Here is a 110,068-nt window from a genome sequence, read left to right on the forward strand (position 1 = left end):
GAAACGCCCGGTCCCATTCCGAACCCGGAAGCTAAGGCCACCTGCGCCGATGGTACTGCACTCGACAGGGTGTGGGAGAGTAGGACACCGCCGGACATATTTTGCGAAAGGCCCTCCAACTTCGGTTGGAGGGCCTTTTTGCGTTCGCGTCCTCCGAGCCGACGACCCCGGCGAGGGCTACCGTGGAAGTATGTCGACCACGAGGATAGGCAGGCACATCAACGCCCCGCGGGCAGCGGTCTACCGGCTGCTCCTCGACGCCGACGCGGTCAAGGCGTGGATGATTCCCGACGACATGGCGAAGGCCAGCGAGGTCCACCGGTTCGAGCCGCAGGAGGGCGGGACGTTCTCGATCACGCTCATCTACGACGACGCCGCCGACGCGGACAAGGACGCGCAGCACGACGCCTACTACGGCCGTTTCCTCACCCTGACTCCCGACGAGCAGGTCGTCGAGGTGCTCGAATTCGTCACCGACAGGCCGGAGATGTCGGGCGCGCAGACCGTCACCTTCACCCTCGGCGACGCGGCCGGCGGCGGCACCGATCTGGAGGTGCTGCACGAAGGCGTCCCGCCGGGACTGAGCCTGCCGGACAACGAGATCGGCTGGCAGACGGCGCTGGCGAAGCTCGTCGCGCTCGCTGAACACGGCTCGGTCGCCGGGCCACAATAAGTTCACCGTAACGCTAACCGTGTTCGGGTGAGCGGCGGCTTGCTTCAATCCGTGTATGCACCGACCGAACACCTTCCCGCTCGGCCTCCGTGGCCGTGCCACCGCCGTGCTCCTGGCGCTGGCGACCTTCGCGACCGTCGGACTCAGCGGCTGCGCGAACGGTGGCGACGCACCGGTCGGCACGCCCGACGCGCCGCTGCCGGTCGACGTCCCGCCCGGCACCACCCTGATCGTGGCCGACCAGCAGGAGCGGCTGCAGTCGGCCCTGCGCCTGTCCGGTGAGCTGGACAAGCTGCCGTTCAAGATCGAGTTCGCCAACTTCATCGGCGGGCCTGCCGTGCTCGAGGCATTCCGGGCCGGTGCCGCCGATGTGGGGCAGGTCGGCGATGTACCGCCGATCCACGCCCTCGCCGCGGGACAGGACGTACCGATCGTCGGCTCGTACCAGACCGATCCCAAGGCGCTGAAACTCGCTGTCGCGCCCGGCCGTTCGATCAGCAAGCTGGCGGATCTGCGCGGGAAGAAGATCGCCTACGCGGAGGGGACCGCGCAGCAGGCCGCCGTCCTCAAGGCGCTCACCAAGGCCGGGCTGACACCGGGTGACGTGCAGCTGGTCCGGTTGCAGCTCGCGGAGTTCCTCGACGCGGTGCGTACCGGTCAGGTCGACGTCGCGCCGCTGATCGAACCGAACGTGACCCGGCTGCTGCGCACCGCGGGCGCCTCGCTGATCCCGGATTCGGAGACCAGCGGCATCTACACCGGGCTCGCCTACCTCTATGCCCGCCGCGCCGTAGTGCAGGACCCGGCCAAGGCCGCCGCGACCCGGGCCCTGGTCGGGGCGTTCGTGCGGGCCTGGCAGTGGACCAACACCCACCGCGAGGAGTGGGCGACGCGCTACTACGTCGAGATCCAGAAGGTCAGCGCCGACGACGCGAAACGCATCGTCGAGTCGCTGGGCACCTACACCTTTCCGCACCTGGACCAGCAGTTGATCGCCCGCCAGCAGGCCACCATCGACGCGATCGACGCGGCAGGCGAGCTGCCGAAGAAGATCGAGGCCGTCGACGGTTTCGATCTGCGTTTCGACGCCGCGGTCACCGAAGCGGTCGCGGCCAGCGGGGCGGCGTTCGCGCCGGCGGCGAGCTGATGGTCACCCTCGACGCCACCGTCCTGCGGCGGCTCCGGCCGCAAACGCCGCCGGTGGCGGCGCTCGCGCCCCGCGGACGTGGCGCCCGCAGGCTCGGGCCGGGCCGACCGATTCCGTTCGGGTTCGCCGTCGGCCCCGGCCTGCTGGTCGGGGCGTGGATCCTCGGATCAGCCACCGGAGCACTGGATCCGGAGACCTTGCCCGCTCCCTGGACGGTCGCCGCGACCGCGGGCGAGCTGATCGCCGACGGCCGCCTGCAGTCGAATCTGCTGACCTCGCTGCAGCGGGCCGTGCTCGGGCTCGCCCTCGGTGTGCTGATCGGCGTGGTGCTGGCGCTGGTCGCCGGGTTGAGCCGGATCGGGGAGGCCGTGGTCGACGGGCCGGTGCAGATCAAGCGGGCGATACCGACGCTGGCACTGATCCCGCTGTTCATCGTGTGGTTCGGGATCGGTGAGGAGATGAAGCTGATCGTCATCACGACCAGCGTGCTCGTCCCGGTCTATCTCAACACCCACGCCTCCCTGCGCAGTGTGGACGCCCGCTATGTGGAGCTCGCCGAGACGGTCGGGCTGTCGCGGTGGGGGTTCGTGCGGCGGATCGCGCTGCCCGGCTCGCTGCCGGGGTTCTTCCTCGGCCTGCGGTTGGCGGTGACCATCTCGTGGCTGGCGCTCGTAGTGGTGGAGCAGGTCAACGCGACCAGCGGCATCGGCTATCTCATGACGCAGGCGCGCACCTACGGACAGATCGACGTGATCGTCGTCGGTCTGGTGATCTACGGACTTCTCGGGCTCTTCGGCGACCTCGCCGTGCGGGCGGCGGAACGAAAGGCGCTGGCATGGCGACAGACACTGAGCGACTGAACAAGGACCGGGTGGTGGTGCGTACGCACGCCCTCACCCGCGGGTTCGGCGACCGGATCGTTCTGAACGGGCTCGACATCGAGATCCGGCGCGGCGAGTTCGTGGCCCTGCTCGGGCGCAGTGGTTCGGGCAAGAGCACGTTGCTGCGGGCACTGGCCGAGCTCGACGCCGACGTGCCCGGTTCGGGCGAACTCACCGTGCCCGCGCAGCGGTCGGTGGTGTTCCAGGACTCCCGGCTGCTGCCGTGGGCACGGGTGCTCGACAACGTCGTCCTCGGGCTGACGGGTCGCGACGCGGCCGCGCGCGGGCGGGCGGCCTTGGCCGAGGTCGGCTTGGCCGGACGCGAGAAGGCCTGGCCGCGTGAGCTTTCCGGCGGCGAGCAACAACGCGTGGCGCTGGCCAGGTCACTGGTGCGCGAGCCGGAACTGCTGCTGGCCGACGAGCCGTTCGGCGCGCTCGACGCGCTCACCCGGATCCGGATGCACGCGCTGTTGCAGGCCCTGTGCGCACGGCACCGGCCCGCCGTCCTGCTGGTGACCCACGACGTGGACGAGGCCGTGCTGCTCGCCGACCGCGTGCTGGTCCTGGACGAGGGCCGGATCGCGATCGACCAGCGGATCGACATCGCGCGCCCGCGCAGGCACGCGCACGCGGAATTCACCCGGCTGCGCGACGTGCTGCTGGCCGGGCTCGGCGTGGATCCCACCGTATTCGAGGAAGTGAAGAAGGCGTCATGAGTGCACCACGTCAGCTGAGCCTGAACGCGTTCATCTACCCGTCCGGGCACCACGAGGCCGCGTGGCGGCACCCCGACAGCAGGCCCGACCGCATCTACGACGTCTCCTACTACCAGGAGATCGGGCGCACCGCCGAGGCCGCGAAGCTCGACGCGGTGTTCTTCGCCGACGGCCCCGCACTGCGCACCGATGTGCGCCACAACGCGGCGCCCGGCTTGGAACCGATCACGCTGCTCACCGCGATCGCCACGGCGACAACACATCTGGGCCTCATCGCGACCGCGTCCACCACCTACTACGAGCCCTACAACCTGGCCCGGTTGTTCTCCTCGCTCGACCACCTCTCCGGTGGACGCGCGGGCTGGAACATCGTCACCACCGGAACGGACCTGGCGGCGGCCAACTTCGGGCTCGACCGGCACCCCGACCACGCCGCGCGCTACGCCCGCGCGCGGGAGTTCGTCGACGCGGTGGTCGCGCTGTGGGACAGCTGGGAGGACGACGCCATCCTGCTCGACCGTGCGGCGGGCATCTACGCCGATCCGGACAAGATCCATCCGATCGACTTCGTCGGCGAACATCTGCGGGTCCGTGGGCCGTTCAACGCCGCCCGCACGCCGCAAGGGCATCCGGTGCTGGTGCAAGCGGGCGCCTCCAATGAGGGCCGGGCCTTCGCGGGCAAGTACGCCGAGGCGATCTTCACCGCCCACCAACGCCTTTCGGACGCGCAGACCTTCTACGCCGACATCAAGGCCAAGGCCGCCGAGTACGGGCGCGACGGCGGTGCGGTGAAGATCCTGCCCGGGATCAGCCCGTTCATCGCCGACACCGAGGCCGCGGCGAAACGCCTGGAGCGCGAGTTCAACGAACTGACCGTGCCCGAGTACGGGATCAAGCAGCTGGAATCGATCACCGGCACGTCGTTGCGCGCGCTCGCGCTGGACGAGCCGGTGCCGGTGGAGGTCTTCGCCGGCGCGGGCGATGTCACCGACAACGCGCGGAGCAGGCTGCAGGTGGTGGCGGGCATCGTGGAACGCGAACGCCCGACGCTGCGCGGCCTGCTGCACCGGCTGGCCGGGGCGCGCGGGCACCGGGTGTTCGCCGGAACGCCCGAACAGGTCGCGGACACGATCGAGGAGTGGTTCACCCAGGGCGCCGCGGACGGTTTCAACGTGATGCCGCCGTACTACCCCGGTGGACTGGAAGTGTTCGCCGAGACGGTGGTGCCGATTCTGCAGGAGCGTGGGCTGTTCCGCACCGAGTACACGGGCACCACCCTGCGCGACCACTTCGGCCTGGCCCGCCCGCGCGGCCGCTTCGCGCCGGAACCCGCTACCGTCGGATGAGTGCGCCGATCGACGAGAACTGTTGTCCCGCACGGAGGCGGCTCGACACCGACAGCGCACAGGCTTCGGCGGTCGGCGTCCGTGTCCGGCGACGCGGTGCTGAGCGTGCTCGCCCGGCGGTCGTGGGTCCTGCCGCGCCGTGTGCTCGGGTCGCGGTGAGCGAGAAGGCGGGGCGGGGCGATTCGAGGGTGAGGGAGGGCGCCCCCGTGTGGCGGGTTGCTGGTGCTGACCGGGCAGGCAGGCGACCGCGGGAGGCATCCGCACGGTCGTCGGCGCGGGCTGGTTCCGGGCGATGGCCTCGTTGTGCGCGTCCAGGTGTCGTGGCGCAAAGGCTGTCGCGGAACCGTCGTGCTGGTCGGCGCGGAGGTCGCGGTGCGCGATGGCGGGGTGAAACGAGCGCTGGTGCGGCACCTGTCGCCGGTGTGCTGTGCGGGAGCGCGGGTGCGGACGCGCGGCGGTACCGTCGTGGTGGGGCGCGATGATCGCGGAGACGGTCGATCCGGCGCCGATCCGGTTGCGCTCGCTGACCTGGCCGGTGTTCGCGCCGATGGCGCTCTACGGGGTCGGGGTCGGCGCGGCGGCGCCGATGTACGCCCTGCGCGCGCTCGATCTCGGGGCCTCGGCGGGTACCGCGGGGTTGCTGGTCGCGCTGGGCGGGCTCGGGATGGTGCTCACCGATCTGCCCGCGGGGCGGATCGTGGCGCGGATCGGGGAGCGGGCCGCCATCGGAGTGGGCAGCGTGCTCGGGACGGTGGGCGTGGTCGCCGCCATCGTGGCGCCGAATCTCGCTGTGCTGGCGGTGGGTTTGCTGCTCAACGGCGCCGCGGGCGCGGTGTGGGGGCTGGCGCGGCAGACGTATCTGGTGTCGGTGGTCGCCCCGGAGCAGCGGGGCCGGGCCATGTCGACGCTGGCGGGCGCGCATCGGCTCGGGTTCTTCTGCGGGCCCTTCCTCGGGGCCGCGCTGGTGCACGGGTTCGGTCCGGTCGGGGCGCTGTGGTTGCAGCTGGCCACCACGCTGCTGGCGAGCGCGGCGATGGTGACGATCCGCTCGGCCGAGATCGGTGACCCGTCCGCGTTGCGGCCACTGCACACGGTGCTCTCCGAAAACCGCACGGCGCTCGGCACTCTCGGGCTCGCGGCGGTCGCCGTCGGTGCCGCGCGGGCCTCCCGCAGCGCGTTGCTGCCGCTGTGGGCCGCGCATCTCGGCATCGACGCGGCCACCACGAGTCTGCTGTTCGGGCTGGCCGGGGCGATCGACGTGCTCATGTCGTATCCGGCCGGGGTCTGGCTGGACCGGGCGGGCAGCAGGGTCACCGGAGTCGCCTGCGGTCTCTGCTTCGCCGCGGGCTACGCGTCCCTGCCGTTCACCCACTCCGCGCTCACCATGGGCATCTCGACCCTGTTGCTCGGCCTGGCCAACGGGCTCAGCAACGGCCTGATCATGACCGTCGGGGCTTTCGCGGCGCCGGCCGATCGCCGGGCCGAATTCCTCGGCGCCTGGCGGCTGACCCACGACGTGGGGATGTTCGCCGGACCGGTCGCGGTGGGGGTGGTCGGCGCTTTCGCAGGTCTGGCCGCCGCGGGCGCGCTCCTCGCGGTCGGCGTGGGCCTCGGCGCCGTGGCCATGTACCGGTGGTTTCCCGGGCGGATCCGGCCACGGCTGGTGAGCGACGAGTAGCCCGCCGCCCCGACCGGGCGTCGCGGTCATGCGGTCCGCACGAGCGCTCGGCCTGGGATCATCGCTGCCTGGGCGGGGAGGTAGCAGCCACGCTGTCCCGCCGACGTCCAGGTCGGGTCGCCTCGGCGCGGTCGAGGAAGCGGCGATTACCCCGCCGACGTCCAAGCGGGGTCACGACCGGTGAGGCCGAGGAGGCGGTCGAGCAGGGGAGCACCGGGGTCGACCGGGACCTCGGGGCCGTAGATGCCCATGGCGCGGCCCTGGTCGGCGGACGCTGCGGTCTCGGCGTGGGCGTAGCGGAGCAGATCCTCGTCCCAGGCGGCGGTGGCGTCGACGGCACGGGCGAGGTCCCAGCCGTGCACGATCAGCTCGCCGACGACCATGCCGCCGACCAGTGCGGCGGGCAGTTCCGTCGGGCCGCCCATGTGCGTGGCGCCCTGCCAGGCCGCGGGCTCGCGCCAGGCGGCGGCGAGGTCGTCGAGGTGGGTGTCGAGGGCGGCGCCCCAGTCGCCCGCGGTGAGATCGACGTCGGTTTCGGTGGCCGCGGGCGGGGCGACCGCCTGCTTGCGTGCCGCGCCGGTCAGCGACGGTCCCCAGAACAGCAGGTGGTTGAGCAGGGCGCGCACGTCGAACTCGGCGCACGGTGTCGGAGCGGTGAGGTGTTCTGGCGTGATGGTGCGCAGGATCTTCGACAGCGGCTCGGCGGCGGTCGCCACCCGTTCGGTTTCGGACATGGTTCGAGACAACCATCCCGCCGCACGGGCTGTCTTGAACAAACGCGACATACACTCGCCGCGTGGAGCGCGATCCGCGGGAGCTCGGTGGTGCCTGGCGCGCGGCGCAGCGCCATGATTTCGCCGCGCCCTCGGGAGCGCTGACGCGCTACGTCGCTCGGTACTGGTCGGCGAGCTGGGACTACGACCGGCCGTATCGGCAGCTGGTGGTGCCGTTGCCGAACGTGCACCTGAGTTTTCGCGACGGACGGGCCGAGCTGCACGGTCCGTCCTCCTCACACGTGTACCGCGAGCTGTCGGGGACCGGTTCGGTGTTCGGCGTCGCGTTCCGGCCCGGCATGTTCCGGCCCTTCCTCGGCGCGCCGGTGTCCCGGCTGCGCGACCGGACCGTCCACGCCACAACGGTATTCGGGACCGAGCTGCCCGCCACGGCGGACGTCGCCACGATCGAGCGGTTCCTCTCGGCGCGCCTGCCCGGGCCCGATCCGCACGCCGAACTCGCCGCCGACGTGGTCGACACCATCGCCGCCGACACGGGAGTCACCAGGGTGGACGCCATCGCCGCGCGATTCGGGCTGAGCGTGCGCGGGCTCCAGCGGTTGTTCGCCGAGCACGTCGGCATCGGTCCGAAATGGGTGGTGCGCCGCTACCGTCTGCACGAGATCACCGTCCGGCTCGACGCGGGTGGCGGTGTCGACTGGTCCGCCATCGCCGCCGACCTCGGCTACGCCGACCAGGCCCATCTGAGCCGGGACTTCCGGACGATTTTCGGCGAGCCGCCGACGAGCTACGCGCGCCGGTACGAAACCGGGTGAGCGTCCTTCACCGGATCGACACGAGCCCCCGGCCGACCCCCGCTCCTACAGTGGAGGAATGTCGTTCATCGACAGGCATCCGTCCACCGTCGCGGACTACGACGAGGCGCGGCGGCGGGCCCGGCTGCGGGAAACCCGCCTCGGCCACGGGTGGCGGCGATGGCGCCGAACCAGGCTGGTGGCCTTGCGATCACTCGGTGTGCTGCTGGTCGCGCTGCTCGTGTTCGTGCAGTACTGGGTGCACGACGTGGCCCCCGAACGCGAACGTCTGGCCCGCACCGATCCCGCCCTGCTCCCGGCCCACCTGCCCGCCGACGCGCGCGACTGGGACACCGCCGTGGTCGACCTCGTCGGGCTCGGCGGGCTCGACGCCACGCCGACCGCGAAGGCGCTGCCCGCGCTGAGCCGGTTCGGCGTGGTCTGGGCGGTGCGCTACGACAACGCCGGTATCGACACCAAGGTGATCGCCGACATGATCGTGCGCGCCGCCAGGTACGGCAACGTCCGAAACATCATGCTGGTCGGACACAGTATGGGCGGGGTGGTCGCGCTCGAGGTGGCCCGGCACATCCACCTCGGCAGCGATCGCCGGCTGGTCGCGGTGATGCTGGACTGCACGCCGATGGATCTGGACGCCGTGCGGCCCGAAAGCCGCAGCCGCGGCGCGGATCTGGTGCGGTTGACGGGCTGGTTGCCGGGCGCGAGAGAGAGCAGGCTGTTGCGCTTCGCGGTCGAGATGGCCGCGCGGCGGGAACGATTCGCGCATCCGGGCGCGCTCCTGCCCGACCTCGATGTTCCCGCGTTGCGCGACGTGGCCGCGGAAGTGTTGCGCGACAAGATCTTCTCGAAGAACGCCGCGAGCAACGGGCTGATCGAGGCCCAGTTCCTCGCGATCGTCGCGGGTGGCAGCGCCGCGGATCTGCGCGCGCTGGCCCGCCCGCAACCGGGCAAGCAGCGCCCGGCCATCGTGTTCCTGCGCCCGCGCGAGGCCTGGCGCGACCGGATCGTCGACGTGGAGTACTCGCACGAGGTGCTGATCGAGCACGCCGGGGGCGTCGACGGCACCCTGCTGGTCGTCATGCCGCGCCGGACCGAGCACGCGAATCCGATCCAGCGGCCCCAGGAGTACAACGCGATCATCGACTCCCAGGTGCTGCCGTTCGTGCGCCGCTACCAGGAGCAGATCCGGAACCTGCCGCCGTGATCAGCGCACTCTGGTGCCCAGGATGGTGCGCACGCCGGCGAGGAACAGCTGCAGCCCGAAGTCGAAACGGGCGGTCGGGTCCGGTGTGTCGTGCAGGGGCGACGCGCCGTCGGGCAGCGCGCCGACCGAGTCCATCTGCATGCGCGACTGCTCGTCGACGGTCTGGCCGAGGACGTAGTAGAGCAGCGTGTAGGCGGTGAGCTCGGCTTCCTCCCTGGTCATCCCCGCGCGGATCACGATGCCCGCCAGGCGTTCCCGCGCCTTGCTCGTGGTCAGCCGGGAGGCGTAGGTGGCCGAGACCAGCTCCGCGCCGTCGCGGTAGGCCAGCAGGCAGTTCCGCAGCCGGTGGGCGAGTTCGGTGAGCTGTTCGGGCCACTCGGTGGCGGAGATGGGTTCGTCCATCGGGGCCAGGATGCGGTCGGCGACCGCGCCGAGCAGCGTCTGCTTGTCCTTGACGTGCCAGTACAGCGCGCCGGGCTGCACCTGCAGCGACCCGGCCAGCCTGCGCATCGTGAGGTCGGCCAGGCCGTACTGATCCAGAATCGCGACGGCGGCGTCGATCACGTCCGTCTTGCGCAGCTGCACACGAGTCCTTTCCTCGGAATTCACCCACCCGGGTGTCGTGACCATTGTGTAGCAGTTACCCTAGCCTGAACACCGTTCAAGTTGCACGGCCACGCCGGGTGGATCACACCCGTGTCACGTGCGACGCACCCGTCGAAGGGACTTCACGACGTGACGCAGGCACCCGTCCAGACCGACATCCTGGCCATCGCCCGTGAGCAGGTGCTCGAGCGCGGCGAAGGTCTCACCGAGGAGCAGACCGTCGAGGTGCTGCGCCTGGGTGACGACCGCCTGGAAGCGCTGCTCGAGCTCGCCCACGAGGTGCGGATGAAGTGGTGCGGTCCCGAGGTCGAGGTCGAGGGCATCATCAGCCTCAAGACCGGCGGCTGCCCCGAGGACTGCCACTTCTGCTCCCAGTCGGGCCTGTTCCAGTCGCCGGTGCGCGCGGCCTGGCTCGACATCCCCAGCCTGGTCGAGGCGGCCAAGCAGACCGCCAAGACCGGCGCCACCGAGTTCTGCATCGTGGCGGCGGTGCGCGGGCCGGACGAGCGGCTGATGGCGCAGGTCGCCGCCGGTGTCGAGGCCATCCGCAACGAGGTCGACATCCAGGTCGCGTGCTCGCTGGGCATGCTCAACCAGGAGCAGGTCGACCAGCTCGCCGCCATGGGCGTGCACCGCTACAACCACAACCTCGAGACCGCCAAGTCGCACTTCCCGAAGGTCGTCACCACGCACACCTACGAGGAGCGCTGGGACACCCTGCGCATGGTCCGCGAGGCGGGCATGGAGGTGTGCTGCGGCGGCATCCTCGGTATGGGCGAGACCATCGAGCAGCGCGCCGAGTTCGCCGCGCAGCTGGCCTCGCTCGAGCCCGACGAGGTGCCGCTGAACTTCCTCAACCCGCGTCCGGGCACTCCCTTCGGCGACCTCGAGGTGCTGCCCGCCGCCGACGCGCTGCGCGCGATCGCCGCGTTCCGGCTCGCCCTGCCGCGCACCATCCTGCGCTTCGCCGGCGGCCGCGAGATCACCCTCGGCGACCTGGGTGCCAAGCAGGGCATGCTCGGCGGCATCAACGCCGTCATCGTCGGCAACTACCTCACCACGCTGGGTCGCCCGGCCGAGTCGGACCTCGATCTGCTCGGTGAGCTGAAGATGCCGATCAAGGCGCTCAACGAAACCCTCTGACCCGGCGGCACAGTAGGGTGACTGACATGGACGAGCGCTACAACCCGTTCACCGGCAAGCGGATCGTGCCGGGACTCGACGACGCCGTGCCGCAGGCCGCCGCGCTCGGGCTCGAACCGCCGCGGTTCTGCGAGCAGTGCGGCAGGCGCATGATCGTGCAGGTGAGCCCGGACGGTTGGTGGGCCAAGTGCTCGCGGCACGGGATCATCGAATCGGCACAGCTGGAACGGCGCTAGTGGTCGCCGCGACCGGTGCGGCGCCGCGTCCGGAGGTGTTGCGCCGCGAGGTGATCGGGGTCGGCGTGGTGGCCGCGGCCGTGCTCGCGGTGAGCGCGCTGGCCGGGGTGGTGTGGGGTGTGCTCGCCCCGACCGAACGGCTGCGGGTGACCCAGCCCGGCCGCGCCGCCGTCCTCACCGGGGAGAGTCTGCACCTGTTCGACGCGGTCGGGATGTTCCTGTGCGTCGGCGCGGTGGTCGCGGTGCTGACCGTGGTCGCCGCGTGGCGGGTACGCGGCGTGCGCGGGCCCGCGCTGGTCGTCGGATTGCTGCTCGCCTCCGGTCTCGGTGCCGCGCTGATGCGGCTGGTCGGTGAGGGCGTCGCCGAATACCGCCATCCGCGACCGGACGACCCCGCGGTCGGCCAGATCGTCGCGCTGCCCGCCGAGGTCGGCACCGCGCTGGCGTTGCTGGTGCAGCCGTTCCTCGCCGCACTCGTGCTGCTGTTCCTGGCCGCGCTGCACCCGCGCACCGATCTCGGTTCGGGCACAGCGGGTTTGCTCGGTGACCTGCGTCCGGCCGATCCCGATGACTATCCGGTGGTCGAGGTGGCCGAGCAGTATCGGCCCAGCGGCGATTTCGATTCGAGTCCGCAACCGCGCGCCTGAGTGCCGTTTTCGCCGCCTCCGGTCGCTACCATCGCCGATATCGGCAGGTGGGCGGCTCGGGAGGAGCGGTCATGGCATTCATCGGCGGTGGTCCGGTCGTCGAGGAACTGGACGCGAAATTCTGGCGACTCACCGAGCCGCTCACCTACCGCGGTGCGGTCGAAACCTTCACGGTCCCGGCCGGATTCCGCACCGACTTCGCCTCGGTACCCCGCGCGCTGGTCTGGTTGATCCCGCGCTACGGCGCCTACACCAGAGCCGCGATCCTGCACGACTACCTGTGCCGCACCGACACGGTCGGCCGGGCCGACGCCGACGGGCTCTTCCGGCGCTGTCTGCGCGAATTCGACGTCTCCGTGCCGCGCCGCTGGATGATGTGGGCCGCGGTGCGGCTGGGCAGCGGGCTGCGCGGCGCGACACCGGGCGACGTGGCGCGCTGGCTGCTGATCGCGGTGCCGTCGATCGTGTTCCTCGCGCTTCCCGTCGCGGTGGTGACGGTGGCGCTGTGGCTGTTCTGGGTGGTCGAACTGGTTTTCTGGGCGATCGGGCGGCTCGGCCACCGCAGCGCGGAGCCGCCGCCGACACCGCAGATGAAGACCGCGTAGTTCACCCGCAACGGGCGATGCGCGCGGGTGCGGGCGTGCCTAGCGTCGCGATATGCGCATGCCAGGTCAGACCACCACGCCCGCTCCCGCCGCCTGGTCGATTCCGCGCGGGCTGATCGTGCTGCTCTCGGTCGCCGCCGCGGTGGTCGCCGTGGGCGGGATGAAGACCTTCGCCGGGGTGATCGCGCCGCTGTTCCTCGCGCTGATGCTCACCGTCGCGGTGCAGCCGGTGCAGACCTGGGCGCAACGGCGCGGCTGGCCCGCCTGGCTCGGCATGCTGCTCGCGTTCATCGCCGTGATGCTGATCCTGGTCGGACTCGGTGGGGCACTGGCGCTTTCGGCGTTCCAGCTCGCCTCCCAGCTGCCCGCCTACAGCGACAATCTCGACGACCTGCTCGCGCACGCGCGGGAGTGGCTGGCCACGCTGGGCGTCAGCGAGGACCAGATCCACAAGGCGTTGGAGGGCATCGACGTCCACAAGCTGGTCGGCTATCTCGACGAGCTGCTCGGCGGCGTGCTCGGTGTGTTCTCGAATCTGTTCTTCGTGGTGGCGCTGCTGCTGTTCATGGCGGTCGACGGGATGAGCATCCGCCAGCGCATGAGCGTGGTCACCCGGGAACGGCCCGCGATCGCGCACGCTCTCACCGAATTCGCCCTCGGCACCCGCAAATACCTGGTGGTCTCGACCGTGTTCGGCGCCATCGTCGCGGTGCTCGACGGCGGCGCGCTGTGGCTGCTCGGCGTGCCGCTGCCGTTGCTGTGGGCGTTGCTGTCGTTCATCACCAACTACATCCCGAACATCGGCTTCGTCATCGGCGTCATCCCGCCGGCGCTGCTCGCGCTGCTCGATGGCGGGGTGTCGAAGATGATCTGGGTGATCGTCGTGTACTCGGTGATCAACTTCGTGATCCAGTCGATCATCCAGCCCAAGTTCGTCGGCGACGCGGTCGGTTTGAGCGTCACCCTGACGTTCCTGTCCCTGGTGTTCTGGTCCTGGGTGCTCGGCGGCCTCGGCGCCATCCTGGCCGTGCCGCTGACCCTGCTGGTGAAGGCCCTGCTCATCGATATCGACCCGTCCACGCGCTGGGTCGACGTCCTGATCGGCGCCCCGCTCACCGAGGCCGAAGAGGACGACGAGCGCGCGGAGCCCGACGCGCCCGCACCGGATCCGGCGTGACGGCTCCCGCGCTCGATCCGCCGTGGCGGCGCGGGCTGACCGCGAGCATCGCGCTGCTCGCGGTCGCGCTGCTGCTGGTCGACGGTGTGCTCGCGATCCTGCGCGGGATCGCGGGCCTGGCCGGCGACGAGATCTTCGGCACCCCAACGGGGTACACGTTTCGTCTGGATGCCACCGCCTGGGGCTGGATCCACCTCGCCGTCGGCATCGGTGGTGTCGCGGTGGCTCTCGGGCTGATCCTGAGCGCCACCTGGGCGCGGCTGATCACCATCGGGCTCGCCGCGCTGTCGATCGTCGTGAACTTCCTGTCGCTGCCGTACTGCCCGTGGTGGTCGGCGATCCTGCTCGGCCTCGACGTCGCGATCATCTGGGCGGTCGCGCACTGGGAGCCGGAACCGTCCTGAAATTCGGTGGCGGGCGCGGCTGCCGCTCGCCTACCCTCGGCTCACCGAATTCCGCTGGGGGAGGACCTGACCATGCGCGCCCGAGAGACAGCGAGCACCGAACAACCCGCCGAGCGGCCCGATCTCGTCGCGTGGCGACGCCGGCACGCGCTGCGCAGTTCCTCGGCCGCGACGGCCGTGCCGAGCGGGCGGACCTATCGGCGCGCGGCGAAGCATCGCGATCGCCGGTACGACAGCTGAGCCCGGCCCCGGCCACGGCCGGCTGTGCCATGCTCTGGTGATGGACAGCGCCGCGGACCCGGCAGCCGCGCGAGCCGAGTTCGATCGGTTCGTCGCTCCGCTGCGCGCGGAACTCCACGTGCACTGCTACCGCTTCCTCGGCTCGATCCACGATGCCGACGACGCCGTGCAGGAAACGCTGCTGCGCGCCTGGCGCTCCCTGGACACCCTCGCCGACACGGGAAAGCTCCGGCCGTGGCTGTACAAGATCGCGACCAACCGCTGCCTGACCATGATCGAGCGCCGCGGCAAGCGGGAACTGCCGATGGACCACACGGAGACGCCGGCGGCTGAACGGGTGTGGCTGGAGCCCTACCCGGGCGCCGGTGTCGGGGAGCCCGGGCCGGAAGCGAGATACACCGCGCGGGAGGCCGTGGAGCTGGCCTTCGTGGCGCTGCTGCAGCAATTGCCCGGCGTGCAGCGCGGTGTGCTGATCCTGCGCGATGTCCTCGGGTTCTCGGCGAACGAGACCGCCGAGCTGCTCGAGGTGAGCCTCGCCTCGGCCAACAGCGCCCTGCAACGCGCCCGCGGGCACATCGCGCGCGGCACGTCGAGCCCGTCGCACGATCCGGACGACCCCGGCACGGTCCGGCTGGCCCAGCGCTACGCGGCCGCGTGGGAGGCCGCCGATGTGGCGGGCATCGTCGCCCTGTTCGCCGCCGACGCGCGCTACGCCATGCCGCCGCTGCCCGAGTGGTACGCCGGGCGGCCGGCCATCGAGGACTTCCTGGTGACCGGTCCGCTGCGCTGGCGCTGGCGCTTCCTGCCGACGCGGGCCAACGGTCAACCCGCGTTCGGCACCTACAACTGGGATGCCGAGAGCGGCTTGTTCGTGGCCATGGCCCTCGACGTGCTGACCGTCCGGGACGGCGCGATCACCGAGGTGATGTCCTTCCTCGACCCCGCCCTGTTCGGCCGGTTCGGCCTGCCCGACACCGTCGGCGACTGATTCCTCGCCCGGCGATTACTCCGGCGCCCACTCCGGGGTCATATCGGTAGTGGGACGTTCCCACCGCCGGCCCCCCGATCGGGCGCGGCGCCAGGAAGGGAGACCGACATGTCGGCAGACGAACACCAGATCCGCACCCTGATCCACCAGTGGGCCGCCGCGGTCCGCGCGGGCGACCTCGACGGAGTCGTGGCCGACCACGCGGCCGACATCGTCATGTTCGACGTGCCGCCACCGCAGCGCGGCGTCCGTGGCATCGACGCCTACCGGGCGACGTGGCCGCCGTTCTTCACCTGGCTCGTCGACGGATCGTCCTTCGACATCGTCGACCTGTCGGTGACGGCGGGCGCCGACACCGCGTTCGCGCACGCGCTGCTGCGGTGCGGGCGCCCCGAAGACCTTGCCGCCGAACCGGATACGCGCCTGCGGCTCACCCTCGGCCTGCGCAAGGAAGCCGGGCGGTGGGTGGTCGCGCACGAGCACCACTCGTTCCCCGACGCCACCGTGGCCGACCCGGCCGCGCTCAGCTCGCGCGGGTGAGGGTCACCAGCGGGAGCGGCTTGTCGGTCTTGGACTGGTAGTCGGCCAGCAGCGGGTTCTGCGCCATCGCCCAGGCGGCGAACTCGGCGTAGCGGTCCCCGGTGAGGACATCGGCTGTGGCGGCGAACTTCTCGCCGCCCAGCTCGATCGTCACCTCGGGATTCGCCTTGGCGTTGTGGTACCAGGCCGGATAGCGGTCCTCCATGAAGGAGCTGACGTAGAGCACGTCGTCGCGGTAGAGCGCGCCGAGCGGAACCACGTGCGGCGTACCGCTCTTGGCGCCGGTGGTGGTGAGCAACAGCAGGGTCGCCCCCGCGTAGTCGCCGCCGACCTTGCCGTCGTTCTCCCGGAACTCCCGGATCACGTCGTCGTTCCAGCCGGCCATCTCGTCGGGGGAGTACTCCCTGTTCCACGGTGCGTCGGGATCGTCGTAGGAAGTGACCTGCTTGTCTGCGTCCATGTCCGAAGTGTGGCAGGGACCACCGACAGGTTTCGGGGCGCGAGATCAGTCGCTCGCGTAGCGGCGGATCGCGATCGGAACGGCCACCGCGAACAGGATGGCCAGCCACCCCGTGGTCGCCGCGACCGGATGCTGGACCGGCCACGCGTGTCCGGCCGCGCCGGACAGGTCGCTGCCGAGGAGCCCGCGCAGAGCCGCCACCAAGGCGCTGACCGGGTTCCATTCCGCGATGGTCGCGACCACCGGCGGCATGGTGGAGGTCGGGACGAACACGTTCGAGAACATCAGGGCGCCGAAGATCAACGGCGCGGTCTGCTGCAGCATCTGCTCGTCACGCACCGCGGCGCCGAGGGCGATCCCGAGCCACGACAGCGCGCAGCGGAACGCGACGAGCAGGGCGACCGCGAGCGCGACCGCACCGGGTCCCGCCTCGATCCGCCAGCCGAGCCCGTATCCGGCGCCGGTCATGAGTGCCAGCGCCAGGACGCCGACCACGGTCTCGGCCAGCGCGAACCCGGCAGGCGCCGCCGCCGACGGCAGCGGCAGGGCGCGTAACCGGTCGGTCAGGCCGCTGTGCAGGTCGGCATTCGTGGTCGACGCCGTCGAGGTCAGCGCCATGGACGCGACCAGGACCAGGACGCCGGGCATCAGATAGGCCCGGTAGGCGGCGGCCTCGCCCCCGTCGGCGAGCGCACCGCCGAAGACGAACCCGAACAGCAGCATCATGCCCAGCGGCGCCGCCAACGTGACGGCGAACAGTCCGGGCGAGTTGCGATAGTTCATCAGCACCCGGCCGGCGAGGATGAGCGCGCCCGCGGAGACGGACACCGCGCGGGTGTCGCCGGCGCTCATGCCGAGAGCCGATCGCCGCCGGTGAGCGCGAGGAAGGCGTCGTCGAGGGTGGTGACGCGGGAACCGATGTCGCGGACCAGGATTCCGGCGGCGTCGAGGGCGCGCAGCACCGGGAGCAGCCCCGGGTCGGGGCCCGCGAAGGTGAAGGAGACGCCGATCGGCGAATGCCGCTGCGGAGGTGTCGGTTCCGTCGGTGTGCCGCCGAACTCGCGCAGAACGGCCACCGCGGCGGCGTAGTGTGCGGGATCGTCGAGGACCACCTCGAGCCCGGCCGGGACCGCGGCGAGGATCTGCTCGGGCGTGCCCGCGGCGATCACCCGGCCCGCCTGCAGGATGGTGATCGCGTCGGCCAGTCGCTGCGCCTCGTCGAGGTACTGGGTGGTGAGCAGCACGGTCGTGCCCTCGGCGACGAATTCCCGGAGGTGGCGGTAGATCTCGTTGCGGCTGTGCGGATCGAGGCCGGTGGTGGGCTCGTCGAGGAACAGGACGGCGGGACGCACGATCATGCCCGCGATGATGTCGAGTCGTCGCCGCATTCCACCGGAGTAGGTGGCGGTTACCCGGTCGGCCGCCTCGGCCAGGTCGAACCGCTCCAGCAACTCGTCGGCGCGGCGGCGGGCGGCCGGCGCGCGTAAACCGTTGAGGCGGGCCAGCAGCACGAGATTCTGGCGGCCGGACAGGCGTGGATCGACGGCATGGAACTGACCGACCAGGCCGAGTTGCCGCTTCGCCTGGTCGGCCTGGCGCACGGTGTCGAAGCCGCGGATGGCGGCGCGGCCCGAGGTGGGACGCGTCAGCGTCGCCAGCATACGCACGATGGTGGTCTTGCCCGAGCCGTTGGGCCCCAGCAGTGCGTGGACCTGGCCGGTGGGGACCCGCAGGTCCACGCCGGCCACCACGGTTTTGCGGCCGTAGGACTTGGTGAGCGCGGCGACTTCGATGGCAGGCACGGCGGCCTCCTTTAATTGGGAACAATGTTCGCAATTGCAGGATACGCATCTGCTAACACTGTTCGCAACTGGGGTTCTGCGGCATGCTGACAGTCATGACGCGGACCGGATCCTCCCTGTGGTCGCGCGGCGCGGTGACCAGGCCGGGGCCGCGACCCGCCTACACCCTCGACCAGCTGGCCGACGCCTGCGTGCGCCGGGCCGACGCGGGCGGGCTGCGCGCGGTCTCCATGCGCGCGGTGGCCGACGAGCTCGGGACCGCGGCCGCGTCGCTGTATCGCTATGTCGACGGCAAGGACGATCTGATCGCGCTCATGGTCGACCGGGTGGCGGGCGAATACGAGTACCCGGATCTGACCGGCGACGTGCGCGCCGACGTCCTGGCGCTGGCGCGCCAGTCCCGCGCGCTGCATCGCAGGCATCCCTGGCTGGTCGTCGCCGCGCCGTCGGCCATGGGCCCGAATTCGGTGCGCTACCTGGACCGGATGGCGGGCACGCTCGCCCAGGCAGGCTTGGACGCGAGCGCCGTCATGATGGGGGTCGCGATGCTCTCGGGCTGGGGCGCGAACTTCGCCGCACAGGAGAACGCGGGTCTGTCGGCCGCCGATCTGGGAGGCGCGTTGCTCGCGGGGGCCGGCGACCGGATGCCGGACTACCCGAACCTGACCAGGCTGTTCGGCGCCACGCCGGACGCGGCGAACGCGCCGGTCGACAGTGACGCGCTCTTCGCCGCGGGGATCGACGCGCTGCTGTTCGGCATCCTGCCGCGAGCGTGAGCCCGGGCGTGCCGGGCCTCAGCTCGGGGGGCGCAGGGCGGCGAACTCGTCGGTGACGCGCAGGCCGGAGTCGGTGAAGCGGTAGAGGGCGGCGGGGCGGCCGCCCGCGCGGCCCGACGGCGCGGTGTCGCCGGTGGGGGTGATGACCTTGCGGCGGGAGAGCACGCGCTGGAGGTTGGTGGTGTCCACGTCGTAACCCAATGCCGCGCAGTAGATTTCGCGCAATGTCGACATCGTGAAGGTGTCAGGGGCCAGGGCGAAGGCGATGTTGGTGTAGGAGAGTTTGGCGGCCAGTCGCGTGCGGGCGTGGTCGACGACGGTGCGGTGGTCGAAGGACATGTCGGGCAGGGCCGAGACCGGGTGCCAGGTGGTGTCGGGCGGCAGCTCGGGTTCGGTGGTGAGCGGCACGAGGCCGAGGTAGGCCGAGGCGATGCGGCGCGGTGCCGGGACGCGATCGGGGGCGCTGAACACCGAGAGCTGCTCCAGGTGGGCCAACTCGCGCACGTCGACCTTCTCCGCCAGCTGGCGCCGGGCCGAGGTGTCGAGGTCCTCGTCGTCGCGCAGTCTGCCGCCGGGGAGCGACCACGTGCCCTTCTGGGGATCCAAGGCCCGCTCCCACAGCAGCACCGCCAGCTCCGGGTGCCGCGCACCGCGACTACCTGCGGAAACGTCGGCGGGGAAGCGGCGAACCTGGAACACCGCGGTGAGCGATTCGTGGATGGTGTTACTATGGGGCACGTTTTCGATTCTAAGTCGAAAACCTGGTTTGGTGCGAATCGAGGCGAGAAAGCCGTTCGCACGAGGAAGGAGCCACCATGGCGACGACGACTGCACAGCCGACGCTGATGGGTTCGGTTTTCGACGGACCCTCGGGGTACACGGGTGTCGAGGCGACGCCGGAGTGGGCGCGGGAGGTGCGGCGGCTGGCGCGCGAGCGCAACGCCACCATCCTCGCGCACAACTACCAGCTGCCCGAGATCCAGGACGTGGCCGACCACGTCGGCGACTCGCTGGCACTGTCGCGGATCGCGGCCGAAGCCGAAGAAGACACCATCGTGTTCTGCGGCGTGCACTTCATGGCCGAGACCGCGAAGATCCTCAGCCCGGCCAAGACCGTGCTCATCCCGGATCAGCGCGCCGGGTGCTCGCTGGCCGACTCCATCACCGCCGAGCAGCTGCGGGAGTGGAAGGCCGAGCACCCCGACGCGATGGTGGTCTCCTACGTCAACACCACCGCCGAGGTGAAGGCGCTCACCGACATCTGCTGCACCTCCTCCAACGCCGTCGACGTGGTCGCCTCCATCGACCCCGACCGCGAGGTGCTGTTCCTGCCCGACCAGTTCCTCGGCGCGCACGTCAAGCGCGAGACCGGCCGCGCGAACATGCACATCTGGGCGGGCGAGTGCCACGTGCACGCGGGCATCAACGGCGACGAGCTCACCGAGCAGGCGCGCACGCACCCCGACGCCGAGCTGTTCGTGCACCCGGAGTGCGGCTGCGCCACCTCGGCGCTGTACCTGGCCGGTGAGGGCTCGTTCCCGGCCGATCGGGTGCACATCCTGTCGACCGGCGGCATGATCGACGCGGCCAAGCAGGCCAAGTCCACCCAGGTGCTGGTGGCCACCGAGATCGGCATGCTGCACCAGCTGCGCAAGGCGGCCCCCGGCATCGACTTCCAGGCCGTCAACGATCGCGCCTCCTGCCCGTACATGAAGATGATCACCCCCGCCGCGCTGCTGCGCTGCCTGGTCGAGGGCGCCGACGAGGTGCACGTCGACCTGGCCATGGCCGAGGCCGGGCGCGCGTCGGTGCAGCGGATGATCTCGATCGGCAATCCCGGCGGTGGGGAGTGACCCCGCGCCGGGCCGCGTGGTCGAACCGGTAACGGCCATGACGGCGACGGTTCCGGTCTCCTGGGAGGCCGAGGTCGATCTGGTGGTCGTCGGCGGCGGCGTCGCCGGGCTCACGGCGGCGCGCACGGCCTCACTGCGCGGGCTGCGCGTGCTCATCCTGAGCAAGGGCGGCCCCACCGACACCTCCACCCAGTACGCGCAGGGCGGCATCGCGGTCGTCGCGCCGCGCGGTGACTCGGTCGACTCGCACGTGCACGACACGGTCGAGGCCGGTGCGGGGCTGTGCGAGGTCGACGCGGTGCGTTCGATCGTCGCGGGCGGGCAGGCGGCGGTCGCCGCGCTGACCGACCTGGGCGCGGTGTTCGACCTCGGGCGCGACGGACAGATCTCACGCACCCGCGAGGGCGGGCACAGCACCCGCCGGATCATCCACGCCGGCGGCGACGCGACCGGGGCCGAGGTGCAGCGCGCGCTGAACGCGGCCGGGCTGCCGGTGATGTTCGGCGCCGCGGCGCTGCGGGTGCTGACCGGGCCCGACGGTGTGCGCGGCGTTGTCGCGGTGTCGGACAACGGTTTCGGCGTCGTGCGCACCCCGGCGGTGCTGCTCGCCACCGGCGGGCTCGGGCAGCTGTACGCCTCGAGCACCAATCCGCCCGGCGCGACCGGCGACGGCGTGGCGCTGGCCCTGTGGGCCGGGGCCGCGGTGGCCGATCTCGAATTCGTGCAGTTCCATCCGACGGTGCTCCACACCCCGGGCGGGGTGGGCAGGCGGCCGCTGATCAGCGAGGCGGTGCGCGGCGAGGGCGCGGTTCTCGTCGACGCCGCGGGCGAATCGGTGACGGCGGGCGTGCACGCGCGCGGTGATCTCGCGCCGCGCGACGTGGTGTCGCGAGCCATCGCGGAGCGGATGCGGGCGACGGGAACCGACCACGTGTTCCTCGACGCGCGCGCGATCTCCGGCTTCGCCCAGCGGTTCCCGACGATCACCGCCTCCTGTCTGGCGGCGGGCATCGACCCGTCGGCCCAGTTGATTCCGGTCGCGCCCGGCGCCCACTACCAGTGCGGCGGCGTGCTCACCGACACCGCGGGGCGAACCGGGGTACCCGGCCTCTACGCCGCGGGCGAGGTCGCGCGGACCGGGCTGCACGGGGCCAACCGGCTGGCCTCCAACAGCCTGCTGGAGGGCCTGGTCGTGGGGGAGCGGGCCGGCGCGGCCGCGCTCGAACGGCTCGGCGCACCGACCGAAATCGGCGAGATCCCCACGTGGACGGTCGAATTCGCGGAACGCGCGGTGGTGCAGCGGGCGATGACCGCGCACGCGTCCGTGGTGCGCGACGGTGCCGGGCTGGCCACCGCCCTCGCCCGGATCGAGGCGGCGCGCACGGCGGGCGCACCACTCGACGCCGTCGCGAACCCGGCTCCTGGCGACGGAACCGGGCGTCATGGGTTCGACGCGGCGCTGACGCTGCGCCGGATCGAGGACGCCGCGCTGACGCTGACCGCCCGCGCGCTGCTGGTCGCGGCCGCGGATCGCGCCGAGAGCCGGGGCTGTCACACGCGGGCGGAGTACCCGCGGCCGGTCGAGGACCGGCGTCACAGCACGGCGGTGCGGTGGGCTGCCGACGGCACGCTCGCCCTCGCCGCGGTCGACGCCGTGGCCGTGCCGACAGGCGCGCGGTGAACCGCGCGCACGGCAGTGCGGTCGATCGCGGACACCCCTGCGAAACGGCCGCGCGGCGAGTCGCGGACCGGCCGGTGTCGACAGGTTCGCGATGGACGGAGGACCCACCCGGCCGGACCTGCCGTGCTGTCGTCGGTCGCCGGGCCGGGGCCGGGCGTCCGTCGACGCCGCGGTGATCGCCGCCGGATTCGCCGTGGTTCGCCGCGGAAATCGCTAGTCGTACAACGCAATACCCGCGGTGGACCCGGTCCGCCGCCGCAACGAACCGGCGCACCGCGCGCCCGACGAGAGGAGTGCAGTGATGGCGCTGGATGCCGCGCTGGATCGTGACGAACTGCTGACGCTGATCCGGACCGCGCTCGACGAGGACCTGCGCTACGGCCCCGACGTCACCACGGTCGCGACCGTGCCCGCCGACGCGGTCAGCAAGGCGGCGGTGGTCTCGCGGCAGGTCGGCACCGTCGCCGGTCTCGACGTCGGGCTGCTGGTGCTCGACGAGGTGATCGGCGCGGGGAACTACACCGTCACCGACCGCGTCGCCGACGGCACCCGGGTGGAGCCGGGCACGTCGGTGCTGAGCATCGAGGCGCCGACGCGCGGCCTGCTGACCGCCGAGCGGACCATGCTCAACCTGGTCTGCCACCTGTCCGGCATCGCCACCGCCACCGCCGCCTGGGTCGACGAGGTCGACGGCACCGACTGCGAGATCCGCGACAGCCGCAAAACGCTGCCCGGGCTGCGGGCACTGCAGAAGTACGCGGTGCGGGTGGGCGGCGGCGTCAACCACCGCATGGGCCTCGGCGACGCGGCGCTCATCAAGGACAACCACGTGGTCGCGGCCGGTTCGGTGGTCAACGCCCTGCGCGCGGTCCGGGAACTGGCGCCCGACATCGCCTGCGAGGTGGAGGTCGACAGCCTCGAGCAGCTCGACGCGGTCCTGGCCGAGAACGTCGAACTCGTGCTGCTCGACAACTTCCCGCTGTGGCAGACCCAGGCCGCGGTCCAGCGCCGCGACGCCACCGCCCCGGACACGAAACTCGAGTCCTCGGGCGGACTCTCACTCGATCAGGCCGCCGACTACGCCCGCACCGGCGTCGACTACCTCGCCATCGGCGCCCTCACCCACTCGGTCCGCGTCCTCGACCTCGGCCTGGACATGTGACACAGAGCCGGCTCGGGCGGCGCCGCCCGGCCCGAGCCGCTGGAAAACCCTGAGCCCTTCCGCCTCGTGCTGCCCTAGCGTGGGGTCGTGGAGTACGCGCAGGGATGGGACAGTCGTGCGGTGCTGGTCGCGGGGCGCTGGGTGGAACGCCGACCGCGCCGTCCCGAGGTCGCCGAGCAACTGCGGCGCGAAACCCGGCTGATGCCGTGGCTGGCGCCGCGGCTGCCGCTGCCGGTACCGGTCCCATGGCTGTGGAGCGAGACCCCGCCGGCCGTGCGCCACGACCTGGTACCCGGCCGGGCGATCGAATCCACCGGCGCCGAGCACGGACGCGCGCTCGGCGAATTCCTCCGCGCGCTGCACGACAGTCCCGCCGCCGAGGCGATCCGGCACGGTCTGCCGTCCGCGGACCGAACCCGTGCCGACCGGGCGGCCGCGGTGGCCCGGTTCCGCGTCGACGTCGTGCCGTTGCTGCCACTGCCGCACCGGGATTCGGCCCTGACCGTCCTCGCGGCCGTCGCGGCGGCGCCCGCGGACACCGTCGTGCACGGCGACCTCGGACCGGAGCACGTGCTGGTGGACGGCGGGCGGGTGTCGGGCGTGATCGACTTCGGTGACGTCCATCTCGGCGACGCCGCGAACGACCTGGCCTGGCCGCTGTACGGCGCGACGGCGGAGTTCGCGGGCGCGGTCGCCGACGCCTACGGCGTCACCGAGGAACTCCGCGTGCGCGCGCTGCTGTGGCATCGCCTCGGGCCCTGGTACGAGGTGACGCACGGGCTGGACATCGGGGACGCCGAGGTGGTGAGCGCCGGCGTCACCGGCGTGCTCGACCGGCTCGCGGAGCCCTCCTGACCACCGCGGTCACGGCTCCACGGTGACCTTGATGGCCTCGCCGTTCTCGACGATCGTGAAGGCGTCGAGGACCCGCTCCAGCGGGAGGCGATGGGTGATCAGATCCTCGACCGGGACCCGGCCGGTGGCGATGTAGTCGAGCGCGCGCCGATTGTGTTCCGGCGCCGAACCGTTGGCGCCGTGGATGTGCAACTGGCGGTAGTGCACCACATTGGAATCGCAGGTGATGGTCGGGTTCGTCTTGGGCAGGCCGCCGAAGAAGGAGATGCGGCCGTTGCGGGCGGCCATCGCGATCGCTTGTTCCTGGGTGACATTGGCGGCGGTCGCGGTGATCACCACGTCGGCGCCGCGACCGCCGGTCAGTTCGAGCACCCGCTCGACCACGTCGACCTGGGACGCGTCGATCACCTCGTCGGGGTGCACGGCCTTCGCCGAGAGCGCCAGCCGTTCGGCGTTCACGTCGACGAGATACACCGGCCCGCACCGGTGTACGCCGCGCGCGATCCGGATGTGCATGCACCCGATCGGGCCCGCGCCGAAGATCACCACCGTGTCGCCGGGCTCGATCCCCAGCAGTTCCTGGGCGTTGATCGCGCAGGCCATCGGCTCGGCCGCGGACGCCTCGGCGAAACCGACGTTCTCCGGGATCAGGTTCATCCCGTCGACGCGCAGTACCTCCGCGGGCACGATCATGTATTCGGCGAATCCGCCGTCGAATTGGTAGCCGACCGAGGTCTGGTTCCGGCAGACCGCCATCCAGCCCTTCGCGCACTCGTGGCAGGTCCCGCACGGCACCGCCGCGATCACCTGGACGCGATCGCCGACCCGCCACTCCGTGCCGTACCGCGCGGCCACCTCGGCGCCCACCTCGACGACCTCGCCGGCGATCTCGTGCCCGAGAGTGCGTGGGGGAGTGAGGTTCTGGTGCCCGTTGTGCCGGATCTTGACGTCGGTGCCGCAGGTGGAGCAGTTGCGCACCCGCAGCTTGACCTCGCCGGGACCGCACTCGGGTTCGGGGATGTCCTCGAGTCGGAGGTCTTCGGGTGCGTAGTAGCGCAGGGCCTTCATGGAGCCGTTCCTTCCCGCCGTCTCCGGCCGGTGTGAGCTGGGTCGCTGTCTTCACGGTAGCGACCATTCGGGCACAAATCCAGACAAATGGCTGCCCGGTTGTGCCCGAATGCTTGTCAAGATGCCCGATTGTGCGCTCTACTGGGGTGACCAATGTGGCTCGGGTCACATCTGATCGAGTGGTTTCGAGGAAAAGCGATGTCTGTCTCCCCACCGGAAGCCCGCACCGGGCTGCGCGTCCACGTGCAGCGGGTCGGGACGTTCCTGTCCAGCATGGTCATGCCGAACATCGGCGCCTTCATAGCCTGGGGCCTGCTCACGGCCCTGTTCATCGAGAAGGGCTGGATCACTTCCCTCACCGATGCCTGGGGCGCCGACAGCTGGGTGGCCGAGATCGGCGGCTGGGGCGCGTACGAGGGCGGCGGCATCGTCTCGGTGATGATCACCTACCTGCTGCCGATCCTGATCGGCGCACAGGGCGGCAGGCTGATCTACGGCACCCGCGGCGCCGTCGTCGGCGCGATCGCCACCATGGGCGTGGTCGCGGGCGCCGAGGTCCCGATGTTCCTGGGCGCCATGATCGTCGGACCGCTCGGTGGCTGGTTGATCAAGAAGCTGGACGGATTGTGGGAGCACCGGATCCGGCCCGGCTTCGAGATGCTGGTGAACAACTTCTCGGCCGGGATCAGCGGCGCGGTGCTCGCGGTGTTCGGCTTCTTCGGGATCGGGCCGGTGGTCACCGCGTTCAGCGATCTGGCGAGCGATGTCGTCGACTTCCTCGTCGAACACAGCCTGCTGCCGTTGACCTCGGTGTTCATCGAACCGGCCAAGGTGCTGTTCCTCAACAACGCGATCAACCACGGCATCCTCACCCCGCTGGGCACCAATCAGGCGGCCGAGACCGGGAAATCGATCCTGTTCCTGCTCGAGGCCAATCCGGGGCCGGGCCTGGGCCTGCTGCTGGCGTTCGTGGTGTTCGGGCGGGGAGCGGCCAAGGCCTCGGCCTCCGGCGCCGCGGTGATCCACGTCTTCGGTGGCATCCACGAGATCTACTTCCCGTACGTGCTGATGAAGCCGAAGCTGATCGTCGCGGTGATCGCGGGCGGGATGACCGGTGTGCTGATCAACGTGGTGTTCGACTCCGGGCTGCGCGCACCCGCGGCGCCCGGTTCGATCCTGGCGGTGTACGCGCAGACCGCGAGCGGCAGTTACCTGGGCGTCACGCTGTCGGTGATCGGCGCGACGGTGGTGGCGTTCCTGATCGCGGCCGTGCTGTTGCGGACCGATCGAGCCGAGGCCGAGCCCGATCTGGCCGCGGCGACGGCGACGATGGAGGCGATGAAGGGCAAGCGTTCGATCGCCTCGACCGCACTGCGACCCGCCGGGCGATCGGCGATCTCGACGATCGTGTTCGCGTGCGACGCCGGCATGGGTTCCTCGGCGATGGGGGCTTCGGTGCTGCGCAAGAGGATCCGCGCGGCGGGGTTCACCGAGGTGAGCGTGGTCAATCAGGCGATCGCGAATCTCACCGACAGCTATGACCTGGTGGTCACCCACACCGATCTGGCCGAGCGGGCCCGCGCGCGCACGCCCTCGGCCGTGCACGTCACCGTCGACAACTTCATGGACAGTCCCGCCTACGGCGAGATCGTCGAGATGCTCGCCGGGACAGCCGATCCGGGAGCGGGCACGCGAGAACCCGAATTGCTGGCCGAGGAGTCCGTCGTGCTCGCGGGCCGGGCGCGTGACGCGGACGGCGCCATCGACGAAGTGGGCGCGCTGCTGGTGGCGGCCGGTGCGGTCGGCCCGGACTACGTCGCGGCGATGCACGAGCGGGAGCACACGGTGTCGACGTTCATGGGCAACGGCCTGGCCATCCCGCACGGCACCCTCGCCGCCAAGGACGGCATCCGGCACAGCGCGATCGCGCTGGCGCGGTATCCGGAGCCTGTCGAGTGGAACGGGCATCCGGTGGAGTTCGTGCTCGGCATCGCCGCCGCCGGGGACGACCACCTCGCGCTGCTGTCGCGGATCGCGACCGTCTTCGCCGACGCCGAACAGGTCGATCGGCTGCGGTCGGCGGCGACACGCGCGGAGATCGCGGCCGTACTCGGTGCCGTCGACGCCCCGGCCGGTGTCGCAGAATAGCCAGGTGGATTCGGAGTCGAGGCAGTCGCTGATCGTCGAGTACGCCCGCGCCCGCGGCCGGGTGGACGTCCTCGGCCTGGCCGACGAGCTGCAGGTCGCGGCGGAGACCATCCGCCGCGACCTGCGCGCGCTCGCCGAACGCAGGCTGCTGCGGCGGGTGCACGGCGGCGCCATCCCGCTCGAGAGCGCGGCCTTCGAATCGAGCCTGGAATATCGCAGCCGGGTGGATCTGGCGCAGAAACACCGGATCGCCGCGGCCGCGGTCGAGCAGGTGCACGGCGCCGAAACCGTCTATCTGGACGAGGGATTCACCCCGCGGCTGATCGCGGAGAAGCTGGCCGAACGGGAGCTCACCGTCGTCACCGCCTCCCTGCTGGCGGCCGAGGTACTCGCCGACAGTCCCGGGATCACGGTGCTGCTGCTGGGCGGGCGGATGCGGGGCCGCACCCTGGCGACCGTCGACCACTGGGCCCTGCGCATGCTGGACGAGCTCACCATCGACCTCGCCTTCCTCGGCACCAACGGCGTCTCGGTGGAGTACGGCCTGACCACCCCGGACCCGGCGGTCGCCGCCGTGAAGGGGACCGCGGTGCGGCGGTCGCGGCGGCGCGTGCTGGTCGCCGCCGACAGCAAGTTCGGGATGAGCAGCTTCTGCCGGTTCGCCGAGATCGCCGATTTCGAGACACTGATCACCGGCTCCGAGCTGTCCGCGACCGAGGCGCGCCGTTATGAAGCCCTGGGGCCCACGGTGATCCGCGCCTGAGCTACGTCGTGAGCTCGCGCTGGAGCGGGGTCCGGAAGCGGGGGATGGCACGGACCTCGCCGAACCACGCGGTGGTGCGGGCGATCTCGGCGTCGATGAGCTTCTCGGTGTCGCCGCCGACGTCTTCCAGCAGGCGGGTGACGATCTCGCCGTCGGCGCGCTGGGCCCAGCCGCCGACGATGCGGCCGTCGGCCCAGATGCTGGGGCCGATGTTGCCGTTGCGGTCGAACAGGGCGGACGCGTGCGGGCCGAGGAACCAGTCGCGGGTCTGCCAGCCCATCGGAGTGGGGTCGAGGGCGGGCAGCAGCGCGGCCCACGGCTCGGGCGCCGGGACCGGGTCGAGGTCCTCGGTGAGGAGGATGCCGGTGCTGCCGTCGTCGAGCGCCACCTCGGTGATGTCCAGCTCCGCCAAGGCCTTTCGGACGTCGCCGAGAGTCCAGCCGGTCCACCACTTGAGATCGGTCACCGGCGCGGGGCCGAAGGCGTACAGCCACCGGCGGACCAGGTCGACGCGCGCCTCGGCGGCGGGTACGGGGCCGAGATCTCGGGGCAGCCAGGTTTCCACGGGCGACCAGGTGTACTGGCTGCTCGTCCAGCCGCCGTTCGGGCGGCCGCGCACGATGCGTCCCTCGGCGCCGAGCACCACCAGCACCCAGGTGGTGATGCTGGTCGGCTTCGAATAGGGCTTGCCGGGCGCGGTGTCGACCTGGGTGCGCAGCCGCGGCACCGCCTTGCTCAACTGGGCGCCGGTCGCCGCGCCCAGCCTCAGCAGCGCCGAATGCGTCTCCGCCTCGACCTCGGACCACCACGCCTGGACGTCACCGTCGACGACTCCGGCCTGCTCGAGATAGCGGCCGTAGGTCTTGCGCTGCTTGATCGCCAGCGCGTCGCAGCACGAGCCCTGCAACACCGGAACCAGCTCGGTCGGCGCCACGAACATGGTGCGCCGCATGGCGAGCAGCCGCACCAGCGCGCGGTCGTCGTAGAGGGCCCGTTCGACATCCGCGGGCGCGAGATCGATGCCACGGGCCCCGACCGACAGATACACCGTCGCCGGATCGGTCGCGTGCAGCACCACCAGCGAGCGGGCGATGTCCACCGGATCACCCGAACGCGCCGAGGGCGCGAGCCGATGCCGGTCCGCCAACCGCGCCCGCCGCTGCGCGGTATCGATCGAAAGCATGCCCGGATGGTAAGCGCCCCCACCGACAGAACCGCCGAGAGCACACACTCCCGCGGCCATCCGTGCGCTCAGTCGGCGGCCGCGCCCTCGAGAGCGTCGAGGAACCCGGCAACTTCACGCCGAGAGCGCAGCCGGACGAACGTGATCGCCGAGTGCGCGGGATCATCCAGCGCGGCAAGATATCTCGTCCGGTTCGTGGCATGGGTGGTCCACGCCCACCGGATCACCGACTGCGCCGGGTCGGCCGAGAACATGCTCGACCACGATTCCCGGTTGCCGTTCCAGAGCTCGCGCCTGGTCAGGGCGCGGCCCACCGTCCGGGTGACGACCTGGTACATGACCAGCCACCGGGGCAGATCGAGCCACACGACGGTGTCGGCCCGCTGCCACACCAGGTCACCGAGCTTTGTCCGGTAGTTGCCGTCGGCCACCCAGGCGTCCGCCGCGGTCCGCTCCGCGACCGCGACTCGGAAATCAGCTGCTGACATGGGCGTCCAGTTCGCTTGGTGATGAATGGCGTCCAGTTCGATGTACGGGATCTCCAGGCGCCGCGCGATGTTCCTCGCCAAGGTGCTCTTGCCGGAACCCGACGTCCCCACCACCGAGATTCTCCGCATCACGGCATTATCCACGCTGGGCGGGCGGGAATTAGTGTCCATTTTGTACAGAGTGTGCGGTTGCCGATTTCGCTCCGGCGGTGCGAAACACGTTGCTATCGTCCGCTCATGAGCGCAGCGCCACCGGTCGTGACCTCGGCGGAACTCGGCGTGGATGATCAGGAACGTCCCGCCAGGACGCTCGGTGGATTCCCGGCGCGGCTGGTGTCCGTGGTGTCGTTCGGGCTGGCGATGCTGGCGCTGTGGCAGGTGTTCCGGCCGCTGCCGCAGGGCAGTCAGTACTACCTCGTCGTCTTTCTCGCGATCGCCCTGCCGCTGGTGTTCCTCGGGTACCGCTCGGGTTGGGGCAGGCTCGATCGGGTCGACGGGCCCGCACCGCTGGACTGGGTGCTGGCCGTGGTCACCGCGCTCGTCTGCCTGTATCCGGTGCTGCCGTTCACGCTCGGCGACGGCGGCGGAGGCTACGACGCGTTCCTCGACCGGCAGGGCATGCTGGCGCCGCTGGACGTGCTGATGGGCGGACTGCTACTGGTGCTGGTGCTCGAGGCGTGCCGGCGCACCACCGGGATCATCCTGCCCGCGGTCTGCCTGGTGTTCCTGGCCTACGGCTACTACGGCGGTCTGCTGCCGCAGAACTGGACGATCGCGCACGCTGGACTCGACGTCGACCAGATCGTCGACGCGCTGTACAACTCCGGCAGCGGCTTCTACGGCACCCCGCTGGACGTCGCGGCCAGCTACATCGTGCTGTTCACCCTCTACGGCGCGGTACTCGAATTCTCCGGCGCCGCACGATTCTTCGTCGACCTCTCGGTTTCGCTGTTCCGCCGCTCACACAGTGCGGCCGGGCGCACCGCCGTCGTCTCCGGATTCCTGCTCGGCACCGTCTCCGGCTCGGGCACCGCGACCGCGGTGAGCACCGGCGCGGTCACCTGGCCGATCCTGCGCCGGGCGGGCTATCGGCCCGAACAGGCGGGCGGCATGCTCGCCGCCGCCGGCGTCGGCGCCATCCTGTCGCCGCCGACGCTCGGCGTCGCGGCGTTCATCGTCGCCGAATACCTCGACGTGGCGTACGTGACGGTGCTCGGCTGGGCGCTGATCCCGACCCTGCTCTACTACCTCGGCATCCTGCTGTCGGTCGAGATCGACGCCCGGCGCATCCACGCCGAGGGCCGCGCGCCCGCCGACCTCGCCGACGGGCCGCTGCCCACGCCGTGGTGGAAACTGCTGGGACGCTTCGGCTATCACTTCTCCTCGCTGATCGTGATCGTCGTGCTGCTGCTGGCCGGGATGAGCGCCACCCGCGCCGTGGTCTACGCGATGGTCCTCGCCCTGGTCCTGGCCGTCCCCGACCGCATCCTGCGTGCCAGAGCGGAAACCCCTGCGGGGGAAGAGGATTCCGCCCCGCCGCAGCGGGGCTGGTCGCGGCGGGAGATCGGCGCCTTCGTCCTCGACGCCCTGCGGGCCCTGGCCTACGGCATGCGCTCGGCGCTGCCCGTGGTGGCGGTGTGCGCCGCGGCGGGTGTGATCACGGCGATGACCACCAAGACCGGTCTCGGCGCGCAGCTGGCATCGTTGCTGGTGCGGGCCGGTTCGGTGCTGTCCGACGACCCCGCGGTGGTGCTGGCGACCACGGCGGTGCTCGCCGCGATCGCGCTGTCGCTGCTCGGTCTCGCGGTGCCGGTGACGGCCTCGTTCGTCATCGGCTGGGTGATCATCGGCCCCGCGCTGCTCGACCTCGACGTCGCGGCCCCGGCGGCCGCGATGTTCGTCTTCTACTTCTCGGTGCTCTCGGAGGTGACGCCGCCGACCGCGCTGGCCGCGGTCGGCGCGGCCGCGGTCACCGGGGCCAAGGCCGTGCCGACGATGTGGGCCGCCCTGCGCTACGCGCTGCCCGCCTTCCTGGTGCCGCTGATGTTCGTGCTCACCGACTCCGGCCAGCACCTGCTCGGGCGCGGCGCCGTGCTCGACGTGCTGTGGGTGAGCGCGGCCGCCTGCGTCGGCGTCGCGGCGCTGGCGGCGGCGACCGGCGGCTGGCTGTTCGGCCTCGGCGCGATCGGGCCGATTCCGCGCGGTCTGGCCGCGGCGGCCGGGCTCACCTTGCTGTACCCGGCGCCGACCGCGACCGCCATCGGACTCGCGGTGCTGGTCGCGGCCGTGCTCGCGGGCACGGTCGACCGGATGCGACGTCGAACCGCCACGGGCACACCGTGATCCGTGGACATCAGCAGGCGGCAGCGTAGCCGTCGACGAGAGGGGACCTCATGGTCAGAACAGTTGTCACCCTGGTCGCGGTGTCGGCCGCGGCCGCCCTGCTCACCGGCTGCGGTGGGCGCCAGGACACTCCGGCGGCCGACGGCGGCGGCGAGGTGACCTGTGAGGTGAAGCAGGACACCAGGATCGGCATCGCCACCGGCAACGCCACCGGCGTGTACTTCGCGCTCGGCAACGCCTACGCCGAGCAGGTCTCGGCCGCCACCGACGGCACCGTCAAGGCGACCGCCGCCGAGACCGGCGCGTCGGTGCAGAACATCCAGCAGGTCGTCGGCGGCACCTACCAGGTGGGATTCTCGCTGGCCGACACCGCCGCCGACGCGGTCCAGGGCAAGGGCAGCTTCACCGGCGCGCAGCCCGTGCGCGCGCTGGCGCGGCTCTACGACAACTACACCCAGGTGCTCGTGCGCACCGACGCGGGCATCAATTCCCTCGCCGACCTGCGCGGCAAGCGGGTGTCCACCGGATCGCCCAAGTCGGGCACCGAGGTGATCGCCCAGCGGGTGCTGCAAGCCGCCGGGCTCAACCCCGACACCGACGTCTCCGCACAGCGGCTCGACCTGACCAAGACCGTCGACGGGCTCAAGGACGGCTCGATCGACGCCATGTTCTGGTCCGGTGGCCTGCCGACGCCCGGCATCACCGACCTGTTCACCACCGCCAGGGACAAGGTGCGCTTCCTCGACATCACCGGTGTGCTGCCGAAGCTGAAGGAGATCAACCCGGTCTACGAGACCGCGCCCATCCCGGCCGCCACCTACGGCCTCCCCGCCGACGTCCCCACCATCGTGGTGCCGAACCTGCTCGTCGTCCGCGAGGACCTCGACGCGAACCTGGCCTGCGTGCTCACCAAGACGCTGCTGGACCGCAAACCGCAGCTGGAACAGGCGAACCCGGCCGCCAAGGGTATCGACGCCGCCACCGCGAGCAAGACCGCGCCGGTACAGCTGCACCGCGGATCCGAGGTCGCGCTCGGCTGATCCGGCCGGTCGCGGCCCGATCCGGGAACAAGGGTCGGCGTGGGGCCGTTGTGCGTCGTATGACCGAGGCTGTGCACCGTGATGACCGCTGGCTGGGCGAGGACCTGGACCTCGACGCCTACCTGACCAGGATCGGCTACGAGGGGCCGCGCACGGCCACCGTCGACACCCTGCACGCCTTGGTCCGCGCCCACACCACCACGATCCCGTTCGAGAATCTGGAGATCATCTTCGGGCGCGGCATCCCCCTGGACCTGGACGCCTTGCAGGACAAGCTGATCCGGCGCCGTCGCGGCGGCTACTGTTTCGAGAACGCGGGCCTGTTCGCGGCCGCGCTGGAACGCTTCGGGTTCGGCGTCTCCGGGCTGAGCGGACGGGTCACCTACGGCGCGCTGGCCACCGGGGCGCTGCGCCCGGCGACCCACGCCCTGCTGCGGGTGACCACGCCCGAGGACGAGCGCGTGTGGATCTGCGACGTGGGCTTCGGCTTCGGCCCGCTCGCGCCCTACGAACTGGTCGACGGGCGCGGCGAATTCACGCTCGGCGACTGGCACTACCGCCTGGAACGGCGCGTCGACGACACCGACGGCGACCTGTGGGTGCTGTTCCAGCGCAGCCACGAGGGCTGGATCGACCGCTACACCTTCACCGAGAACCCGCAGTACCGCATCGACTGGGCCGTCGGCAATCACTTCGTGTCCACCTCGCCGCGCTCGCCGTTCACCACCCGGCCGTTCCTGCAGCGCTTCCTGCCCGAGGTGCATCACGTTCTCGACGACGTGACCCTGACCACCGAATACCCGGACGGCACCGCGCGATCACGCGAACTCGAGCCCGGCGAGCTGCCGAAGGTGCTGGCCGAGATCTTCGACATCGACCTGGACGAATCCGACACGCAGACGCTCGTGGCGATGCCGTGGAGAACCGTCTGACCTCACGCTGATCGACCGCTGACACGGCACGGCGGTTTGCTTCCCCGGTGTCACTACGGCAAATTGGTGGTTACTTGCCGGGAAACATTACCCCGATATCGACACGGGGTCCGATGTGTTGGGGTCCTTCGTGCCGAAAGTTCAGTCCGCGTCCACGCGCGCGCCGGAGACGGCGCTCGCTCGCGACGCCGCCGCCGGACGGCGACAGGACCTGGACGGGCTGCGTGGTGTCGCGATCGCGCTGGTCGTCGCCTTCCACGTGTGGGCGGGACGGGTCTCCGGCGGCGTCGACGTGTTCCTCGTGCTCTCGGGCTTCTTCTTCACCGGCGCCGTCGTGCGCGGGGTGGAGCGGCGCGGCGGGCTCGCGGCGGGCGAGACGATGCGGCGCACCGCGCGCCGGTTGACGCCCTCGCTGGTGGTCGTCCTGGCCGCCATCGCGGTCGCGACGATCGCTCTGCGGCCCTACACCCAGCTGGGGGAGACGGCCGCCCAGACGCTGAGCTCGATGTTCTACTTCCAGAACTGGTACCTGGCCACGGCCGAACTCGACTATCTCGCGCCGGACCCGTCGGTGAGCCCGCTGCAGCACCTGTGGTCGATGTCGGTGCAGGGGCAGTTCTATCTGCTGATCCTGGTGGTGCTGGCCGGGTGGGCCTGGCTGCGCGGGCGCGGGCTGGTCGGGCGGCCCGCGCTGCTGGTCGCCCTGGTCGGCGGCGGGGCGCTCTCGTTCGCCTACGCCACCTTCGGGTCGGCGCACCACCAGGCCTGGACCTACTACGACAGCGGCGCGCGGGCCTGGGAGCTGCTGGCCGGCGCCGCGCTGGCCGTCGCCGCGCCGTGGCTGCGGCTGCCCCGGCTGCTGGCCGGCCCCGCGGCCGCGCTCGGCCTGCTGATGGTGCTCGCGTGCGGTCCGCTCTTCGACGGCGCCCATCAGTTCCCCGGCGTCGCCGCGCTGTGGCCGGTGGCCGCCGCCTGCCTGGTGATCGCCTCGGGGTTCGGCGTCGCCGGGGCGTCGGCGTGGCCGCACCGGGTGCTGGGCGGCCGGGTCTGTACCGAACTCGGCGCGATCGCGTATCCGCTGTACCTGTGGCACTGGCCGATCCTCATCTTCTATCTCGCCGAATCGGGCCGTGCCTACGCCGGACTGGTCGACGGCCTGGTGGTGATCGGGGTCTCGCTGGTCGCGGCCTACGCCACCACCCACCTGATCGAGACGCCCCTGCGCCTGCCGCCGCGCGGCCAGGAGGTCGTGGCGCGGCCGCCGCGGCCCGCCGCCGGGCTGGTGGTCACCGTGCTCACCGTCGCCGTGCTGATCTCGGCGGTGGGCTGGCAGGTCGTGTTGCGCGCCAATCCGGCCGTGCCGCCGCAGGCGCTCGACGCCGACCGGTACCCGGGCGCCGCCGCGCTGCTCTCGGGCGCCGACTATCCCCGGGAACCGATGCGTCCCACGGTCTTCGAGGGCCAGGCCGACACCCCGCCGCCCACCACCGACGGCTGCATCACGCCCAACCGCGAGGTCCGCACCTGCGTCTACGGCGACCCCGCCGGGGCCCGCACCATCGCCGTGGTCGGCGGATCGCACTCCGAGCACTGGATTCCCGCGATGGAACTGCTCGGCGCCGAGCACGGGATCCGGATCGTCTCCTACCTGAAGGAAGGCTGTCCGGTCGTGCTCGCCGACGAGCCGTCCTACGCCGACTGGCCCTTTCCCGAATGCCACGAATGGTCGCGTGAGGTGCTCGATCGGCTCGTCGCCGAGCCGCCGGACTGGGTGCTCACCCTGTCCACCCGCTATCGCAAGGACGGCCTCGGCGACGAGGTGCCCGGGGAGTACCTCGAGGTGTGGTCGGCGCTGCAGGAGCGCGGCATGAACGTGCTCGCGCTGCGCGACACCCCGCGCCTGCGTCGCGACGGCGTGCTCTACCGCGCCACCGACTGCCTCGCGCACCGCGGCGATGCCGACAGCTGCGGGCTCGACCGCGCGGCGGCACTGGACGCCGTCGATCCGGCGCGGGAACCGGCGGCCGGGTATCCGAACGTGCACCTGCTCGACCTGTCCGACGCCGTCTGCCGACCGCAGCGCTGCCGGGTGGTCGAGGGCAACGTCCTGATCTATCGCGACGAACACCATCTGACCGCCAGTTACGCCCGCTCGCTCGCCCCCGAGCTCGGCAGGCAGATCGCCGCGATCACCGGCTGGTGGTAGCGCGCTGGGCCGCCGACGTCGGCGGGTGCGGCTACCCTCGGTCGCGTGCGCATCCTCCGCAAGACACCGGTCCTGCTCCTCGCGCTCGCCCTGTTGCCGGTCGCCTGTTCGACCGGACCCGATCAACCCGAAACCGTCGCCGAGGCCTTCGCGGCCGCGCTGAGCAGCGGTGACGCGGCCGCCGCCGCGGCACTCACCGACGCGCCCGAGCAGGCAGGACCCGCTCTGACCACGCTGTTCGAGAACCTCGGCAAGAACGACACCGTCCGGGTGTCGGGCACCGACGACAACGGCTTCACCCTCGAATCCACCTGGAAGCTCGGGCCGGACGGCCGCGACGAGTGGACCTACACCAGTACCGGGACCGCCGCCGACGACAACGGCTGGAAGGTCGACTGGAACCCTGCCACCGTCGCGCCCGGCCTCGATCTGGGCCCGCTCAGCTACAGCCCGGTCTATCCGCGGCCCGCACGCGTGCTCGACGCGACCGGCGGCGAGCTGATGACCCAGCAGGTGGTGACCCTGGTGCAGGTCGCGCCCGACGCCGACCTGCCCGCGCTCGCCGCGCTGCTCGCGCCGCACGGCGTCACCGAGGCGGGCCTGCGCGCGGATCTGGCCGCGGCACAGGGGAAATCGATCACCGCCGTCGCGTTGCGCGCGGCCGACATCGCGCCCGTCCAGCAGCCGCTGAGCGAGGTGCGTGGCGTGACCCTCGCCCCGCAGCACCGCCTGCTCACCGTCGACAAGAGCCTGGCCGGACCCACCACCGCCGGCCTGGCCGAACTGTGGCAGCAGGAGGCCGACGCGGCCGCGGGCTGGGCCGTGCGCGCGCAGACCCCGCAGGGCACCCAGCGCATCGCCGGCCCCGACGCCACCCCGACGGCCGACATCGCCAGCACCGTCGACATCGACCTGCAGAACGCCGCCGAGGCCGCTCTCACCCCGCTGGAGCAGCCCGCCGCGATCGTCGCGCTGCGTCCGTCGAGCGGCGAGGTGCTCGCGGTCGCGCAGAACGCGCCCGCCGACGCGCAGGGCCCGATCGCGCTGACCGGCCTCTACCCGCCGGGGTCGACGTTCAAGACCGTCACCGTCTCGGCCGCGCTGCAGGCGGGCGGGGTGAACATCGACACCGTGCTGCCGTGCCCCGGCCGCGCCACCATCGAAGGACGCACCATCCCCAACGACGACGAGTTCGATCTCGGGCAGGTACCGCTGCACACCGCCTTCGCGCGCTCGTGCAACACCACGATGGCCGAACTCGGGGTCCGACTGCCTCCCGACGGGCTCACCACGGCCGCCGCGCAACTCGGACTCGGTGTGGATTATGTGACACCCGGCTTGACGACCGTCACGGGGAAGGTTCCGCCCGCGCAGAATTCGGCGCAGCAGGTCGAGTCGAGCATCGGGCAGGGCAGCGTCACCGCCTCGCCGTTCGGCATGGCGCTCGTCGCCGCCTCGCTCGCGCACGGCTCCGCTCCCGCCCCGGCCATCGTGCGCGGCAGGCCCGGCACCGCCGACAAGCCGCCGACGCCGGTACCCGCCGCGGTGACGTCGCAGATAGAGACCATGATGGGCGAGACCGTGAGCGCCGGAACCGCCACCGCGCTGCGCGACATCCCCGGCCTGCTCGGCAAGACCGGCACCGCCGAATACCTCGACGACAAGCACGCGCACGGCTGGTTCGTCGGCATCGACGGCGACCTCGCCTTCGCGGTCTTCGTCGCCGACGCGGGCAGCTCGGGACCCGCGGTGGAGGCCGCCGGACGGATGCTGCGGGCGAAACAATGATCTATGTCACGCTCGGTGGGCGGGCAATACCCACGCTGCCGCACGCTGCCCGCGTCAGGGCAGCTACACTCGTCCGCGGGCCATATCCATGGTCAATACGCGGGATGTCACAATTTCGAGAAGGTTCGGAGTAGGCGCCATCGATACCGGTCAGAAGATCGCGGAGCATTACCGCCTGGTCGAGCGTATTGGTAGCGGCGGCACAGGCGTTGTATGGCGTGCTGTCGACGAACGCCTCCAACGCTCCGTGGCTGTGAAGCAGATCCACATCAAGCCAAGCCTGCCCGAGGGCGAGCGGGATGTCTTGCGCCAGCGCGCGATTCGGGAAGCCCGCAACGCGGCACGCTTCCAGCACCCCAACGCCATCGTGGTCTTCGACATCACCGAGCACAACGGTGATCCGTGCCTGGTCATGGAGTACCTCAAGTCGGTGAGTCTCGCGGCGGAGCTGGGCCAGAAGGGCCCGCTGCCGCTGACCGAGGTCGCCCGCATCGGTGAGCAGGTCGCGTCCGCGCTGATCGCAGCCCACCAGGCCGGTCTCGTGCACCGCGACGTGAAGCCGGGCAACATCCTGCTCGGCGAGCACGGCGAGGTGAAGATCACCGACTTCGGCATCTCCCGCGCCGCCGGTGACGTCACCCTCACCGAGACGGGCCTGATCTGCGGCACCGCCGCGTACCTGGCCCCCGAGGTGGCCCGCGGCGCCGACCCGACGCCCGCCGCCGACGTGTTCGCGCTCGGCGCGACGCTGTTCCACGCCCTCGAGGGCGAACCGCCCTACGGCGCCAACGCCAATCCGCTGGCCGTGCTCTACGCCGCCGCCAACGGCCAGGTGCGCGAGCCACGCAACGCGGGCCCGGCCACCGACTTCCTGCTCGACCTGCTCAGCCCGGAACCGCTGGACCGGCCGACGATGACCGAGTCGCGGCACGCGCTGGCCGCGTTCGCCGACGCCGACGCGGTGCCCGCCGGGTTCGTCCCGGCCAGCGAGGCCTACGGCCGCCGCAACTCCGCCGCCGCCACCCAGGTGATCCGCCAGTCCGGGAACCGGGCCTCGCACGCGGGCGCGTCCACCGCGACGACCAGGCAGATCCGCTCGACCAACCCCCCGCGTCCGCAGGTCCGCCACGACACCGCGGCGCACCCGCCGACGGCCGCCCAGCCCGCCCCCGCGCCGCGCAAGCCCGCGGGCAAGGGACGCGCGGTGCTGATCGGTTCCGGCGTCGGCGCGGTGGTCGCCGCGATCGCCGTCGCCATCAGCGCCATGAACGGCTCGGACTCGGATTCGCCGCAGGTGCAGGCGAATCCGTCGACCTCGGTGCAGGCGTCCGCTGGCCCCGCGTCCAGCGGCGCCGCCACCCCGGCCGCGCTCGGGCAGACCACCAACACCGGGACCGTCGACATCGGTTCGGCGGGCCTGCTGGTGGAGAACTTCTTCAGCGATCCGGCCGGATCCTGGTCGCTGCTCACCCCGGCGGCGCAGAAGGTCTACGGCAGCGAGTCCGCGTTCCGCCAGTACTGGGCCGATCGCACGATCACCTCGTTCGCCAGCATCACCGCGGTCAGCGGCAACAACGCCGACGGGTCCACCGACATGCGCCTGGCCAGCATCACCATCAACGGCCAGACCAAGGCCATGGTCATGCGGGTGGTGAACTCCGGCGGCAGTCTGCGCATCGACGGCGACACCCGCTGATTCTGTGGCGTGCGTCGCACGAACGACGATCCGGTGACGGACCCGGCGCGATCATCGCGCCGGGTCCGTCGTCTTCGGCGGGATGTGCCGGAAAAGCGGTGGCGGGCGACCGATAGTCTGGTAGCTGACCTGAGCCCACCACAGACAGGACCGCACGCCGCTATGACTTCCCGCATCGAGCTCGCCCGCGTCGATCTGCGCGGTCGTACTCCGTCCACCGCCGAGCTGCGCACCGCGCTGCCGCGGGGCGGGGTCGACGTCGACTCGGTGCTGCATCATGTGCGGCCGGTCGTCGAGGACATCCGCGACCGGGGCGTCGAGGCCGCGCTGGACTACAGCGAGAAGTTCGACGGCGTGCGCCCCGCCGCGGTGCGGGTGCCCGTCGCCGAGCTGGCCAGAGCGCTCGAGGAGCTCGACCCGGCCGTGCGCGCCGCGCTCGAGGTCGCGATCGAGCGGACCAGGAAGGTGCACGCCGATCAGCGGCGCACCGACACCGTCACCGAGGTGGTGCCCGGCGGCACCGTCACCGAGAAGTGGGTGCCGGTGGAGCGGGTCGGGCTGTACGTGCCCGGTGGCAATGCCGTCTACCCGTCCTCGGTCGTGATGAACGTGGTCCCGGCCCAGGCCGCCGGCGTGGACTCGCTGGTCGTCGCCTCGCCGCCGCAGGCCCAGTTCGGCGGACTGCCACACCCGACCATCCTGGCCGCGGCCGCGCTGCTCGGCGTCGACGAGGTGTGGGCCGTCGGCGGCGCGCAGGCCGTGGCGCTGCTGTCCTACGGCGGCACCGACACCGACGGCGCCGCACTGGCGCCGGTCGACCTCATCACCGGCCCCGGCAACATCTACGTCACCGCCGCCAAGCGGCTGTGCCGCGGCCTGGTCGGCATCGACGCCGAGGCCGGCCCCACCGAGATCGCCGTGCTCGCCGACGCCACCGCCGATCCGGTGCACGTGGCCGCCGACCTGATCAGCCAGGCCGAGCACGACGTGCTCGCCGCGAGCGTGCTCGTCACCGACTCGGTGGCGCTGGCCGACGCGGTCGACGCAGCGCTCAACGCCCAGCTCGCCGTGGTCAAGCACGACGCGCGCGTGCGGGAAGCGCTGAGCGGCAAGCAGTCCGGCACCGTCCTGGTCGACGACATCGACCAGGGCCTGCGCGTCGTCGACGCCTACGCCGCCGAACACCTCGAGATCCAGACCGCCGACGCCGCCGCGGTGGCGGCGCGGGTGCGCAGCGCGGGCGCGATCTTCGTCGGGCCGTGGGCGCCGGTGAGCCTGGGCGACTACTGCGCGGGCTCCAACCACGTGCTGCCCACCGCGGGCTGCGCGCGGCACTCCTCGGGCCTGAGCGTGCAGACCTTCCTGCGCGGCATCCACATCGTGGAGTACACCGAGGCGGCGCTGAAGGATGTCGCCGGACACGTCGTGGCCCTGGCCAACGCCGAGGACCTGCCGGCGCACGGCCAGGCCGTGCGGGCGCGTTTCGAGGCGCTGTCATGAGCGCCCCCACCGTCCCCGGCGCGTCGGCGACCCTGGACCAGCTGCCCCTGCGCGAGAACCTGCGCGGCAAATCCCCGTACGGCGCACCGCAATTGACGGTGCCGGTGCAGCTCAACACCAACGAGAACCCGCACCCGCCGAGCCGGGCCCTGATCGACGACGTCGCCGAGTCGGTCCGCGCGGCCGCCGCCGACCTGCACCGGTACCCGGATCGCGACGCGGTCGCGCTGCGCCACGATCTGGCCGAGTACCTGACCCGCCAGACCGGCGTCCCCGTCGACACCACCAACGTGTGGGCGGCCAACGGCTCCAACGAGATCCTGCAGCAGCTGCTGCAGGCCTTCGGCGGGCCCGGCCGCAGCGCGCTGGGTTTCGTGCCCTCCTACTCGATGCACCCGATCATCTCCGAGGGCATCGATACGGAGTGGATCGAGGCCAAGCGCAGCGGTGACTTCTCCCTCGACATCGACTACGCCGTCGCCCAGATCGCCGAACGCCGCCCCGACGTGGTGTTCGTGACCAGCCCGAACAACCCGACCGGACACAGCATTCCGATCGCGGAGCTCGAGCGGCTGCTGGCCGCGGCGCCCGGCATCGTCGTCGTGGACGAGGCCTACGGCGAGTTCTCGGCGGCGCCGAGCGCGATCACCCTGATCGACCGGTTCCCGACGAAGCTGGTGGTCACCCGCACGATGAGCAAGGCGTTCGCCTTCGCGGGCGGCCGCCTCGGCTACCTGGCCGCCTCGCCCGCGGTGATCGACGCGATCCTGCTGGTGCGGCTGCCGTACCACCTGTCGGTGGTCACCCAGGCCGCCGCGCGGGCCGCGCTGCGCCACGCCGACGAGACCCTCGGCAGCGTGGCGGAACTGGCGGCCCAGCGCGACCGGGTCGCCGCCGCGCTCACCGAGCAGGGTTTCCAGGTGATCCCCAGCGACGCCAACTTCGTGCTGTTCGGCCGGTTCACCGACGCGGCTGCCGCCTGGCAGCACTACCTCGACGCGGGGGTGCTCATCCGCGACGTCGGCATCCCCGGGTACCTGCGCGCCACCGTCGGGCTCGCCGCGGAGAACGACGAGTTCCTGCGGGTGAGCCGCGACATCGCCGGCACCGACCTCACGTCCTGACGAATTCCCCTGTGGAGGAACACATCATGAGCAGAACCGCACGGGTGGAACGGGTCACCAAGGAATCGTCGATCCTGGTGGAACTCGACCTCGACGGCACCGGGCAGACCGAGATCTCCACCGGCGTCCCGTTCTACGACCACATGCTGACCGCGCTGGGCCAGCACGGCGGATTCGACCTGGTCGTGCGCGCCGAGGGCGACATCGAGATCGAGGCGCACCACACCGTCGAGGACACCGCCATCGTGTTCGGCCAGGCGCTGGGCAAGGCGCTGGGCGACAAGAAGGGCATCCGCCGCTTCGGCGACGCGTTCATCCCGATGGACGAGACCCTCGCGCACGCCGCCGTCGACGTGTCGGGGCGGCCGTACTGCGTGTTCACCGGCGAGCCGGAACACCTGGTGCACACCATCATTCCGAGCGCGGGCCCGGGCGCGTCGTACTCGACCGTGCTCAACAAGCACGTGTTCGAGTCGATCGCGCAGAACGCGCGCATCGCGCTGCACGTGCGGGTGCTCTACGGCCGCGACCAGCACCACATCACCGAGGCCGAGTTCAAGGCCGTGGCGCGGGCGCTGCGGGCCGCCGTCGAGATCGACCCGCGGGTCAGCGGCGTTCCGTCGACGAAGGGTGTGCTGTGAAATCCGTCGTGCTGCTGGACTACGGCTCCGGCAACCTGCACTCCGCCGAGCGCGCGCTGGTCCGGGCCGGCGCGCAGGTGGAGGTCACCGCCGACCCGCAGGCCGCGCTGGCCGCCGACGGGCTGGTCGTGCCCGGTGTCGGCGCGTACGCGGCGTGCATGGCCGGGCTGCTCGCGGTGCGCGGTGACCGGATCATCGGTCAGCGGCTGGCGGGCGGACGTCCGGTCCTCGGCATCTGCGTCGGCATGCAGATCATGTTCGACCGCGGTGTGGAGTTCGACGTGGAGACCGAGGGCTGCGGGGAATGGCCGGGCACCGTCGCCCGCCTCGACGCGCCCGTCCTCCCGCACATGGGCTGGAACACGGTCAAGGCGCCCGGCGACAGCACCCTGTTCGCCGGCATGGACGCCGACACCCGCTTCTACTTCGTGCACTCCTACGCCGCCCAGCAGTGGGAACTGCCCGAGGCCGAACACATCGCGCCGCCCAAGCTGACCTGGGCCGAGCACGGCGTCCCGTTCCTCGCGGCCGTCGAGAACGGTCCGCTGTCGGCCACCCAGTTCCACCCCGAGAAGTCCGGCGACGCCGGAGCCCACCTGCTGCGCAACTGGATCGAGGCGCTGTAGGCGGCTGCCGCCAACCAGACCGTACAGATCATCGCGGATGTATGGTCTGGGGATGACCGCTACACCGCCGCGTCCGAAACACCTCGATTCACCGATGCTGCCCAAGATCTTCAAGATCATGGGCAAGACGCAGGTCTGGGTCTATCGGCGCACCGGCGGCCGGATCGGCGCGAAGTGGCGGGTGGGCGCGGGGTTCCGCAAGCCGGTGCCGACATTGCTGCTCGAGCACCGGGGCCGCAAGTCCGGCACGGTGTACACCACGCCGCTGCTCTATCTCGTCGACGGCGCCGACATCGTCATCGTGGCCTCCCAGGGTGGGCTGTCCACCCACCCGCAGTGGTACCGCAATCTGTGCGCGACCCCGGACACCCATGTGCAGATCGGCCGGACCCGCCATCCCGTCCACGCCGTGACCGCCGACCCCGCCGAGCGCGCCCGGCTGTGGCCGCTGCTCGTCGACCTCTACGCCGACTTCGACCACTACCAGGCCTGGGCCGATCGCGAGATCCCCGTCGTCGTCCTGCGACCGAGGGCCGAGGGCTGACCCGGTAGCGCTGCCGCTCATCCGGCGCGCGGGTCCTCCGCCGTGGATTCGATCGTCGCGCCCGGGGTGTAGTACATCTCGACGACCTGGTCGACGTCGAGGTGGCGATGCCAATGCCCCTTCGGCACGATCACGAATTGCCCTGCGGTGAGCGGGATTCGACGGCGATCGCTGCCGGTGAGGATCTCGACGGTCACGCGGCCACCCAACACCATGAGCAGTTCGTCGGTGTCGGGGTGCAGCTCCCAGTCGGAGGAGTCGAGACGGTCGCCGAAGTACAGGCAGAACTCGCCGTCGTTGAACGTGGCGACGGTCCGGAAGTCGAAGGGATCGAGGTTCGCGGCGACGGCGACAGGGTCGTGGCTACGCATCGGGATGCTCGCTTTCGGTGGACGGCAGGGGCAGATCGGCGAGGAAGTCGCCGAGCGGGGTGGCGCAGGACGACGTGTCGTCCAGCCAGGGAGCGTGTCCGCCGGGGACGACGGCGAGGCGCGCGCCGGGGATCTTCCCGATCGACGGGCGGGCGTGTTCGGGGGACGCGAACACGTCGCGCTCGCCCCAGACGAACAGGACCGGACAGTCGATCCGCGCGAGTTCGGCGTCGGTCAGCACCGTCTCCGGCCGGGGTGCGCGGTCCCGGATCAAGCGGCGCAGCAGGGCCCGGTAGGACGCGGCCTGCCCGGGGAGCCGCAGCGGAAGACTGTGCAGGTCGACGAGATCGTCGGACAGGCGGCGCACGGTGGCGGCACCCAGCGCCTCGGCCAGCGCGGCGCGGGCGAGCACGCGGGGAGCGGGAAGCCGCATCAACACCTCGTCGATCCGGCCGCGCCGGGCGCGCGCGGTGGCGACCATCGCGGCGGTGGGGCGGGTTCCGGGCAGTGCCGTCGCCGGTGCGCCGATGGCCGCGATTCCGGTCACCCGGTGCGGGGCGTCCAGCGCGGTCCAGAGGGAGAACAGGCCGCCCAGCGAACTGCCGACGAGCAGGGAACGCCCGAGGTCGAGGGCGTCCAGGGTGCCGGTCACCACCTCGACAGCCAGGTGGCGCAGTGGCCGGTCCGGCCAGCGGTAGGGCGGGGCGAGGTTGTGTCCGGGCAGGTCGACGAGGATGTGCCGGTAGCCGGGCAACAGGGCGAGTAGAGGTGCGAAGGCCATGGCCGGGGCGCCGATCCCGTTGATCCAGACCACGGGCTCGCCGGGGCCGTCGGTGGTGCGGACCCGCACGCGGACGGCGGGACTTCGTAGTGACAGGGTGCGTTCGGTCGTGCGCAGCCCGGCGGAGTCGGCGACGCGGTGTTCGATGGCCCGCACGCGTGCGGCCAGGGCGGAGGCGGTCATGGAGCTCACTGTGACCGGTGGTCGTCGCCGCCGTCTTGGAGGAAATTTCCCTCAGCGGAGAGCGAGCGCCCCCGGCGTCGTCCCCGCGAACGTCACGATGTCGCGGTGCAGATGGGATTGGTCGACGTAGCCGCAGGCGATGGCGACGTCGGCGGCCGATTCCCCCGCGACCAGCCGATCGAAGGCCCGGCGGAAGCGGACCACCATCGCCGCGCGCTTGGGCGTGACGCCGATCTGATCGGTGAACCGCGACCACAGGCGCTTGTGACTCCAGCCGGTGAGTTCGGTCAGGTCTCCGACCCGCACGTCCCCGCCGTCGGCCAGGATCCGCCGCCAGCACGCGGCGACCTCCGGATCCGGCCGGTGGGGGCTCGCGCCGGCCGCGAGAAAGCGGGTCACGACCTCGAATCGTGCTTCCCACGACGAGGTTTCGGACAGTTGGGCCTGGAGGCGCTCGGCCCGTGCGCCCCAGATCTCGGCGAGCCCGGTCACTCCGCCGTGCAGGTCTCGTGGCGCCACACCGAGCAGTGAGCAGGCCGTGATCGGCGAGAGCCGGATCTCGACGCAGTCGACCCGGTCCGAGCGCAGCTGTGGTGTCCCCGGCGCGATGCCGGCGACCAGCCCGCCGTGTCGCGCGCCCGTGCCGGTGTCGGTGAGGGGACTCTCGCCGACCTGCACGACCATCGTCACCGCGGGCAGGGCGACGATCCGCATGTCCGATCCGGCCGCGGCGCGATCCCGGAACCCGGTCAATGACGCGCCGGCCCATCTCGGGGACCGCGCGCGCACCAGCTCCCATCCACCGTCCAATTCCTGATCGGACATGATCGGCCGCACCCGGCCAGCGTACGAGCGCCGGCTCGGCGACCGCAACGGATCGGGCCGGCCGGTGGGCGACAGGAGCTGAGGGGAGAACTACCGGGCATTGCGCAAATTGTTCGCAATCACTTCGGCAAATTCGTTTCCGCGAATTACACGCGGCAATGCGAAAATGCGAATGCGGTGACGCCTGTCCGGGGCGTCACCGCATTCGGTCCGACCTGAGGGGTGGCCGGAAACTCAGCGCACTCCGATCATTCGGCGGGGGCCTGGAGTTCGCGCGCGCCGAGCAGGGAATCGATGATGTTGAGGCCGCCGCTGGTGAGGCCCTCGAAGGCCGAGCTGCCGGTGTCGAGCAGTTCCAGGCCCGCCAGGGCGGCGGCCGAACCGGTGCCGAGGGTGCCGAGGCCGGCCGAGCCGGTGCCGAGCGCGGCCGAACCGGTGGCCAGCGCGGGAGCGGCGGCGGAACCGGTGGCCCCGGCAGTGCCCGCACCAGCGGCTCCGGCGGCGGCCGAGCCCGCGGCGCCCAGCGCGGCGGAACCGGTGGCGGCGGCCGCCGAGCCGGTGAAGGCGTTCGCGGCGGCGGCCGGGCCGAGCACGGTGACGGCGAGAGCGGCGGCGACGGCGAGGGTCTTGCGAGTCATGAGAATTCCTTTCGACCTGTGAATCACAGGCTGGTAACACGATGGTGCGAGTTGGCGATGCACTCGGTGAGAACCTTCGTGCCGATCGACAGCTCGAAAATTAATCGATGCAGCGACGATTCAGCTAATCGGCAGAGCATGGCGATAATCACTGTTAATTCTTGGAAAACGGAGTGTTTCCGCTGGTGGGCGAATTGTCTCGCGGATCACATCAATGCCTGCGCATCATTGGCAACCGGAATCGCGATGATTCAGCAATTTCCGAGTGGGTGCGGTGCTCAGTCGCGGTCGAGGTGGGCATGGTCGGCGGCGTGAGTGCCTGCCGCCCAGCCCTCGGCGCTGCGGAGGGTGATGCCGCGGGTACGGGTGGTGGGGAAGTAGGTGGCGAAGGCTCGTTCGACGCGGTGGTCGTGCGTGGCGAGCAGCGGGAGAAGGGTGGTGGGGGAAGGGGATTCGGCCACGGTGGTGGTGGCCGCTTCGGTGAGGCGGTCGCCGATGCGGGTGGCGTAGGCGGTGAGGAAGGCCTTGCGGTAGGCCCTGGTCCGGGCCTCCTCGGTGTCGGCGGCGGTCTCGATCATCGTCCTGGTGGCCTGGACGAGCAGGGAGGTCGAGAGGAGCTCGACGGCGTCGAGGTCGGGCTCGTCGCCGACGACGGTGACGAAACCCCAGTCGGCGACGAAGATCGCGCGGCACCGGTTCGCGCGGGCGACCCGGTCGACGAGCAGCGCCTTGGCGTCGGTGTAGGGGGTGTCGAGCCAGAGGCGCCGCGCGGTGGGCAGGTCGGGCTCGACCGCGGCGGAGGTCAGGAGCACGCGGTCGATCGCGTACTTGGTCATCAGCTCCTGCGCCTTGGCCGACAGGGTCTCGGCCTCCTCCGGAAACGCGGTGGACTCGGCCTTCGCGAGCAGCCCGCGCACCCGGCCGAGCGTCTTCTCGTCGACGTGCCGCGCCGGAGCGGCACCGCGTCGGGTTGTGCCGGGCAGCGGGCGGATCGGCGCGAGCCGTGGCAGCCGTAGCAGCAGCGCCAGCGCCCGCACGACCGAGGTCAGGGCCTCCTCGGCGGTCAGCAGCGCGCGGTCGGCCCACGCGGGTGGATGCGCGCCCGTCCACCAGACCGTCGCGCCGAGCGCGTCGAGCTGGGCCTGCCAGGTCTCGTCCACGGCGTCGGCGGCGAACCCGGCGCGGTGTTCGGCCATCAGATCGGTCAGGTAGGCGAGGGCGAAGGTGTCGAGTCGGCGGCGGGCCGCCTGGTGGATGTCGTCCGGGAGCCAGCCCTGCGCGAAGGCGTGGGCGAGCAGACGGCGGCTCGCGAGCTCGACGCCCTCGATGACCGGCGCGGTGAGCCGCCCGGAGTCGGCCAGCTGGTCGACGAACTGCCGTGTCGCGGCCGCGTCGTCCTGGGCGGCCGCCGTCGCGACGCCCTCGGCGACGCGCACCGGGTCCGCCAGCGCGTCGGCGTCGAGCAGGAGGGCGGGGTTCGAGACGGCGCGGCGTCCGGTGCGTCGTCGCCGATTCTGTTTGCCCACCTGTCCCGGTGTCCTCTCGATCGTCCGCTGCCGACGGCCCGGTCTCCCGCGGCCGAGGTCGCACCCATTGTCGCGACCGCGCGCTCGGCGACGGTACCCGGCGTGGCGCGCACCAGCGGTGCGGCCCGAGACCCTCGGCGGACCTGGCGGATTGGATTCCCGGGCAAGGGAATCCATCCGAGAACAGTGTTCGGCCCGGCGGGCGGGGCTTACAGTGATCGGCATGAGCTATCGGGGGATGCTGGCCCAGGAACGCGCGGAACTGATCGAGCTACTGCGGGGACTGACCGACGAGGAATGGGAGACGCCCTCGCTGTGCGCGGGCTGGCGGGTACGCGATGTGGTGGGCCATCTGCTCACCGACACCCTCGGTCCCGTCGACTACGCGGCCGCGGCGGTGCGCCACCGCGGCTCGGTCGACCGCATCAACAACGCGCTCGCCGCCTCGTTCGCCCACCTGCCGACCGCGCAGCTGGTGCACATGTTCGAACACGACTCGGGGCGGCTGTCGCGCTACTCGCCGCGGCTGATGCTGTCGGACCTGCTGGTGCATCAGCAGGACATCCGCCGCCCGCTGAACCGGCCGCGCGCCATTCCGGCCGACCGGCTCACCGCCGTGCTGTCCTATCCCGACCCGTTCGCCTTCCCAGGGCGGCGCACCAGGGGACTGCGCTTCGTCGCTACCGACGTCGACTGGTCGTGGGGCGACGGGCCCGAGGTCCGCGGGCCGGGTGAGGCCATCGCGCTCGCCGTCGTCGGCCGCGCCGTCGTGCTGGACGAGCTCACCGGCGGCGGGGTTCCCGAACTGCGCCGCCGCTCGAGCTGACCGCGCGGGAGTGACACAGCGCTCAGCGGCGTGGACCGGTGCGCGGAGCGGGACTCCAGACCTACTAGTCTGATCACGTGAGTCTTGTGCTGTTGCCCGCGGTCGATGTCGCCAATGGGGAGGCCGTGCGCCTCGTGCAGGGGGAGGCCGGTAGCGAAACCGGGTACGGGTCCCCGCGCGATGCCGCGCTGGCCTGGCAGCAGGCCGGCGCCGAATGGGTGCACCTGGTGGACCTGGACGCCGCGTTCGGCAAGGGCAGCAACCGCGAACTGATCGCCCAGGTGATCGGTGAACTCGACGTCAAGGTGGAACTGTCCGGCGGGATCCGCGACGACGACTCGCTGAAGGCGGCCCTGGCCACCGGCTGCGCGCGCGTGAACATCGGCACCGCCGCGATCGAGGACCCGCAGTGGTGCGCCCGCGTGCTCGGCGAATACGGCGACCGGGTCGCCGTCGGCCTCGACGTCAAGCAGATCGACGGCGAATGGCGGCTGCGCGGCCGCGGCTGGGTGACCGACGGCGGCGACCTGTGGGAGGTGCTCGAGCGCCTCGAACGCGACGGCTGCGCGCGCTACGTCGTCACCGACGTCTCCAAGGACGGCACCCTGACCGGCCCCAACCTCGACCTGCTGAGCCAGGTGGCCAATGCCGCCGAGGCGCCGGTGGTGGCCTCCGGTGGCATCTCGGTGCTCGACGACCTCGTCGCGATCGCCGGCCTCGCCGAGGACGGCGTGGAGGGCGCGATCATCGGCAAGGCGCTGTACGCGGGCCGGTTCACCCTGCCCGAGGCCCTGGCCGCGGTGCGCTGACGCCCACGATGACCGCCGCGCCGAGCACCGCCGAACTGACCGACCTGCTGGCCATCGCCACCCAGGTCCTGGACGGGACCGTCCCCCGCTTCGTCGAGGGCATCGGCGCGCCGAGCGCGGTCACCAAGGGCCGCAACGACTTCGCCACCGAACTCGACCTCGAACTCGAACGCACCATCTCCGCCGAGCTGCACCAGCGCACCGGCATCGCGGTGCACGGCGAGGAATTCGGCGGCCCCGCGCTCACCTCGGGCACGGCCTGGGTGCTCGACCCGATCGACGGCACCTTCAACTACTCCTCCGGGCACCCGATGTCGGGCACGCTGCTCGCGCTCGTGCACGAGGGCGAGCCGGTGATCGGGCTGACCTGGCTGCCGCTGCTCGGTCGCCGCTACGACGCCGTCGCCGGCGGGCCGGTGCGGCTCGACGGGGCGGTACTGCCGCCGCTGCGGCCGGGCAAGCTGGCCGACGCGATGATCGGCTTCGGCGCGTTCAACGTCGACTCGGCGGGCCGCATCCCCGGCCAGTTCCGGTTCGACCTGCTCGGCGCGCTCAGCAGGCTCTCCTCGCGGGTGCGCATGCACGGCGCCACCGGCATCGACCTGGCCTTCACCGCCTCCGGCACGCTCGGCGGCGCGGTGGTGTTCGGCCACCATCCCTGGGACAACGCGGCCGGGGTCGCGCTGGTGCGGGCCGCGGGCGGCGTGGTGACCGACCTGGCGGGCGCGCCGTGGACGATCACCTCCGGCTCGGTACTGGCGGCCGCGCCCGGCGTGCACGAAGAACTTTTGGACATGATCCTGACGGTCAGCGACGAAGAACGAGGATGAACACGATGACAGCGCGCACCGACACGACGGCGCCGAGCACCCTGGCCGTCCGCGTGATCCCGTGCCTCGACGTCGACGCGGGCCGCGTGGTCAAGGGTGTCAACTTCCAGAACCTGCGCGACGCGGGCGATCCGGTCGAACTCGCCGCCACCTACGACGCCCAGGGCGCCGACGAGCTGACCTTCCTCGACGTCACCGCCTCCACCGGCGACCGCGGCACCATGCTCGACGTGGTGACCCGCACGGCCGAGCAGATCTTCATCCCGCTCACCGTCGGCGGCGGCGTGCGCACCGTCTCCGACGTCGACCGGCTGCTGCGCGCGGGCGCGGACAAGGTGTCGGTGAACACCGCCGCCATCGCCCGCCCCGAGGTCCTCTCGGAGATGTCGCAGCGCTTCGGTTCGCAGTGCATCGTGCTCTCGGTGGACGCGCGCACCGTGCCCGACGGGCAGCCCGACACCCCGTCCGGCTGGGAGGTCACCACCCACGGCGGCAAGCGCGGCACCGGCATCGACGCGGTGGAATGGGCCATCCGCGGCGCCGAACTCGGCGTCGGCGAGATCCTGCTCAACTCGATGGACGCCGACGGCACCAAGGCCGGGTTCGACCTGCCGATGATCGCCGCCGTCCGCGCCGCGGTCACCGTCCCGGTGATCGCCAGCGGCGGCGCGGGCGCGGTCGAGCACTTCCCGCCCGCCGTGCACGCCGGCGCCGACGCGGTCCTGGCCGCCAGCGTCTTCCACTTCGGCGACCTCACCATCGGCCAGGTGAAGTCGGCGATGCGCGCGGACGGCATCACCGTCCGCTGACACCGATCAGGCCGCGGCGCCGCGCAGGCGGGTGAGCGCGGCGTCGGGCACGATCTCGCGGGGCAGCACGAAACCCTGGGTTCCGGTGGGCTGCACGAAGACCACATCGCCCTGGGTGATGACGCGCTTGATGTCGGCGTAGCGATTGCTGACCTGCCCGCTGGTCTGCCACAGGTGCATCGTGTCGCCGGTGTACCGCACGCTCATCTGGTGGCCCGGCCCCGCGACAGCCGTGAACTTCGGATTCATCCGCGCGAGCTGGACGCCGGTGACGATGGTGACCACGACCAGTTCGAACGCGAGCACGAGGAGGAACGCGCGGGCCATCTCGCCGATCACCGCCTCGCCGCCGTCGGACAGGATCGAGAGGGTGCCCCGGACGAGCAGGAACGCGGGCAGCGCGAGCAGAAAGCCCCATTTCGCGGGAAGCCGCCAGGTGACCAGTGCCGCACCGCGATTGAGCCGGCGGGCGGTGTCGCCGTCGCAGGTGTAGGTGACCTCGATCGGCGCGCCCTGGTGTGAAAACCCTTGGTGCTGCGGATGTCCCACCGGTCGCGACGGCTGGAACGGCTGCTGTGGATTCATGAATCCCCCCATAGATATGAAATTGCCCGACCGATCGTAGACAACGACCGACCGGAGGCTGCGGCGGGCCCGATCCGGTCGCACGGAGATGGAATCGCCATGCGCCGATCGCGACGGATACCGTCGGTTCCGGCGTTGCCATGGGTATGAGTATCGGAATCGCGTTGTCCCCGTTGGCTCTCGATCGGTCCGGTAATGCCGTGGACGCGGCGGTCGCGCAGGCCCGCGCGGCCGCCGAGGCCGGGGTGCAGTCGGTGTGGCTCGGTCAGACGTTCTCGCACGACGCGCTGCTGGTGGCGGCGATCGTCGGGCGAGAGGTGCCGGGGATCGAGGTCGGGACCTCGGTGGTACCGGTGCCGGGAAGGCATCCGCTGCTGGTGGCGAGCCAGGCGCAGACCGCGCAGGCGGCCACCGGCGGGCGGTTCACGCTGGGGCTGGGGCTCGGTGCGCGCGAGCTGTCCGAGCGCGCGTTCGGCGGCACGTTCGATCGTCCGGCCACCCGGATGCGTGAATTCCTCACGGCCCTGCGCTCGATCCTCGACACCGGCGAGGTCGATTTCCACGGCGAGACCGTCACTGCCGCCGCCCCGATGCCCGCCGCGGTCGCGGGCGCGAAGCCGACCGTGCCGGTGCTGGTGGCAGCGATGGGACCACAGGCGTTGCGGGCCACCGGCGAGCTCGCCGACGGTACCCTGCCCTTCCTGGTCGGGCCTGACGCGTTGGCCGAGCACATCGTCGAGCCGTTGCGCGCGGCGGCGAAGAGCGCGGACAGGCCGCGACCGCGCGTCGTGGCCCTCGTCCCCGGCGTCGTCACCTCGGACCTGACCGCCGCCCGCACGGCCGCCGAGGCGAATACGGCCTTCTACGACACCATTCCGTCCTATCAGCGGGTGATCGCGCTGTCCGGTGTCGACCGGGCCGCCGATCTCGTGGTGCTCGGCGACGAGGAGACCGTGGCCGCCCGGGTGGCCGACTACTTCGCCGCGGGCGCCACCGACGTCGTCTTCTCCCAGACCGACCTCACCACCCCGGAAGACCAGCGGCGCACCTGGGCCCTGCTCGGCGAACTCCAGCGCGCCGGCTGAGGCGACGTCCGGCCGGTATCGTTCGGGCCATGCCAGCTGTGCAGCGGCGTCCGCTCGGCGTGGCGGCGACCGGATGACCACCATCGTCGTCGACAGGGCGCCCACCCGTGTCGTGCGCGCCGCCGAATGGGTCGGCTACGCCTTTCTGGTCGCGGGATGGATCGCGGTGGCGCTCGGACTGTGGTCGCCGCCATCGCCGGATCCGGCGTTCGAACCGGGGACGAGCGACCAGATCAGCGTGGTGTTCTACGTCTACGGACCGTTGTTCGTCGTACTCGCTCCCGGCCTGCTCGGCGTCGGCGTCCTGGTGGCGCGGAACCGGGTCGAGTCCTGGGCGCTCGTCGTCGCCGGGCTGGCGCTGAGTCTGTACACCCAACTCGTCGCGACATTGACGTTCCTCACCGAGTATCGGCCGCAGCTGCCCGGATACCTCGGCGTGAGTCTGGCCTGCACCGCAGTAGCGTGCGTTGCCGCGCTGGTGGCGGTTCTCGTGCGCCGGTGGCCCAGCCGCGACCACCGGCTCTGGACTCCCGTGGTCGCCCTGCTCGTGACGGCGGCCGCGGTCGGGCCGCTGATCACCTCGCACGGCGAGCGGCAGGGGCCGATCGGGTGGGTGTCGGAGCATCCGGAGTGCGGGCGCACGATGTCGGACTGGGTCGACGCCGACGGCACGGCGGTCTACACGGGCACCCTCGAGTACAGGTACCGCCCGGATACGAAGGTGAAACCCGCCCCGGTCGGCCCCGTCGAGGTGACGGTGACCCTCGCCGACGGCAGAATGACGACGACGATGTCGCCGGACAATGCCGTGGCGATGGCCGACACGGCCGAACTGCTCCGCAACTCCCGCAAGCTCGTCACCTCGGTCCAGCGCGCGGAAGACGACGCGCACGTCAGGTTGGAATCGCCGGATTGTGACCGCGGAACCCGCGTCGCCGTCGTGACATTCAGCGGGGCCGCGGCGAAGAACGACGCCGAAGGACGACCGATCGAGCTGCACCACGTCGACGGGGAGCTGACCCGCGTGGCCGAATCGCCCTCCTGAGGAACACCGATACGCTCCGCCGCATCGCCCCGCGGGCCGACTCGCTCATGGTGCCGACGTCAGCGGGGAGTGTGGCTACAGGCCCATGTCGGTGGCGAGGAGGGCGCGCAGAGCGTCGCCGGTGCCGCCGAGGATGCGATCGATGCGGTGGTCGGCGTAGAGGCGGGCGATGGGGGAGTCGGTGAGATAGCCCGTGCCGCCGTGCAGTTGCAGGCAGCGGTCGATCACCCGGCCCGCGGTCTCGGTGGCGAACAGCTTCGCCGACGCGGCGTCGGCGGGGTCGAGTTCGCCCTGGTCGTGGGCGGTGAGGGCGCGGTCGACGACCGCCTCGACGGCGTCGACCTCGGCGCGGCAGGCGGCGAGCTCGAACCGGGTGTTCTGGAAACCGGGACGGGGACCGCGTTCGGCGGTGTGCAGGCGGGCGAACCGGATCGCCGCCTTGGCCTGGGCGTAGGCGCTGACGGCGATGCCGAGCCGTTCGCGCGGGAGCTGCGCGGCCAGGTGCTCGACCGCGCGATGCGGGGCACCGAGCACGTCGGCGACCGGGACCCGCACATCGGTGAAGGTGAGTTCGGCGGTGTCGCTGACCTTGCGGCCCAGCGTGTCCAGCTGGCGGCCGACGCGAAAGCCGGGCGTGGCGGTGTCGACCACCAGCAGCGAGAGACCGTAGGACGGATCGTCGGCCCGCGGCGCCGCCGTCCGCGCGCACACGATGACGCGGTCGGCGTGCACCCCGCCGGTGACGAAGGTCTTGGAGCCGTTCACCACGTACACGCCGTCGGTGCCCAGCGGCGCGGTGGTCCGCATGTCCGCGGGCTCGGACCCGGCGCCTGGCTCGGCGACGGCGAGCGCGAACATCGTCTCGCCGGTGACGATTCCGGGCCACCAGCGCTGCTGCTGCGCCGTGGTGGCCAGCGTACGCACCAGCGGCAGACACCGGGTGACGTGCGCGCTCGACCCGCCGAACGAGACGGCGGCCCTGGCGATCTCCTCGGCCAGCACCGCCCGGTACCCGAACGAGGACTGCCCCGCCCCGCCGAAGGCGACCGGCGCCTCGATCCCGAAGACGCCGAGTTCGCCCAGCCGGTAATAGAATTCGCGCGGTACCAGGCCGTCGTCGTACCACTTGCCGAAGCTGGGGACGACCTCGGCGTCGATGAAGGCGCGGATGCGCGCTCGGAACGCGTCGTGCCCGGCGTCGAACACTGTTCTGCGCATGACGATCTCCTGACCGGCCGACGTACGGCCACGAGCCGTCCCGCCCGGCGGTGCGGGCGGGACGGCGAGATGCGGTAAGGCCGTGTTACTTCGCGGGCGCGGGGACCGCGGGATCCTTGCAGTAGGCGCCGAGCTCGGCCGGGCAGGGCGCGAGGATCGTCGAGAAGTACTGGTAGGCCGAGAACAGCGCCAGCGGCCCGCCGACGGTGATCAGCCCCACCATGGTGCCGACCGCGCCGAGGGTGGCCGCGCCGAGCACACAGCCGGCGACGGTCGCGCCGACCCACGGCACCAGCAGCGCGATCACCGGGCTGGCGATCGCCGCGCCCGCCGCGCCGCCGATCAGGCAGCCGACCCCGCCGCCCACCACGGCGCCGACGATCGCGGCCACCGCGCTGCCGATGCCGAGCCGCTGGCTGAGCACACCGAGCGCGGTCTGATCGCGCGGGGTGAACGACTCGGCGATCTGCTTCGCCGCCGCGTCCGCGCTGATCAGGTCGGTCGCGGCCGCCACCGGGGTGCCGCCCTCGCGGGCGGGCGTCAGCGTCGCCTTGCCGCCCTCGACGGTCGCCGCGATCGGAAACAGCTTGTCGTCGAGGCGATACGACAGCGGCAGCGCCGCGACCGGCACGTCGGCGGCGGTGGTGAGCACCAGCTGGCCGTCGACGACGGTCAGTTTGCCGTCACCGGTGGTGACGACGGCGGCATCGCCCTGCCTGCTGACCTCGTAGTGCACTTCGGTCTGCGCCGGTGCCGGTTCGGCGTGGCCGGTGCCGGTGCCGACACCGAGGGCAAGGGCCGTCAGAGCGGCGGTCGCGAGCGTGGTGGACATCTTCATCGGTGATCCTCATCGATCGGTGGTGTACTTCGGGGAACTAGTTGCCGGCGCTGAACAGGCCCTCGGTGAGCGACCAGTGGGTGCCCGTGAAGGTCTGGATGCCGACGGATTCGAGCGGGAAGCCGTCGCCCGCACCGGTTTTCATGGTGATTCCGGGCAGCAGCAGGCCCGCGGCGACGTCGTCGAGGGAGCGCATCGCGTCGCGCAGGCCCTCCCTGGTGGGGCACTTCGCGGCGGCCATCGTCTTGTGGAAGCTCTCGGCCATCGCCCAGCCGCCCATGGTGTGCTGGTTCTCCGGGTCGGCGCCCTGGCCGTACTGCGCCAGTTTCGCGCGGTAGGTCTGCATGCCCGCGTCGCCTGCCCAGCGCGGGTCGGCCGCGTCCTTGAGGAAGGCCGCGGTCACCGCGCCTCGCACGTTCTCCAGGCCGACCGGCCGCAGGGTGGCCATCGTGTTCGACACCTGGGTCACCACGTGCAGCGGATTCCACTCGGTGTTGCGCACGTCGGCGGCCAGGGCCTGCGAGGCGAACTTCGGGGTCGAGAAGTTCAGCAGCACATCGGCTTTCGAGTTGGCCAGATTGCGGACCTGCGGGTCGACGGTGGGATCGGTGACCTCGAAGCTCTGCTGCGCGACCACCTTGACGCCGCTGCCCGCGATGCCCTCGGTGAACGCGCCGAGCAGGTCCTTGCCGAAGTCGTCGTTCTGGTAGAGCACGGCCACCGTGGCGTTCGGGCGCTGCTTCTCGATGTACTCGGCGTAGGCGCTGCCCTCGGTGTGGTAGCTGGGCTGCCAGCCGATGGTCCACGGATGTTCGGTGTCGGTGCCGAATTTCGTGGCACCGGTGGCGACGAACACCTGCGGCACCTGTCGCTGGCCGAGGTAGTCGACCACGGCCGAGGAGGTCGCCGTGCCCAGGGTCTGGAAGATCGCGAACACCTGGTCCTGTTCGACGAGGCGGCGGGTCTCCTCGACGGTCTTGGGCGGCTGGTAGCTGTCGTCGCGCACCAGGTACTCGACCTTGCGTCCGTCGATGCCGCCCTGTTCGGCGTTGATGTAGTCGAAGTAGGCCTTGATGCCCTTGGGCACCTCGCCGTAGGCCGAGGCCGGACCCGACAGCGGATACACCCCGCCGAGCTTGATCGTGGTGTCGGTGATGCCGGTGGTCTGCTGGCCGCGGCAGTCGCCCGAGCCGACGGTGCCGGTGTCGGCGCCGCGGCCGCCGCACGCGGTGAGCGTCGCGAGCAGTGCCGCCGCCAGGCCGAGGGCGTGGAACGCCTTAGTGCGCATGTGTTCTCCCTTTCCGAACCAGAGGTCCGAGCTGTCGCGCGAGGCGGCCGGCCAGCCCGGCCAGGCCCGTGGGCGCGAGGTACATGACCGCGATGATCAGCAGTCCGAAGATGACGCCGGGCGCCGCCTGATTGACGTCCTGGGCGAAGCTCGGCACGAAGAGCACGAACAGCCCACCCAGCAGCGGTCCCCAGGTGGTGCCGAGCCCCCCGACGACCAGCCCGGCCAGCAGCGTCACCGACAGCGTCAGCGCGAACGAGTCCGGCGAGACGAAGGCGATCACCCAGGTGTAGACGCATCCGGCCACGCCGGCGAGCAGCGCGCTCCAGGCGAACGCCAGAGTCTTGTAGTGGGCCAGGTTCACGCCGAGCACCTCGGCCGCGATCTCGTTGTCGCGCACCGCGTGCAGCGCGCGCCCGACCCGCGACCGCAGCATGCCCGCGACCAGCGCGAAGCTCGCGAGGGTGACGGCCAGCGCCAGGAAGTACAGCCACTGGTCCTCGGCCAGTCCGGTCCACAGCGGCGCTTGCGGCTTGGTGACGGTGATGCCCATCGAGCCGCCGGTCAGCCCGTCGAAGCGCTTGAGCAGCGGGACGAGGAAGACCGCGATCGCCAGGGTGACCAGCGCCAGGTACAGCCCGCGCAGCCGCAGCGCCGGGATGCCGAGCGCGAAACCGAGGGCGAATGTCACGGCCGCCGCGAGGGGCAGGGTCGCGAGATACGGGGTGTCCCACTGGTGCATCGCGACGGCCGCGGTGTACGCGCCGACGGCGAAGAACGCGCCGTGGCCCAGCGAGATCTGTCCGGTGTGGCCGACCAACAGGTTCAGCCCGAGCAGGGTGACCGCGTAGATCATGGCCATCGCCAGCTGGAAGGTGTGGAAGGGCACCAGCTGGAACGGCGCCGCGCAGGCCACCAGCACCACGGCCGCCGTGGCGATCGTCGGCCAGGGCCACCGGCCGAGGCCGCGGGCGACCGGTTTCGCCGGGGCGGCCGGGGCCGTCGTGGCCGGGACTGTGTTCAACTCGCTCATACCCGCTCCACCGCCGCGTGTCCGAACAGACCTTGCGGGCGCACCAGCAGCACGCCCAGGATGATCACCAGCGGCACACCGATCTTGAGTTCGGTGCCGATCGCATCGACGTACGCGCCGGTGAGGGTTTCGGCGGCGCCGACGATCAGGCCGCCGGCCACCGCGCCACCGGGGGAGTCGAATCCGCCGAGGGTGGCCGCCGCGAAGGCGTAGAGCAGGACCCCGCCCATCATGTTGGGCTCGAGGAACAGCAGCGGCGCCGACAGCACGCCCGAGACCGCGCCGACCAGCGCGGCCAGCCCCCAGCCGAGCGCCAGCACCGTGCCGACCCGGATCCCGACCAGCCGGGCCGAGGCCGGATTGCAGGCCACCGCCCGCATGGCCAGGCCGATCCCGGTGTAGCGGAACAGCAGATACAGCAGGCCCATCACCACGCCGACGACGGCGAGAATCCCGAGACTGCCGTAGCCGACGCTCACACCCGCACCGCGCAAGGCGCCCTCCGGGAACGGATTCGGGAACGATTTCACCTGGTATGACCAGATCCAGCCCGCCACCGCGTTGACGGTGAAGAACAGGCCGACCGTCACGATGACGAGGGTGATCTCCGGCGCGCCCTCGACCGGGCGGATGATCACCCGTTCGATGAGCATGCCCGCGCCGAAGGACAGCGCCAGGGTGAGCGGCAGCGCCACCCAGAACGGCATCGTCTGGCTCAGCTGCCAGGCCAGGAACGCCGAGAACATGGCCAGCTCGCCCTGGGCGAAGTTGACGATCCCGGTGAAGCGATAGATCAGGACCAGCGCCAGGGCCAGCCCGGCGTAGATCGCGCCCGCCGAGAGTCCCTCGACGAGCTGCTGGGCGAATTCGGTCACGGCCGCACCCGGATTCCCAGGTAGGAGCGGGTGACCTGCTCGTCGGCGCGGATCTGTGCCGCGGTGCCCGACAACACGATCCGCCCGGACTCGAGCACGTGCGCCTGGTGGGCGATGCCCAGCGCCAGGTGCGCGTTCTGTTCGACGACGATCACGGTGGTGCGTTCCTCTTCGTTGATGGTGTGCACGATCCCGAACAGCTCCTGGGTCACCAGCGGCGACAACCCCAGCGAGGGCTCGTCGAGCAGCAGCACCCGCGGCCGCAGCAGCAGGGCCCGGCCGATGGCGAGCATCTGCTGCTGGCCGCCGGACAATCCGCCCGCCGGGTCGCGGCGCTTGTCGCGCAGGATCGGGAAGTAGTCGTAGACGCGGCGCAGGTCGGCCTCCACGGCCGCGCGGTCGCGGCGGGTGTACGCGCCCAGCCGCAGGTTCTCCTCGACCGACAGCGGCGCGAAGGTGCCGCGCCCCTCCGGCACGTGGGCCACGCCCAGGCGCGCCATGGCTTCCGGCGCGCGGCCGGTCACCTCGGTCTCGCCCAGCCGCAGCGTGCCGCGGACCTTGACCATGCCGCACAGCGCGCGCAGCAGCGTGGTCTTGCCTGCCCCGTTGGGGCCGAGGATCGCGCAGACCTCGCCCTCGGCGACCCCGAAGCTCACGCCGTGCAGGACCTTCGCCGCGCCGTAGCCGGCGTGCAGGTCGGTCACCGAAAGAAAATCCTTCACGCCGCAGCTCCCAGGTAGGCGCGGATGACCGCCGGATCCCGTTGCACCGCTTCGGGTTCGCCCTCGGCGATGACCGCGCCGAACTCCAGGCAGACCACCCGGTCACAGGTGCCCATGACGAATCCCATGTGGTGTTCGACGACCACGACGGTCAGGTCCAGATCGGCCCGCAGCCCGCGCAGCAGCTCGGCGAACTCGTCGACCTCGCCGTGGCTGAGGCCGTTCACCGGCTCGTCGAGCAGGAGCAGCCGTGGCCGCACCGCCAGCGCCCTGGCCAGTTCGATCCGCTTGAGCGTGCCGAACGGCAGGCCGGCGGCCGGATGGTCGGCGACGGCGGACAGGTCGAGGCGGGCGAGCAGCGCGTCGGCCTCGGCGCGCAGCGCGCGTTCCTCGCGCCGCACCTTCGGTGCGCGCAGGCCCGCCGAGAGGAACCCCGCCCCGGCCCGGTGGTGCGCGCCGACGAGGACGTTGTCGCGCACCGACATCCGGGGAAACAGGCCGAGGTTCTGGAAGGTGCGGGCGATGCCGAGCCCGGCCAGCGCGTCGGGGCGCACCGTGGCCAGGTCGGTGTCGCGGAACCGCAGTGTGCCCGAGGTCGGGCGGTGGCGCCGGGTCAGGCAGTTGAACAGGGTGGTCTTACCCGCGCCGTTCGGTCCGATCAGGCCGACCATCTCACCGGGAGCCACCGTGAACCCGACCTCCCGCAGGGCGGTGATGCCGCCGAAGCGCACCGTCAGGTTGGTTATCTCGAGCATGGCGTCGAGATTAAATTCGCAGTTCAGGGGTCACATCGGACGCTGCGGACCAAGTTTCGCCGCCGATCTCGTCCACGGCGGACAGGGCGGGGGGCGCCGCGCGGTCGCCGGTTGACACCGGCAAATCGGACCTGCACACTTCCCGAATATGTCAGCTGGATCACAGTCGCTCGCCGTGCAGCCGGGCTCGGTGCAGGCCGAGCGCGTGCGGATCGTCGGCTGCGCCTACGCCCACGCCGACGACATCGCCGACGACGTGATGGCCAAGATCCGGGAGGAGCTCCCGGGCTACGGCACCGACGACCCCGGTTTCCTCGCCGACGTCCACGACCAGCTGGCCCGCCTGAGCCGCACCGGCCTCGGCGCCCTGCTCGAACGCAAGCGCGTCACCCCGGCCGATGTCACCTACGCCAGGCAGGCGGCCGCCCGCCGCGCCCGGTCCGGGCTGCCGCTTGTCGACTACATCGCCGCGTTCCGCCTCGGCCAGCGCGCCATCTGGAAGTCACTGCTCGCCCACGCGGGCGACGGCGAGGCCGGGCGGGAAGCGGTGTTGTCCCTGGCCGGCCCGCTGGCCCGCTACACCGACCTGATCAGCAACCAGGCCACCGACGCCTATCTGGAGTTCCAGCAGTACGTGGCCGCCGAGTCGGGCCGCGACGGCCAGGCGCTGATGGACGCGCTGCTCGACGGCACCCTGCCCGCGGGCGGGCCGCACCTGTCGGTGGCCACCGCGCACGGCATCGGCGCCGACCGCACCACGCCGCTGCTCGTCGTCACCGCCGTCGTGCTCGAGCCTGCCGAAACCCAGGGCGAGACAGCGCGGCTGGTGTCGGCGGCGGCCGCGCGGGTCGGCGTGAACGGATTGCGCACGCTGTCGGTGGTGCGTGGCGGCGAGATCGTGGCCATTCCCGCGCTGGGCCGCGACGGATCGGCCGAGCAGCTGTGCGAACGGCTGCGCGCGATGCGGGCCGAGCTGGCCGCCGAGGGGATCTCGCTGGCCGTCGGCGTGAGCACCGCGGTCACCGAGGTCGCTCAGATCCCGCGCGCCTACCGGCAGGCCCAGGCCGCGCTCGCGCTCCTGCCCGAGGACGGCGGCGTGCTCGCGTTGCCGCAGCTCACCCCGTTCCGGTACCTGCTGCTGCGCGCCGACGACACCACCCGTCAGCTCGTGGACCCCCGCGTCGGCGCCGCACTGGCCGACGACCGCGCCCGCGGCGGCTCGCTCGCCGAGACCATCCGCGCCTTCGCCGCCGCCGACATGAACCTGCGCGAAGCGGCCGACACTCTGCGCATCCACCTCAACACCGCCAAGTACCGGATCGGGCGCATCCAGGAACTCACCGGCCGCAATGTGCGCAGCGTCAACGATCTGGTCGAGCTGCTCGTGGCGATCGAACTGCAGACCGGGCAGTCCGGACGGCCGGGCGCGGCTGTTATAAACGACGCATGAGTCTGGATCCCGCCATCGCCGCACGTCTCAAGCGCAACGAGGCGGGCCTGGTCGCCGCCGTCGCGCAGGAGAAGTCGACCGGCGACGTGCTGATGATGGCCTGGATGGACGACGAGGCGCTGGCCCGCACCCTCGAAACCCGCAGGGGCACCTACTATTCGCGCTCACGTCAGCAGTACTGGGTCAAGGGGGAGACCTCGGGCCACACCCAGTACGTGCACGAGGTGCGGCTGGACTGCGACGGCGACACCGTGCTGCTGATCGTCGACCAGGAGGGCGCCGCGTGCCACACCGGCACGCACACCTGCTTCGACACCGACGTGCTGCTGGCCGCGGACTAGCAGCCCTCCTCGGCGAGCACGGCGTTCAGCCGCGTCGAGACCGTTTCCCCTAGGTCGGCCAGCTGGGCGATCTGGTCGGGGTCGAGCGCGTCCAGCACCAGCCTGCGCACCGCGTCGACATAGCCCGGCGCGGCCGCCAGCACCATTTCGAATCCTTCGTCGGTGAGCACCGCGTTGACCCCGCGCCTGCCCGCCGTGCTGTCGCGGCGCGCCCAGCCGAGTCGTTCCAGCTTGGACACCACGTGCGAGAGTCGCGATAGCGACGCATTTGCTTTGTGGGCGAGATCACTCAGCTGCAGTCGGTGCCCAGGTTCCTCCGACAGCAGGCTGAGCACCCGGAACTCGAAGTGCGTCAGTCCGGATTCGCGCTGCAGCCGGGTATCGAGCGCGCCGGGAATCCGGGCCATGAGCGCGACGATCGCCTGCCACGCGCGCTGTTCCACGGGGTCGAGCCACTGAGCGCTCACCGGCACTGCCTCATGGCCGGACGACAGGACTGGTGTACTGGGGCGCGCACCCGACCGAGTTTGCCACGACGTCGCTGTGGCGTCCGCGAGTTGGCGGCGGTCGTGAGGTCACTCACAGCACCGCGCGGCGGACTATCGCGCGTGCGGCTACTCGGCGGGCGTGATCGGCGGCTCGGGGACCTGCACCGCCTTGGCGGCCTTGCGGCGGTTGAGGCCGCGCTTGCCCATGAGCGCGAGTACCGCCAGGAAGATCACCCCGGCCAGCAGGGCGCCGACGAGGCAGGCGCCGCGGAAGGCGGGCGCGTCGACGTCGAGGATGCGCTGACCGGCGTGCGCGGCGTTGTTGCCGCCCAGCACGATGGTCAGCGTCATGAGATTGGGGATCGCGCCGACCAGGGCGATGACGACCGCGGCGCCCGCGATGAACTTGCCGCCCTTGCGTTTCCACATGCGAACGGCCAGCAACAGCAACAGCAGGGGCACCAGCGTGAAGACCAGCCCGTAGACCAGGCCCCACCAGATGCCGGAGGAGAAGCTGCCGTGCACCATCGAGCCGATGCGCTGTGCCCACCAGCGCGGAATGAACGACGCGAGAACGAAATAGGCGATCACCAGCACGATCGCCGTGGCGACCGTGATGATCGCCCGATTCCGCCACACGACGGCCGTGGACTTCTGACCGTTCGACTGCACCTCGCCGGTTGTCATGTCCCCAGGGTAGAGGCGGGTACGCCGCCGGGCGCCGATCCGGCGCCCGGCGTTTTCCGCGCGGGGCCCGCTATTCGGTGGCGTTCGCGCGCTCGCGCAGGAAGGCCAGCGCCTCGTCGGCGTGCACGGCGGCGCGCAGCTCACCGGTGACGATCTTCAGAATGGTGCCGTCGGTATCGATGACGAAGGTGTGCCGCTTGACCGGGGCGAGCTTGCCGAGCAGTCCGCGCTTGACGCCGAAGGCCGCGGCCACCGCGCCGTCGGCGTCGGACAGCACCGGGTACTCGAGCCGCTGCTTGGCGGCGAACCCGGCCTGCACCTCGGCGCTGTCGGTGCTGATGCCGGCGCACGAGGCGCCCACCGCGGCGAATTCGGCGCTCAGATCACGGAAGTGGCAGGCCTCGGCCGTGCACACCGGGGTGTTCGCGGCGGGATAGAAGAACAACACGAGGGGGCCGTCGGCGAGCAAGCTGTCGAGCGTGCGGAGCTGGGCGGACTGGTCGGGGAGCGCGAACTGGGGAGCGCGCTGGCCTGGCTGCATGGTCGTCACCCTAGTGACAGGGCCGGTCCGACGAAAGATCCCCGTCCGCCCGCGAACGGGGATCTGTTCGGGTGCTCGGTGCCGCCCCCGACGGACTGCGCCGGGCTAGCGCTGCAGCAGCGCCGCGATCTCGGGATTGCGGATCTCCATCACGTCGAGGATGCCGTGCACGCGCAACATCGGCTCGAGCTCCCGGATGCGGTCGCGGTGCCCGGCGTATTCCACCGGGAAACGCTTCTCGTCCAGGTCTTCCATGGCCTTGGCGTAGGTGACGAAAGACGTCAGCGCGCTCGCCGCGGACATTTGACCGGGACCGTAGTGCTGCTGCGACGGGGCGACCATCCGGCCGTCCTGTGCGCCCTGGTGCGAGGGGTACAACATTGCTCCTCTCGGAAAGGGGATTACCGCATGCGACATGGAACGCGCGCGAGTGTAGTGATGGCGATCACCCCGGGTCGCGGCGCGGGGGTCGGGCCAGCGCGCGGGTGCCGCGCCGCGCCTGGGATGATGGGGAAATGCAGGGCGCGTCGACACCAACCACCACGACCCGCGACCAGTTCCGGCTGCTCGCCGCCGAACACCGGGTGGTCCCGGTGACCCGAAAGGTGCTGGCGGACTCCGAAACTCCGCTCTCGGCCTACCGGAAGCTGGCCGACGACCGGCCGGGCACCTTCCTGTTCGAGTCCGCCGAGAACGGGCGATCGTGGTCGCGCTGGTCGTTCATCGGCGCGGGCAGCCCGTCGGCGCTCACCGTCGTCGACGGCGAGGCGGCCTGGCTGGGCGCGGTGCCCGCCGACGCCCCGTCCGGTGGCGATCCGCTGCGCGCGCTGCACGAGACCCTCGAGCTCCTGCGCACCGAACGCCTGCCCGGCCTGCCGCCGCTGACCGGCGGCCTGGTCGGCTACCTCGGCTACGACGCGGTGCGCCGGATCGAGCGCCTGCCCGAGCTGGCCGACGACGACCTGGCACTGCCGGAGCTGGTGCTCATGCTGGCCACCGACCTGGCCGCGTTCGACCACCACGAGGGCGCGATCACCCTCATCGCCAACGCGGTGAACTGGAACGGCACCGACGAGAACGCCGACGCCGCGTACGACGACGCCGTGGCGCGCCTGGACCGGATGACCGCCGCGCTGGCCGCTCCCGCGCCCTCGACCGTGTCGGTGTTCGACCAGCCGGAGCCGCAGTTCCTGCGCCGCCGCACCACCGAGGAGTTCGGCGCGGGCGTGCGCAGGCTGATCAAGGAGATCGAGGCGGGCGAGGCCTTCCAGGTGGTGCTCTCGCAGCGCTTCGAGATGGACTACAGCGGGTCGCCGCTGGCGGTCTACCGGATGCTGCGCGCCTCCAACCCGAGCCCGTACATGTACCTGATGCACATCCCCGACGGCGACGGCGGCACCGCGTTCTCCATCGTCGGGTCCAGCCCCGAATCGCTGGTCACCGTGAAGGACGGGATCGCCACGACGCACCCGATCGCGGGCACCCGCTGGCGCGGGGCGAGCGCCGAGGACGACATCCTGCTCGAGAAGGACCTGCTGGCCGACGAGAAGGAGAACGCCGAGCACCTGATGCTCGTCGACCTCGGGCGCAACGACCTGGGCCGGGTGTGCCGCCCCGGCACCGTGCGGGTGACCCAGTACCGCCACGTCGAGCGCTACAGCCACGTGATGCACCTGGTCTCCACGGTGTCCGGTCAGCTCGCCGAGGGCAAGATCGCGCTCGACGCCGTGCAGGCCTGCTTCCCGGCGGGCACGCTCTCGGGCGCGCCCAAGGTGCGGGCGATGGAACTCATCGAGGAGCTCGAACCCACGCGGCGCGGCATCTACGGCGGCGTCGTCGGCTACCTCGACTTCGCCGGTGACGCCGACACCGCCATCGCCATCCGCACCGCGCTGCTCAAGGACGGCACCGCCTACGTGCAGGCCGGCGCGGGCGTCGTCGCCGACTCCGACCCGGTCTACGAGGACACCGAGGCCCGCAACAAGGCCATGGCGGTGCTCAAGGCGATCGCCGCCGCGCAGACCCTGCGGACCTACGAGGGCGGCGTCGAGTGAGCGAGGAACCCGCCGCGACACCGGCCCCCGTGCGGGCCGCCAAGCCGGTCGTCTCGGTGGCGCTGCTGGCGCTGGCCGCGGCGGGCCTGTGGGTGTCCTCGCGGATGACCTGGGTGACCGTGCACTCCGCCGACGGGCTCACCGAACCCCGCACCGACGACCTCGACGGCGCCACCTGGTTCGGCGCGCTCACCCCGCTGGCGCTGGTGCTCGTCGCCGCGATCGCGGCGGTGTTCGCGGTCAAGGGCGTGCTGCGGCAGCTGCTCGGCGTGGTGATCGCGGTGGTCGCCGCGGTCGCCGCGGTGCCCGGCTTCGCGCTGGCCGCCGGGGCGGGCCGGACCGAGGAGCGCGCGGGCACCCTGGCCGAGCTGCCGGTCCGCGCGGTCGTCAGCGGCGCCGATGTGCACCTGGCGCCCGCGATCCTGTCGATCGTGGCGGCATGCTGCGCGCTGATCGCCGGCGTGCTGCTGACCCGCAGGCCCGGCGAGAGCAGTCAGCTCTCGGGCAAGTACGACAACCCGGTGTTCCGCCGCGCCGACGCCAGCGCGCAGGTGAGCAAGCGGCGCGACGAGACCGGGACCGCCGCACCGCTGTCGGATCGGGTGCTGTGGGACGCCCTCGACGCGGGCACCGACCCCACCGACACCCCCGAGGGACCCGACGACGACGGCACGTCGCCTGGCCGCAGGCCGTGACCCGCCGCAGCTCCACCGTGGTGACCCCGGCCCGCCGGGCGCCAGTGACGCCCGGCACCCCCGCCGCAGAGACACGGGCGGCGGCCATTTATTCTTGTCCAGCATCGGTGAGACAGCGCCTGAGGGGACTCTCAGGTGAGAAGTTCGTCTCCCCAGAAAGGATTCGAGCCAGATGACGGTACTCGACTCGATTCTCGACGGGGTTCGGGCGGATGTTGCCGCTCGCGAAGCCCTCCTCGATTTTCAGGCGATCAAAGCCGCAGCGGCCGCCGCCAAGGCGCCGCTGAACGCCGCAGCCGCGTTGCACGAGGACGGGATCGGTGTCATCGCCGAGGTGAAGCGTGCCAGCCCCTCCAAGGGCGCGCTGGCCGACATCCCGGACCCGGCCGTCCTGGCCAAGGCCTACGAAGACGGTGGCGCCCGCATCATCAGCGTGCTCACCGAGGGCCGCCGCTTCGGTGGCTCCCTCGACGACCTCGACGCAGTCCGCGCCGCCGTGAACATCCCGGTCCTGCGCAAGGACTTCGTCGTCGGCCCGTACCAGATCCACGAGGCCCGCGCGCACGGCGCCGACGTGATCCTGCTGATCGTGGCCGCGCTCGAGCAGGACGTGCTGTCCTCGCTCATCGACCGCACCGAATCACTGGGCATGACCGCTCTCGTGGAAGTGCACACCGAGGAGGAGGCCGACCGCGCGCTGGAAGCGGGCGCGTCGGTGATCGGCGTCAACGCCCGCAACCTCAAGACCCTCGAGGTCGATCGCGACGTGTTCGCGCGGATCGCGCCCGGCCTGCCCTCGGAGGTCATCCGGGTGGCCGAGTCCGGCATCCGCGGCACCGCCGACCTGCTGGCCTACGCCGGCGCGGGCGCCGATGCGGTGCTCGTCGGCGAGGGCCTGGTGACCAGCGGCAACCCGCGTGCCGCGGTGTCGGAGCTGGTGACCGCCGGTACCCACCCGTCCTGCCCGAAGCCGGCCCGGCGGAGCATCCGGTGAGCGCCCTGCCCCAGGCCAGTGCCGGCGTCGCCCAGCACAGCGACTACGAGCCCGACGCGGGCGGCCACTTCGGCGTCTACGGCGGACGACACGTCCCCGAGGCGCTGATGGCGGTGATCGAGGAGGTCACCGCCGAGTACGACAAGGTCCGCACCGACCACGGTTTCCTCGACGAGCTCGACCGCCTCCAGCGCGACTACACCGGCCGGCCCTCGCCGGTCTTCGAGTGCGCCAACCTGGCCGAGCACGCCGGGGGAGCGCGCATCTTCCTCAAGCGCGAGGACCTCAACCACACCGGCTCGCACAAGATCAACAACGTGCTCGGGCAGGCGCTGCTGGCCAAGCGGATGGGCAAGACCCGCGTCATCGCCGAGACCGGCGCGGGTCAGCACGGCGTGGCCACCGCGACCGCGTGCGCCCTGCTCGGCCTGGACTGCGTGATCTACATGGGCGCCGTCGACACCGCCCGCCAGGCGCTGAACGTGGCCAGGATGCGGCTGCTCGGTGCCGAGGTCGTCTCGGTGACCACCGGCTCGCAGACCCTCAAGGACGCCATCAACGAGGCGCTGCGCGACTGGGTCTCGAACGCCGACGACACCTACTACTGCTTCGGCACCGCCGCGGGCCCGCATCCGTTCCCGCTGATGGTGCGCGATTTCCAGCGCATCATCGGGATCGAGGCGCGCGAGCAGATCACCGAGCGCGCGGGCAGGCTGCCCGACGCGGTCGTGGCCTGCGTCGGCGGCGGCTCCAACGCCATCGGCATCTTCCACGCCTTCATCCCCGACGCGGGTGTCCGGCTGATCGGCTACGAGGCCGCAGGCGACGGCGTCGAGACCGGACGGCACGCGGCCACCTTCACCGGCGGCACCCCCGGCGCGTTCCAGGGCGCGTACTCGTACCTGCTCCAGGACGAGGACGGCCAGACCATCGAATCGCATTCGATCTCGGCCGGGCTCGACTACCCGGGCGTCGGCCCCGAGCACGCCCACCTCAAGGACATCGGCCGCGCCGAGTACGCGCCGATCACCGACACCGAGGCGATGGACGCGCTGCTGTTGCTCTCGCGCTCGGAGGGCATCATCCCGGCGATCGAGTCCGCGCACGCGGTGGCCGGTGCGCTGAAGCTGGGCAAGGAGCTCGGCGAGGGCGCGATCATCCTGGTCAACCTGTCCGGTCGCGGCGACAAGGACATGGACACCGCGGGCCACTGGTTCGGCCTGTTCGACGACGACGCCGAGGAGCACGAGAAGTGAGTCAGCAGTCTCGTCTCGCGAACACGTTCGCGGCGGCGCGTGGCGAGGGCAGGGCCGCCCTGATCGGCTACCTGCCCGCGGGCTACCCCGACCTGGCCGGGTCCATCGAGGTCTGCCGGACCATGGTCGAGGCCGGCTGCGACATCATCGAGGTCGGCGTCGCCTACTCCGACCCGGTGATGGACGGCCCGACCATCCAGGCCGCCGCCGAGCAGGCGCTGCGCGGCGGCGTGCGGGTGCGCGACGTGTTCTCCGTCGTCGAGGCGATCACCGCCGCCGGCGGGCAGGCCGTGGTCATGAGTTACTGGAACCCGGTGCTCAAGTACGGCGTCGACACCTTCGCCCGCGACCTGGCCGCGGCCGGTGGCGCCGGGATCATCACGCCCAACCTGATCCCCGACGAGGCCGACGACTGGTTCGTCGCCTCGGCCACGCACAACCTCGACCGCATCTTCCTCGTCGCGCCGTCCTCCACCGAGGAACGCCTGGTGAAGACGCTCGAGGCGTCGCGCGGATTCATCTACGCCGCCTCCACCATGGGCGTCACCGGCGCGCGCGACGCGGTCTCCTCGGCCGCCCCCGCGCTGTGTGCCCGCATCCGTGCGCATTCCGACATCCCGATCGGCGTCGGCCTCGGCGTGCGCTCCGGGGCCCAGGCCGCCGAGATCGCCGCCTACGCCGACGGCGTGATCGTCGGCTCGGCCCTGGTCACGGCCGCCGCCGAGGGTCTGGACGCGGTCCGCGCGCTGACCTCGGAGCTGGCCGAGGGCGTGCGCTCGGCGACCGTCCGCTCCTAGTGGTGCCCCGAGCCCGTCCCGCCGACACGCGGGGCGGGCTCTCGGCTGTCACCGTCGCGGCATCCGCCGTCAGGGTCGCGGCCACGCGGCGGTAAGGGCGTCCACTAGCCTGGTGGCCGTGAACTCAGTCCTGGCCTACATTCCGAGTCCGCCGCAGGGCGTCTGGCAGCTCGGACCCTTCCCGCTGCGGGCGTACGCGCTGTTCATCATCCTCGGCATCGTCGTCGCCATCTGGTGGGGCGAACGCCGGTGGCAACAGCGCGGCGGCAAGCCGGGCGCGGTCCTCGACGTCGCCATGTTCGCGGTGCCGTTCGGCCTCGTCGGCGGCCGGCTCTACCACGTGGCCACCGACTGGCAGAAGTACTTCGGCCCCGGCAAGCATCCGATCGAGGCGCTCTACATCTGGCAGGGCGGCCTCGGCATCTGGGGCGCGGTGTTCCTCGGCGGCGTCGGCGCCTGGATCGGCTGCCGGATCTACAAGATCCCGCTGCCCGCGCTCGGCGACGCGATCGCGCCCGCGGTGCTGCTCGCGCAGGCGATCGGCCGCCTCGGCAACTACTTCAACCAGGAGCTCTACGGCCGCACCACCGAGGTGCCCTGGGGTCTCGAGATCTACGAGCGCTTCGACGCCGACACCGGCGCGCGCGACATGATGAACGGCGTCTCCACCGGCCGGGTGCTCGAGGTCGTACACCCCACGTTCCTCTACGAGCTGGTCTGGAACGTGCTGGTGGTGATCCTGCTGGTGCAGCTGGACAAGCGCTTCAAGATCGGCCACGGCCGCCTGTTCGCGCTGTATGTCGCCGGCTACAGCTTCGGCCGCTTCTTCGTCGAGCTCATGCGCAGCGACGAGGCGACGCACATCCTCGGCATCCGGATCAACTCCTTCACCTCGGCCATCGTCTTCCTGTGCGCCATGGCGTACTTCGCGCTGGCGACCAAGGGCCGCGAGACCCCGGCCCAGTTGCAGCCCGACGGCGAACCGCGCCCGTGGCCGTGGCAGTTCTCGGCGCTGCGCGCCGCCGGCGCGGCCGACAGTGCCGCCGCGACGGAAACCGCCGCCGCGCAGGCGGATTCGAAGGACGAGGACGCTGCCGAACCCGCCGAGCGCGAGACCGCGACGGCGTCCGCCGCCTCCGCGGACGAGGCGCCGGGCACGGGCGAGGACACCGACACCGCCACCGAGGCGGAGTCCGGCGACAAGGACGACGCCGCCACGGTGCTGAAGAAGTCCTGACCACCACGGGGTGGCGAAATCGGCGGGCGTCGGGCAACATTCCCGACGCCCGTCGCGATAAATCGAGTGAGTGTCGCGCGCTGTCGGTGCGCCGGGGGCCACGACGGGTACCCGCACGAATGATGGAGGACATGAGTGACCGACCCCTACAACCCCAACCCGCAGTACGGCCCTGACCTGAACAAGCCGCAGGACTCCGGTTCGCAGCCGCAGTACGGTCAGCCCGCGTACGGTCAGCCCTCGGACCCGTACGCGCAGCAGCCGGGCTACGGCCAGCAGCAGCCCGGGTACGGTCAGCCGCAGTACGGCCAGCCGCAGCCGCAGTACGGCCAGCCTGCCGACCCGTACGGTCAGCCGCAGTACGGCCAGCCCGTCTACGGCGCCATGCCGCAGGGCTACAACCCGGCCGACCCGGAAGCCCCGTACGGTCGCGACATGTACGGCGTGCCGTTCTCGGACAAGCAGAAGCTGATGGCCGGCCTGCTCGAGATCTTCCTCGGCAGCTTCGGTGTCGGTCGCTTCTACCTCGGCTACACCGGCCTCGGCATCGCCCAGATCGCGGTGGTCTGGCTGACCTGTGGCATCGGCGCCATCTGGCCGCTGATCGACGGCATCATGATGCTCACCGGCAAGGTGCCCGACGCGCAGGGCCGCCCGCTGCGCGACTGACCGTCCGCACCCCTGTCACGGGTGTCCCGCCGGGTGCGGGGCACCCGTTTCGCGTTTCCCCACCGGAATTGCGATCACGATGAGCGATACTCTGTGTCGGTCTGCCGCGGCGCCGTAGCGTCGCCTGGCCTGCGCGTGCCCGATGCGCGCAGTGGAGAAAGGGATGAACGTGCGCAAACTGCTTGCCGCCGCCGTACTCGCTGCCGTCGCCGCGACGGGTCTGTCGGCCTGCTCGTCCGACGCCGACCCGAACGTGCTGAAGATCGGCACCGAGGGCACGTACGCGCCGTTCAGCTACCAGGACAACGGCGCCATCACCGGCTACGACGTCGAGGTCGCGCAGGCGGTCGGCGAGAAGCTCGGCAAGCGGGTGGAATTCGTGCAGACGCCCTGGGACTCCATCTTCGCCGGCCTCGAGTCCAAGCGGTTCGATCTGGTCGCCAACCAGGTGACCGTTTCGCCGGAGCGCGCCGCCAAGTACTCGCTGTCGCAGCCGTACACGACCTCCGAGGGTGTGATCGTCACCAAGGCCGACAACACCACCGTCACCACGCTGGCCGACCTGGCGGGCAAGACCGCCGCCGAGACCGCGACCAGCAACTGGAACCAGGTCGCCAAGGACGCGGGCGCGAAAGTCGAAGTGGTGGAGGGTTTCGTGCAGGCGGTGCAGCTGCTCAAGGCGGGCCGGGTCGACGTCACCGTGAACGACACCCTCGCCGTCGGCGAGTACACCAAGAAGACCGGTGACACCGGCATCAAGATCGCGGGCAAGACCGGCGAGACCAGCAAGCAGGCCTTCGCCGCGCGCAAGGACGACGCCGCCCTCATCGCCGACATCGACAAGGCGCTCGAGCAGCTGCGCGCCGACGGCACCCTGGCCCGGCTGTCGGAGAAGTACTTCGGCACCGACGTCAGCAAATAGCGGATGGATGCCGCGACCAGGGAGCTGATCTGGCACAACCTGTGGCCGATGCTGAAGGCCACGGTCACCGCGACACTGCCGCTGACGGCGATCAGCTTCGTCATCGGCCTGGCGATCGCGGTGGGCGTCGCGCTGGCGCGGATGTCGGCCAAGCGGGTGCTGTCGGTGCCGGCCCGCTTCTACATCTCGATCATCCGCGGCACGCCGCTGCTGGTGCAGCTGTTCATCGTGTTCTACGCGCTGCCGCAGTTCGGGATCGTCATCGACCCGTTCCCGGCGGCCGTGATCGCGTTCAGCCTCAATGTCGGTGGCTACGCGGCCGAGGTGGTGCGCTCGGCGATCATGAGCGTCGCCCACGGGCAGTGGGAGGCCGCGGAGTCGCTGGGCATGACCTACCCGCAGACGCTCTGGTACGTGGTGTTCCCGCAGGCCGCGCGGATCGCGGTGCCGCCGCTGTCGAACACGCTCATCTCCCTGGTCAAGGACACCTCGCTGGCCTCGACCATCCTGGTCACCGAACTCCTGCGCACCGCCCAGCTGGCGGCCGCGCCCACCTTCGACTTCTTCGCGCTCTACGGCGTGGCGGCCCTGTACTACTGGGTGATCTGCCTGATCCTCGGCATGGGCCAGACCCGGCTGGAGACCCGGCTGTCGCGGCACGTGGCCCTCGCGCGCCGCTGATTTCGTGAACTCCGGGATAACACCCGACCGGCGAAACGACGGCGGGTAGCGGGGGGACTAGGCTTGCGGTCGTGATGCGACGGACGAAGATTGTGTGCACCCTCGGGCCGGCCACTGCCACCCAGGACCGTATTCGTGAACTCGTCGAAAGCGGCATGGATGTGGCCCGGCTGAACTTCAGCCACGGCGAGCATGCCGACCACGCCGACAACTACAAGATGGTCCGCGCGGCCTCGGACGAGACCGGCCGCGCGGTCGGCATCCTCGCCGACCTGCAGGGCCCCAAGATCCGGCTCGGCCGGTTCACCGAGGGCCGCACCACCTGGGCCAACGGCGAGCAGGTGCGGATCACGGTCGACGAGGTCGACGGCACCCACGACCGCGTCTCGACCACCTACAAGCAGCTCGCGCAGGATGCCAAGGCGGGCGACCGCCTGCTCGTCGACGACGGCAAGGTCGGCCTGACCGTGGAGAGCATCGACGGCAACGACGTCGTCTGCCGGGTCACCGAGGGCGGCCCGGTGAGCAACAACAAGGGCCTGTCGCTGCCCGGCATGGACGTGTCGGTGCCCGCCCTGTCCGAGAAGGACATCGAGGACCTCGAATTCGCGCTGAAGCTGGGCGTCGACTTCATCGCGCTGTCGTTCGTGCGTTCGCCGTCCGACATCGAACTCGTGCACGACATCATGGACAAGGTCGGCCGTCGGGTGCCGGTCATCGCCAAGCTGGAGAAGCCGGAGGCGATCGACAACCTCGAGGCGATCGTGCTCGCCTTCGACGCGGTGATGGTCGCCCGCGGCGATCTCGGCGTGGAGCTGCCGCTCGAGCAGGTGCCGCTGGTGCAGAAGCGGGCCATCCAGATGGCGCGCGAGAACGCCAAGCCGGTCATCGTCGCCACCCAGATGCTGGAGTCGATGATCGAGAACTCGCGCCCGACCCGCGCGGAAGCCTCCGACGTCGCCAACGCGGTGCTCGACGGCGCCGACGCGGTGATGCTGTCGGGCGAGACCTCGGTCGGCGCGTGGCCGATCGACGCCGTGCGCACGATGGCCCGCATCGTCACCGCCGTGGAGTCCGAGACGAACCGGGTGCCTCCGCTGACCCACGTCCCGCGCACCAAGCGCGGCGTGATCTCCTACGCCGCGCGCGACATCGGCGAGCGCCTCAACGCCAAGGCACTGGTGGCCTTCACCCAGTCCGGCGACACCGTGCGCCGGCTGGCGCGGCTGCACACCCCGCTGCCGCTGCTGGCCTTCACCCCGCTGCCGGAGGTGCGCAGCCAGCTGACGCTCACCTGGGGCACCGAGACCTTCATCGTGCCGATGGTGGAGACCACCGACGCGATGATCCATCAGGTCGATCAGGCGCTGCTGTCCCTGGATCGGTACCGCAAGGGTGACCTGGTGGTCATCGTGGCCGGTTCCCCGCCGGGTACCGTCGGTTCCACCAACCTGATCCACGTGCATCGCATCGGCGAGGAGGACCACTAGTCGTGAGTAGTTCGGCGGGCGGATCGATCGAGGTCGATACCGTGTCAGGGGAGCAGTCACCGGATCTGCGGGTGCTGCTGGACCTGCTCGATCTCGAATCGGTCGGCGAGGACGTCTTCGTCGGCAACCATCCGGAGAAGGTGTGGAGCCGCACCTTCGGCGGGCAGTTGGTGTCGCAGGCGATCGTCGCCGCGGGCCGCACCGCCGGTGCCCGGCCGCTGCACGCGATCAACGCGCATTTCGTGCGCGGTGGTGACGTGAAGAAGCCGATCGAATATCACGTGGAGCGGCACCGTGACGGTCGGGCACTGGCCAACCGCACGGTGACCGCCAGCCAGGACGGCCAGGAGCTGTTCGTCATGCTGGCGGCGTTCCAGGACTGGGGCAAGGGCCTCGAACACGCGCACGAGGGTCCCCAGGTGCCCGATCCGGAGACGCTGCCCCGGATCGAGGAGAGCTTCACCGGCTTCGAGGACAAGCTGGAGATGTTCATCAACGCTCCGCACCCGATCGACATGCGCTACACCAACGATCCGGCGTGGATCCTCAAGGGCACCGGCGAGAAGCTCAACCACAATCGCGTGTGGATGCGCACCGACGGAACCCTGCCCGACGATCCGCTGCTACACGTGGCAGCCCTCGGCTACTCCTCCGACACCACCGTGCTCGATTCGATCATCACCACGCACGGTCTGTCGTGGGGGCTGGACCGGATTCTCGCGGCGACGGTGAACCACTCGATCTGGTTCCACCGCCCGTTCCGTTTCGACGACTGGACGTTGTACGCGACCGAGTCGCCGGTGGCCGCGGGCTCGCGCGGGCTGGCGACCGGCCGGTTCTATTCGCGCAGCGGCGAATTGCTCGCCACCACCGTCCAGGAAGGCGTCATCCGGCACTTCCCGGCCCGCTGATCGCGGCGCCAGGGCGCGTCAGTGGTGCTCGTGGTCGAGTTCGAGTTCCAGGTCGGTGCGCTGATGGGCGCGCAGCCGGAACGGGACCGCGTGGCTGGCCGCGCCGTACACCGCGAGCACCAGGCCGTGTTCGAGGTCGGCGATCTCGTCGTCGGTGAGATCGACCGGATCGCCGACCAGGCTGAGCGCGATCTCGAAGGTGGCCTCGGTGCCCGGATCGGCGCCGGGATGCGCGGCGCGCCATTGTGATTCGAGGTCCCGGTGGACCGGATCGGCCGCGTCGGTGGGCAGCGTGAACCGCCACGCGAAGACGTCGCGGTCCTGGAGATGGTCGTCGAGCACCCGCCGGACGCTGGCGACGACGCGGTCGCGGGTTTCCGGGGTCACGTACACATGGAGCGAAACATCCGAAATGCGTTTCGGCAAGTCTCTCGTCCTGTCGTGTGTCGAACCAGCAAGGGAAGCAACATGTCCGCGCCGAAGTGTATCGCCGCGCGGCCGCGGCGAACAGGCCCCGGGTTCAGCGCCGCCGCTGAGCGGCCAGAAACGCCGACAGCGGGCGTGCCGGAGCCGGTTCGATGACCAGGCCGGGCCCGTCGTCGTCGAGCTTGGCCTGCTCGTGCGGGGCCAGCGCGGCCAGCAGCGGGAACAGCAGCTCGGCGATGCGGTCGCCGACCTCGAGGAACGCCTCGGCCGACAGCCCGATCGGGTCGGCGATGTTCTCCCGGCCGACGTAGGCCAGGTTGTTGCGCGCCTGGTGCAGCGCGGCAATGGATTTCGCGCCCGTGACCCGGGCGATGCGGTGCGCCTCGATGAGGGTGAAGGTCCGCGGCGCGGCGCCGAAGGCGAGCTCGGCGACCTGATCGCGCAGGGACTCGGTCATGGCGAGCACCAGATCGGCGCGATCGACCATTTCCGGCTTCAGCTTGCGTGCCGTGAAACCGTGGGTGTCGCCGCCGAGTCCGACGATGGTCTCCGCGGCCAGCGGTTCCGGCGGAAAACCGACCAGCGCGCGGGTGCCCGCGCTCTCGGCGGTGAGGCCCGGCAACCCGTTGTCCGCCGCGAACGCCCGGGTGAGCCGTTCGGCGATCACCGAGCGGCAGACATTGGAGTTGCAGACGAACAGCACGTGCATACCGACACCGTAATCGGGTCGATTGTCGCGCAATAGGCCTTGCTTGGAACGATCACAGGCGCGGTGCTACTTATTCACCTCTCGGTTGAATGCCGTACACGAATCACGACGAGGAAATCCGTTGTGCGTGACCGTGATACCCGCGAGATAGAAAGGGAAACCTCGCCGCGTGCTGTGTCCATTGTCACTCATTCGCGGCGTAATAATTCGATTCGGTAATAACTCTTGCCACCGATGGCGGTTGGTCGTGTATCCGGCCCGCGAGGGCGAACATCCGCCCGACGTGCGGGAGTGTCCGGCGCGAAGCTCGCCGGGCCGCCGGCGTGGCCATGGCGTCGTGAGCCGCGCCGATTCCGCCGCGCCGGAAATAGCGCTCGTGCCGGAAACGGCGTCGCCGGAATGGCGCGGGAATTCCGCCGGCCATTTGCCGTCACGGTGTCGGCCGAGCCCGTGGTCCGGGCGAATCGAGGTCTGCCGGTACCGGCGTGCGCACCGCGGTGGCGGCGGTGCGACCAGGCCGGTTCCTCATGTCGTGGCAGCCCGCCCAGGCGGCGGCGTGGGGCCGGCGGAGCAGGGGCGAGATGCCGCGCGGTCGCCGCAGGCCAGGCGGTTGGCTTCGCGGCGCGCCGAGACGCTATAGTGACCGCGGTGCGCCGGGTTGGCGGAACTGGCAGACGCGACGGTCTCAAAAACCGTTGTCCGAAAGGACGTGTGGGTTCGAGTCCCACACTCGGCACCACGGCGGTCGCGCGACATCGGTCGCGCGCCGCGGGGGAGTATCGGTCGCGGGGTGTGCGCGACATCGTCTGCTCGCGTTCACCGGCGGAATCGAAAGGTACTCTCTACATCAGTCGGAATCCAGAGGGGTCGAACCTATGAGCACGAATGCAGCGGGCGCCGGTGCCACGCGTGAGGCCGCGGCCAAGCGCGTCGTCGTCGCCGAGGACGAGGCCCTCATCCGGATGGACCTCGTGGAGATGCTCAAGGAAGAGGGCTACGAGGTCGTCGGTGAAGCGGGCGACGGGCAGCAGGCGGTCGAACTGGCCGAGGCGATGCGCCCGGACCTGGTGATCATGGACGTGAAGATGCCGCGGCGCGACGGGATCGACGCCGCCGCCGAGATCGCCACCAAACGTGTTGCGCCCGTGGTGATCCTGACCGCGTTTTCCCAGCGCGACCTGGTCGAGCGGGCCCGCGACGCGGGCGCCATGGCCTACCTGGTCAAGCCGTTTACCAAGTCGGACCTGGTGCCCGCGATCGAACTGGCCGCGAGCCGTTTCCATGAAATCACCGCGCTGGAAACCGAAGTCGCGAATCTGTCGGATCGGCTGGAGACCCGCAAACTCGTCGAGCGGGCCAAGGGCGTGCTCATGCAGACGCAGGGGCTCACGGAACCGCAGGCGTTCAAATGGATTCAGCGCACCGCGATGGATCGGCGCACCACCATGAAGGCGGTCGCCGAGGTCGTGCTGGAGAATCTCACTCCCCAGTGATGCGCGCTCGGCATCGCCGTCGTTCGCGCCGAAATCCGGAAAACTTTACGTAAGCGAAACAATAAGTTGAACTACGACTGCGCAACAGGCCGTCGACATGACGCGAATGTGATGCAGATCTAACACGGCGGCGATATGTTCTGACCCGGGCTGAACGTGGGTCGGCCCCCTCGGGGACCCCGGGGAGCACAGGACATAGAGGTGAGACGTGCTCAGTTCGACATGGCGCAGTCGTTCGACGCGAGGAGTTCTGGTACTCGGCGCTGCCGCGTCGTTGGTGCTGGCCGGATGTAGCGACAAGTCGTCCGACGGCGGCGGTGGCGGCAACACCGATCTCTCGATCCAGCCGGTGGTCCAGCTCGACACCCAGGGCAAGGCTGTCGCGCAGACCGACGCAGGCGCCGCCGCGGATCCCGCCGGTGACGGCAAGGCCAAGTGCGCGCCGCAGACCATCGCGATGGCGGGCCCGCTGACCGGTGGCAACTCCGCGCTCGGCATCAACATCATCAACGGCGTGAAGCTGGCGCTCGACCAGCACAACAAGGCCAACCCGGACTGCCAGGTCGCGGTCAAGCAGTTCGACACCGAGGGCAAGCCGCAGATCGCCAGCGGCGTGATCCCCTCGATCGTCAGCGACCCGAGCATCGTCGCCCTGGTCGGCCCGACCTTCTCGGGCGAGACCAAGGCGACCGGCCAGATCCTCAGCGAGGCCGGCCTGCCGACGCTGACCGCCTCGGCCACCAACCCGACGCTGACCGAGAACGGCTGGAAGACCTTCTTCCGCGGCCTCGGCAACGACAACTCGCAGGGCCCGGCCGTCGCCAACTACCTGACCGGCGAGAAGGGCTTCAAGAAGATCTGCGTCGTGCAGGACAACACCGACTACGGTGCCGGCCTGGCGCAGGCGTTCATCACCGCCGCCGGTGCGGCCGCCGACCCGTCGTGCGCGGTCAGCGTCAAGGAAGGTGACAAGGACTTCTCGGCCGCGGTGTCGAAGCTGTCCGCCGCCAAGCCCGACGCCATCTTCTACGCCGGCTACTACGCGGAGGCCGCGCCGTTCGTGCAGCAGCTGCGTTCCGGTGGCGTGACCTCGGTCTTCGTCTCCGCCGACGGCAGCAACGACCCCGAGTTCGTGCGCCAGGCCGGTAGCTCGTCCAAGGACGCGCTGCTGTCCTGCCCGTGCAGCCCGGCGCCGGAGAAGTTCGCGACCGAGTACAAGGCGCTCAACGGTCAGGCGCCCGGCGTCTACTCCGTCGAGGGCTACGACCTGACCACGATCCTGCTCAAGGGCATCGACTCGGGCAAGGTCACCCGCGCCGAGCTGCTCGACTACGTCCGCAACTACGACGGCGCCGGCGTCGCCCGCCAGTACAAGTGGGGCCCGACCGGCGAACTGGCCAACATCCAGATCTGGATGTACGAGGTCAAGTAGTCCCCAGGACGTGTGAAGCGGTGCGCGTGGCCCCCAGGGCCCGCGCACCGCTCGCCTGACGCGAGAGAAACCATGACATCAGCGGCATCGCTCGGTGTGACCCTGCTGGCCGACGGGTCCATCGATTTCAACGTCTCCGGGGTGATCGACCAGTTCTGGCGATTGACCGTGGACGGTCTCACCTACGGCTCGATCTACGCGCTGGTCGCCGTCGGCTACACGCTGGTCTACGGCGTGCTGCGGCTGATCAATTTCGCCCACTCCGAGATCTTCATGCTCGGCATGTTCGGTACCTACGTCGGCCTCGAACTGCTCGGCTTCGCCCCGAGCGGCAACGTGTACTCCCAGGGCGTCGTGCTGACGGTGGTCTATCTCGGTATCGCGATGCTGATCGGCATGCTGGTCTCCGGCGCCGCGGCCGTCGGCCTGGAACGCGTGGCCTATCGGCCGCTGCGCAGGCGCGGCGCGAAACCCCTCGCCTTCCTGATCACCGCGATCGGCATGTCGTTCGTGATCCAGGAGTTCGTCCACTACATCCTGCCCAAGATCAAGCCGGGCCTCGGCGGCACCAACGCCCAGACCGGTATCCGGCTCGTGGAGCCGAAGGTGCAGTTCACCTTCCTGGGCGCCTCGGTGACCAACGTGGCCCTGGTGATCATCGCCGCGGCCGTCGTGCTCGCGGTGCTCACCGAGATCCTGATCAACCGCACCAAGTTCGGTCGCGCGATCCGGGCCGTCGCCCAGGACCCCGACACCGCGACGCTGATGGGCGTCTCACGCGAGCGCGTCATCGTGCTCACCTTCCTCATCGGCGGCCTGCTCGCCGGCGCCGCCGCGATGCTCTACACGCTGCACATCCCCACCGGCATCATCTTCTCCGGTGGCTTCATCCTCGGGATCAAGGCGTTCAGCGCCGCGGTGCTCGGCGGCATCGGCAACCTGCGCGGCGCGCTGCTCGGCGGTCTGCTGCTCGGCGTGGCCGAGCAGTACGGGCAGATCCTGTTCGGCTTCGAATGGCGCGACGTGGTCGCGTTCGTCCTGTTGGTGACCGTGCTGATGTTCCGGCCGACCGGTATCCTCGGCGAGAGCCTGGGGAGGGCCCGCGCATGACCGACCTGACGAAAACCCCGGTGGCACAGCCGGATCGGCGCGGTCTCGGCGACGCGCTGCGGACCTGGTGGGACGGGCTGTCCCGGCCCGCGCAATGGGCCGTCGGCATTCCGGTGATCCTCGTGCTGCTGGCGCTGCCGCTGTACCCGCCGCCGCTGCTCGACACCCCCGGCGTGAGCTTCGGCAACGTGATGGCGCTGTTCGCGATGTACGCGCTGATCGCCATCGGCCTGAACGTGGTCGTCGGCCAGGCCGGTCTGCTCGACCTCGGCTATGTCGGCTTCTACGCGGTCGGCGCCTACACCGTCGGCCTGCTGACCAGTCCGAACAGCCCGTGGAACCAGACCGACGGCGGCTGGCTGAACCCGAGCTGGGCCTGGCTGGCCTGCCTCCCGATCGCGGTCGCGCTGACGGCGATCTCCGGCCTGATCCTCGGCACCCCGACGCTGCGCCTGCGCGGCGACTACCTGGCCATCGTCACCCTTGGCTTCGGTGAGATCGTGCGCCTGATGGCCGACAACCTCACCGAACTCACCAACGGCAGCCTCGGCCTGTCCAAGATCGCCTACCCGACGGTCGCGGAGTCCGAGGCGCATCCGGGCGGGGTCTTCTCGCCCGGCAACCTCGGCGACCCCGACAGCTGGAATCCGTTCGAGCGGGCCAACAACGGCACCTGGTGGTTCTGGCTGGGCACCGTGCTGGTGATCATCGTGCTGCTGATCATCGGCAACCTCGAGCGCAGCCGGGTCGGCCGCGCCTGGGTCGCGATCCGCGAGGACGAGGACGCCGCCGAGATCATGGGCGTGCCGACCTTCAAGTACAAGCTGTGGGCCTTCACCATCGGCGCCTCCGTCGGCGGTCTGTCCGGCGCGATGTACGCCGGTCAGGTGACCTACGTCAACCCCAAGCAGTTCGACATCATCCTGTCGATGCTGTTCCTGTGCGCCGTCGTGCTCGGCGGCTCGGGCAACAAGCTCGGCGTGATCGTCGGTGCCTTCCTCATCGCCTACCTGCCGCTGCGGTTGCAGTCGGCGCAGCTGGTGTCGAACGAGTCGACCGGCTACGTGCTGCTGGCGATCGACATCGCGCTGCTGATCGGGCTGTGGGTGCTGTGGCGCCTGCGGGGCCAGGCGCTGGGCGCGTGGGCGCGGCGGGTGGTGATCCTGCTCGCCGTGTTCGGCGTGGTCGCCGGGCTGCTGCTGTTCGGCAGTGTGCTGCTGTTCCGGCAGGGCGGCGCGCAGAACCTCGGCGACCTGAAGTACCTGTACTTCGGTATCGCCCTGGTGGTGATGATGATTCTGCGGCCACAGGGTCTGTTCCCCGTGCGGCAGAAACTGCTCACCTACGGCAGACAGGTGTACCAGGCCGTGCGCAAGCCGTCGGCCGAACCGATCGGAGCAGGGCGATGACCGGGCCGGGCGCGGGAGACGCGCTGTTCGACAACGAGGACATGTCGGCCGGGTACCAGCCCGTGCCGGAGGTGGAGAAGGCGGGCGATGTCGACGTCACCGCCGTGCTGCCCGAATTGGGCGACGCGGAGACGGTCGCCGAGGTCGTCGCGCCGCACCGCGAGATCGACACCGCCGTCGGCGCGCCGCTGCTGCGCACCGACGGGCTGACGGTGAAGTTCGGCGGCCTGACCGCGCTGGACGGGGTGAGCTTCGAGATCCGCCGCGGCGAGATCCTCGGGCTCATCGGCCCCAACGGCGCGGGCAAGACCACCTGCTTCAACGCGATCACCGGCGTCTACAAGCCGGCAGGCGGCAGCGTGCACTTCGACGGGCAGCCGCTTGCCAAGACCAAGCGCAACGAGATCACCCGGATGGGCATCGCGCGCACGTTCCAGAACGTGCGTCTGTTCGGCGAGATGACGGCGCTGGAGAATGTGGTCGTCGGCACCGACGCCAGGCACAAGACCTCGGTGCCCGGCGCGGTGTTCCGCACCGCGCGGCACCGCCGCGAGGAACGCGACGCCATCGAACGCGGCATGGCGCTGCTCGAGTTCGTCGGCATCGCCCCCCGCGCGGTGGAGAAGGCCCGCAACCTCTCCTACGGTGACCAGCGCAGGCTCGAGATCGCCCGCGCGCTGGCCACCGAGCCGAAGCTGCTGTGCCTGGACGAACCGGCGGCCGGATTCAACCCCAGCGAGAAGTCGGCGCTGATGGACCTGATCCGCAAGATCCGCGACGACGGCTACACGGTCCTGCTCATCGAGCACGACATGCGCCTGGTCATGGGCGTGACCGACCGGATCGTGGTGCTCGAGTTCGGGCGCAAGATCGCCGACGGCCTGCCCGCCGAGGTCCGCGAGGACCCGGCGGTGATCGCGGCCTACCTCGGCGTGCCCGACGCGGACACGATCGACGAGGTGCGCGAGGAGGCGGGCGCCGCCGCGGCGGCCGAGGCGGCGCCCACACAGGCGCCGGCCACGGTGGTGGAGGCCGCCCAGGACGAGCCCGTCGCGGTCGCCGAGCAGAAGGTGCCGCTGCTCGAGGTGCGCGACATGGTCGTGAACTACGGCCGCATCGAGGCGCTGCACGGGATCTCGCTGTCGGTCGAGCAGGGCGAGCTGGTGACGCTGCTCGGTGCCAACGGCGCGGGCAAGACCACCACCATGCGCGCGCTGTCGGGGCTGTTGCCGCTCACCTCGGGCCGAATCTTGTTCGAGGGCAAGGACATCACCGCGATGAAGGCCCACGATCGGGTGGTGCAGGGCCTGATCCAGGCGCCGGAGGGGCGCGGTGTGTTCCCCGGCATGACCGTGGCCGAGAACCTCGACATGGGCTGCTACGGCAGGCCGTTCGAGCAGAAGGCGGAGTACCAGCAGACGCTGGAGTGGATCTTCGAGCTGTTCCCGCGCCTGGCCGAGCGGCGCAAACAGGTCGGCGGCACGCTCTCCGGCGGCGAGCAGCAGATGCTGGCGATCGGGCGCGCCCTGATGGCGCGGCCGAAGCTGCTGCTGCTCGACGAACCGTCGATGGGTCTGGCGCCCATGGTGATCCAGCAGATCTTCAAGATCATCAGCGAGATCAACCGGCAGGGCACCACGGTGCTGCTCGTGGAGCAGAACGCCCAGCAGGCGCTGACCCGCAGCGATCGTGCCTACATCCTGGAGACCGGCGAGGTCACCAAGACCGGCGCGGGTGCCGCATTGCTCACCGATCCCGCGGTGATGTCGGCCTACCTCGGCCACGACTGACACCGTGTGACCCCGGCCCCCGTACCGCCCGCCCGGCGGTACGGGGGCCGTTCGCTGTACGCGGCGCGGCGGCGTTCGCCCGTGTCGGTGGGTGTCCCTACACTCATCCGGGTGAGTTCACCGACGACTGCGCAGGCATCGACCACGACCACCACCTCGGGAGGTGAGCGGCCGACGCTGCTGCTCCTGGACGGGCACTCACTGGCCTACCGCGCGTTCTTTGCGCTACCGGCGGAGAACTTCAAGACCGTCACCGGGCAGACCACCAACGCGGTGTACGGCTTCACCTCGATGCTGATCAACCTGCTGCGCGACGAGCAGCCCAGCCACGTGGCCGCGGCGTTCGACGTGTCCCGCAAGACCTTCCGCACCGAGGCCTACCCGGAGTACAAGGCCAACCGCAGCGCGACGCCCGACGAATTCCGCGGCCAGGTCGAACTCACCAAAGACGTCCTCGGCGCGCTCGGCATCCCGGTGATGGCGATCGACGGCTACGAGGCCGACGACGTGATCGCCACGCTCACCACCCAGGCCGCCGCGCAGGGGTTCCGGGTGCTCATCGTCACCGGCGACCGCGACGCCATCCAGCTGGTCAACGACGACGTCACGGTCCTGTACCCGCGCAAGGGCGTCTCCGACCTCACCCGCTTCACCCCGGCCGAGGTGGAGGCCAAGTACGGGCTCACCCCGGCGCAGTACCCCGACTACGCGGCCCTGCGCGGCGACCCGAGCGACAACCTGCCCGGCATCCCCGGCGTGGGGGAGAAGACCGCCGCCAAGTGGATCCGCGAATACGGCGACCTGGCCACCCTGGTCGACCGGGTCGACCAGGTGAAGGGCAAGGTCGGCGACGCGCTGCGCGCCAACCTGTCCAGCGTGGTGCTCAACCGCCAGCTCACCGAGATGGTGCGCGAGGTGCCGCTGCCCTACACCCCCGACCAGCTGGCGCAGGCGCCGTGGGACCGGGAGAAGATCCACCAGCTCTTCGACGACCTCGAGTTCCGCGTGCTGCGCGACCGGCTCTTCGAAACGCTCGGCTCCGCCGAACCGGAGGCCGAGTCGGGTTTCGAGATCAGCGGCGCCGCGCTCGGGCCGGGCGCGGTCGCGGACTGGCTGGCCGAGCACGCGAAAGCCGGTGTGCGCCACGGCTTCTCGATCGTCGGCACCGGAACGCCGGTGCACGGTGACGCGAAGGCGCTCGCTTTCGCCGCCGCCGACGGCGAGGGCGCCTACGTCGACCTGACCGTGCTCACCCCCGAGGACGAGGCCGCGCTGGCCGCGTGGCTGGCCGACCCGGCCGTGCCCAAGGCGCTGCACGAGGCCAAGGCGGCCGGGCACGCCCTGCGCGGGCGCGGGTTCACCCTCGCCGGCCTCACCAGCGACACCGCGCTCTCGGCCTACCTCGTGCGGCCGGGTCAGCGCAGCTTCAACCTCGACGACCTGTCCCTGCGCTACCTCAAGCGCGAGCTGCGCGCCGAGACCGGCGACTCCGGCCAGCTGTCGCTGCTCGACGACGAGGACACCGTCGCCGCCGAGGTCGCCCGCGAGCAGATGCTGCGCGCCCGCGCCGTGGCCGATCTCGCCGACGCCCTCGACGAGGAGCTGGCCCAGATCGAGTCGACCGCCCTGCTCGAGGAGATGGAGCTGCCGCTGCTCGGCGTGCTCGGGGTGCTCGAGGAGGCGGGTATCGCGGTCGACGTGCCCCAGCTCGAATCGCTGCAGCGCCAGTTCGCCGACCGGGTCACCGAGGCCGCGAACTCGGCGTACGAGGTGATCGGCAAGCAGATCAACCTCGGCTCGCCCAAGCAGCTGCAGGTGGTGCTGTTCGACGAGCTCGACATGCCCAAGACCAAGCGCACCAAGACCGGCTACACCACCGACGCCGACGCCCTGGAATCGCTGTTCGAGAAGACCGGCCACGCCTTCCTGGAACACCTGCTCGCCCACCGCGACGCCACCCGGCTCAAGGTGACCGTCGACGGCCTGCTCAAGTCGGTCGCCGACGACGGCCGTGTGCACACCACGTTCAATCAGACCATCGCCGCCACCGGCAGGCTCTCCTCGACCGAGCCGAACCTGCAGAACATCCCGATCCGCACCGACACCGGCCGCCAGATCCGCGACACCTTCGTCGTCGGCCCCGGCTACGCCGAGCTGATGACCGCCGACTACAGCCAGATCGAGATGCGGATCATGGCGCACCTGTCCGGTGACGCGGGGCTGATCGAGGCGTTCAACTCGGGGGAGGACCTGCACACCTTCGTCGCGTCCAAGGCATTCGACATCCCACTGTCGGAGGTGTCGCCGGAGATGCGCCGCCGGATCAAGGCGATGTCCTACGGCCTGGCCTACGGCCTGAGCTCCTACGGCCTGTCGGCCCAGCTCAAGATCAGCACCGCCGAGGCCAAGGAGCAGATGGAGGTCTACTTCGACCGCTTCGGCGGCATTCGCGACTACCTGTCCGATGTGGTCGACCAGGCCCGCAAGGTCGGCTACACACAGACCCTGTTCGGCCGCCGCCGCTACCTGCCCGATCTGGACTCCAGCAACCGCCAGCGCCGCGAGGCCGCCGAGCGGATGGCGCTCAACGCCCCCATCCAGGGCACCGCCGCCGACATCATCAAGGTCGCGATGATCAACGTGCAGAACGCGATTCGCGAGGCCGGCCTGCGCTCGCGGATGCTGCTGCAGATCCACGACGAACTCGTCTTCGAGGTCGCCGAGGGCGAGCGCGAGGCGCTCGAGGCGCTCGCCAGGGAACAGATGTCGTCGGCCATCGACCTCTCGGTCCCGCTGACCGTCTCGGTCGGCACCGGCCGCAGTTGGGACGCCGCCGCGCACTGACGCGTTTGTCCAAGACGTCGGGTGTCCGGCGGTCGTAGGGTTGATGGTGGTCGACGGAAGGAGTTGAGCATCATGACCGGATTCGTGGCGACCGCGGAAACCGAGATCAACGCCGCTCCCCAGCGGGTGTGGGCGGTGCTGACCGATCCGGCCGAGATCCGCCGGTTCATGTTCGGCGCCGAGGTGCGCACCGACTGGCAACCGGGCAGCCCGATTGTCTGGCAGGGCGAGTACGAGGGCAGGTCCTATGAGGACCGCGGGGAGATCCTCGCGGTCGAGCCAGGGCACCTGCTGCGGATGACGCACTACAGCCCGTTGAGCGGGCAGCCCGACGTGCCGGAGAACTACCACACGCTCACCTACGAGCTCGCCGGCGACGGCGGCTCGACCCACCTGACGCTGCGTCAGGACAACAACGCCAGCCCGGCCGAGGCCGAGCACGCGCGCGGCATGTGGAGCACCCACGTCGAGGGCATCAAGGCGGCGGCCGAGCGCGCCTGAGCCGGCGCGACGCGCCCCGCCCGCCACGGCGCGAGGTCGGGGCCGGAGTGTGGCAGCATCGGGGCATGCCCGCCGACGTCATCGCGACCCCGCTGCCCGACTGCCCGGATATCGAGCAGGCCTTCGCGGTGTCGTGGCCGGTACGCCTGGGTGACACCGACGGCGACGACCGGTTGCGCCTGGACGCGGTGGCCCGGTACCTGCAGGACATCGGGTTCGACCATCTCGACGCCGTCGCCGACGGCGACCTCCACCAGGCCTGGATCGTGCGGCGCACCGTCATCGACGTCTACGAGCCGATCATGTTCGGCGACCGCGTGCAACTGCGCCGGTGGGCCGACGCCCTGTCGAACCGCTGGTGCGATATGCGGATCCAGCTGAAGGGCGAGCGCGGCGGCCACATCGAGGCCGCGGCGTTCCTCATCCACATCGATCCGGTGGCGGGACGCCCGGCCCGGATGAGCGACGCGTTCATGGCGCCGATGCTGGCCAGCACCACCGAACACCGGCTGCGCTGGCGGGCCGCGCTCACCGAACTCGACGATCCCGAGGTGGAGGCGACGTCGTTTCCGCTGCGGGTCACCGATGTGGACCGGCTCGGCCACGTCAACAACGCCGTCTACTGGGAGGCCGTCGAGGAGGCGCTGGCCGCCCACCCCGACCGGCACCAGCTGCCGTATCGCGCGATCGTCGAGCACGTGGGCCCGGTCATGGCCGGCGACAAGGTGGTGCTGCGCACGAGCCTGCGGCCCGGCGGCCTGCGGGTCCAGCTGGACGTCGACGGCGTCGCCAGGGCGCTCGGCTCCGTGGACCGCCTGCCCGCGCGCTGAAACACGCTGGGACGCTGACGGTTTCGCCGGTCAGCGGGGCTTGGCGACGAAAGTGGCCGAGCCACGGGTGAGGTCGACCCGATCACGCGGCGGTGCGCCCTCCGACGGGGTCTCGCGGTGCATGAGCGTGCTCTGCCGCTGCTCGAACTCGTGGTGTTTGGAACCCTGGAACATGGCCGTGAGGTGTTCGAACCCGGTCGCCGCGACCGCCGGTCCGGTGCGCTTGCGCGTCCACGGCAGGAACCGGGTCCCGGTCAGCCGGTTGACGACCACCTCGGCCAGCGCCAGCAGAATCAGCAGGATCGCCAGACCGGGAATCGTCATGGCGAAGACAGTGCCCATGGGCCCACGGTACCCGCGCGCGGGGAGCGCCCGCTGAGCTGCAGTGATGGTACTCACGGGTAGACACGTCGGAGCGATATGAAGGTTGCGATTCCGCGACGATCGCCCTATTGTCGTTGTCGTGCCGAATCCCGCCGACCGCCTTGCCGCGCTGCTAGTCGCCGACCGCGACAGCGCGGCCGCTGCTGTGCAGACCGCGCGGGCAGCCACCCGGCAGATTCTTCTCGTAGTAACCCGCCGTAGCGGGGTCTGATTCGGACCGGCCCCCTCGCTGCGGGCTGATTTTCATTGTTCTGCTGGTCCCCACCTGCCAACGAAGACCATCTTCGGGAAGACCTCACCTGCAATGACATTGCTGACACTGGACCGTGCCCTGTTCGACGCCGCCCCCAGGGGCCTGCGCGCCGAGACCGACAACCTCACTCCCGCCGAATTCCTCGATCGGTACACCCGCATCGAGGGACCGATCTCGCTCGGCGAATTCACTTGCTCCGGAACGGATTTCACCGCCACCCTGGAGTTCGCCGACCATCTGCGCACCGTCATCTCGGCCGGTAACCCGGTCGCCGCGATGACCTCGGCGCTCTACGACGAGGGCTACCCCCTCGAGATCCTGCAGTTCCACCAGCGCCGCACCACCGCGGGCACCGCGACCTTCGTGCAGTGCGAGGTCAACGGTCGCCGCGGCTGGGCGTCCGCCATGGCCGCCGACGGCGCCGAGTCGACCGTGCGCGCCATGATCGCCTGCGTCAACCTGCTCGCGAGCTGACCGCCACCTGCGCGAAGGGCCCGTTCACCTCGAAAGGTGAACGGGCCCTTCGACGTTTGGTGCGCCGTGGGTGTTCTTACTCGGCGGCGGAGGCCTGCTCGGCGATCTGTTTGCGGACCTCGTCCATGTCCAGACCCTTCACCTGGGTCACCAGGTCCTCGAGCGCGGCCGGCGGCAGTGCGCCCGGCTGGGCGAACACGAGCACGCCCTCGCGGAAGGCCATGATGGTGGGGATGGACTGGATGTTCGCCGCGGCGGCGAGTCCCTGCTCGGCCTCGGTGTCGACCTTGCCGTACACCACGTCGGAGTGCTTCTCCGACGACGCCTCGTAGGTGGGCGCGAAGCTGCGGCACGGACCGCACCAGGAAGCCCAGAAATCGACGAGGACCACGTCGTTTCCGGTGATGACTTCGTCGAAGTTCTGCTGGGTCAGCGTCTGGGTGGCCATGACGTCCTCTCCTTGTCGGTTCCTCGGCTGTAACGCCGTGGCGTCCTTCTATCTTCCACCGAGGATCACCCGCTCCTGGCGGGCGTCCCCGTCCCAGCGGCGAACGCCCACCACAACGGCCGGAAAATCGTGGTCGGCGGCGACCGCGTCCACCGCGGCCCCGAGCCGGTCCGGCGGCACCCGCCGGGCCAGCGTCACGTGCGGCGTCCAGGCGCCGGGGCGCATGGTCGCGGGGACGCCGGGGCAGGGTTCGACCAGGTCGTCGATCTGCCGGTGCAGGGCGAGCAGTTCCTCGGTGACCACGACCGCGCGCACCAGGATCGGCCTGCGCGCGCCGAAGACCAGCAGACCGCCGAGCCGGATCGGCAGCGGCTGGAAGGCCAGTCCCGCCAGCGCGCGGTCTATGCGCGGCCAGATCTCGCGCGCCACGGCGATGGTCACGTGCGGGCGGTGGGTCTCGCCGCGCGGGCTGGCGATGCCCGCGCGCGCCAGCGCGGCCCACTGCTCGCGGACCACGGCCTCGCTCCGCTCGTCCAGCAGCAACTCCACCGACTGCACCATGTCTGCAGAAAGTAGTCGCTTCGGCGTGTCCCCGTGGCCGCTCCGATGACCGCAGGCGCGAGGATGGACACCGTGAACGCGACGAGGTCGAGCGTGCGGCTCGGTGTGATCGACGGTGACGGCATCGGTCCGGAGGTGGTCGCGGCGACGCGCGCGGTCGTCGACGAGGCGATCGGCGCGGCCGGGCTGGGGCCGGTGGCCTGGGTGCCGCTGCTGATGGGCCACGAGGCCATCGCCGCGCACGCCGACCCGCTGCCCGAGCAGACCCTGGCCGCGCTCGACGAGCTCGACGCCTGGATCCTCGGCCCGCACGACAACGCCTCCTATCCCGCCGAGATGCGGGTCGCGCCCGGCGGCGCCATCCGCAAGCGCCTCGGCCTCTACGCCAACATCCGGCCCGCCGCCGCCTTCGCCGGAGTGCGGGCGAGCGCGCCCGGCATCGACCTGGTGATCGTGCGCGAGAACAGCGAGGGCTTCTACGCCGATCGCAACATGTTCGCCGGCTCCGGCGAGTTCCGGCCGACGCCCGACGTCGCGATGGCGGTGGCCGTGATCACCAGGCAAGCATGCGAGCGGATCGCGCACCAGGCGCTGCGGCTGGCCCAGGGGCGGCGCAAGCGGGTCACCGTGGTGCACAAGGCGAACGTGCTGCCGATGACGACCGGGCTGTTCCGCGACGTCTGCTACGAGGTGGCCGCCGAGTACCCCGACGTGCGGGTCGACGACGAGCACGTCGACGCGATGGCCGCCCACCTGGTCCGCACGCCCGGGGACTACGACGTGATCGTCACCGAGAACCTCTTCGGCGACATCCTGTCGGACCTGGCGGGCGAGCTGGCCGGCTCGCTCGGCCTGGCCGCCTCGCTGAACTGCTCCGACACCAAGGCCATGGCCCAGGCCGTGCACGGCGCCGCGCCTGGGCTGGCCGGGCGTAATCGCGCCAACCCGGCCGCGCTGCAGCTGTCGGCGGCGATGTTGTTGCGCTGGTTGGCGGTTCGCGACGGCGACAGCGCCCTGCACGACGCGGGGGAGCGGATCACCCGCGCCGTCGCGGCCACCCTGGCGGCCGGAACGGCGACCGCCGATCTGGGCGGCCTGGCTTCCACCAGCGAATTCACCGAGCAGGTCCGTGCGCGCGTGCACCGCAGGTGAAGGGACCCCTTTCACATTCGCTGATTAATCTTCGGTTACTGTCGCACCACGCTGTGTCCGGTTCGCATACATTGCCAAACAGGCGCTGACACGTGGCCGGCGTCGACGTGAAATGTGGAGGCTCCTTTGTCTGTTCGTTTTGTTCTCGGCCGCGGCGCCGTGCGGCTGCTCTGTACGGTCGCCGGGGGTGCCCTGGTGTTGGCCGGCTGTGCCAGCAACACCGAGGGTGACACCACCGCGGTGACGAAGGTGTCGGTGGAGAAGGTCGACGCGCTCGCCGCGGCGGTCCCCGACAAGGTCAAGCAGGCAGGCAAGCTCGTCGTCGGCGTCAACGTGCCGTACCAGCCCAACGAGTACAAGGACGCGAGCGGCAAGATCGTCGGCTTCGACGTCGACCTGCTCGACGCCGTCGCGACCACCCTCGGACTGAAGGTCGACTACGTCGAATCCGCGTTCGAGAAGATCATCCCCGCCATTCAGGCGGGCACCTACGACGTGGGTATGTCCTCGATCACCGATTCGCGCGAACGCGAACAGCAGGTCGATTTCACGACTTATTTCAGCGCCGGTATCCAGTGGGCCCAGCAAACGGGTAAATCCGTCGATCCCAACAATGCGTGCGGCAAACGAGTTGCCGTACAGGCCACTACGGTCGAGCACACCGAAGAGATCCCCGCCAAGAGCGCGAAGTGCGTCGCCGAGGGCAAGCCGCCGATCGATATGAAGCCGTTCGACGAGCAGAGCGCGGCGACCAACGCGCTGGTCCTCGGCCAGGTCGACGCGATGTCGGCCGACTCGCCGGTGACCGCGTACGCCATCAAGCAGAGCGAGGGCAAGATCGAGGCCACCGGCCCGATCTTCGATTCCGCACCCTACGGCTGGGCCGTGCAGAAGGGCTCCCCGCTGGCGGCGTCGCTGCAGAAGGCGCTGCAGCACCTGATCGACAACGGCAAGTACGGCGAGATCACCACCAACTGGGGTGTCCAGGAAGGTCAGATCAAGACCTCGGTGATCAACGGCGCTGTGAGCTGACGTGAGCGAACAGAACGACACGGTGGAGGTGCCCGGACCGGGCACCGAACCCGAACCGATCAAGGCGGTCCCGCTGCGCAGGCCGGGCCGCTGGATCGCGGCGGCAATCATCCTGATCCTGGTGGGATTGTTCGCCTACGGTGCCGCGACGAATCCCGCCTACCGGTGGGACACCTACGGCAAGTACCTGTTCGACAGCCGGATCACCGCGGGCGCGATCGTCACCCTGGAACTCACCGTGCTCGCCATGGCGATCGCGGTGGGCCTGGGCACGGTGCTCGCGGTGATGCGCCTGTCGCCGAACCCGGTGCTGCGTACCACCGCGTGGGTGTACCTGTGGATCTTCCGCGGCACCCCCGTGTTCGTCCAGTTGGTGTTCTGGGGCCTGGTGCCCTCGCTGTACAAGCAGATCCATCTCGGCGTCCCGTTCGGCCCGCAGTTCTTCGAGTTCGACGTGCAGAACCTGCAGGCGGCATTCCTGTTCGCGGTGCTCGGCCTCGGTCTCAACGAGGCCGCGTACATGGCCGAGATCGTGCGCGCCGGCATCAACTCCGTCGGCGAGGGCCAGCGGGAGGCGTCGGTCGCGCTGGGCATGTCGTGGACACAGACCATGCGCCGCACCGTGCTGCCCCAGGCCATGCGGGTGATCATCCCGCCCACCGGCAACGAGCTGATCGGCATGCTCAAGACCACCTCGCTGGTCACGGCGATCCCGCTCAGCACCGACCTGTTCGGTCGCGCGCGCGACATCTACGGCGTGAACTTCCAGCCGATCCCGCTGCTGCTCGTGTGTGCCACCTGGTACCTGGCGATCACCAGCGTGCTGATGGTCGGGCAGTACTACTTGGAGCGCTACTACTCGCGCGGTGCCACCCGGCAGCTGACGGCCAAGCAGCTCGAGGAACTGGCCACGGCGCAGGCGGCGGTGAAGGCGAAATGACCGAACTGGACAAGGCCACACCGCCGATGGTGCTGGCCGATCGGGTGTGCAAGAACTTCGGCGCGCTGCGGGTGCTCAAGGGCATCTCGCTCGAGGTGCCGCGCGGCAAGGTGCTGACCCTGGTCGGGCCGTCGGGCTCGGGCAAGTCGACGTTCCTGCGCTGCATCAACCACCTCGAGCAGGTGAACGCGGGCCGGCTCTACGTCGACGGCGATCTCGTCGGCTACCGGGAGAAGAACGGCAAGCTCTACGAGATGCACCCGCGCGAGGCCGCGATCCAGCGGCGCGACATCGGGATGGTGTTCCAGCACTTCAACCTGTTCCCGCACCGCACGGCGCTGGAGAACATCATCGAGGCGCCGACCCAGGTCCGCGGGCTGCGCAAGGCCGAGGCGATCACCAGGGCCGAGGAGCTGCTGGAACGGGTCGGGCTCGGTGCCAAGCGCAATGCCTACCCGGCGCAGCTGTCGGGCGGTCAGCAGCAGCGCGTCGCCATCGCGCGGGCGCTGGCCATGGATCCCAAGCTGATGCTGTTCGACGAGCCCACCTCGGCACTGGACCCCGAGCTGGTCGGCGAGGTGCTCACCGTCATGCGCGAGCTCGCCGACTCCGGCATGACCATGATCGTGGTGACCCACGAGATGGGCTTCGCCCGCGAGGTCGCCGACGAGCTGGTGTTCATGGACGGCGGCGTGGTCGTCGAGTCGGGCCCGCCGCGGGAGCTGCTGGCCAACCCGCAACACGAGCGCACCAAGACGTTCCTTTCGCGCCTGCTCTGACGCCGGCGAGAGACCACGGCCCCGCGGAATTCCGCGGGGCCGTTTCTCATTCCGGGCGATTCTTCAGCAGCTCCAGGGAGACCTGCGCCTGCGCGATGCGGCGGATGGCGGCGATGGCGGTGTCGCCGAGGACCGTCAGCACGACGACCGCGTCGATGATGTCGTCGCGCCCGCCCGCGGCCAGCGCGGTCGCCACGTCGATGTCGGCGATCACCCGCACGCCGTCGAAGTAGCGCGGCAGGACCGTGGTGCCCCAGTCCTCGTAGCCGAGCTGGGCCAGCCGCACCAGGACCGAGGTGAGGGTGCTGATCGAGTCCGCGCTCGGCTTGGGGTCCCACCCGCGCCGGTCCATCTCCGCGCGTACGGTCGCCGAGGCGCGGTCCCATTCGTCGTCGGTCGCGGGCGGTGGCGGTGCGGTGATGCTGTCCTGCACCACGCCGAGCAGGCTGAACATCGGCAGGTCGGGGGAGTCGACGGCGGCGAGCACCTCGCCCACGGTCGCCACCGGCAGCCCGCCGACCTCGATCAGCGCGCGCACCAGCCGCAACCTGCGCAGATGCTGTTCGCCGTAGCTGGCCTGGTTGGGTCCGGTCCGCTCACCGGGCGGAAGCAGGCCCTCTCGCAGGTAGTACTTGATCGTCGCCAGCGCGATTCCGCTGCGCTCGCTCAGCTCCGAGATCCGCACAGTTCACCTCTGCTTTCCGCCTTCCCCCTTGCTCGCCATGGTTACAGCGGATAGTCTAACTATCCATAACGGATAGTGAAGCTATCTATCTTTGGGGAGTTCGTTATGTCAGTCCTTCCGTCCCTCGATTCGCTGCCACGCAGGCGGTCACCGCTCCATCGCCCCCTGCTCTGGTTCGCCGCGGTCAACGCGGTCCTGGTCGTCGTCGGCGTCGTCGGGATGCTCGTCGACGACCGGGTGATCGCCGGGTCGACCGCCTGGTTCAAGCCGACCAAGTTCGCGATCTCGTTCGTCCTCTACAGCGTCGCGCTGGCGTGGTTGATCTCGTTGCGGCCCAAGGCTTCCCGGCTCACCTCGGCGATGGCCACGGTGATCGTCGTGGCCGGCGCGGTCGAGCAGCTGATCATCTTCGGCCAGGTGATCCGCGGCACCCGCAGCCACTACAACATGACCACGACCTTCGACGCCGTCCTGTGGGTCACCATGGGCAGCACCATCCTCGTGCTCTTCGTCGCCACCATGGTCGTCGCCGCGCAGCTCTCGTTCGCCAGGTACGGCGACCTGGCGACCACCTGGTCGATCCGGCTCGGCCTGGCGATCACCCTGGTCGGGCTCGGCCTGGGCAATCTGATGCCGAACCGCGAATCGGGCGTCACCGACATCGCGGGCGCGCACACCGTCGGCGCGCCCGACGGCACGCCGGGCATGCCGCTGACCGGCTGGAGCACCACCCACGGCGACCTGCGCATCCCGCACTTCTTCGGTATGCACGCCCTGCAGGTGCTGCCGCTGTTCGCCGCGCTGCTGCTGATCCTGGCACCGCGCATCCCGGTGCTGGCCTCGGTGCGGGCCCGCCTCGGGCTCGTCTGGACCATGGCCCTCGGCTACGCCGCGACGCTGGCCCTGGTCACCTGGCAGGCCCTGCGCGGTCAGCCGCTCATCCACCCCGACCGCGCCACGCTGACCGCGGCCGCGGCGATCCTCACCCTCGTCGTCACCGGAACGCTCGTCTCGATCGCGAGCGCGACCCTCACCCGAAAGGCGGTCACCGCATGAGCACCCTGTTCGACCTCTCCTTCTACGTCACCGTGCCGTTCTGGGCGCTGATGATTCTGGCCCCGACCTGGCGGCACACCCGCGTGATCATCGGATCGCCGTGGATCGTGTTGCTGCCCTTGACGATCTGGGCGATCGTCGCCGTCCCGGTCCTCGGTGCGCTGTGGTCGCTGGTCACCTCGCCGTCGCTGGCCGCGATCACCGACGCCGTCGCCGATCCGGCGCTGCTCACCGCGCTGTGGGCGCAGATCCTCGCCTGGGATCTGTTCCTCGGCCGCTGGATCTATCTCGACAGCCGCGAGCGCGGGATCTCGCCCCTGCTGATGGGCCCGCTGCTGGTCGGCACGATCCTGTTGTCACCCATCGCCTTTCCGATCTACCTGCTGCTGCGCGAGGTGGCAGGCCGGTACGCCGACAGGAAGACCGCCACCGCGGTGTCGGCGTAGTGATCGAGTTCGGCGGCACTGAACCGGGTCTCGTCCCCGCAGAACATCACCTTGTTGACCGGGATCGAAACGGTCAGCCAGGTGAAGTGGTTCGCGGCGAGGTCCGGTTCGTCGACCGCGAGCAGTCCGCGCGCGGTCAACTCCGCGAAGCAGGACGCCAGCATCGCGTGGACGCGCTCCGGGCCCGCCTCGTAGTACGCCCGGCCGAGCTGGGGGAAGCGGCCCGCCTCGGCGATGACCAGCCGCCGCACCCGCAGCTGCGCGGGCCGGGTCAGCAGGTGGACGAAGCGATGGGCCACCGTCCGCAGGGTGGCCGCCACGTCGTCGGTGGAGGCGAGCTCGCCGATCGCCGCGCGGAAGACCTGGTCGATGCCGCCGAGGCGGTCGAACACGATCTCCTCGAACAGCTTCTCCTTGCTGCCGAACCGCTTGTAGATCGTCTGCTTCGAGGAGCCGGCGACCGCCGCGATCTCGTCGACCTTCGCGCCGACGTACCCGTCCCGCAGGAACACCTCGGTGGCCGCCTCCATGATGCGGCGCCTGGCCTGTTCGGAGGGCAAGGACATCGCCGTCACCGGCAGCCTGACGCTCGTGCAGTCGCTGCTGCGCGAGGGCCTGCTCGACCGGCTGCAGCTGTTCGTGCACCCCGTCGTGCTCGGGAAGGGCGCGCGCTGGTTCGACAAGCTCGACGGCACGGTCGAGCTGCGGCTGGACTCGGCCGAGGCGTTCGGTTCCGGTGTGATCAACCAGATCTACACGCCCGCTGCCTGATTCCCGCGCGGTCAGTCGAAATCGGTGGCGCGGGTGACGGATTCCCAGGCAAGGACGTCGGTGCGGACCGCGTCCAGGTGGCCGAGGACGGCGTCGACCGCGTCCTCCCCGAGCGGCAGGCGCAGCGGGGACTTCTCGGCCGCGAGGGCCGCGCGGATGGCGGCAGCGGCCTTGGCGGGGTCGCCGGGCTGGGTGCCGTCGCCGCCCTCGACCATGCGGCGGGTCTTGCCGGAGGTGTCGGCGTAGACCGCGTTCTCGGCGCTGAACGTCGCGGCGCCGCGCCCGAACAGACCGGTGCGGAAGGCGCCGGGCTCCACGATGAGGACCTTGATCCCGAAGGGCGCCACCTCGTCCGCGAGCGCCTCCGACAGGCCCTCGAGCGCGAATTTCGTCGCGCTGTAGGCGGAGAAGCCGGCGAACGACAGCTGGCCGCCGACGCTGCTCATCATCACCACGGCGCCGCCGCGCTGGGCCCGCATGTGCGGTAGGACCGCGCGGGTCAGCGCGGCGGGGCCGAACACATGCAGGTCGAACAGGTCGCGCAGTTCGGTCTCGGTGGTCTCCTCGACCGCGCCGACCTGGGTGCGTCCGGCATTGTTGACCAGGACGTCGATGCGGCCGTGCCGGGCCACCACGTCGGCGACGACCGCGTCGATGCGCGCGGTGTCGGTGACGTCGAGGGCGACGGTCTCGAGCTGATCGGGGTGTGCGGTGACGAGGTCGTCGAGTGCGGCGGTGCGGCGGGCGACGGCGACGACGGTGTCGCCCGCGGCGATCGCCGCTTCCGCGAGGGCGCGGCCGAATCCGCTGCTCGCGCCGGTGATCAGCCAGATCTGTGGGGTGCTCATCAAGGTTCTCCTCGGTGTCGGTGCCGTCGATGTTTCCCCCGTTCCGAGGTGCCGTCCAAGATCTGTTGTGATAACCAAGGGTTATGGATGTGCACGGGCGGGATCTGCGGTACTTCGTGGCCGTCGCCGAGCAGCTGAACTTCACGGCCGCCGCCGAGCGGCTGCACGTCTCCCAGCCCGCGCTCAGCAAGCAGATCCGCAAGCTCGAAAGTCAGCTCGGCGCGGCACTTTTCGTCCGTGACACGCGGTCGGTGGCGTTGACGCCCGTCGGCGCTGCCCTGCTGCCCGAGGCGCGTGCCGTCCTCGCCGCCCTGGCCGCGGCCGAATCCGCGGTCGACGCGGCGAAGGCCGCGCAGCGGGCGGTGCTGTCGATCGGCATCAGCACCAGCCCGGGCCGCGGCATCCTGCCCGCGGTGCGCTCCCGCTTCGCGTCCGCGTTCCCCGACGCGAAACCGGTACTGCGCCAGTTCGGTTGGGAGGATCCGACGGCCGGTCTCGCGGCGGGGGAGACCGACGTGGCCTTCGTCTGGCTCCCGCTGGCCGACAGCGACCGCTACCGCTGGCTGGTGGTGGCCAACGAGCCACGGCTGCTCGCCCTCCCGGCCGCGCATCCGCTCGCCGCGCGCGCGAGCATCGACTTCACCGAACTGCTCGACGAACCCTTCCTCGCGCTGCCGCCCGCGGCCGGGGTGTTGCGCGACTACTGGCTCGCCCTCGACGCGCGCGCGGGCCGTCCGCCCGTCATCGGCGCCGAGGTGGCGAGCACGGAGGAGACCTACGAGGCGCTGGTCAACGGTGACGGCGTGGTGCTGCTCGCCACCGGCAACGCCGCGCTGGTCGCCCACGAGGGCGTGGTCACCCGCCCGGTCACCGGTCTGCGTCCCTGTGAACTCGCGCTGGCCTGGCACCGTGACGACACCAGGCCCCTGGTCCACGGCTACGCGCGAGCGTGTGCCCAGGTGGCCTCGGCGCGCTGAGTGCCTTTCAGCGCGGTCCGAGCGCGATGCGCAACTGGCCGAGCAAGACCTTCGCCGCCGGGCCGCCGGGGCGATCGACGCGCCAGGCCAGGGCGAGCCGGCCGCGGATCGGGGGGTCGACGATGGCGAGCGCGCGCACGCCGAACGCGGACGCCTCGTCCTCGGTGAGCGCGGGGACGACGGCGGTGCCGAGGCCGTGCGCGGCCAGCCGGAGCAGCAGCGGAGGAGCGGCGGCCTCGAAGGCGATATCGGGCGTGAAACCGGCGGCGGCGCAGGCCCTTTCGAAGACCCCGCGCAGCCCGGTGCCGCGCGGGAGGCAGATCAGGCGGCGTTCGGTCAGCGCCGACAGGCCGATCGTGCCCGCCGACTCGCCAGGGGCGACGGGGGCGTCCTCGGCGACGGCGGCCACCACCGGCGTCTCGAGGATCACGTCGAGGCCGATCGCCGAGCTCGGCGGCGCCCCGGTCAGGCCGATCAGCGCGATGTCGAGTTCGCCGCGCTCGAGGGCGGCGAGCATCCGTTCGGCGGTGTCCTCGGTGAGGCTGATGCCGACCTGTGGGTGGTCGTGATGGAAAGCCGCGAGCACGGGGGCGATGTCGAATTCGTCGGTCGCGGCGCCGGAGATCACCCCGAGCCGGACGTGACCGCGCAGCAGGCCGGTGAACTCCTGCACCGTCTCGCCGATCCGGTCGGCGGCGGCCAGGGCGGCCCGCGCGTGCGCGAGCACCGCCGACCCGACCTCGGTGGGCGTGACGGTGCGGGCGCCGCGATCGAGGAGTCGCTGGCCGAGTTCGCGTTCGAGCTGCCTGATCTGGGCGCTGAGGCCCGGCTGGGTGAGATGCAGGCGCTCGGCGGCCCGGGTGAACCCGCCCTCCTCGACGACGGTCACGAAGTACCGGAGCTGCCGCAGTTCCATGGCATCGACCATAACAACTGGTTATCCAATGCAGAAGAACTATCTGTTGTACTTATTCCTTCCGGCGGAGCACTGTCGAGGACATGACCACGAACCCCATCACCACCCTCGATTCCTCGCAGTTCACCGGCCCGGTCTTCACCCCGGAGGATCCCGGCTACGCCGCCGAGATCGCGGGCTTCCAGACCGCCTACACCCATCGGCCCGCCCTCGTCGTCGGCGCCGTGCACGCCGAGGACGTGCGCGCCGCGGTGGAATACGCCGCCCGCCACGGACTTCCGGTCGCCGTGCAGGCGACCGGGCACGGCCTCTCGGTGGCCACCGACGGCGGGGTTCTCATCACCACGAGCCGGATGGATGCGATCACCGTCGATCCGCGCACTCGCACCGCCCGTGTCGGCGCGGGCGTGCGTGCGGGCGCCCTGGTCGAGGCGGCGGCGCGGCACGGACTGGCGCCGCTCAACGGCTCCTCGCCGTCGGTGGGTGTCGTCGGCTACCTGCTCGGCGGTGGCCTCGGGCTGCTCGCGCGCGAATTCGGGTACGCCGCCGACCATGTGCGCTCGATCGACCTCGTCACCGCGGACGGGCGCGTGCGCACGCTCACCCCCGGCGACGACCTGTTCGGCCCGGTGCTCGGCTCGGGCGGCAACTTCGGAGTGGTCACCGGTCTCGAGCTCGACCTCGTCCCGGTCACCGAGGTGTTCGGCGGGCAACTGATCTTCGACACGCGGCTGGTGGACACGGTCCTGCGGGCCTGGCGGGAGTGGACCGAGACCGTGCCCGACACCCTCACCTCCACGGTCGCGGTGCTCACCTACCCCGACATCCCGCCGGTCCCGGAACCGTTGCGCGGCAGGCACATCGCCTCGATCCGTCTCGCGTTCACCGGCTCGGCGGCGGAGGGGGAACGCCTCGTCGCCCCGCTGCGCGCCGTGGGCGAGCGGCTGCGCGACGACCTGCGGACGATGCCCTACACCGAGTCGCACACCATCCACAGCGATCCCGATTTCCCGCACGCCTACGCCGCCACGAACGCCCTGCTGTCCGAGCTGAGCCCGGAGGCGCTCGCGGCACTGCGCGCGCTGACCGCGCCCGGCGGGCCGGTCGACGCCGTCGTCGACATCCGGCACCTCGGGGGCGCGCTGGCCGAGGACGGCGCGGCCACGATCGACCACCGCGACGCCGCCTACCTCGTGCGCGTCATCACCGGCGCCGAGGGTGCCGCCGCGCCCGCCGAGCTCGCCGCCGTCCGGGAAGCGTTGGCGCCCTGGACGATCGGGCACAACCTCAACTTCCTCTACGGTGCCGGGGCCGCGGCGGGCCCGCACCAGACGGCCGCCGGCTACGCGCCGGAGACCTACGCCCGGTTGGTGGCCGCGAAGACGGCCCACGATCCACACAACATGTTCCGCCTCAACCGCAATATCGCTCCGGCCTAGACGGTTTCGCGGCCCGCCTTGTCGATTCGCCCGATTCCTACTATCTTGGTGATATCACTCAGATATCGGGAGGATGTCATGGAGCTGCGGCCCGCTGCCCACGTCAATGGATTCGTCGTCTTGCTCGGGTGGCTGGTGTTCACCCTGTTGTTCGGCGGCGCCGCCGTGCTGGCGTTCGTCGCGGCCGCCAAGCACGACGGCGGCGCGCTCGCCTGGGCGGGCGCGGTGGCCGCGGTGGTCGCCGCCCTCGTGGTGGCGCTGCTCGCCACGGGGCTGATCATCGTCAACCCCAACGAGGCCAAGGTGATCACCTTCTTCGGCCGCTACATCGGCTCGGTCTCCGAGCCGGGGTTCTTCTCGGTGGTCCCGCTCACCGACCGCAAGTCGATCTCGTTGCGGGTGCGCAACTTCGAGACCCAGAAGCTGAAGGTCAACGACGCCGACGGCAATCCGGTCGAGATCGCCGCGGTGGTCGTCTACAAGGTGGTCGACAGCTTCAAGGCGGCCTTCGCGGTCGACGACTACGAGGAGTACGTCGAGACCCAGTCCGAGGCGGCGGTGCGCCATCTCGCCACCACCCATCCCTACGACGCGCACGACGACGACCGCACCAGCCTCCGTGACGGCGCCGAGGTGGCCGAGGAACTCACCGTCGAACTGCGCGAGCGCACCCTCACCGCGGGCATCGAGGTCATCGAGGCCAGGATCACCCACCTCGCCTACGCCCCCGAGATCGCGCAGGCGATGCTGGTCCGCCAGCAGGCCGCCCAGGTGGTCGCGGCCAGGGTCAAGATCGTCGAGGGCGCCGTCGGCATGGTCGGCCTGGCCCTGGATCGCCTCGCCGAGGCGGGCACCGTGGAACTGGACGAGGAGCGCAAGGCCGCCATGGTCTCGAACCTGCTCGTGGTGCTCTGTGGCGACCGCGCCACCCAGCCGGTCGTGAACACCGGATCCCTCTACGCCTGAGGTCCGATGACCGCGCCGAAGAAGGAACCCAAGAAGGTCCTGCTGCGGCTCGACCCGGCCGTCCACGAGGCCATCGCCAAGTGGGCGGCCGACGACCTGCGCAGCGTCAACTCCCAGATCGAATACGCCCTGCGCCTGGCCCTCGACCAGGCGGGCCGAAAACCCAAGCGCGACTGAGGCCGCCGGAACAGCCCAGCCCGTCGTGACTCGTCATCAATCCCGGGCCGCCGACCTGGCCGGGCAGCGCGGTCCGGCTCGAGCGACGCGCCTTACGGCGCACGGGGACAACTGAACTCGGTCGCGCCGGTAGGTTGTTGCGGTGCCCATCTCATTCGACATCCGTGGAATGCAGCAGTTGGACAGCACGACCTGGGGGGATCCAGCCACTCGTGATGTCGTCGCGATGACCTATGTCCACGGCACACCCGATCTGCCCGCCCGATTGCACGACCTGTCGCGGCTGCGCAGGCGGCTCGCCGAGCACCACGCCAGGACCGGCTGCCTGATCGAGGCGTTCGTGGTGTGGGTCGACAGCCTGCCCGCGTTGCTGAGGGTGGAGAAGACCAGGATGCCGGGCTCGCCGGTCGGGCTCGTGTTCGCGGCGTCGATCGTGGTGCCGCGCGACCGGTGCAGCGCCGTCTTCCAGATCATCTGCCCGGAGACGGGCGCGCCGGGGGTGCGCGAGGCCGTCGTGGGCAGCCGGGTGCGCCCGGCGGAGATGTACCCGCCGCATCCGTACGCGCCCGGCCTGCGCGGACGCCTGCCCTACACGCTCTCCGACGACATCCGCTACGACGAGGCGTTCCCCGACCATCCGCTCACCCGGGCCCGCCGCTGGATCGCCGACACGGTGCCCCAGGTGCGGGTCGACCCGAGCTTCGCCGCGCTGCCGGAGTTCTAGCGCGGCTTCTCGGTGACGAAGATGGCGGTGCCGGGGAAGATCTGCCCCCTCAGCGGCGACCACTGCCCCCACTCGCGGTCGAGCCACTCGGGCCAGTCCGGTTCGACGATGTCGAGCAGCGTCAGCCCGGCGCCCACGATCTCGCGGACCCGGTCGCCGATCGTGCGGTGATGCTCGACGTAGGTCGGCTCACCGTCGCCGTCGACCTCCACATAGGGCGTGCGGTCGAAATAGGGGATCGTCGCGGTGAGCCCGGCCGGGCCGGGATCGTCGGGGAAGATCCAGCGCATCGGGTGGTTCACCGAGAACACCCAGCGCCCGCCCGGCTTGAGCACCCGCGCGACCTCCCGCATCACCAGCGCGGAGTCGGCGACGAATGGCACGCCGCCGAAGGCCGAACAGGCCAGGTCGAAGGAGGCGTCGGCGAAGGGCAGCGCCTCGGCGCCCGCCTGGACCAGCGGCACGCGCGGCCCGCCGCGATCCATCGCCGCGACGCCGCGCGCCAGCATCTCCCGCGAGATGTCGAGGCCGACCGGTCGCGCGCCCTGGCCGGCCAGCCATCGCGAACACGGCGCCGAACCGCAGCCGATCTCGAGCACGGTCCGTCCGCTCAGCTCCCCGAGGAACGCCATGTCGCCCTCGTGCAGGCCCTCGGGACACCACACGAACTCGCCACCGGGGGAGTCCACGCCGAGGAAATCGGCGTGAGTCTGGTGATACTGGTCGGCATCGGCGTCCCACCAGCGTCTGCTCGCCCGCTCACTGGCCGCGGAACCGATCTTGGTCCGGGCGGTCGCGGTGGTTCCCAGCAGCGCGTTGGCCTGCGCGTGGCGTTCGTCATCGGACACGGCGGCCAGCGTATCGGCGCGGTGCGGGGGGTGGTTTGCCCGGCTCGGGCGACGTGCCGTACGCTGAGGCACGCGAGTGTCTTTCGAGGACCACTGTGCGCCGGGGTTGAATGCGTACGGTATCCGATGACGGAGTCGCCCGTGCTGAGTTCGATCACCAGCAAGTGTGGCGGTCCGTGCGATACTTACCCGGTATCCTTCGTCGCCTCGTCGCGGTGATCTCGCAGCGTACCGAAAGTTCCAATGTCCGCAACCGACCACAATCCGTCCGGAGCAAATCCACATATGCCCACCACCGTCACCTCGCCGCAGGTAGCCGTCAACGACATCGGCTCCGCCGAGGATTTCCTCGCCGCCATCGACGCCACGATCAAGTACTTCAACGATGGCGACATCGTCGAGGGAACCATCGTCAAGGTCGATCGTGACGAGGTCCTGCTCGACATCGGTTACAAGACCGAAGGCGTCATCCCCTCCCGCGAACTCTCCATCAAGCACGATGTCGACCCCAACGAGGTCGTTTCCGTGGGCGATGAGGTCGAGGCCCTGGTTCTCACCAAGGAGGACAAGGAAGGCCGCCTGATCCTGTCGAAGAAGCGGGCGCAGTACGAGCGCGCGTGGGGCACGATCGAGGAGCTCAAGGAGAAGGACGAGGCCGTCAAGGGCACCGTCATCGAGGTCGTCAAGGGCGGCCTGATCCTCGACATCGGTCTCCGTGGCTTCTTGCCCGCCTCGCTCGTCGAGATGCGTCGTGTCCGCGACCTCCAGCCGTACGTCGGCAAGGAGATCGAGGCCAAGATCATCGAGCTCGACAAGAACCGCAACAACGTGGTCCTGTCGCGTCGCGCCTGGCTCGAGCAGACCCAGTCCGAGGTCCGTTCCGAGTTCCTGCACCAGCTGCAGAAGGGCCAGGTCCGCAAGGGTGTGGTCTCCTCGATCGTCAACTTCGGTGCCTTCGTGGACCTGGGCGGCGTCGACGGCCTGGTGCACGTCTCCGAGCTGTCCTGGAAGCACATCGACCACCCGTCCGAGGTCGTCGAGGTCGGCAACGAGGTCACCGTCGAGGTTCTCGACGTCGACCTGGACCGCGAGCGCGTCTCCCTCTCGCTCAAGGCCACCCAGGAAGACCCGTGGCGTCAGTTCGCCCGCACCCACGCGATCGGTCAGATCGTGCCGGGCAAGGTCACCAAGCTGGTTCCGTTCGGTGCGTTCGTGCGCGTCGAAGAGGGCATCGAGGGCCTGGTGCACATCTCCGAGCTGGCCGAGCGCCACGTCGAGGTCCCGGACCAGGTTGTCGCCGTCGGCGACGACGCGATGGTCAAGGTCATCGACATCGACCTGGAGCGTCGCCGGATCTCGCTGTCGCTGAAGCAGGCGAACGAGGACTACCACGCCGAGTTCGACCCGTCGAAGTACGGCATGGCCGACAGCTACGACGACGCGGGCAACTACATCTTCCCCGAGGGCTTCGATCCCGAGACCAACGAATGGCTCGAGGGCTTCGACAAGCAGCGGGAAGAGTGGGAAGGCCGCTACGCCGAGGCCGAGCGTCGCCACAAGATGCACACCGCGCAGATGGAGAAGATGGCGGCCGACGCCGCCGCCGAGGCCGCCAACGGCGGTGCCACCTCGGGCAACTACTCCTCCGAGAGCGGCTCGCAGGCCTCCTCCGGCCAGGCCGAGTCCGCCGGCGGTTCGCTCGCCAGCGACGCCCAGCTCGCGGCTCTGCGGGAGAAGCTCTCCGGCAACGCCTGATTCGGGTAGAGCAGTACCGAAGGCCCCGGTCCGCACGGACCGGGGCCTTCGGGCATTTCCGGGTCCAGCACGCGATGGCACCGACGGCGCACGACAGCGAGCGGGCCCGGCGAGAAATCGCCGGGCCCGCTCGCGTCTGCGGGAGATCAGCTCGCGGCGGCGGGCACCCAGTAGTTCGAACTCATGCTGGGGCGTTTGCGCATCGCGGCGAAGCTGTGTCTGGCGGGGGAGATCAGGGCGGTGAACCACGATCGGCGGTATTCGGCGAGAGTCGCCGCGACAGCGGGGAATTCGACGCAATGCACACCGCCGGGCATGCCCAGGCGGTGGCGAGCCGTCCGGTGGTCTGTGGTGCCCATGATCATCCTTCGGTAGCTGGAGCTGGCCTTCTCGCCTGCGCGAAGGTTAGTCGACGCGACGCGCCGAACCTCGGATTTTGCGTTCCGGCCCCCTGGCGTGTCGGAATGATGCCGTTTCCGGCGTGATCCCCGGTTCTGCGAGACTGGGACCCATGTTGCGGATCGGCCTCACCGGAGGCATGGGAGCGGGTAAATCCACAGTGGCGCGGACCCTGGTCGAGCTCGGGGCGGTGCTGATCGACTCCGACGCGATCGCGCGCGAGGTCGTCGCACCGGGGACGCCGGGGCTGACCGCGCTGGTCGAGGCGTTCGGCGCGGAGATCCTCGCCGGGGACGGCAGCCTGAACCGGCCCGCCCTGGCCGCGGTGGCCTTCGCCGACGACGAGTCGCGCGGCAAACTCAACGCCATCACCCATCCGCTCGTCGGCGCCCGCACCGCCGAGCTGATCGGCGCGGCACCCGCGGATGCCATTGTGGTGCAAGACATTCCGCTGCTGGTGGAGAACGGCCTCGCGCCGCTCATGCAGCTGGTGCTGGTGGTCGGCGCCGACGTGGAGACCCGGCTGCGCAGACTGGTGGAGCACCGTGGCGTCGACGAGGCCGACGCGCGGACGCGGATCGCCGCCCAGGCCACCGACGACCAGCGGCACGCGGTCGCCGACGTCTGGCTCGACAACAACGGCGCCCCCGAGATCGTCGAGGCCCAGGTGCGCGCGCTGTGGGAGCAGCGGCTGGTGCCGTTCGAGCGCAATCAGCGCGAGGGTGTGCGGGCCGGGGCCGACTACCGGCTGGTGCCCGCTGATCCGGAGTGGGCCGCGCAGGCCCGCCGGATCATCGCCCGGCTGCACCTGGTGTGCGGCGCGTCGGCGGTGCGCATCGACCATGTCGGGTCGACGGCGGTGCCCGGGCTGCCTGCCAAGGACGTCATCGACGTCCAGGTGACGGTGGCCGATCTCACCACGGCCGAATCGCTGGCCGGGGGCCTCGCGGCAGCGGGTTTCCCGCTCGCGCCGCAGGTGACCCACGACCACCCGAAACCGACGCCCGGTGACCCGGCCGGCGCCGACGTCGGCCTGTGGGGCAAGCGCCTGCACGGCAACGCCGACCCCGCGCGTCCGGCGAACATCCATCTGCGCGTGCAGGATTCGCCGGGCCAGCGCTTCGCCCTCGACCTGCGTGACTGGCTGCGGGCCGAGGAGTCCGCGCGCCGGGACTATCTGGCCGTCAAGCGCGAGGCCGAACGGGCGGCTGCCGACAAGGCGGGCGAGGCGGCCGCGGAGGCGTACTACGCGGTGAAGGAGCCCTGGTTCGACGCGGTCTATCCGGCCGTCGCCGCGTGGGCTCGCGCCCGCGCGTAACCAGCGCCGCAACTGTTAAACATCAATGTTTCGGAACCCTGTCGAGCGAGGTCGCGCGCTGTGTACATTGTGGCGGGTCACCAAGGGGTGACTCGATTCACAGGGAAGTTGTAGCGCGTATGACATCACATCACCGTCAGCTCGGCCGTGCGGGCTTCGGATTCACTGCCCTCGGTGCCGTCGCCGCCAGCGTCGTGCTCGCCGCCCCGCAGGCCTCGGCCTGGGTCGGCAATCTCGGTGTGGCCGGCACCGATCACAAGGTGGGCTGCAGTTACAAGCTGACCGCCAGTGTCGAGGTCGACCGCCTCACCTCGGTGAAGTTCACCGACAACGGGGTCGACATCCCCGGCAGCCCGGTCTCGCCGTCGCTGCTGTCGGGCACCGTCAGCATCACCTGGAAGCCGACGACCGCGGGCCAGCACAAGCTCGAGGCCCGTCAGCTGCTGATCAGTGATTCGATCACGGTGACCGTGGGTGAGTCCTCCGCGACCGGCAGCCTGGGCTGCGGTGGCGGGCTGGCGGATCTGTTCCCGAGCCTGTCGGCGGGCTGACCCAGCCGCCTGGCGCGACGACCGCCCGGACCCGTACGCGGTCCGGGCGGTTTGTTCGTCTCAGCGCCAGGTGAGGGTCATGCCACGGCTCGCCAGCCAGCGCTCGAGCGAGTGGCCGTGGGCCGCCATGCCGTCGATCGCGGCGGTCGCGTGCTGGAACGCGGCCTCGCAGACTGCCGTGTCGAGCAGTCCGCCGGCGTGCGCGGCCAGCAGTTCGTCCACGTCGACGAGCTCGACCTCGCGGCCGGTGCGCACCAGCAGGTCCAGATAGTGGTCGACGGACTTGTACAGCGTGGCCGACTCCCTGGTGAACACGCCGACGTCGACGTAGACGTCCTGCCACTGGTCCACGCCCGGGTTGTAGTGGAGTTTCGACGCCCGCAGCGACAGCTCCGGCAGCACCCACGACTCGAGGTAGTGGAAGTTCGCGTGATCGGAGTGGCGGCCCATGTACAGGCCCCACGGCTCCTCGCGGTAGACCTCCACCGGGCGGACGAATCCCTTGGGGTCGGTGTTCGTCCGCGCCGCGATATCGAAGTACTCGATCTTGGGAGGATGCACGTGCACGGTGGATGCCTGCGTCATGACCGGAAAATCTACCGGCGGCGGGCCATGCGCGCCCGGTCGTGTCACATCCAGGTGAGTGCGATGTCCCTCGCGCGCAGCCACCGTTCGACGTCGTGGTCGTGGGCGGCCAGCCCGTCGAGCACCGCGGCGGCCCGCTCGAACATCCGGTCAGCCGAGGCGGTGTCGAGGTGGCCCGCGGCGTGGGCGGCCAGCAGCTCGCCGGCGCCGAGCAGCGTTGCCGAGCGGCCGCGGCGCACCGCGACGTCGAGGAAGCAGTCGGTGGCCCGCCACCGTTTGGGCCCGATCCGCTCGACCTCGACGATGTCGAGCACGTAGTCGTGGCT

At 70.7% G+C, this 110,068-nt stretch carries 117 protein-coding genes, 1 tRNA gene, 1 rRNA gene and 1 pseudogene (1 of these 120 cut by a window edge); 81 read left to right on the top strand and 39 right to left on the bottom strand.

Annotated features, from left to right (window positions below; genetic code table 11):
- From rrf to DFR69_RS26370, 7 genes are all read left to right on the top strand, one after another.
- A 5S ribosomal RNA gene (rrf, locus tag DFR69_RS26340) occupies positions 1 to 96 on the top strand; the annotation flags it as partial.
- A gap of 94 nt (positions 97 to 190) precedes the next feature.
- Positions 191 to 673, top strand: a complete 483-nt coding sequence (locus DFR69_RS26345; protein ID WP_110040341.1) for an SRPBCC domain-containing protein — start codon at positions 191 to 193, stop codon at positions 671 to 673.
- A 55-nt stretch (positions 674 to 728) separates the two neighbouring features.
- Positions 729 to 1,820 (top strand): ABC transporter substrate-binding protein, encoded by a 1,092-nt coding sequence (locus DFR69_RS26350; RefSeq protein ID WP_110040342.1) that lies wholly within the window; start codon positions 729 to 731, stop codon positions 1,818 to 1,820.
- A complete protein-coding gene (locus tag DFR69_RS26355; RefSeq protein WP_110040343.1) occupies positions 1,820 to 2,680 on the top strand; it encodes an ABC transporter permease in 861 nt (286 codons plus the stop codon). Before DFR69_RS26350 ends, DFR69_RS26355 begins: the two co-directional genes overlap by 1 nt.
- Complete coding sequence (locus DFR69_RS26360; RefSeq protein ID WP_110040344.1) at positions 2,656 to 3,417, top strand: ABC transporter ATP-binding protein; 762 nt, start codon at positions 2,656 to 2,658, stop codon at positions 3,415 to 3,417. The genes DFR69_RS26355 and DFR69_RS26360 overlap by 25 nt, the downstream gene beginning before the upstream one ends.
- Positions 3,414 to 4,763, top strand: a complete 1,350-nt coding sequence (locus DFR69_RS26365) for an LLM class flavin-dependent oxidoreductase (protein WP_110040345.1) — start codon at positions 3,414 to 3,416, stop codon at positions 4,761 to 4,763. The genes DFR69_RS26360 and DFR69_RS26365 overlap by 4 nt, the downstream gene beginning before the upstream one ends.
- 478 nt (positions 4,764 to 5,241) lie before the next feature.
- On the top strand, positions 5,242 to 6,441 hold the full coding sequence (locus DFR69_RS26370; protein WP_110040346.1) for an MFS transporter: 1,200 nt from the start codon (positions 5,242 to 5,244) through the stop codon (positions 6,439 to 6,441).
- Positions 6,442 to 6,587: 146 nt separating this feature from the next.
- On the opposite strand, the gene DFR69_RS26375 is transcribed toward DFR69_RS26370, so the two are convergent.
- Entirely contained in the window at positions 6,588 to 7,175 is a 588-nt protein-coding gene (locus DFR69_RS26375; protein ID WP_110040347.1) for a TIGR03086 family metal-binding protein, read from the bottom strand.
- A gap of 62 nt (positions 7,176 to 7,237) precedes the next feature.
- Between DFR69_RS26375 and DFR69_RS26380 the strand changes: the two genes are divergently transcribed.
- Positions 7,238 to 7,990 (top strand): AraC family transcriptional regulator, encoded by a 753-nt coding sequence (locus DFR69_RS26380; protein ID WP_110040348.1) that lies wholly within the window; start codon positions 7,238 to 7,240, stop codon positions 7,988 to 7,990.
- 58 nt (positions 7,991 to 8,048) lie between these two features.
- Positions 8,049 to 9,194, top strand: coding sequence for an alpha/beta hydrolase family protein (locus DFR69_RS26385; RefSeq protein WP_110040349.1), 1,146 nt, complete (start codon positions 8,049 to 8,051; stop codon positions 9,192 to 9,194).
- Here DFR69_RS26385 and DFR69_RS26390 read toward each other — a convergent pair whose 3' ends face one another.
- A complete protein-coding gene (locus DFR69_RS26390; protein WP_110040350.1) occupies positions 9,195 to 9,779 on the bottom strand; it encodes a TetR/AcrR family transcriptional regulator C-terminal domain-containing protein in 585 nt (194 codons plus the stop codon).
- 150 nt (positions 9,780 to 9,929) lie between these two features.
- Here DFR69_RS26390 and bioB point away from each other — a divergent pair, with 150 nt between their 5' ends.
- The 9 genes from bioB (at position 9,930) to DFR69_RS26430 (ending at position 15,780) form a co-directional block, all read left to right on the top strand.
- Positions 9,930 to 10,943 (top strand): biotin synthase BioB, encoded by a 1,014-nt coding sequence (gene bioB / locus DFR69_RS26395; protein ID WP_110040351.1) that lies wholly within the window; start codon positions 9,930 to 9,932, stop codon positions 10,941 to 10,943.
- A 26-nt stretch (positions 10,944 to 10,969) separates the two neighbouring features.
- The gene (bsaP, locus tag DFR69_RS26400; protein ID WP_110040352.1) at positions 10,970 to 11,179 is read left to right on the top strand and encodes a biotin synthase auxiliary protein BsaP; all 210 of its coding nucleotides are present in this window, start codon (positions 10,970 to 10,972) and stop codon (positions 11,177 to 11,179) included.
- The gene (locus tag DFR69_RS26405; RefSeq protein ID WP_110040353.1) at positions 11,179 to 11,826 is read left to right on the top strand and encodes a DUF2567 domain-containing protein; all 648 of its coding nucleotides are present in this window, start codon (positions 11,179 to 11,181) and stop codon (positions 11,824 to 11,826) included. The genes bsaP and DFR69_RS26405 overlap by 1 nt, the downstream gene beginning before the upstream one ends.
- A 71-nt stretch (positions 11,827 to 11,897) precedes the next feature.
- On the top strand, positions 11,898 to 12,431 hold the full coding sequence (locus DFR69_RS26410; protein ID WP_110040354.1) for a DUF1353 domain-containing protein: 534 nt from the start codon (positions 11,898 to 11,900) through the stop codon (positions 12,429 to 12,431).
- Positions 12,432 to 12,483: 52 nt separating this feature from the next.
- Positions 12,484 to 13,608 carry an AI-2E family transporter gene (locus DFR69_RS26415; protein ID WP_110040355.1) on the top strand — a complete coding sequence of 375 codons (1,125 nt, stop codon included), beginning with the start codon at positions 12,484 to 12,486 and terminating at the stop codon, positions 13,606 to 13,608.
- Positions 13,605 to 14,012 carry a DUF7144 family membrane protein gene (locus tag DFR69_RS26420; RefSeq protein ID WP_110040356.1) on the top strand — a complete coding sequence of 136 codons (408 nt, stop codon included), beginning with the start codon at positions 13,605 to 13,607 and terminating at the stop codon, positions 14,010 to 14,012. Before DFR69_RS26415 ends, DFR69_RS26420 begins: the two co-directional genes overlap by 4 nt.
- A 72-nt stretch (positions 14,013 to 14,084) precedes the next feature.
- Positions 14,085 to 14,252, top strand: a complete 168-nt coding sequence (locus DFR69_RS34625) for a hypothetical protein (RefSeq protein WP_167456413.1) — start codon at positions 14,085 to 14,087, stop codon at positions 14,250 to 14,252.
- Between the two features lie 40 nt (positions 14,253 to 14,292).
- Entirely contained in the window at positions 14,293 to 15,240 is a 948-nt protein-coding gene (locus DFR69_RS26425) for an RNA polymerase subunit sigma-70 (RefSeq protein WP_110040357.1), read from the top strand.
- Positions 15,241 to 15,348: 108 nt separating this feature from the next.
- Positions 15,349 to 15,780 (top strand): YybH family protein, encoded by a 432-nt coding sequence (locus DFR69_RS26430; RefSeq protein WP_110040358.1) that lies wholly within the window; start codon positions 15,349 to 15,351, stop codon positions 15,778 to 15,780.
- Here the strand turns inward: DFR69_RS26430 and DFR69_RS26435 are convergent.
- Genes DFR69_RS26435 through DFR69_RS26445 form a run of 3 tightly spaced genes read right to left on the bottom strand, consistent with a single transcriptional unit; the run spans position 15,764 to position 18,042 of the window.
- Positions 15,764 to 16,240, bottom strand: coding sequence for a nitroreductase/quinone reductase family protein (locus tag DFR69_RS26435; RefSeq protein ID WP_110040359.1), 477 nt, complete (start codon positions 16,238 to 16,240; stop codon positions 15,764 to 15,766). The genes DFR69_RS26430 and DFR69_RS26435 overlap by 17 nt on opposite strands.
- Before the next feature lie 45 nt (positions 16,241 to 16,285).
- Positions 16,286 to 17,092 carry an ABC transporter permease gene (locus DFR69_RS26440; RefSeq protein WP_110040360.1) on the bottom strand — a complete coding sequence of 269 codons (807 nt, stop codon included), beginning with the start codon at positions 17,090 to 17,092 and terminating at the stop codon, positions 16,286 to 16,288.
- Positions 17,089 to 18,042, bottom strand: coding sequence for an ABC transporter ATP-binding protein (locus DFR69_RS26445; protein WP_110040361.1), 954 nt, complete (start codon positions 18,040 to 18,042; stop codon positions 17,089 to 17,091). Before DFR69_RS26445 ends, DFR69_RS26440 begins: the two co-directional genes overlap by 4 nt.
- A 95-nt stretch (positions 18,043 to 18,137) precedes the next feature.
- Here DFR69_RS26445 and DFR69_RS26450 point away from each other — a divergent pair, with 95 nt between their 5' ends.
- Positions 18,138 to 18,818, top strand: a complete 681-nt coding sequence (locus DFR69_RS26450; RefSeq protein WP_244198474.1) for a TetR/AcrR family transcriptional regulator — start codon at positions 18,138 to 18,140, stop codon at positions 18,816 to 18,818.
- A gap of 18 nt (positions 18,819 to 18,836) precedes the next feature.
- Here DFR69_RS26450 and DFR69_RS26455 read toward each other — a convergent pair whose 3' ends face one another.
- On the bottom strand, positions 18,837 to 19,556 hold the full coding sequence (locus DFR69_RS26455) for an NUDIX hydrolase (protein WP_110040363.1): 720 nt from the start codon (positions 19,554 to 19,556) through the stop codon (positions 18,837 to 18,839).
- Positions 19,557 to 19,633: 77 nt separating this feature from the next.
- Between DFR69_RS26455 and nadA the strand changes: the two genes are divergently transcribed.
- The 4 genes from nadA to DFR69_RS26475 all read left to right on the top strand — a co-directional run bounded on the left by nadA (position 19,634) and on the right by DFR69_RS26475 (position 24,369).
- Positions 19,634 to 20,671: a quinolinate synthase NadA gene (nadA, locus tag DFR69_RS26460; protein WP_110040364.1), complete on the top strand. Its 1,038-nt coding sequence runs from the start codon at positions 19,634 to 19,636 to the stop codon at positions 20,669 to 20,671.
- Between the two features lie 37 nt (positions 20,672 to 20,708).
- Entirely contained in the window at positions 20,709 to 22,352 is a 1,644-nt protein-coding gene (locus DFR69_RS26465; RefSeq protein WP_110040365.1) for an L-aspartate oxidase, read from the top strand.
- Between the two features lie 301 nt (positions 22,353 to 22,653).
- The gene (gene nadC / locus DFR69_RS26470) at positions 22,654 to 23,514 is read left to right on the top strand and encodes a carboxylating nicotinate-nucleotide diphosphorylase (RefSeq protein WP_110040537.1); all 861 of its coding nucleotides are present in this window, start codon (positions 22,654 to 22,656) and stop codon (positions 23,512 to 23,514) included.
- An 87-nt stretch (positions 23,515 to 23,601) separates the two neighbouring features.
- A complete protein-coding gene (locus DFR69_RS26475) occupies positions 23,602 to 24,369 on the top strand; it encodes an aminoglycoside phosphotransferase family protein (protein ID WP_110040366.1) in 768 nt (255 codons plus the stop codon).
- 9 nt (positions 24,370 to 24,378) lie between these two features.
- Here DFR69_RS26475 and DFR69_RS26480 read toward each other — a convergent pair whose 3' ends face one another.
- On the bottom strand, positions 24,379 to 25,437 hold the full coding sequence (locus DFR69_RS26480) for a zinc-dependent dehydrogenase (protein WP_110040367.1): 1,059 nt from the start codon (positions 25,435 to 25,437) through the stop codon (positions 24,379 to 24,381).
- 198 nt (positions 25,438 to 25,635) lie between these two features.
- On the opposite strand from DFR69_RS26480, the gene DFR69_RS26485 reads away from it, so the two are divergent.
- Both DFR69_RS26485 and DFR69_RS26490 read left to right on the top strand, forming a co-directional pair.
- Complete coding sequence (locus tag DFR69_RS26485; protein ID WP_110040368.1) at positions 25,636 to 27,585, top strand: PTS mannitol transporter subunit IICBA; 1,950 nt, start codon at positions 25,636 to 25,638, stop codon at positions 27,583 to 27,585.
- Between the two features lie 4 nt (positions 27,586 to 27,589).
- Positions 27,590 to 28,348 carry a DeoR/GlpR family DNA-binding transcription regulator gene (locus tag DFR69_RS26490; RefSeq protein ID WP_110040369.1) on the top strand — a complete coding sequence of 253 codons (759 nt, stop codon included), beginning with the start codon at positions 27,590 to 27,592 and terminating at the stop codon, positions 28,346 to 28,348.
- Between the two features lies 1 nt (position 28,349).
- On the opposite strand, the gene DFR69_RS26495 is transcribed toward DFR69_RS26490, so the two are convergent.
- Positions 28,350 to 29,531 carry a winged helix DNA-binding domain-containing protein gene (locus DFR69_RS26495; RefSeq protein WP_110040370.1) on the bottom strand — a complete coding sequence of 394 codons (1,182 nt, stop codon included), beginning with the start codon at positions 29,529 to 29,531 and terminating at the stop codon, positions 28,350 to 28,352.
- A gap of 68 nt (positions 29,532 to 29,599) precedes the next feature.
- Positions 29,600 to 30,148 carry an AAA family ATPase gene (locus DFR69_RS26500; protein WP_110040371.1) on the bottom strand — a complete coding sequence of 183 codons (549 nt, stop codon included), beginning with the start codon at positions 30,146 to 30,148 and terminating at the stop codon, positions 29,600 to 29,602.
- A 108-nt stretch (positions 30,149 to 30,256) separates the two neighbouring features.
- Between DFR69_RS26500 and DFR69_RS26505 the strand changes: the two genes are divergently transcribed.
- The 11 genes from DFR69_RS26505 (at position 30,257) to DFR69_RS26555 (ending at position 44,459) form a co-directional block, all read left to right on the top strand.
- Positions 30,257 to 32,362, top strand: coding sequence for a TRAP transporter permease (locus tag DFR69_RS26505; RefSeq protein WP_110040372.1), 2,106 nt, complete (start codon positions 30,257 to 30,259; stop codon positions 32,360 to 32,362).
- A gap of 50 nt (positions 32,363 to 32,412) precedes the next feature.
- Complete coding sequence (locus DFR69_RS26510) at positions 32,413 to 33,402, top strand: TAXI family TRAP transporter solute-binding subunit (protein WP_110040373.1); 990 nt, start codon at positions 32,413 to 32,415, stop codon at positions 33,400 to 33,402.
- Between the two features lie 59 nt (positions 33,403 to 33,461).
- A complete protein-coding gene (locus DFR69_RS26515) occupies positions 33,462 to 34,334 on the top strand; it encodes an arylamine N-acetyltransferase family protein (protein ID WP_110040374.1) in 873 nt (290 codons plus the stop codon).
- A 130-nt stretch (positions 34,335 to 34,464) separates the two neighbouring features.
- On the top strand, positions 34,465 to 36,540 hold the full coding sequence (locus DFR69_RS26520) for an acyltransferase family protein (RefSeq protein ID WP_110040538.1): 2,076 nt from the start codon (positions 34,465 to 34,467) through the stop codon (positions 36,538 to 36,540).
- Between the two features lie 45 nt (positions 36,541 to 36,585).
- A complete protein-coding gene (locus DFR69_RS26525; protein ID WP_110040375.1) occupies positions 36,586 to 38,328 on the top strand; it encodes a penicillin-binding transpeptidase domain-containing protein in 1,743 nt (580 codons plus the stop codon).
- A gap of 88 nt (positions 38,329 to 38,416) precedes the next feature.
- The gene (locus tag DFR69_RS26530; protein ID WP_244198475.1) at positions 38,417 to 40,024 is read left to right on the top strand and encodes a serine/threonine-protein kinase; all 1,608 of its coding nucleotides are present in this window, start codon (positions 38,417 to 38,419) and stop codon (positions 40,022 to 40,024) included.
- Between the two features lie 162 nt (positions 40,025 to 40,186).
- A complete protein-coding gene (hisD, locus tag DFR69_RS26535) occupies positions 40,187 to 41,524 on the top strand; it encodes a histidinol dehydrogenase (protein ID WP_110040376.1) in 1,338 nt (445 codons plus the stop codon).
- Positions 41,521 to 42,648, top strand: coding sequence for a histidinol-phosphate transaminase (locus tag DFR69_RS26540; RefSeq protein WP_110040377.1), 1,128 nt, complete (start codon positions 41,521 to 41,523; stop codon positions 42,646 to 42,648). Before hisD ends, DFR69_RS26540 begins: the two co-directional genes overlap by 4 nt.
- A gap of 26 nt (positions 42,649 to 42,674) precedes the next feature.
- The gene (hisB, locus tag DFR69_RS26545; RefSeq protein WP_110040540.1) at positions 42,675 to 43,289 is read left to right on the top strand and encodes an imidazoleglycerol-phosphate dehydratase HisB; all 615 of its coding nucleotides are present in this window, start codon (positions 42,675 to 42,677) and stop codon (positions 43,287 to 43,289) included.
- Complete coding sequence (gene hisH, locus DFR69_RS26550; RefSeq protein ID WP_110040378.1) at positions 43,286 to 43,915, top strand: imidazole glycerol phosphate synthase subunit HisH; 630 nt, start codon at positions 43,286 to 43,288, stop codon at positions 43,913 to 43,915. The genes hisB and hisH overlap by 4 nt, the downstream gene beginning before the upstream one ends.
- Before the next feature lie 52 nt (positions 43,916 to 43,967).
- Positions 43,968 to 44,459, top strand: a complete 492-nt coding sequence (locus DFR69_RS26555; RefSeq protein ID WP_110040379.1) for a nitroreductase family deazaflavin-dependent oxidoreductase — start codon at positions 43,968 to 43,970, stop codon at positions 44,457 to 44,459.
- 17 nt (positions 44,460 to 44,476) lie between these two features.
- On the opposite strand, the gene DFR69_RS26560 is transcribed toward DFR69_RS26555, so the two are convergent.
- The 5 genes from DFR69_RS26560 to DFR69_RS26580 all read right to left on the bottom strand — a co-directional run bounded on the left by DFR69_RS26560 (position 44,477) and on the right by DFR69_RS26580 (position 48,783).
- Positions 44,477 to 44,830, bottom strand: a complete 354-nt coding sequence (locus DFR69_RS26560; protein ID WP_110040380.1) for a cupin domain-containing protein — start codon at positions 44,828 to 44,830, stop codon at positions 44,477 to 44,479.
- Positions 44,823 to 45,794, bottom strand: a complete 972-nt coding sequence (locus DFR69_RS26565) for an alpha/beta fold hydrolase (protein WP_110040381.1) — start codon at positions 45,792 to 45,794, stop codon at positions 44,823 to 44,825. Before DFR69_RS26565 ends, DFR69_RS26560 begins: the two co-directional genes overlap by 8 nt.
- A gap of 51 nt (positions 45,795 to 45,845) precedes the next feature.
- Entirely contained in the window at positions 45,846 to 46,631 is a 786-nt protein-coding gene (locus DFR69_RS26570; protein WP_208644052.1) for an AraC family transcriptional regulator, read from the bottom strand.
- A gap of 236 nt (positions 46,632 to 46,867) precedes the next feature.
- Positions 46,868 to 47,257: a hypothetical protein gene (locus DFR69_RS26575; RefSeq protein WP_110040382.1), complete on the bottom strand. Its 390-nt coding sequence runs from the start codon at positions 47,255 to 47,257 to the stop codon at positions 46,868 to 46,870.
- A 278-nt stretch (positions 47,258 to 47,535) separates the two neighbouring features.
- Positions 47,536 to 48,783 (bottom strand): DUF2786 domain-containing protein, encoded by a 1,248-nt coding sequence (locus DFR69_RS26580; RefSeq protein WP_110040383.1) that lies wholly within the window; start codon positions 48,781 to 48,783, stop codon positions 47,536 to 47,538.
- A gap of 223 nt (positions 48,784 to 49,006) precedes the next feature.
- Between DFR69_RS26580 and DFR69_RS26585 the strand changes: the two genes are divergently transcribed.
- From DFR69_RS26585 to hisF, 4 genes are all read left to right on the top strand, one after another.
- Positions 49,007 to 49,609: a maleylpyruvate isomerase family mycothiol-dependent enzyme gene (locus DFR69_RS26585; protein WP_244198476.1), complete on the top strand. Its 603-nt coding sequence runs from the start codon at positions 49,007 to 49,009 to the stop codon at positions 49,607 to 49,609.
- Positions 49,610 to 49,686: 77 nt separating this feature from the next.
- Complete coding sequence (priA, locus tag DFR69_RS26590) at positions 49,687 to 50,418, top strand: bifunctional 1-(5-phosphoribosyl)-5-((5-phosphoribosylamino)methylideneamino)imidazole-4-carboxamide isomerase/phosphoribosylanthranilate isomerase PriA (protein ID WP_110040385.1); 732 nt, start codon at positions 49,687 to 49,689, stop codon at positions 50,416 to 50,418.
- Positions 50,419 to 50,426: 8 nt separating this feature from the next.
- Positions 50,427 to 51,248 carry an inositol monophosphatase family protein gene (locus tag DFR69_RS26595; protein ID WP_110040386.1) on the top strand — a complete coding sequence of 274 codons (822 nt, stop codon included), beginning with the start codon at positions 50,427 to 50,429 and terminating at the stop codon, positions 51,246 to 51,248.
- 5 nt (positions 51,249 to 51,253) lie between these two features.
- Complete coding sequence (gene hisF, locus DFR69_RS26600) at positions 51,254 to 52,057, top strand: imidazole glycerol phosphate synthase subunit HisF (protein ID WP_110040542.1); 804 nt, start codon at positions 51,254 to 51,256, stop codon at positions 52,055 to 52,057.
- Positions 52,058 to 52,063: 6 nt separating this feature from the next.
- Here hisF and DFR69_RS26605 read toward each other — a convergent pair whose 3' ends face one another.
- On the bottom strand, positions 52,064 to 52,642 hold the full coding sequence (locus tag DFR69_RS26605; RefSeq protein WP_110040387.1) for a hypothetical protein: 579 nt from the start codon (positions 52,640 to 52,642) through the stop codon (positions 52,064 to 52,066).
- 146 nt (positions 52,643 to 52,788) lie between these two features.
- Here DFR69_RS26605 and DFR69_RS26610 point away from each other — a divergent pair, with 146 nt between their 5' ends.
- Together DFR69_RS26610 and DFR69_RS26615 are read left to right on the top strand one after the other, a co-directional pair.
- Complete coding sequence (locus tag DFR69_RS26610) at positions 52,789 to 53,727, top strand: TIGR03564 family F420-dependent LLM class oxidoreductase (RefSeq protein WP_110040388.1); 939 nt, start codon at positions 52,789 to 52,791, stop codon at positions 53,725 to 53,727.
- Between the two features lie 73 nt (positions 53,728 to 53,800).
- Positions 53,801 to 54,772 carry a flagellar hook-length control protein FliK gene (locus DFR69_RS26615; RefSeq protein WP_110040389.1) on the top strand — a complete coding sequence of 324 codons (972 nt, stop codon included), beginning with the start codon at positions 53,801 to 53,803 and terminating at the stop codon, positions 54,770 to 54,772.
- A gap of 75 nt (positions 54,773 to 54,847) precedes the next feature.
- On the opposite strand, the gene DFR69_RS26620 is transcribed toward DFR69_RS26615, so the two are convergent.
- The 7 genes from DFR69_RS26620 to DFR69_RS26650 form a co-directional block, all read right to left on the bottom strand.
- The gene (locus tag DFR69_RS26620; protein WP_110040390.1) at positions 54,848 to 55,990 is read right to left on the bottom strand and encodes an acyl-CoA dehydrogenase family protein; all 1,143 of its coding nucleotides are present in this window, start codon (positions 55,988 to 55,990) and stop codon (positions 54,848 to 54,850) included.
- 85 nt (positions 55,991 to 56,075) lie between these two features.
- Positions 56,076 to 56,828 carry a DUF8020 domain-containing protein gene (locus DFR69_RS26625; RefSeq protein WP_110040391.1) on the bottom strand — a complete coding sequence of 251 codons (753 nt, stop codon included), beginning with the start codon at positions 56,826 to 56,828 and terminating at the stop codon, positions 56,076 to 56,078.
- 37 nt (positions 56,829 to 56,865) lie between these two features.
- Positions 56,866 to 58,116 carry an ABC transporter substrate-binding protein gene (locus tag DFR69_RS26630; protein ID WP_110040392.1) on the bottom strand — a complete coding sequence of 417 codons (1,251 nt, stop codon included), beginning with the start codon at positions 58,114 to 58,116 and terminating at the stop codon, positions 56,866 to 56,868.
- Positions 58,106 to 59,149, bottom strand: a complete 1,044-nt coding sequence (locus DFR69_RS26635; protein WP_244198477.1) for a branched-chain amino acid ABC transporter permease — start codon at positions 59,147 to 59,149, stop codon at positions 58,106 to 58,108. Before DFR69_RS26635 ends, DFR69_RS26630 begins: the two co-directional genes overlap by 11 nt.
- Entirely contained in the window at positions 59,146 to 60,024 is an 879-nt protein-coding gene (locus DFR69_RS26640) for a branched-chain amino acid ABC transporter permease (protein ID WP_110040393.1), read from the bottom strand. Before DFR69_RS26640 ends, DFR69_RS26635 begins: the two co-directional genes overlap by 4 nt.
- Positions 60,021 to 60,728 carry an ABC transporter ATP-binding protein gene (locus DFR69_RS26645; protein WP_244198478.1) on the bottom strand — a complete coding sequence of 236 codons (708 nt, stop codon included), beginning with the start codon at positions 60,726 to 60,728 and terminating at the stop codon, positions 60,021 to 60,023. The genes DFR69_RS26640 and DFR69_RS26645 overlap by 4 nt, the downstream gene beginning before the upstream one ends.
- 14 nt (positions 60,729 to 60,742) lie before the next feature.
- Complete coding sequence (locus tag DFR69_RS26650) at positions 60,743 to 61,501, bottom strand: ABC transporter ATP-binding protein (RefSeq protein WP_110040395.1); 759 nt, start codon at positions 61,499 to 61,501, stop codon at positions 60,743 to 60,745.
- Positions 61,502 to 61,649: 148 nt separating this feature from the next.
- On the opposite strand from DFR69_RS26650, the gene DFR69_RS26655 reads away from it, so the two are divergent.
- Both DFR69_RS26655 and hisI read left to right on the top strand, forming a co-directional pair.
- On the top strand, positions 61,650 to 62,951 hold the full coding sequence (locus DFR69_RS26655; protein WP_110040396.1) for a PucR family transcriptional regulator: 1,302 nt from the start codon (positions 61,650 to 61,652) through the stop codon (positions 62,949 to 62,951).
- On the top strand, positions 62,948 to 63,292 hold the full coding sequence (gene hisI, locus DFR69_RS26660) for a phosphoribosyl-AMP cyclohydrolase (protein ID WP_110040397.1): 345 nt from the start codon (positions 62,948 to 62,950) through the stop codon (positions 63,290 to 63,292). The genes DFR69_RS26655 and hisI overlap by 4 nt, the downstream gene beginning before the upstream one ends.
- On the opposite strand, the gene DFR69_RS26665 is transcribed toward hisI, so the two are convergent.
- The 4 genes from DFR69_RS26665 to DFR69_RS26680 form a co-directional block, all read right to left on the bottom strand.
- Positions 63,289 to 63,699 carry a MarR family winged helix-turn-helix transcriptional regulator gene (locus DFR69_RS26665; protein ID WP_244198487.1) on the bottom strand — a complete coding sequence of 137 codons (411 nt, stop codon included), beginning with the start codon at positions 63,697 to 63,699 and terminating at the stop codon, positions 63,289 to 63,291. The two genes, hisI and DFR69_RS26665, sit on opposite strands and share 4 nt — an antisense overlap.
- Before the next feature lie 207 nt (positions 63,700 to 63,906).
- Complete coding sequence (locus DFR69_RS26670) at positions 63,907 to 64,467, bottom strand: permease (RefSeq protein WP_110040399.1); 561 nt, start codon at positions 64,465 to 64,467, stop codon at positions 63,907 to 63,909.
- 70 nt (positions 64,468 to 64,537) lie between these two features.
- Complete coding sequence (locus DFR69_RS26675) at positions 64,538 to 65,008, bottom strand: peroxiredoxin (protein ID WP_110040543.1); 471 nt, start codon at positions 65,006 to 65,008, stop codon at positions 64,538 to 64,540.
- 105 nt (positions 65,009 to 65,113) lie between these two features.
- Entirely contained in the window at positions 65,114 to 65,389 is a 276-nt protein-coding gene (locus DFR69_RS26680; protein ID WP_110040400.1) for a hypothetical protein, read from the bottom strand.
- 134 nt (positions 65,390 to 65,523) lie between these two features.
- On the opposite strand from DFR69_RS26680, the gene DFR69_RS26685 reads away from it, so the two are divergent.
- The 11 genes from DFR69_RS26685 (at position 65,524) to DFR69_RS26735 (ending at position 76,714) form a co-directional block, all read left to right on the top strand.
- A complete protein-coding gene (locus DFR69_RS26685; protein ID WP_110040401.1) occupies positions 65,524 to 67,062 on the top strand; it encodes an anthranilate synthase component I in 1,539 nt (512 codons plus the stop codon).
- Entirely contained in the window at positions 67,059 to 67,757 is a 699-nt protein-coding gene (locus DFR69_RS26690) for a TIGR02234 family membrane protein (RefSeq protein WP_110040402.1), read from the top strand. Before DFR69_RS26685 ends, DFR69_RS26690 begins: the two co-directional genes overlap by 4 nt.
- A gap of 172 nt (positions 67,758 to 67,929) precedes the next feature.
- Complete coding sequence (gene trpC, locus DFR69_RS26695; RefSeq protein WP_110040403.1) at positions 67,930 to 68,751, top strand: indole-3-glycerol phosphate synthase TrpC; 822 nt, start codon at positions 67,930 to 67,932, stop codon at positions 68,749 to 68,751.
- Positions 68,748 to 70,007 (top strand): tryptophan synthase subunit beta, encoded by a 1,260-nt coding sequence (trpB, locus tag DFR69_RS26700; protein WP_186817408.1) that lies wholly within the window; start codon positions 68,748 to 68,750, stop codon positions 70,005 to 70,007. The genes trpC and trpB overlap by 4 nt, the downstream gene beginning before the upstream one ends.
- Positions 70,004 to 70,804: a tryptophan synthase subunit alpha gene (trpA, locus tag DFR69_RS26705; RefSeq protein ID WP_110040404.1), complete on the top strand. Its 801-nt coding sequence runs from the start codon at positions 70,004 to 70,006 to the stop codon at positions 70,802 to 70,804. Before trpB ends, trpA begins: the two co-directional genes overlap by 4 nt.
- Positions 70,805 to 70,913: 109 nt before the next feature.
- Positions 70,914 to 72,041: a prolipoprotein diacylglyceryl transferase gene (lgt, locus tag DFR69_RS26710; RefSeq protein ID WP_186817410.1), complete on the top strand. Its 1,128-nt coding sequence runs from the start codon at positions 70,914 to 70,916 to the stop codon at positions 72,039 to 72,041.
- A 135-nt stretch (positions 72,042 to 72,176) separates the two neighbouring features.
- Entirely contained in the window at positions 72,177 to 72,710 is a 534-nt protein-coding gene (locus DFR69_RS26715) for a TM2 domain-containing protein (RefSeq protein ID WP_110040406.1), read from the top strand.
- 163 nt (positions 72,711 to 72,873) lie between these two features.
- A complete protein-coding gene (locus DFR69_RS35715) occupies positions 72,874 to 73,632 on the top strand; it encodes an amino acid ABC transporter substrate-binding protein (RefSeq protein ID WP_186817409.1) in 759 nt (252 codons plus the stop codon).
- 3 nt (positions 73,633 to 73,635) lie between these two features.
- A complete protein-coding gene (locus DFR69_RS35720) occupies positions 73,636 to 74,313 on the top strand; it encodes an amino acid ABC transporter permease (protein WP_110040407.1) in 678 nt (225 codons plus the stop codon).
- Between the two features lie 71 nt (positions 74,314 to 74,384).
- Positions 74,385 to 75,803: a pyruvate kinase gene (pyk, locus tag DFR69_RS26730; protein WP_110040408.1), complete on the top strand. Its 1,419-nt coding sequence runs from the start codon at positions 74,385 to 74,387 to the stop codon at positions 75,801 to 75,803.
- Between the two features lie 41 nt (positions 75,804 to 75,844).
- Positions 75,845 to 76,714, top strand: coding sequence for an acyl-CoA thioesterase (locus DFR69_RS26735; protein ID WP_110040546.1), 870 nt, complete (start codon positions 75,845 to 75,847; stop codon positions 76,712 to 76,714).
- Positions 76,715 to 76,732: 18 nt separating this feature from the next.
- On the opposite strand, the gene DFR69_RS26740 is transcribed toward DFR69_RS26735, so the two are convergent.
- Together DFR69_RS26740 and DFR69_RS26745 are read right to left on the bottom strand one after the other, a co-directional pair.
- Positions 76,733 to 77,101 (bottom strand): hypothetical protein, encoded by a 369-nt coding sequence (locus DFR69_RS26740; RefSeq protein ID WP_110040547.1) that lies wholly within the window; start codon positions 77,099 to 77,101, stop codon positions 76,733 to 76,735.
- Positions 77,102 to 77,234: 133 nt separating this feature from the next.
- Positions 77,235 to 77,849 carry an arsenate reductase/protein-tyrosine-phosphatase family protein gene (locus DFR69_RS26745; protein ID WP_110040409.1) on the bottom strand — a complete coding sequence of 205 codons (615 nt, stop codon included), beginning with the start codon at positions 77,847 to 77,849 and terminating at the stop codon, positions 77,235 to 77,237.
- Between the two features lie 652 nt (positions 77,850 to 78,501).
- Between DFR69_RS26745 and DFR69_RS26750 the strand changes: the two genes are divergently transcribed.
- The 10 genes and pseudogenes from DFR69_RS26750 to DFR69_RS26790 all read left to right on the top strand — a co-directional run bounded on the left by DFR69_RS26750 (position 78,502) and on the right by DFR69_RS26790 (position 89,258).
- Positions 78,502 to 78,588 (top strand) — tRNA-Leu (locus tag DFR69_RS26750).
- A 136-nt stretch (positions 78,589 to 78,724) separates the two neighbouring features.
- Positions 78,725 to 79,342 (top strand): ANTAR domain-containing response regulator, encoded by a 618-nt coding sequence (locus tag DFR69_RS26755; RefSeq protein ID WP_110040410.1) that lies wholly within the window; start codon positions 78,725 to 78,727, stop codon positions 79,340 to 79,342.
- Between the two features lie 208 nt (positions 79,343 to 79,550).
- Positions 79,551 to 80,774 carry a branched-chain amino acid ABC transporter substrate-binding protein gene (locus tag DFR69_RS26760; RefSeq protein WP_373867061.1) on the top strand — a complete coding sequence of 408 codons (1,224 nt, stop codon included), beginning with the start codon at positions 79,551 to 79,553 and terminating at the stop codon, positions 80,772 to 80,774.
- A gap of 72 nt (positions 80,775 to 80,846) precedes the next feature.
- Positions 80,847 to 81,884: a branched-chain amino acid ABC transporter permease gene (locus DFR69_RS26765; RefSeq protein WP_110040412.1), complete on the top strand. Its 1,038-nt coding sequence runs from the start codon at positions 80,847 to 80,849 to the stop codon at positions 81,882 to 81,884.
- Entirely contained in the window at positions 81,881 to 83,293 is a 1,413-nt protein-coding gene (locus tag DFR69_RS26770; RefSeq protein ID WP_110040413.1) for a branched-chain amino acid ABC transporter permease, read from the top strand. The genes DFR69_RS26765 and DFR69_RS26770 overlap by 4 nt, the downstream gene beginning before the upstream one ends.
- Positions 83,290 to 84,240: pseudogene (locus DFR69_RS35405) on the top strand (ABC transporter ATP-binding protein); the annotation flags it as partial. The gene DFR69_RS26770 and the pseudogene DFR69_RS35405, both read left to right, overlap by 4 nt.
- Positions 84,241 to 84,387: 147 nt before the next feature.
- Entirely contained in the window at positions 84,388 to 85,083 is a 696-nt protein-coding gene (locus DFR69_RS35410) for an ABC transporter ATP-binding protein (RefSeq protein ID WP_233001750.1), read from the top strand.
- A gap of 111 nt (positions 85,084 to 85,194) precedes the next feature.
- The gene (gene polA / locus DFR69_RS26780; protein WP_110040415.1) at positions 85,195 to 87,927 is read left to right on the top strand and encodes a DNA polymerase I; all 2,733 of its coding nucleotides are present in this window, start codon (positions 85,195 to 85,197) and stop codon (positions 87,925 to 87,927) included.
- A gap of 72 nt (positions 87,928 to 87,999) precedes the next feature.
- Positions 88,000 to 88,428, top strand: coding sequence for an SRPBCC domain-containing protein (locus DFR69_RS26785; protein ID WP_110040416.1), 429 nt, complete (start codon positions 88,000 to 88,002; stop codon positions 88,426 to 88,428).
- Positions 88,429 to 88,493: 65 nt separating this feature from the next.
- Positions 88,494 to 89,258: an acyl-[acyl-carrier-protein] thioesterase gene (locus DFR69_RS26790; RefSeq protein ID WP_110040417.1), complete on the top strand. Its 765-nt coding sequence runs from the start codon at positions 88,494 to 88,496 to the stop codon at positions 89,256 to 89,258.
- 30 nt (positions 89,259 to 89,288) lie between these two features.
- Here the strand turns inward: DFR69_RS26790 and DFR69_RS26795 are convergent, their stop codons facing one another.
- Positions 89,289 to 89,600, bottom strand: coding sequence for a DUF6191 domain-containing protein (locus DFR69_RS26795; protein WP_110040418.1), 312 nt, complete (start codon positions 89,598 to 89,600; stop codon positions 89,289 to 89,291).
- Between the two features lie 346 nt (positions 89,601 to 89,946).
- Here DFR69_RS26795 and DFR69_RS26800 point away from each other — a divergent pair, with 346 nt between their 5' ends.
- A complete protein-coding gene (locus DFR69_RS26800; protein WP_110040419.1) occupies positions 89,947 to 90,369 on the top strand; it encodes a 2-isopropylmalate synthase in 423 nt (140 codons plus the stop codon).
- Between the two features lie 76 nt (positions 90,370 to 90,445).
- Here the strand turns inward: DFR69_RS26800 and trxA are convergent, their stop codons facing one another.
- Together trxA and DFR69_RS26810 are read right to left on the bottom strand one after the other, a co-directional pair.
- Positions 90,446 to 90,817, bottom strand: a complete 372-nt coding sequence (gene trxA, locus DFR69_RS26805) for a thioredoxin (RefSeq protein ID WP_110040420.1) — start codon at positions 90,815 to 90,817, stop codon at positions 90,446 to 90,448.
- 48 nt (positions 90,818 to 90,865) lie between these two features.
- The gene (locus DFR69_RS26810) at positions 90,866 to 91,378 is read right to left on the bottom strand and encodes a 2'-5' RNA ligase family protein (protein WP_110040421.1); all 513 of its coding nucleotides are present in this window, start codon (positions 91,376 to 91,378) and stop codon (positions 90,866 to 90,868) included.
- A 63-nt stretch (positions 91,379 to 91,441) separates the two neighbouring features.
- Between DFR69_RS26810 and DFR69_RS26815 the strand changes: the two genes are divergently transcribed.
- From DFR69_RS26815 to DFR69_RS26830, 4 genes are all read left to right on the top strand, one after another.
- Positions 91,442 to 92,530: an isocitrate/isopropylmalate dehydrogenase family protein gene (locus DFR69_RS26815; RefSeq protein WP_110040422.1), complete on the top strand. Its 1,089-nt coding sequence runs from the start codon at positions 91,442 to 91,444 to the stop codon at positions 92,528 to 92,530.
- Between the two features lie 126 nt (positions 92,531 to 92,656).
- Positions 92,657 to 93,562, top strand: coding sequence for an ABC transporter substrate-binding protein (locus DFR69_RS26820; protein WP_110040423.1), 906 nt, complete (start codon positions 92,657 to 92,659; stop codon positions 93,560 to 93,562).
- Position 93,563: 1 nt separating this feature from the next.
- On the top strand, positions 93,564 to 94,502 hold the full coding sequence (locus DFR69_RS26825; RefSeq protein WP_110040424.1) for an amino acid ABC transporter permease: 939 nt from the start codon (positions 93,564 to 93,566) through the stop codon (positions 94,500 to 94,502).
- Positions 94,503 to 94,528: 26 nt separating this feature from the next.
- Positions 94,529 to 95,281: an amino acid ABC transporter ATP-binding protein gene (locus DFR69_RS26830; RefSeq protein ID WP_167456423.1), complete on the top strand. Its 753-nt coding sequence runs from the start codon at positions 94,529 to 94,531 to the stop codon at positions 95,279 to 95,281.
- A gap of 46 nt (positions 95,282 to 95,327) precedes the next feature.
- Here the strand turns inward: DFR69_RS26830 and DFR69_RS26835 are convergent, their stop codons facing one another.
- Positions 95,328 to 95,966 (bottom strand): MerR family transcriptional regulator, encoded by a 639-nt coding sequence (locus tag DFR69_RS26835; protein WP_110040426.1) that lies wholly within the window; start codon positions 95,964 to 95,966, stop codon positions 95,328 to 95,330.
- A gap of 105 nt (positions 95,967 to 96,071) precedes the next feature.
- Between DFR69_RS26835 and DFR69_RS26840 the strand changes: the two genes are divergently transcribed.
- Together DFR69_RS26840 and DFR69_RS26845 are read left to right on the top strand one after the other, a co-directional pair.
- A complete protein-coding gene (locus DFR69_RS26840) occupies positions 96,072 to 97,022 on the top strand; it encodes a hypothetical protein (protein ID WP_110040427.1) in 951 nt (316 codons plus the stop codon).
- On the top strand, positions 97,019 to 97,468 hold the full coding sequence (locus DFR69_RS26845; RefSeq protein WP_110040428.1) for an ABA4-like family protein: 450 nt from the start codon (positions 97,019 to 97,021) through the stop codon (positions 97,466 to 97,468). The genes DFR69_RS26840 and DFR69_RS26845 overlap by 4 nt, the downstream gene beginning before the upstream one ends.
- Here DFR69_RS26845 and DFR69_RS26850 read toward each other — a convergent pair.
- Positions 97,399 to 97,998: a TetR/AcrR family transcriptional regulator gene (locus tag DFR69_RS26850; protein ID WP_208644053.1), complete on the bottom strand. Its 600-nt coding sequence runs from the start codon at positions 97,996 to 97,998 to the stop codon at positions 97,399 to 97,401. The genes DFR69_RS26845 and DFR69_RS26850 overlap by 70 nt on opposite strands.
- On the opposite strand from DFR69_RS26850, the gene DFR69_RS26855 reads away from it, so the two are divergent.
- Positions 97,985 to 98,239, top strand: a complete 255-nt coding sequence (locus DFR69_RS26855; protein ID WP_244198479.1) for a dihydrofolate reductase family protein — start codon at positions 97,985 to 97,987, stop codon at positions 98,237 to 98,239. The two genes, DFR69_RS26850 and DFR69_RS26855, sit on opposite strands and share 14 nt — an antisense overlap.
- An 11-nt stretch (positions 98,240 to 98,250) precedes the next feature.
- Here the strand turns inward: DFR69_RS26855 and DFR69_RS26860 are convergent, their stop codons facing one another.
- Entirely contained in the window at positions 98,251 to 99,087 is an 837-nt protein-coding gene (locus tag DFR69_RS26860; RefSeq protein ID WP_110040430.1) for an oxidoreductase, read from the bottom strand.
- 83 nt (positions 99,088 to 99,170) lie between these two features.
- Here DFR69_RS26860 and DFR69_RS26865 point away from each other — a divergent pair, with 83 nt between their 5' ends.
- Positions 99,171 to 100,064 carry a LysR family transcriptional regulator gene (locus tag DFR69_RS26865; RefSeq protein WP_110040431.1) on the top strand — a complete coding sequence of 298 codons (894 nt, stop codon included), beginning with the start codon at positions 99,171 to 99,173 and terminating at the stop codon, positions 100,062 to 100,064.
- A 7-nt stretch (positions 100,065 to 100,071) separates the two neighbouring features.
- Here the strand turns inward: DFR69_RS26865 and DFR69_RS26870 are convergent, their stop codons facing one another.
- Positions 100,072 to 100,980, bottom strand: coding sequence for a LysR family transcriptional regulator (locus DFR69_RS26870; RefSeq protein ID WP_110040432.1), 909 nt, complete (start codon positions 100,978 to 100,980; stop codon positions 100,072 to 100,074).
- Between the two features lie 83 nt (positions 100,981 to 101,063).
- Between DFR69_RS26870 and DFR69_RS26875 the strand changes: the two genes are divergently transcribed.
- From DFR69_RS26875 to DFR69_RS26885, 4 genes are all read left to right on the top strand, one after another.
- Positions 101,064 to 102,419, top strand: a complete 1,356-nt coding sequence (locus tag DFR69_RS26875; RefSeq protein WP_110040433.1) for an FAD-binding oxidoreductase — start codon at positions 101,064 to 101,066, stop codon at positions 102,417 to 102,419.
- A gap of 78 nt (positions 102,420 to 102,497) precedes the next feature.
- Positions 102,498 to 103,385 (top strand): SPFH domain-containing protein, encoded by an 888-nt coding sequence (locus DFR69_RS26880; RefSeq protein WP_110040434.1) that lies wholly within the window; start codon positions 102,498 to 102,500, stop codon positions 103,383 to 103,385.
- A gap of 6 nt (positions 103,386 to 103,391) precedes the next feature.
- Entirely contained in the window at positions 103,392 to 103,562 is a 171-nt protein-coding gene (locus DFR69_RS34630) for a type II toxin-antitoxin system antitoxin (protein ID WP_167456414.1), read from the top strand.
- A gap of 142 nt (positions 103,563 to 103,704) precedes the next feature.
- A complete protein-coding gene (locus DFR69_RS26885; RefSeq protein WP_232997904.1) occupies positions 103,705 to 104,286 on the top strand; it encodes a hypothetical protein in 582 nt (193 codons plus the stop codon).
- Here the strand turns inward: DFR69_RS26885 and DFR69_RS26890 are convergent.
- Positions 104,283 to 105,134, bottom strand: a complete 852-nt coding sequence (locus DFR69_RS26890) for a class I SAM-dependent methyltransferase (protein WP_110040436.1) — start codon at positions 105,132 to 105,134, stop codon at positions 104,283 to 104,285. The genes DFR69_RS26885 and DFR69_RS26890 overlap by 4 nt on opposite strands.
- Positions 105,135 to 105,419: 285 nt before the next feature.
- Here DFR69_RS26890 and rpsA point away from each other — a divergent pair, with 285 nt between their 5' ends.
- Complete coding sequence (gene rpsA, locus DFR69_RS26895) at positions 105,420 to 106,889, top strand: 30S ribosomal protein S1 (protein WP_110040437.1); 1,470 nt, start codon at positions 105,420 to 105,422, stop codon at positions 106,887 to 106,889.
- 146 nt (positions 106,890 to 107,035) lie between these two features.
- On the opposite strand, the gene DFR69_RS26900 is transcribed toward rpsA, so the two are convergent.
- Positions 107,036 to 107,248, bottom strand: coding sequence for a hypothetical protein (locus DFR69_RS26900; protein ID WP_110040548.1), 213 nt, complete (start codon positions 107,246 to 107,248; stop codon positions 107,036 to 107,038).
- Positions 107,249 to 107,400: 152 nt separating this feature from the next.
- Here DFR69_RS26900 and coaE point away from each other — a divergent pair, with 152 nt between their 5' ends.
- Together coaE and DFR69_RS26910 are read left to right on the top strand one after the other, a co-directional pair.
- Positions 107,401 to 108,606, top strand: coding sequence for a dephospho-CoA kinase (gene coaE, locus DFR69_RS26905; protein WP_110040438.1), 1,206 nt, complete (start codon positions 107,401 to 107,403; stop codon positions 108,604 to 108,606).
- Positions 108,607 to 108,725: 119 nt separating this feature from the next.
- Positions 108,726 to 109,157, top strand: coding sequence for a hypothetical protein (locus DFR69_RS26910; RefSeq protein ID WP_110040439.1), 432 nt, complete (start codon positions 108,726 to 108,728; stop codon positions 109,155 to 109,157).
- Positions 109,158 to 109,217: 60 nt separating this feature from the next.
- On the opposite strand, the gene DFR69_RS26915 is transcribed toward DFR69_RS26910, so the two are convergent.
- Together DFR69_RS26915 and DFR69_RS26920 are read right to left on the bottom strand one after the other, a co-directional pair.
- On the bottom strand, positions 109,218 to 109,742 hold the full coding sequence (locus DFR69_RS26915) for a ribonuclease FAU-1 family protein (RefSeq protein WP_110040440.1): 525 nt from the start codon (positions 109,740 to 109,742) through the stop codon (positions 109,218 to 109,220).
- Between the two features lie 44 nt (positions 109,743 to 109,786).
- A protein-coding gene (locus DFR69_RS26920) for a ribonuclease FAU-1 family protein (RefSeq protein ID WP_110040549.1) crosses the window boundary here: on the bottom strand, positions 109,787 to 110,068 show its 3' portion. Its footprint extends 336 nt past the window's final position; only the last 282 of its 618 coding nucleotides appear in the window; its start codon lies beyond the right edge, outside the window — the gene reads right to left on this strand; the stop codon is at positions 109,787 to 109,789.

It is taken from the genome of Nocardia neocaledoniensis (genome assembly GCF_003182135.1).
Taxonomy (GTDB): Bacteria; Actinomycetota; Actinomycetes; order Mycobacteriales; family Mycobacteriaceae; genus Nocardia; species Nocardia neocaledoniensis.

Excerpts from the sequence above, each read along its gene's own strand:
- DFR69_RS26345 (WP_110040341.1), top strand. The coding sequence starts at position 191 with ATGTCGACCACGAGGATAGGCAGGCACATCAACGCCCCGCGGGCAGCG.
- DFR69_RS26350 (WP_110040342.1), top strand. The coding sequence starts at position 729 with ATGCACCGACCGAACACCTTCCCGCTCGGCCTCCGTGGCCGTGCCACC.
- DFR69_RS26355 (WP_110040343.1), top strand. The coding sequence starts at position 1,820 with ATGGTCACCCTCGACGCCACCGTCCTGCGGCGGCTCCGGCCGCAAACG.
- DFR69_RS26360 (WP_110040344.1), top strand. The coding sequence starts at position 2,656 with ATGGCGACAGACACTGAGCGACTGAACAAGGACCGGGTGGTGGTGCGT.
- DFR69_RS26365 (WP_110040345.1), top strand. The coding sequence starts at position 3,414 with ATGAGTGCACCACGTCAGCTGAGCCTGAACGCGTTCATCTACCCGTCC.
- DFR69_RS26370 (WP_110040346.1), top strand. The coding sequence starts at position 5,242 with ATGATCGCGGAGACGGTCGATCCGGCGCCGATCCGGTTGCGCTCGCTG.
- DFR69_RS26375 (WP_110040347.1), bottom strand. The coding sequence starts at position 7,175 with ATGTCCGAAACCGAACGGGTGGCGACCGCCGCCGAGCCGCTGTCGAAG.
- DFR69_RS26385 (WP_110040349.1), top strand. The coding sequence starts at position 8,049 with ATGTCGTTCATCGACAGGCATCCGTCCACCGTCGCGGACTACGACGAG.
- bsaP (WP_110040352.1), top strand. The coding sequence starts at position 10,970 with ATGGACGAGCGCTACAACCCGTTCACCGGCAAGCGGATCGTGCCGGGA.
- DFR69_RS26410 (WP_110040354.1), top strand. The coding sequence starts at position 11,898 with ATGGCATTCATCGGCGGTGGTCCGGTCGTCGAGGAACTGGACGCGAAA.
- DFR69_RS26415 (WP_110040355.1), top strand. The coding sequence starts at position 12,484 with ATGCGCATGCCAGGTCAGACCACCACGCCCGCTCCCGCCGCCTGGTCG.
- DFR69_RS34625 (WP_167456413.1), top strand. The coding sequence starts at position 14,085 with ATGCGCGCCCGAGAGACAGCGAGCACCGAACAACCCGCCGAGCGGCCC.
- DFR69_RS26425 (WP_110040357.1), top strand. The coding sequence starts at position 14,293 with ATGGACAGCGCCGCGGACCCGGCAGCCGCGCGAGCCGAGTTCGATCGG.
- DFR69_RS26430 (WP_110040358.1), top strand. The coding sequence starts at position 15,349 with ATGTCGGCAGACGAACACCAGATCCGCACCCTGATCCACCAGTGGGCC.
- DFR69_RS26435 (WP_110040359.1), bottom strand. The coding sequence starts at position 16,240 with ATGGACGCAGACAAGCAGGTCACTTCCTACGACGATCCCGACGCACCG.
- DFR69_RS26440 (WP_110040360.1), bottom strand. The coding sequence starts at position 17,092 with ATGAGCGCCGGCGACACCCGCGCGGTGTCCGTCTCCGCGGGCGCGCTC.
- DFR69_RS26450 (WP_244198474.1), top strand. The coding sequence starts at position 18,138 with ATGACGCGGACCGGATCCTCCCTGTGGTCGCGCGGCGCGGTGACCAGG.
- nadA (WP_110040364.1), top strand. The coding sequence starts at position 19,634 with ATGGCGACGACGACTGCACAGCCGACGCTGATGGGTTCGGTTTTCGAC.
- DFR69_RS26465 (WP_110040365.1), top strand. The coding sequence starts at position 20,709 with ATGACGGCGACGGTTCCGGTCTCCTGGGAGGCCGAGGTCGATCTGGTG.
- nadC (WP_110040537.1), top strand. The coding sequence starts at position 22,654 with ATGGCGCTGGATGCCGCGCTGGATCGTGACGAACTGCTGACGCTGATC.
- DFR69_RS26480 (WP_110040367.1), bottom strand. The coding sequence starts at position 25,437 with ATGAAGGCCCTGCGCTACTACGCACCCGAAGACCTCCGACTCGAGGAC.
- DFR69_RS26485 (WP_110040368.1), top strand. The coding sequence starts at position 25,636 with ATGTCTGTCTCCCCACCGGAAGCCCGCACCGGGCTGCGCGTCCACGTG.
- DFR69_RS26495 (WP_110040370.1), bottom strand. The coding sequence starts at position 29,531 with ATGCTTTCGATCGATACCGCGCAGCGGCGGGCGCGGTTGGCGGACCGG.
- DFR69_RS26500 (WP_110040371.1), bottom strand. The coding sequence starts at position 30,148 with ATGCGGAGAATCTCGGTGGTGGGGACGTCGGGTTCCGGCAAGAGCACC.
- DFR69_RS26505 (WP_110040372.1), top strand. The coding sequence starts at position 30,257 with ATGAGCGCAGCGCCACCGGTCGTGACCTCGGCGGAACTCGGCGTGGAT.
- DFR69_RS26510 (WP_110040373.1), top strand. The coding sequence starts at position 32,413 with ATGGTCAGAACAGTTGTCACCCTGGTCGCGGTGTCGGCCGCGGCCGCC.
- DFR69_RS26515 (WP_110040374.1), top strand. The coding sequence starts at position 33,462 with ATGACCGAGGCTGTGCACCGTGATGACCGCTGGCTGGGCGAGGACCTG.
- DFR69_RS26530 (WP_244198475.1), top strand. The coding sequence starts at position 38,417 with ATGGTCAATACGCGGGATGTCACAATTTCGAGAAGGTTCGGAGTAGGC.
- hisD (WP_110040376.1), top strand. The coding sequence starts at position 40,187 with ATGACTTCCCGCATCGAGCTCGCCCGCGTCGATCTGCGCGGTCGTACT.
- DFR69_RS26540 (WP_110040377.1), top strand. The coding sequence starts at position 41,521 with ATGAGCGCCCCCACCGTCCCCGGCGCGTCGGCGACCCTGGACCAGCTG.
- hisB (WP_110040540.1), top strand. The coding sequence starts at position 42,675 with ATGAGCAGAACCGCACGGGTGGAACGGGTCACCAAGGAATCGTCGATC.
- DFR69_RS26555 (WP_110040379.1), top strand. The coding sequence starts at position 43,968 with ATGACCGCTACACCGCCGCGTCCGAAACACCTCGATTCACCGATGCTG.
- DFR69_RS26560 (WP_110040380.1), bottom strand. The coding sequence starts at position 44,830 with ATGCGTAGCCACGACCCTGTCGCCGTCGCCGCGAACCTCGATCCCTTC.
- DFR69_RS26565 (WP_110040381.1), bottom strand. The coding sequence starts at position 45,794 with ATGACCGCCTCCGCCCTGGCCGCACGCGTGCGGGCCATCGAACACCGC.
- DFR69_RS26575 (WP_110040382.1), bottom strand. The coding sequence starts at position 47,257 with ATGACTCGCAAGACCCTCGCCGTCGCCGCCGCTCTCGCCGTCACCGTG.
- DFR69_RS26585 (WP_244198476.1), top strand. The coding sequence starts at position 49,007 with ATGAGCTATCGGGGGATGCTGGCCCAGGAACGCGCGGAACTGATCGAG.
- DFR69_RS26595 (WP_110040386.1), top strand. The coding sequence starts at position 50,427 with ATGACCGCCGCGCCGAGCACCGCCGAACTGACCGACCTGCTGGCCATC.
- hisF (WP_110040542.1), top strand. The coding sequence starts at position 51,254 with ATGACAGCGCGCACCGACACGACGGCGCCGAGCACCCTGGCCGTCCGC.
- DFR69_RS26605 (WP_110040387.1), bottom strand. The coding sequence starts at position 52,642 with ATGAATCCACAGCAGCCGTTCCAGCCGTCGCGACCGGTGGGACATCCG.
- DFR69_RS26610 (WP_110040388.1), top strand. The coding sequence starts at position 52,789 with ATGAGTATCGGAATCGCGTTGTCCCCGTTGGCTCTCGATCGGTCCGGT.
- DFR69_RS26615 (WP_110040389.1), top strand. The coding sequence starts at position 53,801 with ATGACCACCATCGTCGTCGACAGGGCGCCCACCCGTGTCGTGCGCGCC.
- DFR69_RS26620 (WP_110040390.1), bottom strand. The coding sequence starts at position 55,990 with ATGCGCAGAACAGTGTTCGACGCCGGGCACGACGCGTTCCGAGCGCGC.
- DFR69_RS26625 (WP_110040391.1), bottom strand. The coding sequence starts at position 56,828 with ATGAAGATGTCCACCACGCTCGCGACCGCCGCTCTGACGGCCCTTGCC.
- DFR69_RS26630 (WP_110040392.1), bottom strand. The coding sequence starts at position 58,116 with ATGCGCACTAAGGCGTTCCACGCCCTCGGCCTGGCGGCGGCACTGCTC.
- DFR69_RS26635 (WP_244198477.1), bottom strand. The coding sequence starts at position 59,149 with ATGAGCGAGTTGAACACAGTCCCGGCCACGACGGCCCCGGCCGCCCCG.
- DFR69_RS26650 (WP_110040395.1), bottom strand. The coding sequence starts at position 61,501 with ATGCTCGAGATAACCAACCTGACGGTGCGCTTCGGCGGCATCACCGCC.
- DFR69_RS26655 (WP_110040396.1), top strand. The coding sequence starts at position 61,650 with ATGTCAGCTGGATCACAGTCGCTCGCCGTGCAGCCGGGCTCGGTGCAG.
- hisI (WP_110040397.1), top strand. The coding sequence starts at position 62,948 with ATGAGTCTGGATCCCGCCATCGCCGCACGTCTCAAGCGCAACGAGGCG.
- DFR69_RS26665 (WP_244198487.1), bottom strand. The coding sequence starts at position 63,699 with ATGGCCCGGATTCCCGGCGCGCTCGATACCCGGCTGCAGCGCGAATCC.
- DFR69_RS26670 (WP_110040399.1), bottom strand. The coding sequence starts at position 64,467 with ATGACAACCGGCGAGGTGCAGTCGAACGGTCAGAAGTCCACGGCCGTC.
- DFR69_RS26675 (WP_110040543.1), bottom strand. The coding sequence starts at position 65,008 with ATGCAGCCAGGCCAGCGCGCTCCCCAGTTCGCGCTCCCCGACCAGTCC.
- DFR69_RS26680 (WP_110040400.1), bottom strand. The coding sequence starts at position 65,389 with ATGTTGTACCCCTCGCACCAGGGCGCACAGGACGGCCGGATGGTCGCC.
- DFR69_RS26685 (WP_110040401.1), top strand. The coding sequence starts at position 65,524 with ATGCAGGGCGCGTCGACACCAACCACCACGACCCGCGACCAGTTCCGG.
- trpC (WP_110040403.1), top strand. The coding sequence starts at position 67,930 with ATGACGGTACTCGACTCGATTCTCGACGGGGTTCGGGCGGATGTTGCC.
- DFR69_RS35715 (WP_186817409.1), top strand. The coding sequence starts at position 72,874 with ATGAACGTGCGCAAACTGCTTGCCGCCGCCGTACTCGCTGCCGTCGCC.
- DFR69_RS35720 (WP_110040407.1), top strand. The coding sequence starts at position 73,636 with ATGGATGCCGCGACCAGGGAGCTGATCTGGCACAACCTGTGGCCGATG.
- DFR69_RS26745 (WP_110040409.1), bottom strand. The coding sequence starts at position 77,849 with ATGCACGTGCTGTTCGTCTGCAACTCCAATGTCTGCCGCTCGGTGATC.
- DFR69_RS26755 (WP_110040410.1), top strand. The coding sequence starts at position 78,725 with ATGAGCACGAATGCAGCGGGCGCCGGTGCCACGCGTGAGGCCGCGGCC.
- DFR69_RS26765 (WP_110040412.1), top strand. The coding sequence starts at position 80,847 with ATGACATCAGCGGCATCGCTCGGTGTGACCCTGCTGGCCGACGGGTCC.
- DFR69_RS26770 (WP_110040413.1), top strand. The coding sequence starts at position 81,881 with ATGACCGACCTGACGAAAACCCCGGTGGCACAGCCGGATCGGCGCGGT.
- DFR69_RS35410 (WP_233001750.1), top strand. The coding sequence starts at position 84,388 with ATGGTCGTGAACTACGGCCGCATCGAGGCGCTGCACGGGATCTCGCTG.
- DFR69_RS26785 (WP_110040416.1), top strand. The coding sequence starts at position 88,000 with ATGACCGGATTCGTGGCGACCGCGGAAACCGAGATCAACGCCGCTCCC.
- DFR69_RS26790 (WP_110040417.1), top strand. The coding sequence starts at position 88,494 with ATGCCCGCCGACGTCATCGCGACCCCGCTGCCCGACTGCCCGGATATC.
- DFR69_RS26795 (WP_110040418.1), bottom strand. The coding sequence starts at position 89,600 with ATGGGCACTGTCTTCGCCATGACGATTCCCGGTCTGGCGATCCTGCTG.
- DFR69_RS26800 (WP_110040419.1), top strand. The coding sequence starts at position 89,947 with ATGACATTGCTGACACTGGACCGTGCCCTGTTCGACGCCGCCCCCAGG.
- trxA (WP_110040420.1), bottom strand. The coding sequence starts at position 90,817 with ATGGCCACCCAGACGCTGACCCAGCAGAACTTCGACGAAGTCATCACC.
- DFR69_RS26810 (WP_110040421.1), bottom strand. The coding sequence starts at position 91,378 with ATGGTGCAGTCGGTGGAGTTGCTGCTGGACGAGCGGAGCGAGGCCGTG.
- DFR69_RS26815 (WP_110040422.1), top strand. The coding sequence starts at position 91,442 with ATGGACACCGTGAACGCGACGAGGTCGAGCGTGCGGCTCGGTGTGATC.
- DFR69_RS26830 (WP_167456423.1), top strand. The coding sequence starts at position 94,529 with ATGGTGCTGGCCGATCGGGTGTGCAAGAACTTCGGCGCGCTGCGGGTG.
- DFR69_RS26840 (WP_110040427.1), top strand. The coding sequence starts at position 96,072 with ATGTCAGTCCTTCCGTCCCTCGATTCGCTGCCACGCAGGCGGTCACCG.
- DFR69_RS26845 (WP_110040428.1), top strand. The coding sequence starts at position 97,019 with ATGAGCACCCTGTTCGACCTCTCCTTCTACGTCACCGTGCCGTTCTGG.
- DFR69_RS26850 (WP_208644053.1), bottom strand. The coding sequence starts at position 97,998 with ATGGAGGCGGCCACCGAGGTGTTCCTGCGGGACGGGTACGTCGGCGCG.
- DFR69_RS26860 (WP_110040430.1), bottom strand. The coding sequence starts at position 99,087 with ATGAGCACCCCACAGATCTGGCTGATCACCGGCGCGAGCAGCGGATTC.
- DFR69_RS26865 (WP_110040431.1), top strand. The coding sequence starts at position 99,171 with ATGGATGTGCACGGGCGGGATCTGCGGTACTTCGTGGCCGTCGCCGAG.
- DFR69_RS26870 (WP_110040432.1), bottom strand. The coding sequence starts at position 100,980 with ATGGAACTGCGGCAGCTCCGGTACTTCGTGACCGTCGTCGAGGAGGGC.
- DFR69_RS26875 (WP_110040433.1), top strand. The coding sequence starts at position 101,064 with ATGACCACGAACCCCATCACCACCCTCGATTCCTCGCAGTTCACCGGC.
- DFR69_RS26880 (WP_110040434.1), top strand. The coding sequence starts at position 102,498 with ATGGAGCTGCGGCCCGCTGCCCACGTCAATGGATTCGTCGTCTTGCTC.
- DFR69_RS34630 (WP_167456414.1), top strand. The coding sequence starts at position 103,392 with ATGACCGCGCCGAAGAAGGAACCCAAGAAGGTCCTGCTGCGGCTCGAC.
- rpsA (WP_110040437.1), top strand. The coding sequence starts at position 105,420 with ATGCCCACCACCGTCACCTCGCCGCAGGTAGCCGTCAACGACATCGGC.
- DFR69_RS26900 (WP_110040548.1), bottom strand. The coding sequence starts at position 107,248 with ATGGGCACCACAGACCACCGGACGGCTCGCCACCGCCTGGGCATGCCC.
- coaE (WP_110040438.1), top strand. The coding sequence starts at position 107,401 with ATGTTGCGGATCGGCCTCACCGGAGGCATGGGAGCGGGTAAATCCACA.
- DFR69_RS26910 (WP_110040439.1), top strand. The coding sequence starts at position 108,726 with ATGACATCACATCACCGTCAGCTCGGCCGTGCGGGCTTCGGATTCACT.
- DFR69_RS26915 (WP_110040440.1), bottom strand. The coding sequence starts at position 109,742 with ATGACGCAGGCATCCACCGTGCACGTGCATCCTCCCAAGATCGAGTAC.